148 protein-coding genes and 1 tRNA gene (1 of these 149 running past the window's edge) are annotated in these 109,890 nt (G+C 36.1%); 77 read left to right on the top strand and 72 right to left on the bottom strand.

Going from position 1 to position 109,890, the window contains the following annotated elements; genetic code table 11:
- Positions 1-295 carry the start of an AsnC family protein gene (locus ACOQN3_RS04445; protein ID WP_420545283.1) on the bottom strand. Its footprint begins 329 nt before the window's first position, so 295 of the gene's 624 nt are visible here — the first part of the coding sequence; it begins with the start codon at positions 293-295; its stop codon lies off the left edge, out of view.
- Between the two features lie 144 nt (positions 296-439).
- Here ACOQN3_RS04445 and ACOQN3_RS04440 point away from each other — a divergent pair, with 144 nt between their 5' ends.
- On the top strand, positions 440-688 hold the full coding sequence (locus tag ACOQN3_RS04440; protein WP_420545282.1) for a hypothetical protein: 249 nt from the start codon (positions 440-442) through the stop codon (positions 686-688).
- 235 nt (positions 689-923) lie between these two features.
- The gene (locus tag ACOQN3_RS04435) at positions 924-1,595 is read left to right on the top strand and encodes a Snf7 family protein (RefSeq protein WP_420545281.1); all 672 of its coding nucleotides are present in this window, start codon (positions 924-926) and stop codon (positions 1,593-1,595) included.
- Positions 1,596-1,852: 257 nt separating this feature from the next.
- Here ACOQN3_RS04435 and ACOQN3_RS04430 read toward each other — a convergent pair whose 3' ends face one another.
- Positions 1,853-3,310, bottom strand: coding sequence for a hypothetical protein (locus ACOQN3_RS04430; protein ID WP_420545280.1), 1,458 nt, complete (start codon positions 3,308-3,310; stop codon positions 1,853-1,855).
- A gap of 269 nt (positions 3,311-3,579) precedes the next feature.
- On the opposite strand from ACOQN3_RS04430, the gene ACOQN3_RS04425 reads away from it, so the two are divergent.
- The gene (locus ACOQN3_RS04425; RefSeq protein WP_420545279.1) at positions 3,580-4,800 is read left to right on the top strand and encodes a hypothetical protein; all 1,221 of its coding nucleotides are present in this window, start codon (positions 3,580-3,582) and stop codon (positions 4,798-4,800) included.
- A gap of 125 nt (positions 4,801-4,925) precedes the next feature.
- Here ACOQN3_RS04425 and ACOQN3_RS04420 read toward each other — a convergent pair whose 3' ends face one another.
- A complete protein-coding gene (locus tag ACOQN3_RS04420; protein ID WP_420545278.1) occupies positions 4,926-5,363 on the bottom strand; it encodes a CRISPR-associated endonuclease Cas1 in 438 nt (145 codons plus the stop codon).
- A gap of 214 nt (positions 5,364-5,577) precedes the next feature.
- On the opposite strand from ACOQN3_RS04420, the gene ACOQN3_RS04415 reads away from it, so the two are divergent.
- Positions 5,578-6,021 (top strand): histone, encoded by a 444-nt coding sequence (locus ACOQN3_RS04415; protein WP_420545277.1) that lies wholly within the window; start codon positions 5,578-5,580, stop codon positions 6,019-6,021.
- A gap of 254 nt (positions 6,022-6,275) precedes the next feature.
- On the top strand, positions 6,276-6,542 hold the full coding sequence (locus ACOQN3_RS04410) for a hypothetical protein (protein WP_420545276.1): 267 nt from the start codon (positions 6,276-6,278) through the stop codon (positions 6,540-6,542).
- A gap of 735 nt (positions 6,543-7,277) precedes the next feature.
- Here the strand turns inward: ACOQN3_RS04410 and ACOQN3_RS04405 are convergent.
- Positions 7,278-7,496, bottom strand: coding sequence for a hypothetical protein (locus ACOQN3_RS04405; protein WP_420545275.1), 219 nt, complete (start codon positions 7,494-7,496; stop codon positions 7,278-7,280).
- A gap of 14 nt (positions 7,497-7,510) precedes the next feature.
- On the opposite strand from ACOQN3_RS04405, the gene ACOQN3_RS04400 reads away from it, so the two are divergent.
- The 11 genes from ACOQN3_RS04400 (at position 7,511) to ACOQN3_RS04350 (ending at position 15,528) form a co-directional block, all read left to right on the top strand.
- Positions 7,511-8,947, top strand: a complete 1,437-nt coding sequence (locus tag ACOQN3_RS04400) for a hypothetical protein (RefSeq protein ID WP_420545274.1) — start codon at positions 7,511-7,513, stop codon at positions 8,945-8,947.
- A 54-nt stretch (positions 8,948-9,001) separates the two neighbouring features.
- Positions 9,002-10,315, top strand: a complete 1,314-nt coding sequence (locus tag ACOQN3_RS04395) for a thermonuclease family protein (RefSeq protein WP_420545273.1) — start codon at positions 9,002-9,004, stop codon at positions 10,313-10,315.
- 8 nt (positions 10,316-10,323) lie between these two features.
- Positions 10,324-10,842: a hypothetical protein gene (locus ACOQN3_RS04390; RefSeq protein ID WP_420545272.1), complete on the top strand. Its 519-nt coding sequence runs from the start codon at positions 10,324-10,326 to the stop codon at positions 10,840-10,842.
- A gap of 85 nt (positions 10,843-10,927) precedes the next feature.
- Positions 10,928-11,182 carry a hypothetical protein gene (locus ACOQN3_RS04385; protein WP_420545271.1) on the top strand — a complete coding sequence of 85 codons (255 nt, stop codon included), beginning with the start codon at positions 10,928-10,930 and terminating at the stop codon, positions 11,180-11,182.
- A complete protein-coding gene (locus ACOQN3_RS04380; RefSeq protein ID WP_420545270.1) occupies positions 11,179-11,349 on the top strand; it encodes a hypothetical protein in 171 nt (56 codons plus the stop codon). The genes ACOQN3_RS04385 and ACOQN3_RS04380 overlap by 4 nt, the downstream gene beginning before the upstream one ends.
- 1 nt (position 11,350) lies before the next feature.
- A complete protein-coding gene (locus tag ACOQN3_RS04375) occupies positions 11,351-12,133 on the top strand; it encodes a hypothetical protein (RefSeq protein WP_420545269.1) in 783 nt (260 codons plus the stop codon).
- Positions 12,134-12,136: 3 nt separating this feature from the next.
- Positions 12,137-12,694: a hypothetical protein gene (locus ACOQN3_RS04370; protein WP_420545268.1), complete on the top strand. Its 558-nt coding sequence runs from the start codon at positions 12,137-12,139 to the stop codon at positions 12,692-12,694.
- On the top strand, positions 12,691-12,813 hold the full coding sequence (locus tag ACOQN3_RS04365; protein WP_420545267.1) for a hypothetical protein: 123 nt from the start codon (positions 12,691-12,693) through the stop codon (positions 12,811-12,813). Before ACOQN3_RS04370 ends, ACOQN3_RS04365 begins: the two co-directional genes overlap by 4 nt.
- Positions 12,810-13,802 (top strand): hypothetical protein, encoded by a 993-nt coding sequence (locus ACOQN3_RS04360; protein WP_420545266.1) that lies wholly within the window; start codon positions 12,810-12,812, stop codon positions 13,800-13,802. Before ACOQN3_RS04365 ends, ACOQN3_RS04360 begins: the two co-directional genes overlap by 4 nt.
- A gap of 69 nt (positions 13,803-13,871) precedes the next feature.
- Positions 13,872-14,153, top strand: a complete 282-nt coding sequence (locus ACOQN3_RS04355; protein ID WP_420545265.1) for a winged helix-turn-helix domain-containing protein — start codon at positions 13,872-13,874, stop codon at positions 14,151-14,153.
- A 76-nt stretch (positions 14,154-14,229) separates the two neighbouring features.
- On the top strand, positions 14,230-15,528 hold the full coding sequence (locus ACOQN3_RS04350) for a multicopper oxidase domain-containing protein (protein ID WP_420545264.1): 1,299 nt from the start codon (positions 14,230-14,232) through the stop codon (positions 15,526-15,528).
- Positions 15,529-16,081: 553 nt separating this feature from the next.
- Here ACOQN3_RS04350 and ACOQN3_RS04345 read toward each other — a convergent pair.
- Complete coding sequence (locus ACOQN3_RS04345) at positions 16,082-16,663, bottom strand: LemA family protein (RefSeq protein ID WP_420545263.1); 582 nt, start codon at positions 16,661-16,663, stop codon at positions 16,082-16,084.
- Positions 16,664-16,672: 9 nt separating this feature from the next.
- Complete coding sequence (locus tag ACOQN3_RS04340; protein ID WP_420545262.1) at positions 16,673-17,434, bottom strand: GIDE domain-containing protein; 762 nt, start codon at positions 17,432-17,434, stop codon at positions 16,673-16,675.
- 171 nt (positions 17,435-17,605) lie between these two features.
- Between ACOQN3_RS04340 and ACOQN3_RS04335 the strand changes: the two genes are divergently transcribed.
- Positions 17,606-17,995, top strand: coding sequence for a hypothetical protein (locus tag ACOQN3_RS04335; protein WP_420545261.1), 390 nt, complete (start codon positions 17,606-17,608; stop codon positions 17,993-17,995).
- Between the two features lie 123 nt (positions 17,996-18,118).
- On the opposite strand, the gene ACOQN3_RS04330 is transcribed toward ACOQN3_RS04335, so the two are convergent.
- The 3 genes from ACOQN3_RS04330 to ACOQN3_RS04320 all read right to left on the bottom strand — a co-directional run bounded on the left by ACOQN3_RS04330 (position 18,119) and on the right by ACOQN3_RS04320 (position 20,048).
- Positions 18,119-18,847 (bottom strand): hypothetical protein, encoded by a 729-nt coding sequence (locus ACOQN3_RS04330; RefSeq protein ID WP_420545260.1) that lies wholly within the window; start codon positions 18,845-18,847, stop codon positions 18,119-18,121.
- Between the two features lie 192 nt (positions 18,848-19,039).
- Positions 19,040-19,399, bottom strand: coding sequence for a hypothetical protein (locus tag ACOQN3_RS04325; protein WP_420545259.1), 360 nt, complete (start codon positions 19,397-19,399; stop codon positions 19,040-19,042).
- A gap of 175 nt (positions 19,400-19,574) precedes the next feature.
- Positions 19,575-20,048, bottom strand: coding sequence for a VOC family protein (locus ACOQN3_RS04320; protein ID WP_420545258.1), 474 nt, complete (start codon positions 20,046-20,048; stop codon positions 19,575-19,577).
- A 167-nt stretch (positions 20,049-20,215) separates the two neighbouring features.
- On the opposite strand from ACOQN3_RS04320, the gene ACOQN3_RS04315 reads away from it, so the two are divergent.
- The 3 genes from ACOQN3_RS04315 to ACOQN3_RS04305 all read left to right on the top strand — a co-directional run bounded on the left by ACOQN3_RS04315 (position 20,216) and on the right by ACOQN3_RS04305 (position 21,466).
- Entirely contained in the window at positions 20,216-20,371 is a 156-nt protein-coding gene (locus ACOQN3_RS04315) for a hypothetical protein (RefSeq protein ID WP_420545257.1), read from the top strand.
- Between the two features lie 47 nt (positions 20,372-20,418).
- The gene (locus ACOQN3_RS04310) at positions 20,419-20,847 is read left to right on the top strand and encodes a hypothetical protein (RefSeq protein ID WP_420545256.1); all 429 of its coding nucleotides are present in this window, start codon (positions 20,419-20,421) and stop codon (positions 20,845-20,847) included.
- A gap of 76 nt (positions 20,848-20,923) precedes the next feature.
- A complete protein-coding gene (locus tag ACOQN3_RS04305) occupies positions 20,924-21,466 on the top strand; it encodes a hemerythrin domain-containing protein (RefSeq protein ID WP_420546596.1) in 543 nt (180 codons plus the stop codon).
- A 46-nt stretch (positions 21,467-21,512) separates the two neighbouring features.
- On the opposite strand, the gene ACOQN3_RS04300 is transcribed toward ACOQN3_RS04305, so the two are convergent.
- Positions 21,513-21,932 (bottom strand): DoxX family protein, encoded by a 420-nt coding sequence (locus ACOQN3_RS04300; protein ID WP_420545255.1) that lies wholly within the window; start codon positions 21,930-21,932, stop codon positions 21,513-21,515.
- Between the two features lie 143 nt (positions 21,933-22,075).
- On the opposite strand from ACOQN3_RS04300, the gene ACOQN3_RS04295 reads away from it, so the two are divergent.
- The 5 genes from ACOQN3_RS04295 to ACOQN3_RS04275 all read left to right on the top strand — a co-directional run bounded on the left by ACOQN3_RS04295 (position 22,076) and on the right by ACOQN3_RS04275 (position 26,009).
- Positions 22,076-23,479, top strand: a complete 1,404-nt coding sequence (locus ACOQN3_RS04295) for an MBL fold metallo-hydrolase (RefSeq protein WP_420545254.1) — start codon at positions 22,076-22,078, stop codon at positions 23,477-23,479.
- A 29-nt stretch (positions 23,480-23,508) separates the two neighbouring features.
- Positions 23,509-23,925, top strand: coding sequence for a CoA-binding protein (locus ACOQN3_RS04290; RefSeq protein WP_420545253.1), 417 nt, complete (start codon positions 23,509-23,511; stop codon positions 23,923-23,925).
- A gap of 245 nt (positions 23,926-24,170) precedes the next feature.
- Positions 24,171-24,962 (top strand): DUF432 domain-containing protein, encoded by a 792-nt coding sequence (locus ACOQN3_RS04285; protein WP_420545252.1) that lies wholly within the window; start codon positions 24,171-24,173, stop codon positions 24,960-24,962.
- A 3-nt stretch (positions 24,963-24,965) separates the two neighbouring features.
- Complete coding sequence (locus ACOQN3_RS04280) at positions 24,966-25,787, top strand: mechanosensitive ion channel family protein (protein ID WP_420545251.1); 822 nt, start codon at positions 24,966-24,968, stop codon at positions 25,785-25,787.
- A gap of 3 nt (positions 25,788-25,790) precedes the next feature.
- The gene (locus tag ACOQN3_RS04275; protein WP_420545250.1) at positions 25,791-26,009 is read left to right on the top strand and encodes a hypothetical protein; all 219 of its coding nucleotides are present in this window, start codon (positions 25,791-25,793) and stop codon (positions 26,007-26,009) included.
- 236 nt (positions 26,010-26,245) lie between these two features.
- Here the strand turns inward: ACOQN3_RS04275 and ACOQN3_RS04270 are convergent, their stop codons facing one another.
- Positions 26,246-27,136, bottom strand: coding sequence for a malate dehydrogenase (locus ACOQN3_RS04270; RefSeq protein ID WP_420546595.1), 891 nt, complete (start codon positions 27,134-27,136; stop codon positions 26,246-26,248).
- Positions 27,137-27,368: 232 nt separating this feature from the next.
- On the opposite strand from ACOQN3_RS04270, the gene ACOQN3_RS04265 reads away from it, so the two are divergent.
- On the top strand, positions 27,369-28,406 hold the full coding sequence (locus ACOQN3_RS04265; RefSeq protein WP_420545249.1) for an adenosine deaminase: 1,038 nt from the start codon (positions 27,369-27,371) through the stop codon (positions 28,404-28,406).
- A gap of 106 nt (positions 28,407-28,512) precedes the next feature.
- Here the strand turns inward: ACOQN3_RS04265 and ACOQN3_RS04260 are convergent, their stop codons facing one another.
- The 4 genes from ACOQN3_RS04260 to ACOQN3_RS04245 all read right to left on the bottom strand — a co-directional run bounded on the left by ACOQN3_RS04260 (position 28,513) and on the right by ACOQN3_RS04245 (position 31,219).
- Positions 28,513-29,562, bottom strand: a complete 1,050-nt coding sequence (locus tag ACOQN3_RS04260) for a multicopper oxidase domain-containing protein (RefSeq protein WP_420545248.1) — start codon at positions 29,560-29,562, stop codon at positions 28,513-28,515.
- Positions 29,563-29,894: 332 nt separating this feature from the next.
- Positions 29,895-30,020 carry a hypothetical protein gene (locus ACOQN3_RS04255; RefSeq protein ID WP_420545247.1) on the bottom strand — a complete coding sequence of 42 codons (126 nt, stop codon included), beginning with the start codon at positions 30,018-30,020 and terminating at the stop codon, positions 29,895-29,897.
- Between the two features lie 320 nt (positions 30,021-30,340).
- Positions 30,341-30,613 carry a hypothetical protein gene (locus ACOQN3_RS04250; protein WP_420545246.1) on the bottom strand — a complete coding sequence of 91 codons (273 nt, stop codon included), beginning with the start codon at positions 30,611-30,613 and terminating at the stop codon, positions 30,341-30,343.
- A 171-nt stretch (positions 30,614-30,784) separates the two neighbouring features.
- A complete protein-coding gene (locus ACOQN3_RS04245; protein WP_420545245.1) occupies positions 30,785-31,219 on the bottom strand; it encodes a universal stress protein in 435 nt (144 codons plus the stop codon).
- A 265-nt stretch (positions 31,220-31,484) separates the two neighbouring features.
- Between ACOQN3_RS04245 and ACOQN3_RS04240 the strand changes: the two genes are divergently transcribed.
- The 4 genes from ACOQN3_RS04240 to ACOQN3_RS04225 are packed head-to-tail and all read left to right on the top strand — an operon-like array spanning position 31,485 to position 33,976.
- Entirely contained in the window at positions 31,485-31,883 is a 399-nt protein-coding gene (locus ACOQN3_RS04240) for a DUF6659 family protein (RefSeq protein WP_420545244.1), read from the top strand.
- Entirely contained in the window at positions 31,883-32,350 is a 468-nt protein-coding gene (locus tag ACOQN3_RS04235; RefSeq protein ID WP_420545243.1) for a universal stress protein, read from the top strand. Before ACOQN3_RS04240 ends, ACOQN3_RS04235 begins: the two co-directional genes overlap by 1 nt.
- A complete protein-coding gene (locus ACOQN3_RS04230; protein ID WP_420545242.1) occupies positions 32,351-32,551 on the top strand; it encodes a hypothetical protein in 201 nt (66 codons plus the stop codon).
- 3 nt (positions 32,552-32,554) lie between these two features.
- Complete coding sequence (locus ACOQN3_RS04225; protein WP_420545241.1) at positions 32,555-33,976, top strand: SLC13 family permease; 1,422 nt, start codon at positions 32,555-32,557, stop codon at positions 33,974-33,976.
- On the opposite strand, the gene ACOQN3_RS04220 is transcribed toward ACOQN3_RS04225, so the two are convergent.
- The 8 genes from ACOQN3_RS04220 to ACOQN3_RS04185 all read right to left on the bottom strand — a co-directional run bounded on the left by ACOQN3_RS04220 (position 33,973) and on the right by ACOQN3_RS04185 (position 40,370).
- On the bottom strand, positions 33,973-34,239 hold the full coding sequence (locus tag ACOQN3_RS04220; RefSeq protein ID WP_420545240.1) for a hypothetical protein: 267 nt from the start codon (positions 34,237-34,239) through the stop codon (positions 33,973-33,975). The two genes, ACOQN3_RS04225 and ACOQN3_RS04220, sit on opposite strands and share 4 nt — an antisense overlap.
- 185 nt (positions 34,240-34,424) lie before the next feature.
- Complete coding sequence (locus ACOQN3_RS04215; RefSeq protein ID WP_420545239.1) at positions 34,425-34,622, bottom strand: hypothetical protein; 198 nt, start codon at positions 34,620-34,622, stop codon at positions 34,425-34,427.
- Positions 34,623-34,645: 23 nt separating this feature from the next.
- Positions 34,646-35,371: a zinc metalloprotease HtpX gene (locus ACOQN3_RS04210; protein ID WP_420545238.1), complete on the bottom strand. Its 726-nt coding sequence runs from the start codon at positions 35,369-35,371 to the stop codon at positions 34,646-34,648.
- A gap of 135 nt (positions 35,372-35,506) precedes the next feature.
- Positions 35,507-36,319: a CBS domain-containing protein gene (locus ACOQN3_RS04205; protein WP_420545237.1), complete on the bottom strand. Its 813-nt coding sequence runs from the start codon at positions 36,317-36,319 to the stop codon at positions 35,507-35,509.
- Positions 36,320-36,429: 110 nt separating this feature from the next.
- Positions 36,430-37,587: a site-2 protease family protein gene (locus ACOQN3_RS04200; RefSeq protein WP_420545236.1), complete on the bottom strand. Its 1,158-nt coding sequence runs from the start codon at positions 37,585-37,587 to the stop codon at positions 36,430-36,432.
- Between the two features lie 166 nt (positions 37,588-37,753).
- On the bottom strand, positions 37,754-38,149 hold the full coding sequence (locus ACOQN3_RS04195) for a VOC family protein (RefSeq protein ID WP_420545235.1): 396 nt from the start codon (positions 38,147-38,149) through the stop codon (positions 37,754-37,756).
- Between the two features lie 197 nt (positions 38,150-38,346).
- Positions 38,347-38,802, bottom strand: a complete 456-nt coding sequence (locus ACOQN3_RS04190) for a universal stress protein (protein ID WP_420545234.1) — start codon at positions 38,800-38,802, stop codon at positions 38,347-38,349.
- Between the two features lie 116 nt (positions 38,803-38,918).
- Positions 38,919-40,370: an SIMPL domain-containing protein gene (locus ACOQN3_RS04185; protein WP_420545233.1), complete on the bottom strand. Its 1,452-nt coding sequence runs from the start codon at positions 40,368-40,370 to the stop codon at positions 38,919-38,921.
- Between the two features lie 131 nt (positions 40,371-40,501).
- Between ACOQN3_RS04185 and ACOQN3_RS04180 the strand changes: the two genes are divergently transcribed.
- Positions 40,502-41,329: a polyphosphate kinase 2 family protein gene (locus tag ACOQN3_RS04180; protein WP_420545232.1), complete on the top strand. Its 828-nt coding sequence runs from the start codon at positions 40,502-40,504 to the stop codon at positions 41,327-41,329.
- A 27-nt stretch (positions 41,330-41,356) separates the two neighbouring features.
- On the opposite strand, the gene ACOQN3_RS04175 is transcribed toward ACOQN3_RS04180, so the two are convergent.
- Positions 41,357-43,387 carry a hypothetical protein gene (locus ACOQN3_RS04175; protein ID WP_420545231.1) on the bottom strand — a complete coding sequence of 677 codons (2,031 nt, stop codon included), beginning with the start codon at positions 43,385-43,387 and terminating at the stop codon, positions 41,357-41,359.
- Between the two features lie 165 nt (positions 43,388-43,552).
- Here ACOQN3_RS04175 and ACOQN3_RS04170 point away from each other — a divergent pair, with 165 nt between their 5' ends.
- On the top strand, positions 43,553-44,035 hold the full coding sequence (locus ACOQN3_RS04170) for a MarR family winged helix-turn-helix transcriptional regulator (RefSeq protein ID WP_420545230.1): 483 nt from the start codon (positions 43,553-43,555) through the stop codon (positions 44,033-44,035).
- Positions 44,036-44,073: 38 nt separating this feature from the next.
- Here the strand turns inward: ACOQN3_RS04170 and ACOQN3_RS04165 are convergent, their stop codons facing one another.
- A complete protein-coding gene (locus ACOQN3_RS04165; protein WP_420545229.1) occupies positions 44,074-44,649 on the bottom strand; it encodes a hypothetical protein in 576 nt (191 codons plus the stop codon).
- Positions 44,650-44,766: 117 nt separating this feature from the next.
- Positions 44,767-45,747: a DUF4377 domain-containing protein gene (locus ACOQN3_RS04160; protein WP_420545228.1), complete on the bottom strand. Its 981-nt coding sequence runs from the start codon at positions 45,745-45,747 to the stop codon at positions 44,767-44,769.
- Between the two features lie 117 nt (positions 45,748-45,864).
- Between ACOQN3_RS04160 and ACOQN3_RS04155 the strand changes: the two genes are divergently transcribed.
- From ACOQN3_RS04155 to ACOQN3_RS04145, 3 genes are all read left to right on the top strand, one after another.
- On the top strand, positions 45,865-46,305 hold the full coding sequence (locus tag ACOQN3_RS04155) for a hypothetical protein (protein WP_420545227.1): 441 nt from the start codon (positions 45,865-45,867) through the stop codon (positions 46,303-46,305).
- Positions 46,306-46,439: 134 nt separating this feature from the next.
- Positions 46,440-46,577 (top strand): hypothetical protein, encoded by a 138-nt coding sequence (locus ACOQN3_RS04150; protein ID WP_420545226.1) that lies wholly within the window; start codon positions 46,440-46,442, stop codon positions 46,575-46,577.
- Positions 46,578-46,713: 136 nt separating this feature from the next.
- A complete protein-coding gene (locus ACOQN3_RS04145; RefSeq protein WP_420545225.1) occupies positions 46,714-49,446 on the top strand; it encodes a DEAD/DEAH box helicase in 2,733 nt (910 codons plus the stop codon).
- Between the two features lie 19 nt (positions 49,447-49,465).
- Here the strand turns inward: ACOQN3_RS04145 and ACOQN3_RS04140 are convergent, their stop codons facing one another.
- The 5 genes from ACOQN3_RS04140 to purQ form a co-directional block, all read right to left on the bottom strand.
- Positions 49,466-49,852, bottom strand: coding sequence for a hypothetical protein (locus ACOQN3_RS04140; protein WP_420545224.1), 387 nt, complete (start codon positions 49,850-49,852; stop codon positions 49,466-49,468).
- A gap of 35 nt (positions 49,853-49,887) precedes the next feature.
- Entirely contained in the window at positions 49,888-50,166 is a 279-nt protein-coding gene (locus ACOQN3_RS04135; RefSeq protein WP_420545223.1) for a DUF427 domain-containing protein, read from the bottom strand.
- 94 nt (positions 50,167-50,260) lie between these two features.
- The gene (gene purF / locus ACOQN3_RS04130; protein ID WP_420545222.1) at positions 50,261-51,694 is read right to left on the bottom strand and encodes an amidophosphoribosyltransferase; all 1,434 of its coding nucleotides are present in this window, start codon (positions 51,692-51,694) and stop codon (positions 50,261-50,263) included.
- Positions 51,687-53,855 carry a phosphoribosylformylglycinamidine synthase subunit PurL gene (gene purL / locus ACOQN3_RS04125; protein ID WP_420545221.1) on the bottom strand — a complete coding sequence of 723 codons (2,169 nt, stop codon included), beginning with the start codon at positions 53,853-53,855 and terminating at the stop codon, positions 51,687-51,689. The genes purF and purL overlap by 8 nt, the downstream gene beginning before the upstream one ends.
- Positions 53,852-54,532, bottom strand: a complete 681-nt coding sequence (gene purQ / locus ACOQN3_RS04120) for a phosphoribosylformylglycinamidine synthase subunit PurQ (RefSeq protein ID WP_420545220.1) — start codon at positions 54,530-54,532, stop codon at positions 53,852-53,854. Before purQ ends, purL begins: the two co-directional genes overlap by 4 nt.
- 79 nt (positions 54,533-54,611) lie before the next feature.
- Between purQ and ACOQN3_RS04115 the strand changes: the two genes are divergently transcribed.
- On the top strand, positions 54,612-55,028 hold the full coding sequence (locus tag ACOQN3_RS04115; protein ID WP_420545219.1) for a cyclic nucleotide-binding/CBS domain-containing protein: 417 nt from the start codon (positions 54,612-54,614) through the stop codon (positions 55,026-55,028).
- 2 nt (positions 55,029-55,030) lie between these two features.
- On the opposite strand, the gene purS is transcribed toward ACOQN3_RS04115, so the two are convergent.
- Together purS and ACOQN3_RS04105 are read right to left on the bottom strand one after the other, a co-directional pair.
- A complete protein-coding gene (gene purS, locus ACOQN3_RS04110) occupies positions 55,031-55,291 on the bottom strand; it encodes a phosphoribosylformylglycinamidine synthase subunit PurS (RefSeq protein WP_420545218.1) in 261 nt (86 codons plus the stop codon).
- A gap of 136 nt (positions 55,292-55,427) precedes the next feature.
- Complete coding sequence (locus ACOQN3_RS04105) at positions 55,428-55,817, bottom strand: hypothetical protein (RefSeq protein ID WP_420545217.1); 390 nt, start codon at positions 55,815-55,817, stop codon at positions 55,428-55,430.
- Positions 55,818-56,026: 209 nt separating this feature from the next.
- Here ACOQN3_RS04105 and ACOQN3_RS04100 point away from each other — a divergent pair, with 209 nt between their 5' ends.
- The 3 genes from ACOQN3_RS04100 to ACOQN3_RS04090 are packed head-to-tail and all read left to right on the top strand — an operon-like array spanning position 56,027 to position 57,553.
- Entirely contained in the window at positions 56,027-56,491 is a 465-nt protein-coding gene (locus tag ACOQN3_RS04100; RefSeq protein WP_420545216.1) for a hypothetical protein, read from the top strand.
- A gap of 27 nt (positions 56,492-56,518) precedes the next feature.
- Positions 56,519-57,319 carry a twin-arginine translocase subunit TatC gene (gene tatC / locus ACOQN3_RS04095; RefSeq protein ID WP_420545215.1) on the top strand — a complete coding sequence of 267 codons (801 nt, stop codon included), beginning with the start codon at positions 56,519-56,521 and terminating at the stop codon, positions 57,317-57,319.
- A gap of 27 nt (positions 57,320-57,346) precedes the next feature.
- Positions 57,347-57,553 carry a Sec-independent protein translocase subunit TatA/TatB gene (locus ACOQN3_RS04090; protein WP_420545214.1) on the top strand — a complete coding sequence of 69 codons (207 nt, stop codon included), beginning with the start codon at positions 57,347-57,349 and terminating at the stop codon, positions 57,551-57,553.
- Here the strand turns inward: ACOQN3_RS04090 and ACOQN3_RS04085 are convergent.
- From ACOQN3_RS04085 to ACOQN3_RS04075, 3 genes are read right to left on the bottom strand one after another with little or no spacing between them, the layout of a single operon-like run.
- Complete coding sequence (locus ACOQN3_RS04085; RefSeq protein WP_420545213.1) at positions 57,550-57,981, bottom strand: SRPBCC family protein; 432 nt, start codon at positions 57,979-57,981, stop codon at positions 57,550-57,552. The two genes, ACOQN3_RS04090 and ACOQN3_RS04085, sit on opposite strands and share 4 nt — an antisense overlap.
- Before the next feature lie 6 nt (positions 57,982-57,987).
- Positions 57,988-58,545 (bottom strand): UbiX family flavin prenyltransferase, encoded by a 558-nt coding sequence (locus tag ACOQN3_RS04080; RefSeq protein WP_420545212.1) that lies wholly within the window; start codon positions 58,543-58,545, stop codon positions 57,988-57,990.
- Between the two features lie 47 nt (positions 58,546-58,592).
- A complete protein-coding gene (locus tag ACOQN3_RS04075; RefSeq protein WP_420545211.1) occupies positions 58,593-58,757 on the bottom strand; it encodes a hypothetical protein in 165 nt (54 codons plus the stop codon).
- Positions 58,758-58,854: 97 nt separating this feature from the next.
- Between ACOQN3_RS04075 and ACOQN3_RS04070 the strand changes: the two genes are divergently transcribed.
- The 3 genes from ACOQN3_RS04070 (at position 58,855) to ACOQN3_RS04060 (ending at position 60,923) form a co-directional block, all read left to right on the top strand.
- The gene (locus tag ACOQN3_RS04070) at positions 58,855-59,946 is read left to right on the top strand and encodes a DUF1297 domain-containing protein (RefSeq protein ID WP_420545210.1); all 1,092 of its coding nucleotides are present in this window, start codon (positions 58,855-58,857) and stop codon (positions 59,944-59,946) included.
- 392 nt (positions 59,947-60,338) lie between these two features.
- A complete protein-coding gene (locus tag ACOQN3_RS04065) occupies positions 60,339-60,479 on the top strand; it encodes a hypothetical protein (RefSeq protein ID WP_420545209.1) in 141 nt (46 codons plus the stop codon).
- 180 nt (positions 60,480-60,659) lie between these two features.
- Positions 60,660-60,923, top strand: a complete 264-nt coding sequence (locus ACOQN3_RS04060; protein WP_420545208.1) for a hypothetical protein — start codon at positions 60,660-60,662, stop codon at positions 60,921-60,923.
- On the opposite strand, the gene ACOQN3_RS04055 is transcribed toward ACOQN3_RS04060, so the two are convergent.
- Positions 60,920-61,195, bottom strand: coding sequence for a hypothetical protein (locus tag ACOQN3_RS04055; protein ID WP_420545207.1), 276 nt, complete (start codon positions 61,193-61,195; stop codon positions 60,920-60,922). The two genes, ACOQN3_RS04060 and ACOQN3_RS04055, sit on opposite strands and share 4 nt — an antisense overlap.
- Positions 61,196-61,391: 196 nt before the next feature.
- Here ACOQN3_RS04055 and ACOQN3_RS04050 point away from each other — a divergent pair, with 196 nt between their 5' ends.
- Positions 61,392-61,592: a hypothetical protein gene (locus ACOQN3_RS04050; RefSeq protein WP_420545206.1), complete on the top strand. Its 201-nt coding sequence runs from the start codon at positions 61,392-61,394 to the stop codon at positions 61,590-61,592.
- An 18-nt stretch (positions 61,593-61,610) separates the two neighbouring features.
- Here ACOQN3_RS04050 and ACOQN3_RS04045 read toward each other — a convergent pair whose 3' ends face one another.
- Positions 61,611-61,823: a hypothetical protein gene (locus ACOQN3_RS04045; protein WP_420545205.1), complete on the bottom strand. Its 213-nt coding sequence runs from the start codon at positions 61,821-61,823 to the stop codon at positions 61,611-61,613.
- A 46-nt stretch (positions 61,824-61,869) separates the two neighbouring features.
- A complete protein-coding gene (locus tag ACOQN3_RS04040) occupies positions 61,870-62,301 on the bottom strand; it encodes a bifunctional nuclease family protein (protein ID WP_420545204.1) in 432 nt (143 codons plus the stop codon).
- A gap of 150 nt (positions 62,302-62,451) precedes the next feature.
- Here ACOQN3_RS04040 and ACOQN3_RS04035 point away from each other — a divergent pair, with 150 nt between their 5' ends.
- Both ACOQN3_RS04035 and ACOQN3_RS04030 read left to right on the top strand, forming a co-directional pair.
- The gene (locus tag ACOQN3_RS04035) at positions 62,452-64,266 is read left to right on the top strand and encodes a CBS domain-containing protein (protein WP_420545203.1); all 1,815 of its coding nucleotides are present in this window, start codon (positions 62,452-62,454) and stop codon (positions 64,264-64,266) included.
- A gap of 33 nt (positions 64,267-64,299) precedes the next feature.
- A complete protein-coding gene (locus tag ACOQN3_RS04030; protein ID WP_420545202.1) occupies positions 64,300-65,136 on the top strand; it encodes a hypothetical protein in 837 nt (278 codons plus the stop codon).
- Here the strand turns inward: ACOQN3_RS04030 and ACOQN3_RS04025 are convergent.
- The gene (locus tag ACOQN3_RS04025) at positions 65,126-65,380 is read right to left on the bottom strand and encodes a hypothetical protein (RefSeq protein WP_420545201.1); all 255 of its coding nucleotides are present in this window, start codon (positions 65,378-65,380) and stop codon (positions 65,126-65,128) included. The genes ACOQN3_RS04030 and ACOQN3_RS04025 overlap by 11 nt on opposite strands.
- Positions 65,381-65,415: 35 nt before the next feature.
- Between ACOQN3_RS04025 and ACOQN3_RS04020 the strand changes: the two genes are divergently transcribed.
- Both ACOQN3_RS04020 and ACOQN3_RS04015 read left to right on the top strand, forming a co-directional pair.
- Positions 65,416-65,718, top strand: a complete 303-nt coding sequence (locus tag ACOQN3_RS04020; protein ID WP_420545200.1) for a hypothetical protein — start codon at positions 65,416-65,418, stop codon at positions 65,716-65,718.
- A complete protein-coding gene (locus tag ACOQN3_RS04015) occupies positions 65,705-66,280 on the top strand; it encodes a hypothetical protein (RefSeq protein WP_420545199.1) in 576 nt (191 codons plus the stop codon). Before ACOQN3_RS04020 ends, ACOQN3_RS04015 begins: the two co-directional genes overlap by 14 nt.
- Here ACOQN3_RS04015 and ACOQN3_RS04010 read toward each other — a convergent pair.
- Positions 66,277-66,549 (bottom strand): DUF5615 family PIN-like protein, encoded by a 273-nt coding sequence (locus ACOQN3_RS04010; RefSeq protein WP_420545198.1) that lies wholly within the window; start codon positions 66,547-66,549, stop codon positions 66,277-66,279. The genes ACOQN3_RS04015 and ACOQN3_RS04010 overlap by 4 nt on opposite strands.
- A gap of 77 nt (positions 66,550-66,626) precedes the next feature.
- On the opposite strand from ACOQN3_RS04010, the gene ACOQN3_RS04005 reads away from it, so the two are divergent.
- Positions 66,627-66,872 carry a hypothetical protein gene (locus ACOQN3_RS04005; RefSeq protein ID WP_420545197.1) on the top strand — a complete coding sequence of 82 codons (246 nt, stop codon included), beginning with the start codon at positions 66,627-66,629 and terminating at the stop codon, positions 66,870-66,872.
- Between the two features lie 74 nt (positions 66,873-66,946).
- On the opposite strand, the gene ACOQN3_RS04000 is transcribed toward ACOQN3_RS04005, so the two are convergent.
- Positions 66,947-67,264, bottom strand: a complete 318-nt coding sequence (locus tag ACOQN3_RS04000) for a hypothetical protein (RefSeq protein WP_420545196.1) — start codon at positions 67,262-67,264, stop codon at positions 66,947-66,949.
- A 60-nt stretch (positions 67,265-67,324) separates the two neighbouring features.
- Complete coding sequence (locus ACOQN3_RS03995; protein ID WP_420545195.1) at positions 67,325-67,702, bottom strand: DUF6659 family protein; 378 nt, start codon at positions 67,700-67,702, stop codon at positions 67,325-67,327.
- Between the two features lie 97 nt (positions 67,703-67,799).
- On the opposite strand from ACOQN3_RS03995, the gene ACOQN3_RS03990 reads away from it, so the two are divergent.
- Entirely contained in the window at positions 67,800-68,423 is a 624-nt protein-coding gene (locus tag ACOQN3_RS03990; protein ID WP_420545194.1) for an O-methyltransferase, read from the top strand.
- Positions 68,424-68,455: 32 nt separating this feature from the next.
- Here the strand turns inward: ACOQN3_RS03990 and ACOQN3_RS03985 are convergent, their stop codons facing one another.
- Positions 68,456-69,274, bottom strand: coding sequence for a plastocyanin/azurin family copper-binding protein (locus tag ACOQN3_RS03985; protein ID WP_420545193.1), 819 nt, complete (start codon positions 69,272-69,274; stop codon positions 68,456-68,458).
- 47 nt (positions 69,275-69,321) lie between these two features.
- Here ACOQN3_RS03985 and ACOQN3_RS03980 point away from each other — a divergent pair, with 47 nt between their 5' ends.
- On the top strand, positions 69,322-69,585 hold the full coding sequence (locus ACOQN3_RS03980) for a hypothetical protein (protein ID WP_420545192.1): 264 nt from the start codon (positions 69,322-69,324) through the stop codon (positions 69,583-69,585).
- On the opposite strand, the gene ACOQN3_RS03975 is transcribed toward ACOQN3_RS03980, so the two are convergent.
- Positions 69,582-69,797, bottom strand: coding sequence for a hypothetical protein (locus ACOQN3_RS03975; RefSeq protein ID WP_420545191.1), 216 nt, complete (start codon positions 69,795-69,797; stop codon positions 69,582-69,584). The genes ACOQN3_RS03980 and ACOQN3_RS03975 overlap by 4 nt on opposite strands.
- A gap of 76 nt (positions 69,798-69,873) precedes the next feature.
- Here ACOQN3_RS03975 and ACOQN3_RS03970 point away from each other — a divergent pair, with 76 nt between their 5' ends.
- Positions 69,874-70,302, top strand: coding sequence for a hypothetical protein (locus ACOQN3_RS03970; RefSeq protein ID WP_420545190.1), 429 nt, complete (start codon positions 69,874-69,876; stop codon positions 70,300-70,302).
- 2 nt (positions 70,303-70,304) lie between these two features.
- On the opposite strand, the gene ACOQN3_RS03965 is transcribed toward ACOQN3_RS03970, so the two are convergent.
- Both ACOQN3_RS03965 and ACOQN3_RS03960 read right to left on the bottom strand, forming a co-directional pair.
- Positions 70,305-70,535, bottom strand: coding sequence for a hypothetical protein (locus ACOQN3_RS03965; RefSeq protein ID WP_420545189.1), 231 nt, complete (start codon positions 70,533-70,535; stop codon positions 70,305-70,307).
- Positions 70,536-70,573: 38 nt separating this feature from the next.
- The gene (locus tag ACOQN3_RS03960; protein WP_420545188.1) at positions 70,574-70,804 is read right to left on the bottom strand and encodes a hypothetical protein; all 231 of its coding nucleotides are present in this window, start codon (positions 70,802-70,804) and stop codon (positions 70,574-70,576) included.
- Positions 70,805-71,032: 228 nt separating this feature from the next.
- On the opposite strand from ACOQN3_RS03960, the gene ACOQN3_RS03955 reads away from it, so the two are divergent.
- Both ACOQN3_RS03955 and ACOQN3_RS03950 read left to right on the top strand, forming a co-directional pair.
- On the top strand, positions 71,033-71,656 hold the full coding sequence (locus ACOQN3_RS03955; RefSeq protein WP_420545187.1) for a tetratricopeptide repeat protein: 624 nt from the start codon (positions 71,033-71,035) through the stop codon (positions 71,654-71,656).
- A 49-nt stretch (positions 71,657-71,705) separates the two neighbouring features.
- On the top strand, positions 71,706-72,233 hold the full coding sequence (locus ACOQN3_RS03950) for an SHOCT domain-containing protein (RefSeq protein WP_420545186.1): 528 nt from the start codon (positions 71,706-71,708) through the stop codon (positions 72,231-72,233).
- 94 nt (positions 72,234-72,327) lie between these two features.
- On the opposite strand, the gene ACOQN3_RS03945 is transcribed toward ACOQN3_RS03950, so the two are convergent.
- The gene (locus ACOQN3_RS03945) at positions 72,328-74,445 is read right to left on the bottom strand and encodes a PKD domain-containing protein (protein WP_420545185.1); all 2,118 of its coding nucleotides are present in this window, start codon (positions 74,443-74,445) and stop codon (positions 72,328-72,330) included.
- Positions 74,446-74,655: 210 nt separating this feature from the next.
- Positions 74,656-75,510, bottom strand: a complete 855-nt coding sequence (locus ACOQN3_RS03940) for an LLM class flavin-dependent oxidoreductase (protein WP_420545184.1) — start codon at positions 75,508-75,510, stop codon at positions 74,656-74,658.
- Between the two features lie 579 nt (positions 75,511-76,089).
- Here ACOQN3_RS03940 and ACOQN3_RS03935 point away from each other — a divergent pair.
- Entirely contained in the window at positions 76,090-76,221 is a 132-nt protein-coding gene (locus ACOQN3_RS03935) for a hypothetical protein (protein WP_420545183.1), read from the top strand.
- A gap of 39 nt (positions 76,222-76,260) precedes the next feature.
- On the opposite strand, the gene ACOQN3_RS03930 is transcribed toward ACOQN3_RS03935, so the two are convergent.
- The 4 genes from ACOQN3_RS03930 to ACOQN3_RS03915 form a co-directional block, all read right to left on the bottom strand.
- A complete protein-coding gene (locus tag ACOQN3_RS03930) occupies positions 76,261-76,641 on the bottom strand; it encodes a DUF6659 family protein (RefSeq protein ID WP_420545182.1) in 381 nt (126 codons plus the stop codon).
- 128 nt (positions 76,642-76,769) lie between these two features.
- A complete protein-coding gene (locus tag ACOQN3_RS03925) occupies positions 76,770-76,982 on the bottom strand; it encodes a hypothetical protein (RefSeq protein WP_420545181.1) in 213 nt (70 codons plus the stop codon).
- Positions 76,983-77,065: 83 nt separating this feature from the next.
- Positions 77,066-77,563: a pentapeptide repeat-containing protein gene (locus tag ACOQN3_RS03920; RefSeq protein ID WP_420545180.1), complete on the bottom strand. Its 498-nt coding sequence runs from the start codon at positions 77,561-77,563 to the stop codon at positions 77,066-77,068.
- A 90-nt stretch (positions 77,564-77,653) separates the two neighbouring features.
- Positions 77,654-77,727 (bottom strand) — tRNA-Pro (locus tag ACOQN3_RS03915).
- Positions 77,728-78,056: 329 nt separating this feature from the next.
- Here ACOQN3_RS03915 and ACOQN3_RS03910 point away from each other — a divergent pair.
- The 7 genes from ACOQN3_RS03910 (at position 78,057) to ACOQN3_RS03880 (ending at position 82,100) form a co-directional block, all read left to right on the top strand.
- Positions 78,057-78,209, top strand: a complete 153-nt coding sequence (locus ACOQN3_RS03910) for a hypothetical protein (RefSeq protein WP_420545179.1) — start codon at positions 78,057-78,059, stop codon at positions 78,207-78,209.
- A gap of 115 nt (positions 78,210-78,324) precedes the next feature.
- Positions 78,325-78,558, top strand: a complete 234-nt coding sequence (locus tag ACOQN3_RS03905; RefSeq protein ID WP_420545178.1) for a hypothetical protein — start codon at positions 78,325-78,327, stop codon at positions 78,556-78,558.
- A gap of 71 nt (positions 78,559-78,629) precedes the next feature.
- The gene (locus ACOQN3_RS03900) at positions 78,630-78,932 is read left to right on the top strand and encodes a hypothetical protein (protein ID WP_420545177.1); all 303 of its coding nucleotides are present in this window, start codon (positions 78,630-78,632) and stop codon (positions 78,930-78,932) included.
- A gap of 310 nt (positions 78,933-79,242) precedes the next feature.
- Complete coding sequence (locus tag ACOQN3_RS03895) at positions 79,243-80,574, top strand: NAD(P)/FAD-dependent oxidoreductase (protein ID WP_420545176.1); 1,332 nt, start codon at positions 79,243-79,245, stop codon at positions 80,572-80,574.
- Positions 80,575-80,704: 130 nt separating this feature from the next.
- Entirely contained in the window at positions 80,705-80,980 is a 276-nt protein-coding gene (locus tag ACOQN3_RS03890; protein WP_420545175.1) for a hypothetical protein, read from the top strand.
- A 156-nt stretch (positions 80,981-81,136) separates the two neighbouring features.
- On the top strand, positions 81,137-81,769 hold the full coding sequence (locus ACOQN3_RS03885; protein ID WP_420546594.1) for a P-loop NTPase fold protein: 633 nt from the start codon (positions 81,137-81,139) through the stop codon (positions 81,767-81,769).
- 133 nt (positions 81,770-81,902) lie between these two features.
- Positions 81,903-82,100, top strand: a complete 198-nt coding sequence (locus ACOQN3_RS03880) for a hypothetical protein (protein WP_420545174.1) — start codon at positions 81,903-81,905, stop codon at positions 82,098-82,100.
- An 87-nt stretch (positions 82,101-82,187) separates the two neighbouring features.
- Here ACOQN3_RS03880 and ACOQN3_RS03875 read toward each other — a convergent pair whose 3' ends face one another.
- From ACOQN3_RS03875 to ACOQN3_RS03860, 4 genes are all read right to left on the bottom strand, one after another.
- On the bottom strand, positions 82,188-82,628 hold the full coding sequence (locus ACOQN3_RS03875; protein WP_420545173.1) for a hypothetical protein: 441 nt from the start codon (positions 82,626-82,628) through the stop codon (positions 82,188-82,190).
- A 278-nt stretch (positions 82,629-82,906) separates the two neighbouring features.
- Complete coding sequence (locus ACOQN3_RS03870; protein ID WP_420545172.1) at positions 82,907-84,187, bottom strand: dicarboxylate/amino acid:cation symporter; 1,281 nt, start codon at positions 84,185-84,187, stop codon at positions 82,907-82,909.
- Between the two features lie 185 nt (positions 84,188-84,372).
- Positions 84,373-84,690 (bottom strand): DUF3303 domain-containing protein, encoded by a 318-nt coding sequence (locus tag ACOQN3_RS03865; protein ID WP_420545171.1) that lies wholly within the window; start codon positions 84,688-84,690, stop codon positions 84,373-84,375.
- 1 nt (position 84,691) lies between these two features.
- Positions 84,692-84,829, bottom strand: a complete 138-nt coding sequence (locus ACOQN3_RS03860; protein WP_420545170.1) for a hypothetical protein — start codon at positions 84,827-84,829, stop codon at positions 84,692-84,694.
- 146 nt (positions 84,830-84,975) lie between these two features.
- On the opposite strand from ACOQN3_RS03860, the gene ACOQN3_RS03855 reads away from it, so the two are divergent.
- Together ACOQN3_RS03855 and ACOQN3_RS03850 are read left to right on the top strand one after the other, a co-directional pair.
- A complete protein-coding gene (locus ACOQN3_RS03855) occupies positions 84,976-85,377 on the top strand; it encodes a winged helix-turn-helix transcriptional regulator (RefSeq protein ID WP_420545169.1) in 402 nt (133 codons plus the stop codon).
- Positions 85,378-85,386: 9 nt separating this feature from the next.
- Positions 85,387-85,734, top strand: coding sequence for a DUF488 domain-containing protein (locus tag ACOQN3_RS03850; protein WP_420545168.1), 348 nt, complete (start codon positions 85,387-85,389; stop codon positions 85,732-85,734).
- Positions 85,735-85,741: 7 nt separating this feature from the next.
- Here the strand turns inward: ACOQN3_RS03850 and ACOQN3_RS03845 are convergent, their stop codons facing one another.
- Positions 85,742-86,563, bottom strand: a complete 822-nt coding sequence (locus tag ACOQN3_RS03845) for a methyltransferase domain-containing protein (protein ID WP_420545167.1) — start codon at positions 86,561-86,563, stop codon at positions 85,742-85,744.
- Positions 86,564-86,721: 158 nt separating this feature from the next.
- On the opposite strand from ACOQN3_RS03845, the gene speB reads away from it, so the two are divergent.
- Complete coding sequence (gene speB, locus ACOQN3_RS03840; protein WP_420545166.1) at positions 86,722-87,579, top strand: agmatinase; 858 nt, start codon at positions 86,722-86,724, stop codon at positions 87,577-87,579.
- A complete protein-coding gene (locus ACOQN3_RS03835) occupies positions 87,569-89,143 on the top strand; it encodes an aldehyde dehydrogenase family protein (RefSeq protein ID WP_420545165.1) in 1,575 nt (524 codons plus the stop codon). The genes speB and ACOQN3_RS03835 overlap by 11 nt, the downstream gene beginning before the upstream one ends.
- On the opposite strand, the gene ACOQN3_RS03830 is transcribed toward ACOQN3_RS03835, so the two are convergent.
- Positions 89,125-89,976, bottom strand: a complete 852-nt coding sequence (locus tag ACOQN3_RS03830) for a proline dehydrogenase family protein (RefSeq protein ID WP_420545164.1) — start codon at positions 89,974-89,976, stop codon at positions 89,125-89,127. The genes ACOQN3_RS03835 and ACOQN3_RS03830 overlap by 19 nt on opposite strands.
- A 160-nt stretch (positions 89,977-90,136) precedes the next feature.
- Positions 90,137-90,331 (bottom strand): hypothetical protein, encoded by a 195-nt coding sequence (locus ACOQN3_RS03825; protein ID WP_420545163.1) that lies wholly within the window; start codon positions 90,329-90,331, stop codon positions 90,137-90,139.
- Positions 90,332-90,603: 272 nt separating this feature from the next.
- On the opposite strand from ACOQN3_RS03825, the gene ACOQN3_RS03820 reads away from it, so the two are divergent.
- Positions 90,604-90,786, top strand: a complete 183-nt coding sequence (locus ACOQN3_RS03820) for a hypothetical protein (RefSeq protein ID WP_420545162.1) — start codon at positions 90,604-90,606, stop codon at positions 90,784-90,786.
- 74 nt (positions 90,787-90,860) lie between these two features.
- Here the strand turns inward: ACOQN3_RS03820 and ACOQN3_RS03815 are convergent, their stop codons facing one another.
- From ACOQN3_RS03815 to ACOQN3_RS03800, 4 genes are all read right to left on the bottom strand, one after another.
- Entirely contained in the window at positions 90,861-91,364 is a 504-nt protein-coding gene (locus ACOQN3_RS03815) for an Lrp/AsnC ligand binding domain-containing protein (protein ID WP_420545161.1), read from the bottom strand.
- Between the two features lie 136 nt (positions 91,365-91,500).
- Complete coding sequence (locus ACOQN3_RS03810) at positions 91,501-92,079, bottom strand: class I SAM-dependent methyltransferase (RefSeq protein ID WP_420545160.1); 579 nt, start codon at positions 92,077-92,079, stop codon at positions 91,501-91,503.
- 54 nt (positions 92,080-92,133) lie between these two features.
- Positions 92,134-93,030, bottom strand: coding sequence for a pirin family protein (locus ACOQN3_RS03805; RefSeq protein ID WP_420545159.1), 897 nt, complete (start codon positions 93,028-93,030; stop codon positions 92,134-92,136).
- Positions 93,031-93,143: 113 nt separating this feature from the next.
- Positions 93,144-93,542: a hypothetical protein gene (locus tag ACOQN3_RS03800; RefSeq protein ID WP_420545158.1), complete on the bottom strand. Its 399-nt coding sequence runs from the start codon at positions 93,540-93,542 to the stop codon at positions 93,144-93,146.
- A 228-nt stretch (positions 93,543-93,770) separates the two neighbouring features.
- Between ACOQN3_RS03800 and ACOQN3_RS03795 the strand changes: the two genes are divergently transcribed.
- The 5 genes from ACOQN3_RS03795 to ACOQN3_RS03775 all read left to right on the top strand — a co-directional run bounded on the left by ACOQN3_RS03795 (position 93,771) and on the right by ACOQN3_RS03775 (position 97,023).
- Entirely contained in the window at positions 93,771-94,916 is a 1,146-nt protein-coding gene (locus ACOQN3_RS03795; protein ID WP_420545157.1) for a CFI-box-CTERM domain-containing protein, read from the top strand.
- 390 nt (positions 94,917-95,306) lie between these two features.
- Positions 95,307-95,930 (top strand): isochorismatase family cysteine hydrolase, encoded by a 624-nt coding sequence (locus ACOQN3_RS03790; protein WP_420545156.1) that lies wholly within the window; start codon positions 95,307-95,309, stop codon positions 95,928-95,930.
- Between the two features lie 144 nt (positions 95,931-96,074).
- Entirely contained in the window at positions 96,075-96,500 is a 426-nt protein-coding gene (locus ACOQN3_RS03785; protein WP_420545155.1) for a hypothetical protein, read from the top strand.
- 78 nt (positions 96,501-96,578) lie between these two features.
- The gene (locus tag ACOQN3_RS03780; RefSeq protein WP_420545154.1) at positions 96,579-96,704 is read left to right on the top strand and encodes a hypothetical protein; all 126 of its coding nucleotides are present in this window, start codon (positions 96,579-96,581) and stop codon (positions 96,702-96,704) included.
- A 49-nt stretch (positions 96,705-96,753) separates the two neighbouring features.
- Entirely contained in the window at positions 96,754-97,023 is a 270-nt protein-coding gene (locus ACOQN3_RS03775; RefSeq protein ID WP_420545153.1) for a hypothetical protein, read from the top strand.
- Positions 97,024-97,389: 366 nt separating this feature from the next.
- Here ACOQN3_RS03775 and ACOQN3_RS03770 read toward each other — a convergent pair whose 3' ends face one another.
- The 3 genes from ACOQN3_RS03770 to ACOQN3_RS03760 form a co-directional block, all read right to left on the bottom strand.
- On the bottom strand, positions 97,390-97,872 hold the full coding sequence (locus ACOQN3_RS03770; RefSeq protein ID WP_420545152.1) for a Mut7-C RNAse domain-containing protein: 483 nt from the start codon (positions 97,870-97,872) through the stop codon (positions 97,390-97,392).
- Positions 97,873-98,038: 166 nt separating this feature from the next.
- The gene (locus tag ACOQN3_RS03765) at positions 98,039-98,464 is read right to left on the bottom strand and encodes a hypothetical protein (RefSeq protein ID WP_420545151.1); all 426 of its coding nucleotides are present in this window, start codon (positions 98,462-98,464) and stop codon (positions 98,039-98,041) included.
- A 94-nt stretch (positions 98,465-98,558) separates the two neighbouring features.
- Positions 98,559-98,981 (bottom strand): hypothetical protein, encoded by a 423-nt coding sequence (locus ACOQN3_RS03760; protein ID WP_420545150.1) that lies wholly within the window; start codon positions 98,979-98,981, stop codon positions 98,559-98,561.
- A 19-nt stretch (positions 98,982-99,000) separates the two neighbouring features.
- On the opposite strand from ACOQN3_RS03760, the gene ACOQN3_RS03755 reads away from it, so the two are divergent.
- The 3 genes from ACOQN3_RS03755 to ACOQN3_RS03745 all read left to right on the top strand — a co-directional run bounded on the left by ACOQN3_RS03755 (position 99,001) and on the right by ACOQN3_RS03745 (position 102,933).
- Positions 99,001-99,588: a hypothetical protein gene (locus tag ACOQN3_RS03755; RefSeq protein WP_420545149.1), complete on the top strand. Its 588-nt coding sequence runs from the start codon at positions 99,001-99,003 to the stop codon at positions 99,586-99,588.
- Positions 99,585-102,281, top strand: a complete 2,697-nt coding sequence (locus ACOQN3_RS03750; RefSeq protein WP_420545148.1) for a GMC family oxidoreductase N-terminal domain-containing protein — start codon at positions 99,585-99,587, stop codon at positions 102,279-102,281. The genes ACOQN3_RS03755 and ACOQN3_RS03750 overlap by 4 nt, the downstream gene beginning before the upstream one ends.
- Positions 102,282-102,522: 241 nt before the next feature.
- Positions 102,523-102,933, top strand: a complete 411-nt coding sequence (locus tag ACOQN3_RS03745; protein WP_420545147.1) for a hypothetical protein — start codon at positions 102,523-102,525, stop codon at positions 102,931-102,933.
- Positions 102,934-103,121: 188 nt separating this feature from the next.
- Here ACOQN3_RS03745 and ACOQN3_RS03740 read toward each other — a convergent pair whose 3' ends face one another.
- Positions 103,122-103,451, bottom strand: coding sequence for a hypothetical protein (locus tag ACOQN3_RS03740; RefSeq protein ID WP_420545146.1), 330 nt, complete (start codon positions 103,449-103,451; stop codon positions 103,122-103,124).
- An 82-nt stretch (positions 103,452-103,533) separates the two neighbouring features.
- Between ACOQN3_RS03740 and ACOQN3_RS03735 the strand changes: the two genes are divergently transcribed.
- The gene (locus ACOQN3_RS03735; protein WP_420545145.1) at positions 103,534-104,634 is read left to right on the top strand and encodes a pentapeptide repeat-containing protein; all 1,101 of its coding nucleotides are present in this window, start codon (positions 103,534-103,536) and stop codon (positions 104,632-104,634) included.
- Between the two features lie 214 nt (positions 104,635-104,848).
- On the opposite strand, the gene ACOQN3_RS03730 is transcribed toward ACOQN3_RS03735, so the two are convergent.
- The 4 genes from ACOQN3_RS03730 to ACOQN3_RS03715 form a co-directional block, all read right to left on the bottom strand.
- Positions 104,849-105,016, bottom strand: coding sequence for a hypothetical protein (locus ACOQN3_RS03730; protein ID WP_420545144.1), 168 nt, complete (start codon positions 105,014-105,016; stop codon positions 104,849-104,851).
- Positions 104,997-105,218, bottom strand: a complete 222-nt coding sequence (locus ACOQN3_RS03725) for a trypco2 family protein (RefSeq protein WP_420545143.1) — start codon at positions 105,216-105,218, stop codon at positions 104,997-104,999. The genes ACOQN3_RS03730 and ACOQN3_RS03725 overlap by 20 nt, the downstream gene beginning before the upstream one ends.
- 115 nt (positions 105,219-105,333) lie before the next feature.
- Positions 105,334-107,526, bottom strand: coding sequence for an elongation factor EF-2 (locus ACOQN3_RS03720; RefSeq protein ID WP_420545142.1), 2,193 nt, complete (start codon positions 107,524-107,526; stop codon positions 105,334-105,336).
- 51 nt (positions 107,527-107,577) lie between these two features.
- Entirely contained in the window at positions 107,578-108,525 is a 948-nt protein-coding gene (locus ACOQN3_RS03715; RefSeq protein WP_420545141.1) for a sugar isomerase, read from the bottom strand.
- Positions 108,526-108,608: 83 nt separating this feature from the next.
- Here ACOQN3_RS03715 and ACOQN3_RS03710 point away from each other — a divergent pair, with 83 nt between their 5' ends.
- Both ACOQN3_RS03710 and ACOQN3_RS03705 read left to right on the top strand, forming a co-directional pair.
- Positions 108,609-109,436 carry an MqnA/MqnD/SBP family protein gene (locus ACOQN3_RS03710; protein WP_420545140.1) on the top strand — a complete coding sequence of 276 codons (828 nt, stop codon included), beginning with the start codon at positions 108,609-108,611 and terminating at the stop codon, positions 109,434-109,436.
- A 27-nt stretch (positions 109,437-109,463) separates the two neighbouring features.
- Positions 109,464-109,754 (top strand): hypothetical protein, encoded by a 291-nt coding sequence (locus tag ACOQN3_RS03705; RefSeq protein WP_420545139.1) that lies wholly within the window; start codon positions 109,464-109,466, stop codon positions 109,752-109,754.
- Positions 109,755-109,890 lie beyond the last annotated feature (136 nt).

The following is a 109,890-nucleotide window of genomic DNA, read 5'->3' as shown; positions in this document are numbered from 1 at the left end:
GGGACGTGAACTTTACAGTTACAAGACGTAATATGGGCATGTTGACCTGGTTGAGATCAACCATAGTAGTATAACCGTGAATGATTCCAAGTTTTTCCAATCTTGCAATCCTTTTTCCTATACCTCGTTCAGACATGTCAGTTCCCATGCCTGCAAGTTTTTTGACTATGGTCCTGGTAGAATCCCTTGCATTTGAAATTAAGAGGTTAAGGATTTGTCTATCAACTGTGTCCAAGTTAATTTCTTTTTGTTGTTTTGTAACAGGTTCGGCCATTGTCATAGTAGTATCAACCATCCTATCATTGCATTTTGTAAAAATATCACACAGGGTTCAAAAAGTGAACCATTGTTGTTAAAAAAATTCAAATTTTGAACTTTGACAGAGCCACAGGTAAGGTAGACACTAAATAATTTGATGCGGTCCAATTGTTGAGAAAATATGAGTGTACAGCATACAAAAAACAGAGAAGTCATAAAAGAATATTATATGTTCTTGTACGATCTGGCAGTCAGAAAAAACTATGAACATTCATCTCAACTAACGGATGAGGAAAGAGAATATTGTGAAAAACTGTTGTCTCAGCAATCTGCATATCACACATCCCCCAATCAGTATTTGTCATTTATGGAGGATATTCTCAAAGAATCTGCTAGACGAAAGAGCATCACAGGCACAACGCACTGGTAAAATTTTCTGTTAAATCAAACTTGTGTGAGCCATCATTAAGACATATGGTGGAATCTGAAATATGGTCTACAAAACATCAAAAATAATAAAATCAATAAATGCCTGATTCAAATCTTCAGGTCCCCTTATTTCCACTAAAATTACTCACACATATGGCTAGAAACTCAAATGATCAATCTTGTTTAATTAATTCGACTTTGTCTCATAAGTGATAAATTTCAGAGGTAAAGCCATCATGGCAAATTTCGGACAAGCATGGAATCGTCCTGCATCTGAGAGCAAAATATCTCAATTTTCAGGCGTGTTCAAAAAAGAACCCCCTCTAAGGCCTCGGGTTGATGGCGCAATTAAAAGTCTGAACAGGCCAATATCAAAACTTGATAATACTCATAACCAACTAAACCAAAAAGACAACAAACTATTCCAAAAGATTGTGGAGGCGCAGCAAAGAAAAGATACCTATGCAAGTAAGGCTCTGGCAAATGAGCTTGTCCAAGTACGCAAGACAAACAAGATGGTAGGAAACATGAGAACCTCTGTGGAGAGAACACAACTCAGACTATCTACGGTCAGTGCGGTGGGGGATGCAATAGTATCCATGCAACCTGCAGTTAACACCATGAAGGCAGTAGTTCCTGCAATGAATAAGATAATACCTCAGGCAAGTGCTGAGCTAGAATCTATGGGCAACATGCTTGGGGACATGATGCCTGGCTCACTGGGAGATGACTATGCTTTTGGTGATTCGGCAATGTCTTCTGAGGAGACAGACTCTATTCTAAAAGAGGCAGCAGCTGTTGCAGAAACACAAATCGGAGATAAATTTCCATTCGTTCCTACAAGTTCAGATGGAAGCATCATCAAAACAGACTCATATTCGTCTGTCAACACCGAAGGTTCATTTTGATTGTGAGTAATTTCCAGTCATTTAGTAATTCATTGCTGTTGTTAATTGTCTCAATAACACAAAAAAGAAGAAATTCACATGCATCTTTATGAAGGAGGAGAATTTCTGACATATACTATAAGATAAATGAAAATAAGATATAGAAAACCAAGTCTGGGAGATGGCCTGAATGCTGACTTGGAATTAAAAATCAACTCCATGATCCAAGATATTTTGCACATTCCAAATCTTATGTATTTTTTGTATTGGCTCTAAAACTATTCTCTTGCGATTGCCTCATACACTAGATTTGCAGAGTCAGATGTTATCTGGAAATACGGATGATCATCGTAATTTTGTACTAGTTCTGCCATTACACTCTTGAATTCCCTCTCAAGTCTTTTTGTATCCCTTACCTTGTCATCTAGGATATCTTCCTTGTCTGATTCGTATTTTTCCCGGATGGAGTTGATGGTTCTGCTCAATTCTTCTTTTGATGCAGCATCTGAACCTTCATCATACTCTTGTATTGCCCTCTTTTCGGCCTCTTTTGATTCGGATAACAATTCAGCATATTTTGCATCGTACTGTCTTTTCAGATCCATTTTCTTTTCTTCAAACTCGTTATGAATTTCTCTTATCTTCTGGTTGACCTCCTCAATCTCCAAAAGAGTTTCCTTTCTTTCGATGCTCTTCATGATGTATTCCTCGGGATTCGGAAATTCCACAATTCTCTGTTCTGCCCATTTTTCTGCAGTCTCATTCAGAACACAGGAATACTTTTCATTTTCATTATGGTATACCACAACAAACCCGTCATCACATCGGGTGAGCGGGGTTACCAGTTGGTTATCCCTACTGCTGAGTTCTGCAGAGTCTCCTGTTATCTCCCCCATGCCGTGCTTTATCCACATTTCTGCAGTCTTCATTGTTACGCATACATAGTCGTCAGCATGGAATCGATGCATCACGATTTGGCCTTCCCTGCATTCGGTATTCTGATTGGTTCTTTGCATCTCTTCCCATGATGCCTTGTCATCAGGATTGGCATCAAGGTATGCAGGATTTGTCCTATAGTCCTCATAGTATTTTCGTAGCTGTTCTCCGGTAACTGGTGAGTCAACAAACTGGCCCTGCCTGTCAAAAAGAATCTGCTGGCTGTAATATGCCAGGTTGTGCCTTACATTGAACTGTGAGTTTGCCTCTATCAGTTCGATTCTCTTGGTCTCTGCTGCCACCACATATGCCTGTAATGCATCATGCCTTGAGTTTCCATCGGCAAGGGACTGCTTGAATGCGTCACGTCCTGCCTTTACCTTCTGTTCCTTGAATTCAAACTGGTCCCAGAATACTTCCTGTACCTGAGAATCCGGAATCTTGTCTACAAATCTCTCATACGAGTTTTTTGGCGAATAATAATCCCAAAGCCTTTCCCATTCCTTGAGGTCCTGGTTTAGCTTTGCCAGGGACTCCTGCCTTTTCTCTTCTAGTTCCCTTTGTTTTTCCAATCTGTCATAATCTCTCTCTTCTAGTTCCGCAATCCATTTTTTTGTCTGCTCTATCTTTCTGAGGATGTCCTGGGCAAGAGGGCTGTCTGCAAGGTTTTCGGACAAAGTGACTTGTTCATTTATGGGTGTTGTGTTATTTGCAGTCTGAGCATAACTTGATTGAACCGCAGCACCAATGGTAATTGTAAAAACAAGAATTACCATTAAGACAGATGCAACTGCGACCACGATTGGAACAAATTTGCCATCACTGATAAATTGTTCGTAGAAATCCTATCATGTCATACGAGTGTCAAAATTCCAGATGTGTGGGATTTTTTTTGATTTGACTTCCACGTGGGTCCTGTATTCAATACCTTAACTATATCACCAGTACAACATGTACTGGTGATATAGTTAAGGGGTTTTAGAACGTACCCACGTGGAAAATCTGATGTACACTTTTTTGTAGAAATCCTGAGAAAACCTAAAAAAACAAAACTATCTCTTTTTTCTTAATGGAGTCAAGCACTGATTCTGAGGACTCGATAACATTTCGTTCATATCCTCTTGAGCGAGATAAACATTGCAAAACCATAGTCAAGATTGAAGCTGGTTACATGGATAAATTGGGAATCAATGAAGGGGATGTTGTCAGAATCATGGGAAAGTGTGACGCAATGGCATTTTGTTTCTCAGCTGACAAAGAGGAACTAGAAAAAGCAAAGTCACAACAACCTCTAATTGAATATCTGAATCAGGATCATAAAGAGGTTGATTATCCTCAGATGGTCATGAGCGGTACTGTGTATAGTAATGCATGTCCTTCCAGAAGGTTGGGATTAGTAAAATTGGAAAAACTTCCCACAGATAATTCTAAAAAACAAATCCAGAATGCAGATACCGTAATCCTGGGTACGATGAAGTTTGCAGAAAATGCAATGCCAGGTTACAAAAACAACATCGATTTTTCATCCTTATTTGGACGAATAGTAAAAAAACAAGAGAGAATAAACACGTCATTTTTGCCTGACTTTGCACTAAAGCATCAAAAAACTTACAGAGGAGGGCACACACATCCACCAAACTTTTCATCTCTAGTTGTGGATGCGAAACCTGAAGGCAGTGATTTCTGGCTTGTCACAAAAAACACAAAATTTGATTTTCAGGAGATATCAATGGAGGAATTCAAAGGCAAGATTGGAAAACCTGAAGCATTATCTTTTCTTAGAACCATTCCAATTCCACATAGACTTCATGTACGGGACACTGAAATCACATTTACCTCACTTGAGATATTTGAGAGTTCGATGAAATTACGGTGGTATTCACTTCAACGAATAAAAATTCCCGGGGATGTTTTTTCAGATCCCTCAAAGGCAAATGAGATGTCTGCAAGTATGGGTCATGATTCAGCAGAATTGTCTGTTGAGATTAGGGACGATCTTGGCAACGAATATTCGGATGGGTTTTCTGCAGGTGGAGGAGGAAGCAGTGGTCCGGATCCAACAACAAGCGAAATGGTTTTTGATTACTCTGGAGAGTACCGGTTTTCATCTACATTAGATCCCAATGCAAAGGAAATTACAATTATCGTCAAGGATATGGCCTGGATAAAACGCAATGACAGAGTAATGCAGCCAAACCCTGCAACTCCCTCTAAAATGGAAGATTTGTCAATGACTCGTCCCAGATTATCGGTGTTAGAGGGGCCATGGGAATTCAAAGTTAGTCTTTAAGCAAGAAATACGTAGATTATGAATTGTATGAGATTTATTTTTTATTCGATGAACGATTTCCATTTCTCATCTCCAATCATCAACTCTTTTCTGTGTCTCTGACCAGTCATCTACAAAATTACAGTTTAAGACTTTCTCTTGCGCAAATATTTTATTTTCTTTATTTGCATATGGCTCTCCCGAGGTATGTCTTTCCATAAGTTCAGGGATTGCTTTACCTTACACTGTACGACTTTCAGTGCAATCTCGAATCTGTCCTCAGAATCAAGGTATTTTTGGTATTGTTTTATGCGTAATTTGCCTGATTTTGGCTGCTCAGGCATGACATTTGCCAACAACTGGCCGTTCCAGTTCAATAAAGTCAGATTGATGTTGTGCTTTGAGAGCCATTTCATTGCCTCAAATGTGATGTTGCCAGTATGTCCGTCAATGATTATTCCATCATGGTTTATCTTGTGAGGGAAAAACTCCAGTCTTGTTCCTTTGAGTCTGTTTGTGATTATCAGCTTTCTCTTGTCCACGTTGATTGATGTTCCAAAACCTGTAATCAGCAAAGGATTCAATTACATTGTTGATATGTCATTCCAATACAAGAACTTTATGAAGCATTATTCATCTTCAAAAAATTATTTTTACAAAACAAAACACATGCAATTTATCAGTAATCATTTTATCAATGTATAATTTGCATTGAAAATTCTTGTCAACAAAATAATTTTCCAACATAATTAATCATGACCAATGCAACATAAGAGAAATAACTTTTTCCGCAATACAATGGCCATTTCAAAAGCAAAGCGTAGTGAGGCTGCAAGAAAAGCTGCACGAACAAGAAAGCGAAACGAGAAACTAAAGGCAGAAGCAAAGGCAAAGGCTGCTGCAAAGAGACGACGAGCACTAGCTGCAAAGAGACGGGTTACTGCAGTTTCTGCAAAAAAGAAAAAGACATCTGCAAAGAAGAGAACAACAACTGCTACAAAAAAGAAGACAACTGCAAAAAGAAAAGTTGCAACCAAGAAAAAGACTGCAAAACTATCTGCAGCAGCACTTGCAAGAAAGCGAAGCCTTGCATCCAAAAAGGCAGCAGCAACACGAAAGAAAAACGCTGCTGCAGCTGCCAAGAGAAAACAGTCAGCAACAAAGAAGAGAAAGACTACAACTGCAAAAAGAAAGACATCTGCAAGTCGATCAAGGAAAACTGCAGCAAGACGCAGAAGGTAATCAGAATGCCTTTCTGTTCTCATTTTTTATTACAGCAAACAAAAACCAGATCAATCATGACAGGAATTCGATCCGAAATGTCAAGATTATTAGAAGATTAGCAACAAAGAAAAGCCAAAGATGACAAAATGCAAGGATGTTTGCCTGAGATACAAGGCAAAAAAGAGGCAGGGAAGTACCAGGTATGCAAACGGACAGAAGAGATGCCAGATATGTGAGATATTCATAGAATGGGAAGGATTATGGTGTCCCTGTTGCGGATACAGGCTCAGAACCACGCCCAGAAACAGGGCATACAAAGAGAAGTTCAGAAAGGCAATGAGCGAGAACGGAGGCAGAAGCAAAGCCAGGAAAACTTTAACGAAGTGATTGTCATGGCAGGATGCAATGAGATATGTAGCAGATACAAGGCCCAACCAAAAGGAACAAGACCCGCAAGATACTCTGCAGGCCAGAAGAGATGCCAGATATGTGAGATATTCATAGAGTGGAAGGGCTGCGGTGTCCCTGTTGCGGCATGAAGCTTCGAACAAAACCTAGAAACTCCAGATTCACGAGAAAATGAGATGACAGCCTTTGGAGATTGAGTATTAATTCGGAGAGTCAGGATGTCAATTCGGTATCAATTCGGAGAATTGCATTATAGATTAGATAGACTGCATTATCAATTCGGTATCAATTCGGAAAAGCGATTTATCAATTCGGTGAAAGAAATTATCTTTTCGGAGATATTTTTTATCAATTCGGAATAATGGTCTCACCCTATCGGAAAAATTACTGTCAATCCCGGATAAATCAAAGAGTTTGCCAAATTGATGTCTCGATAATTCAGAAATCTGCCGGAAAGATACAGAAAAATCATCGATATTTGTTGGACATTATTTGACAAAACTTGACATTATTGGACGTTATTGGACATTTGTCCAAATTTGTCCAAAAATCAATTGGACATTTATCGATAATCTATTTGACTTTATTTGACAAAGTTTGACATTATCTGACATTTTCAGAAAAAATAATTGTTTCCTGCATAGACAAAAAAGGAAAAAATAATTTTTCCAGGGAAAGAATAAAGAAAATAAAATAATTTCCAAGGAAAAAATCAGAAAGAATAATGTTTCCAGTAGAAAGAATAATTCAAAAAAAAAAGAAACTATTTTATTTTCTTGCATAATTTGTGAATTCCTTTTCTTTTCTTTCTTCCAGCATAAATTAGACAACAGCATCTGCCAATTTCTAGAAAAATACAAAACTCATCAGGATTCTTGATATTTCTGCCGGTATTGGCTTGCCTTGGGCCTGCTTCTTAGCCTGTGTCTACAGCAAGGACACCAAAGTCCCTCCCATCCCATATAGACATCACAGAAAGTGCATCTCTTTGCCCCCTGTCTGTACCATGAATCAGTGTTTCTTCCCTTTGTTACCTTGTATCTGTGACAGATTCCGTTGCATCCCATCTTTGTACTACTATGCAAAGGTAGAACTACTTATGAATCTGCAAACAAAATGCAAACTCATGAGAATGGGAATTGTCGTGGCTTTGCTGTTTTCATCCTTATTGATTCCTGTGACTGTCAATGAGGCCTATGCAAAGTGCATGGTTGGTGATTATGACTGCTATGGAACTCCGGAAATCCCTCCATTGAAATACCAGTTTCAATACTTTGCACTACCAGATATTGCATGTCCCAACCAGGATCATGTCTTAGCTGAGAGGCCCAATGGAAAACTTGCATGTATTACAGATAACATGGCAGAAAGGACCGGGTGGCACGTACATTACAAAAATGAAGTTGATTTTAAAGGCGAAGTATTTGTATCGCCAGGAACAGTTTCTTGGATTCCTTTTGAGATAACCGGAGCCACACTTGACAGGATGGTATACGAAGATCAGATGCTGATTGCATCAGTTACGCCAAATGACGAACATGGTGTATTGTCAATTCAATTGCCTCCAGGTTCACTCCCGGCAAATTTTGATTACTGCAACCCTTACAGCGAGAACCAATTTGACACGCCATTTGTTGTGATTGTTGACGGACAGAAATATCCTCTAAATGAGGGTGTAAACTCGCGTGGACAGGCAGCTCTGAACATCTCACTTGATGAAAACTCAGATACAGTTGAGATAGTCAGGACTTGCAATAATTCATCAGAACTTTCAACAAGTTCGGCAATAGGTGAAAAAAACCCAGTTCCAATTTCATCTGAGGATGATTCTGACATCCCAGAAGTGAAATTGTTCCTTGAAAAGTACCCACAGGCCGAAGTACTCTCTGATCATGCTGAACATAAAATTCACCATAAACACTACAGGTATGTAGACACACATACCGGAGATTCTGCTAACCTTGTTCTGACAAAACATGTCGAAACAGAAAATATGAAGAGCATCCTAAGCTGTCATTTAGACCAATATTTCAACAAGACCTACGGAATGATGGGAAGTGAGAAAATCATAGAGTATCTGCAAGACCATGACTGTCTCTCAGAAGGCAACATGGGAAACCTTGAACCCCTTACGATACGGGAAAGTTTTCTTGAACTAAGTTTTGGAAATGATGAAATCACAGTTTTCATGACAGACATGGCAAATCGTTCAGCAGTATCGATGGATTTGTTTATGTCATCTCAGGAATGGGATACAATCCCAACAAGCAGCTTAGTTGGAGCACACGACAGACTGCCTGAGACAAGCAGTGATGACCGCAGAGGACCAGGAACAGTGGTGTCTGATACTGTCAAGGCAGGAACCTACATCAAGCAAAACGACGAGAAGGAATTCTGGTATACCATACACAGAAGCGAAGATCAGATAATCACAATCGAGTTGCAGAACCATGAGTTTGACAGGATTACATTTGTGTCTGAGAACAATGAAAAATGGATTAAGAAGATAAATGATATGACATCATCAGGAAACTAGACATTTTAGAATTGATAGCATTCTTTATGAACGTGAATCCAAAAGTAACAGATTATGAAACTCCATACTGTCCCATTTTTGTTGTTGGGTATTTCCATGGTCATACTATCAATTCATGACGCATATGCACAGACAGAAGACGAAAAAAACAAGGACTATCGAGTTTACCAGAATGATGCTATTGGAATGATCTTGCAATATCCTGATGACTGGAATCTGATGGAGAGCAACAGGCCAGACCTTCCATTTGTTGTTCGGATTTGGGCCCCGGGAAATACGGGACTTGTTTCGATGGATCATGTGTATCGTGATACGAATCTTTCTCCCGAAGAGATTGCATCATCCCAAGTGAAGATGCTGGAAACCAAAGCACATGATCTCAAGATAATTGAATCAAAATTTCTTCTTGTATCAAACCTTCCTTCGTGGCAGCTGACATACTCAACTGGAGATAACGCAGGACACAGACTAGTCGAATCCACGGTGTACGTAACAAATGACAACTCTCGATACATTTTTTCATACAGCGTATGGGATGGATTTCCCGACTATCTTCCAGTGTTTGATTCCATGATAGATTCTGTGCAAATCAATTCTATTTATGCAAAGGATTCTTCTGAGAATTCCTCTGAAACATCTCAATATGTTGTTCCTGATTGGATGGAGCATAATGCCAGATGGTGGAACGAAGGACAGATTGGTGATCAGGAAATGATTTCAACAATTTTGTTTTTGGCAGACAATAAAATCATCACCATGCCGTCTGAAAAAGAGATTGATGCCTACAAGATATCACAAAGTCATTATTCTGATTATGAGGTTTATGACATGATAAAGCATAATGCATGGAATTGGGCAGAATCAGATTTGGGAGAAGAAAACTTTCTCAAAGGAATCGGATACCTGGCAAGTCTGAATTCACAGGATGAACCTTTAAACGAATCTAGGAATCCTGACAGTTGTCCACAATCATTTTCCTCTCGATGTTTTACCGGAACCGTTACTGAGATAGTTGACGGTGACACAGTTCGAGTCGATACGGACACAGAGAGAGGAGGCAATGGCGGCCTAATCCATCTTGTATTGGTATCCTCTCCAGAGCTTGATGAGGAAGGGGGAAAGGAGGCCAAAAAATTTCTTGAGCAGATATGTCAGATTGGTTCTGATGCGCTAGTTGACCAGGATGACTTGCGTCCGTTGGATGGTCCTGCAAGTGGAAAAATAATGGCCGTGGTTTATTGCAATGGCGTGAATCTCAATGAATTTCTACTAGACCATGAGTTTGCATCCTTTGATGATGTTTACTGTTACACAAGTGAGTTTGCAGATGAGAACTGGGCAAGAGAAGGCTGTTCAGAACAGAGATGAAATAAAAGATGAAGACTAGAAACAAGATTATTCTAATTGCCTTAGTAACAATTGCTGTTCTTATTGGAGTTCCTGCACTGATAAATCTGACTACTACGTCCTATTGCAATGCTGTGCAGTCAGATGACTGTGTGGTTTATTCCATATCCTTGGTTCCCAACTTTGGCCGTGCACTTGATGATGTGATATACAAAAACAAAAGCCAGAGACTGTATGATACCAGCCCCGCAACCTGCAATGACTTTGTGGGAGAACCTGACAGCCAGTGCTTTCTAGATGCATTGCAGGAATGCAGGCATGCCAGCATCAAAAACATGCAATATTCAGTAGAGGGAGATCCGATATACTATTACGCATACATAGATGTGGATGACTGTCTTCCAAGATACAGTATTGATGCGAGACAGGACAGGTTTGCAGGGCAAGACAGCAAAGAGATTGCAGTGGTATGCGATGATGCGAAATTGGACAGAAACGGAATTCTGTTTACATGTGAGGGCGAATCATACTTGTTTTTCCTAGAATAAAAGAAAATGAAGACAAGTTCTTGTTTTAATGCACAGCATAAAAGGTTAGAATAATTTATGAATCTCCTAATTTTAGCTTGAACAATTGAAAATTTTCTACATCAGGCATTTTGATAATTCCACCTGTGAAAAGTTTACAGAGTTTAGGGTTGAAACACACAGGACATGGTGGTGTTGCAAGCAGCTAAAAGAGCATGACAAGCATTTCCAACTATGGAATGTAAAGTGGGCAAAATTTCACTTTAAGGACATTAGTGTAGATGGCAATATTGCATTTTTTCCAATGAATTACTGTCCATACTGTGGCGAGAAAATTGAATATGAAGAGGTTGTAAAATGAAGTTCTTTACAAATAAAGTTCGTTACAGCATTCTTGCAGGTTTGGCAGCATATGGCACCTATCATCTAGCCTTGAATTTTATTGGAATTGGGTTTGCTATTCAGGATTGCAGTCGCTACTCAGAAGGGACAATTTCAATCATATGCCATCTTTTTGGACTGAATTAAAATGAAGACAAGATACAAGATTGTCGTTATTGCGGTTTGTGCATATTTTGGAGTGTTTCTTGGACCCGTAATTACAAGTAATGTTTACTGTGATTTTATCGCACAAGAGATGTGTACGTCAAGAATTACCGGAGTGAGTTTGCCCCCATTTAACATGATTCTTCAAAGTCTGCCAAATGACAACGAATGCTTTTTTGAAAATACAGATGGTGTGATGGAGCCTTGTTACATTGAAACGGGTCATTTGGAATGGCCATTTCCTCCACGCATACATGAGAGTGAATACAACCATAAATGCGATGAGATATGCACTGATTCGCAAGACATCATTCTAGATGAGAACAAAGAAGGCAATGACTATGGAATAAGAACCAACATGGGATTTTCAATTACTGAATATCCAGATATGAGAAACTTGGATGATGTTTTTCAATCTTGCAGTCAATGGGAAAAGGCAAGAGAAGAGAATTTTGTCTCTCCTGATGGTACAAAATATCTGATTCCAAGTATTGGATATACGTGGTTTAACTCCACTCATTATATTGATAACAACCTCTGTGATTTTATTCCTATGAAAAAACACCTTGAGGATGAAATTGTTAATGCAATCTCAGAATATTGCAGCAGCATAAGCAAGGCAGGTTTTGATGATCCGTATGAGTATTGGTTTGCAAACCAAACACACTATCTGGATTCTGACACTTGCATGTGGCAGTTTTTGGAGGATAATGATGTACCTCTAGTTTTGCCTGACCATTGGAAGAATGTGTACAGGGAGGATTAGAAGTTGAAAACTGAATTTTTGATACTCTTACTAGTGGTTTTGATATCGTTTAGTTTTATCAGCGATTCTTTTGCGGAAAAGAAAATCAAACTACGCTCTGAACAAATAATCGATGTTGAGAATCTTAAATTTACTCTTGATGACGTAGATGATTCACGTTGCCCTTCTGATGTTACCTGTATGTGGGGAGGGGAAGTAACTGCAACAATTCGTATTGCAAACCAGACCCATTCAAAAATAATTGATTTTATTCCGGGTGATTCATACATGTTCTTCTCACCATACAAGATAATCTTGCTTGATGTTAGCCCCTATCCAGTTAGTACCAAAACACCTGAGGAACATATTGCAACACTTGCAATGTTTAGTCTTGATGGAACGCCCCCTTGCGAAAAACACATGACAGTCAAAGATGGACTCTGTTTACCTGAATCTCCAACCCCTCTTGATTTTAGGGAGTCTAGTACTTCAATCAACGCAGTTTATGCGTATTCTGGTATTGGTCTTGTTGGAATTGTGTTGGGGTTTTTTATTATCAAGAAATGGAAGGACAGGAAATGAGATGCAAGGTTTGCGGTTCTGAAAAGTTTGAGTTTGCATCCAATGAAAGGGCGGAAGAGGCAGGTGAATATACATCTGATATTGGATACTACAAGTGCAAGAGGTGCGGGAATAAATGAATGAGAACATCAAGAACGCATTTTATGCAATTTTGTCCGTCGTAATCATCCTGCCTGCAATTTTCCTTATCAGTGACTACATTTACTTTCAAGAGCCGTTATCAAGAGTAGCGCTATATCCTGATGATCCAATATGTGACAAGGAATGCACAGAGCAAAAATCTGACGGATACAAATGCACTGAGATAAAACAAGATGAATATGTGTGCAGAAAGCAGCGGGGATTCTCCAACAATGGAGATAATGCTGTCTTGCATCAGTCAGCAGGTCCAATCTCTTATGGAGAAATAATATCATTTCCTGAGGGGAATTTTGATTCTGTTTTGTTCAACATTGCTGATGTAAGAATAACAGACAAAAACTCAAAGACAATAGAGATTGATTTTGCAGAATCTGAAGAATCTCCTAGTGTGATATACAGTGCAAAACTCAAACCAAATGATTCCTTTCTTTCATGCATAAACCCATGGAAGGGAACGCATCTTGTGTATTATACAGACTTGTTCGAATATCAAAACAAGATTTATGCAGAATTCTGGGGCCTTCATCCGTATACTCCACCGGAGTTGTTTCCATGTGACCTGCCAAAACTATGGGAACAGTCATTGAGGCATGACTATGACATTTTGATTCCAGAATATGAGGAGTTTGGGTTTGCAGTGGAAGATGAATATGCATCAGAATCTAGACCTGATGAGATAGATTCCAGAAAAATAAATCCTGAAAAAGACATTCCGACATTTTTTGAGGTGATGCTCATGGAGCAGGATGTTGACTGGATTATGCCTCAAAGGGAATGGAACAACCCTGACTATGAAATAGAGCCGCCTGCTCGAGTTTGTTCTGAAATAATTTATCCAAATGGTACGAACGTGTTTCTTTCAACAATTTTTCAGGATCCATACACGTTATCAGACATGGTTTTTCATAACACTCTCCCAGAAGATTGTGTGAAAGTTCTGCCAGTTACGGAGTATGGAAAAAAATGAAGACCAAACTCAGCCTGTAAAGACTCGTTTGATAGTCATGCTCATATACTATGATCAGGCTTTTCAAACATGGCTACATATCGTAACAGCACACAAATTGTAGCGCAATTGCTATCTGCAACCAAAGAATCAGGTCAACAGGGAATCCGAACCAATTCATTACTAATGAATTCAAATCTATCACACAATAGATTAACAAATTTCATGGAAAACTTGACGGGTTCGGGTTTGATAAATAAAATAGAATATGATGGCAAAAATGCGTTTGTGATAACTGAAAAAGGCAAAATGTATCTTGAAGAATACCAAAGATTCTCAAGCATTGCAAGCTCTTTTGGTCTTGACATGTAATCCAATTCTAAGAAACTAGAACAGTCATTGATAATATACCAACGATTTAAAGCAAATCTTTTTTCTCATCGACTCAATGACAAAACAAAGACGAACATCTCTTATGCTAATCGCATTGTCTGTGACTCTTGCTGCATTCCTGTCAGTCAGTCTGATGCAGGAAAGCCAAGCCACGCAAGGCAAGGGAGTATCACTGCCTGCAATTGGCTCTGACAAGGTTTGCGGAGACAGGCTGTGCTCTGAATCTGCTGACAGTTCTGCATCATTATCCTCTTCTTCATTTGTTAAGGAAACAAGGGCCCAACCAACATCTCAAACCAGCGAATGCAAAAGCAATGAAGGTAAGACACGCACCTATTACATTGCAGCTGACGAGGTTGAATGGGATTACGCACCATCTGGAATCAACCAGATGAAAGGACACGAGTTTAACGAGGATGAGAACGTGTTTGTGGCAAATTCTGAGGACAGAATCGGAAGCAAATACATCAAGGCATTGTACCGAGAGTACACAGATAGCACATTTTCAGAACTCAAACCAAGGACACCTGAATGGCAGCATCTTGGAACATTGGGACCTGTCATGCATGCCGAAGTTTGCGACACAATCAAGGTAGTATTCAAGAACAATTCAGACAAACTGGACTACTCTGTCCATCCGCATGGAGTATTCTACGACAAGGAATCAGAAGGAGCAGAATACAAGGATAATTCTTCACCTGGTACCAAAGCAGATGGAATTGTTTCACCAGGACAAACACACACCTATGTTTGGGAAGTTCCAGAACGTGCAGGACCTGGACCAAATGATCCTAGCTCGATAATCTGGATGTACCACTCGCATGTTGATTCTCCAATGGATACTAACTCTGGTCTTGTCGGCCCAATTGTGGTGACTGCCAAGGGAATGGCAGACTCTGACGGCAGACCAACTGATGTTGACAGGGAGATGATAAGCCTGTTTACAGTCTCTGATGAGAATTCCAGTCATTATTTTTGTGAGAATCTTGAGACATTCACAGGTGAGACATGTGACAACGAGGAACTAGTAGGAGACGACGACTTTGCTGAAAGCAATCTCATGCACGGAATCAACGGATACGTCTATGGCAATCTGCCCGGACAGACCTTAAACAAAGGAGAACATGTTCGCTGGTACCTTATTGGCATGGGGACAGAAGTTGATCTACACACACCACACTGGCACGGAAACACCGTACTGTGGAACGGTATGAGAGTTGATGTAATGGAGCTAATGCCCGCCAGTCTAAAGACTGTTGACTTTGTTCCAGACAATATCGGGACATGGATGTTCCACTGCCACGTCAATGACCATATCTCAGCAGGAATGATGTCACTGTTCGAAGTAGTCTAATCCTTTTTTTATTTTTTTATTTTTGATTCTGCGAGATGTTGGAAATTCAAGCATGCGTTGTTTTAGAATAAAAAAACATCCTTCAGAATTATCTAAAAAAACTCCCACGTGGGTCCGGAATTATCCCTCATAACTATATCCCCGTACATGTTGTACTGGGGATATAGTCAAGTATGGTAAAATCGGACCCACGTGTAAGTTTAGTGAAAAATAACTTCAATTAACAAATGTATTTTTATCCAATAACTCAAGTTTTGATGTTTGAAAATAATACTTTGTTGTTATATGATAATACAAAACTGCAAAAAGGAATAGAAATTGTATAAACTAAAAAACAATTCAATATGGAGGATAAAAAATGTAAGACACACTAGAATGGATAACCTTAAGTCAATCAGCATCTAATGTAATAACTCCTGGATAATAGTAAATTACTATAAAACAAATATGGAGATTTTTTTAAATGCTTATAATTTGTGATGCTAGCCTAGTACAGAATGTGTTTTAGTTTTTCAAATCATGTATAATTATAAGGAAAATGATTCCAAAAAATCTAAAATTCTATTTTTACATCTTCTTTGTCAGATTCTTCAACTTTGAACATAGTTTCTGGTTGTGTGTAACCTATCATTCTTGCAATTATCATATCTGGAAATGAAACTATTTTGATATTGTATTCATTCACACTGTCATTGTAAAATTCACGTCTGTCAGCCAATTCATTCTCCAATCCACTTATTCTTCTTTGCAATTGAAGAAAACTTTCATTTGCCTTAAGGATGGGATAATTTTCTGCAACTGCAAATAATGATTTTAATGCATCAGTAATCATGTTATCTGCTCTAGCTTTTTCTTGTACTGTTTGAGCATCCAAGAATTTAGTTCTGGCCTCGGTAACTTGGGTCAGAATTTTTTCTTCATATTTTATGTATCCTTTAACCGAATCAACCAGTTTTGGTAATTCATCAGATCTCTGCTTTAGCAACACGTCTATGTTTGCCCAAGATTTTGAAATGTTGTTTCTCATACGAACTAGTGCATTATAGATAGAAACTAGAAATCCAACAAATCCAGCAATAATTAAACCAATTACAACTGCAACAATTATGATTATGACTGTGTTATCAATTTCCATGATTGTGTTTTAGAAAATTCCTGTTAGCTTTAAAAGGATAACCAAAAGACCACCCCCAATAAGTAATGGGCCCCCTACAATTTGTCCAAGTATTGTATAGTTGAGCTTTCCTAAGATTTTGGTTTCAGACTTGTTTGAAATATAGTATATGTTCGGATTTTTACTCTTTTGCATCATGATGTTTACTACTCCTTCTTTTACTGATCCATCTTTGACAAAGGGATTATCATCAGCTCTACCAAGAACATAAACATTATCTCCTGGTTTTATCGCATATTCCAAGAATCTCCTGGATTTGAAAGATCCTAAAATTCCTTCAGAGTTGATATTGTTGTTATTTAGAAATTCAATCGTATGTTTAGGGGGATTTTTCCCCCAGCCTGAATTATTTTCATAACTGATAGGAATGTCTAAAGTGGCTTGATGTGGTTGAACCTGAACTTTCCCAGTTTCATCTTCTACCATAAATTCGGTGTTTAGAATTACATCCTTTATTGTACGCCATTTGTTATATTTTGACCAACTATTGTATTCTTGAATAACAACTCTGCACACAATACACTCTTCATTTGAAAAAGGCCCTCGAATTAGTTGAGCATTCGTGGTTGCTTTTCCATATATCTCTGCAATACCTATTGCAAGAGAACGAATTTTTGATGTAGGAATACTTTCCATTAGTTTCTTACGCTTCATAGACCGAAATCCATTTCCAAAGAGAATTGCACCAAAAATAATTGCCATGACTGCAAGTTCTAATATTTTCTCACTCACGAAAATCTCGTGCTGAACACATTATTTGACTATTGTTATATTCGTAATCTATACTATGATTACGAAAAAACGTTATCATAAAAAAAGTGAGAGAGAAAGAATGAATGAAAGAAAGAAAACAACCGGTGACCTTTTTGATGAAGAGGAAGAGAATACAAAATGAAGAATTTTATGGCTAAAGGAAAAGTCAATCCACGAAACCAGATGATTTATGCGGTTTCACTGGCCATGATTCCAGCTATTGGTTTTATCATGTTTACAGTAATTGCAGTTAGACTGGAACTTTTATGGGGACCAATTGGGTATTGGAATGAACGTTTTGCAATGTATGGTTGGTCTGCCATCCTTGTTTTCATTCCATTCATACGCATAAGCAAAACATTCAAGGTTATTCCGTATGTGTTCTCATTATGGATATTATCAAGTATGTTAATTTTTTTCAGTGGATTCTCAGAAATGGCAATTGGCGTATCTCTTACATTGATGGTCCCTCTCGTGATGGCTATTGGTCATAGCATGAGCAAATGGTCTAAACAATGGAATGAGAGAGTGCACAGATGACAATTGGATTAGATTTTAAAAATAGAATACGATCAGTCTGAATCAGTTAGAATTCCTTTCTTTGCACTTCTGATGTTTTGTAACAAAATGACATGCTGCTTTATGAATTGATCTGAAAAATCATCATTCGAGGTACAGCATTCTCCAAAATGGTTGAGGATAGTCGCCATTAGAGTCACGCTGTATCTCATCATAGATTGCATTTCTTGTGTCTATGTCTTCAAGCCATATCTCAATCTCATAGATTCCTGGTTTGGGAATTGTTATTTCATCCTCATCAATTACAAAGGTTCCATTTGGAGAAATTCTGATTTCTTCATACACTTCGTACTCAAACCAATCTTCAAAATCCCCTTCTTCTTGCCTGAGAAAAACATTGTAGGAGATGTTTTTGTCTGAATCATCTCTGTTTTGTATTTCACTTACAATTGCATATTGCATAGTGTTGTCAAATTTGGTTGCAATGTTTCCGTCTTCATCTAAAACATGAATGTAGTTTGGTTTGAGCCCAAATACGTTATACTCATACTCTACTCCCTCTGCAAGCGAGTTGATTTGAGATTCATCAGAGAAGGACATTTCTGACGGGGTTGCATAATTGAAATCATCTGAATTCTTAAAATCACCATTAAAGAAAGGAGAATTTTCCATTTCATATGCAAACATTATGCCAGATACTGCAGTGAATCCTATCCCTATGGCAGTTAGAATAATTCCAAGATACAGGCAGTTTTTTGCCTTTTTTGGATCATCTTCTTTTATGACAAAATATGCAATTACGCCTCCAATAATACTTAGAAATATTGGTAAAAGATACCACATACCACTACGCTTTTTTGTTTCAGTTGACATGTGCTATTTTCTGATCAACTAGAAGCAAACAGGATTGTGGTGTAATATTTTTGGGTTTTAGATAAATTGTTTATGCCATTGCTCATACCATGTAGCAATGATGTATATCGTCAAAATTAAAATTCCGATTGAGCATAGTGATGCAATTATCGATAAAGGCACTAAAAATTAAACAAAGAATATACACAAAGATTACTGTTGATTCTCAAACTGCTTGTTCCACTCTTCAGTCCATTTTATTATGAGATAGATTGCCAATGCAGTGATTCCCAATCCTATAACAGATAAAAGAGTTGTCAATACAAATACTGCTGGTTCAAATGTTGATTCATCATCGCCAAAAGTTTCCAAGGAATCTAGGGCATCTTCACCCGGTATCATCATAATAACAGCAGCAATTACAATCACAACCATGATTATTTCTGGAAGCATGATATACAAGAAAGCTTTTTCGAGTTTCTTAATTCTGTAAAATGCCCAAATACCAGCTATTGGAATGAGTAAAACCATGATAATTTGCCATGCAAGACTTACTTTCCCCTCTGCTGGCATATCTTGTTCAATTCTGATTCATTAATTAGTGTTGATCCGTGGAACCATCAAACCAAAACAATCTCAAGTGACAGCCAGGCCCTGTAGCTGCAGAATCAAGGATGAAACGACCAAACTAGACGTTCTCTAGTTAAAATGTACTTTATTCCACAAATAAAAAATAAAAAAAGAATGTCTATTGTGAACCATGTTGCTTTGACATGTATTCTTCGGCAGCCTTGCGCATTTCCTCAGGAGACAGGTCTTTCTTGTGAGTTGATACCATCCAGGAGTGTCCAAATGGATCAATGACGCTTCCACATCTGTCTCCCCAGAATGCATCCATCATTGGCATTGCAGGTTTGGCGCCAGATTGCACTGCCTGATTGTATATCTTGTCTGAATCCTCAACGTAAAGATGAATTGTAGTTGATGTTCCGCCCACCGTGGTAGGAGCAGTACATCCCATCTGTGGGAACTCGTCTGACATCATTACAAAAGAGTCACCAATCTGAATCATGGCATGCATTGTCTTGCCGTCTGGTGTGGGCATCTGGTAGATCTCCTTTGCATTAAATGCCTTTTTGTAAAACTCTATTGCTTCCTTAGAATTGCTTAGAACGATTGATGGGGTCACAGTGTGAAACCCATCAGGTATTGGTTTTGCCATGAATCAAAATGAATAGTATGTGTTAAAAGATTTTTTACCAAATTCACGGTGACCTGATAATGGGGTTTTTGATCCAGAAAAAGGTGTAGAGCAGTATACCAAGATGGAAGAAGGCTACAACAATTCAGAAGACCACTTCCTATTAGAATCCGTACTGTAGCACAATCATGAAAACAATTCAAACCCAAAGAAAATCCCAAAACAATTGGGACAAGATGGTTCATGCGTCATTCAAGAAAATAGTCAAGTATGATTTGTTCTGCATGGGACTTGGCGTAATAATGGGCATGGGCATAGGGGCATTCCTAGTGTCAAACCTCTAGGAATTCCTTTTTTCATTTTTATTGGATACAAAAGACATGATGGAATTATGATTGTAGAGTTTCTGAAGAATCCAGACAGAAGGTTTGTCCTGTCATTAGAGTATGTGATTCTGTTTCTTGTTTTGTTTTACTTTGTAGTGTTGTTTTTTTCTGAATACAAGACGCTTGGTCTGGGATCCCCCATAGTCGAGATTCCGCAGCAGCTAAAGCAGATCAATGAGGTTGTGTTGTATGTGATGCTTGGCCTGCTTTCGTTTGAGCTATTGTTGAAATACATGAAGGTAAGAAACTGGAAGGTATTTCTGAAAAAATACTGGCTTGATGTTGCCATGGTGATTCTGATTCCTGTTTTTTCTGGAATAAAGATATTCAAGGCACTCAAGATTGCAAAGAAGATAAAGGTTGCAAAGTACGGTTTCAAGGCAGCAGACAAGAGCCAGAAGAAGATCAGAAAGAAAAAACAAAGAGGAAAATGATTTTCTGTGATTCAGAGATGAAAATCAAAGTTTTATTTTATAACATGTGCAGTCGACAAAAACAACTGAAGAAAAAATGAGTGCAACAGAAGAGCTTAGAGCAGATCACGTTCATGTAAGGCGTCTGGAAAAAATTATCTTCAAATGCGTCGAAGAACTGGAAAAAGGTGAAAAAATCCCGTTATCAGACATAACAAAAATGACAATAATTATTTCAGAGTTTATAGATACAATTCACCACTCAAGAGAGGAGGACTCATACTTTCCATGCGTTGCAAGCCACGAATCTCTAAAAGAAGAAATCCACAAGTTTCTTGTAGAGCATGAATTTGGAAGAAGGGTTGCAAGGAAAATTTCCCATCATCTCAAAAGACTAAAGAATGGAGAAGATGCGTGGGAGAATGTTACAAGGTACCTCAAGACATACGCCGTGTTTCTCAATGATCACCTAAACAAGGAAAACAAGTTCTTTGATGATGCAGAAGCTGACGTATTGACCAAGGAAGAAGAGGCAGACATGTATGAGGAATACAGGTCAGTTTTTGCAACTGTAAAAAAGATAGAAGACATGATCAAAGAGATTGACTTTTTAGAATCAAGACCTTGGAACCTGAAATGAGTATTTCAAAATAGAGACTTTTTTACTATTTGCTGTACAAAGAACACTAGTGCAAGAACCTTGGAATCTTCTTTGCAATGTGTGCAATGGATACTTTTCCAGGACCGGCTACAACAATTACAAGTGAAGCAGCAAGTAAAATCAGATCTATCTCGTATCCTCTATCTCCTGTAAGGCTAGCTGCCTCCTTTACGTAAAATATTGCTCCAATCATTATTACAGAAAGCAATGATGCAGAGATCCTAGTCAGCACACCTACAAGCAGTAAAATTCCTGGAACCAGTTCAGCTAGCGCAATAGGTATCTGCATCTCAGGTGGAAAACCCAAAGGACCTGTAAGAAATCCTGCAAAACCAGGATCAAACTTTGCAATACCATGAACAATGAAAATTACGCCGATTGCCGCACGCATTCCGCAAAATGCAACATCAAGTAATCTGTTTTCTTTTATTGCTGCGCTGGACACGACGTCAGTCTTTTGTGACAATATTTAATGAATGCGTACAAAACATGATCCTAGAATGTGAAAGAATGTTCTATTTTCAAAAGACGTGCAAAATTTGCCATGTAAATTGATATTCTAAAATACCAGTACTAGAAAGGTGTTTTATGAAAATCGTATTTTTTGTATTTCTTGCCTTGTGTGCATTGTTTACAGTTTCAATAATTGATAATTCTGCTTTTGCATCCCATCATGGAGAAGACAAGTCCATGAAACATGATAAAAAATCAACGCACCACATGCCATACAAAGGCATCTGTGCACCAGGTTTTACATCACTGGGAAACGTCTGTGTCCTAGATGACAGGTGCGGTCCTGGAGCATATGCGGGTAATGTATGCACCATGGACGGCAAGACCAAACCATATCTCAAACCACTACATCAAGGACATGCAGGTATTGCAGCAAAAGATGTGATATGTGCAGAGCCACTACAATTAATCTTTCAGCAAGATGTTACTCCTGCTTGTGTAAAACCAGAATCAGTATCCAAACTTGAAACTAGAGGATGGAGTATATCGCTGCCTGTTGTTGCTTGCACTTTGGAATACGCTCCAGTTTGTGGCGTCAACGAGAAAACATACGGTAACATGTGCTCGTTAAATGCAGACCATGTTGCAATGAAGCACAAGGGAGAATGCACAATCCAGACATCATCAAGTGGCGTATTTCCTGACGTGCTTGAATTCACACAGACACCTGTGACAGTTGATCCAGAGAAAGGATATCATGTCAAAGAGATTGCAGATGGAGTATACTGGCTTGCTGGAAACGGCTATCAAACAATGTTTCTGACTACTGGGCAGGGAGTAATCGTAATTGATGCACCACAACCAATTGGAGAAAAATACATCTCAGCTATCAATGATGTAACTGATGAGCCAATAACTCACATGATATATTCACACCACCATCAAGACCACACTGGTGCTGCAGGACAGATATTTGCTGCAGACATACAATACATCTCTCACAAGCAGACTGCAGATGTGCTAGCACAGGAGAATGATCCAAACAGACCAGCACCAACATTGACATTTGATGATGACATGTATGAACTAACAGTTGGAGACCAGACACTGGAATTACACTTTATTGGAAACTATCACTCAAGCGGCGATCTGATAATTTTGTCACCTGACAACAAAATAGCTATGGCAGTGGACTTGATGCGACCTGGAATAACGCCATACAGAGCATTTGCAGTGACTCCAGACATTGACCAGTACCTAAACGCACATGATGTTTTGGTAAATGACTTTGACTTTGATGTCCTTGTTTCAGGACACACCGGAATATTGGCCACCAAGGATCACATAAAGCAAAACAAAGAGTTTGCACTTGATGTGATGAAAAATATCAAAGATGCAATAGATATGGTTGGCTCAGACCAAGCATTAGAGAAATGTGTTGAGACAACTACACAGCAATGGACAGGAAAGCTAAACAACCTTGATGAGTTCATGACAGAGCACTGTCAAGCCATGAAGGATTACGTAACGATGCAATAATCCAAAGTACAAAATTGTGAGAATTAGATATGGAAAAACTGGATGCCCACACCGACAATCAGATAAGAGATATTCTTTCATCTTCAAAGACAATTGCAGTAGTTGGCATCTCAACAAACCCAGAAAAGCCTGCACACTATTCCAAATACCTGCAATCAAAAGGATATGACATAATTCCAATCAACCCAAACGCTGAACAGATACTGGGAAAGCAATGCCTGAAAGACGTCAAGGATGTCAAAGAAGCGATTGATGTTGTTCAAATCTTCAGGCCATCAGATCAAGTTCTTCCATTTGTTAAAAATGCATTACTAAAAAACCCAAAGATGATATGGTTACAAAAAGGAATTCATAATGCGCAAGCAGAAGAACTAGCATTAGAGAAAGGCATTGACATAGTGTTTAACAGGTGTATGTTTGAAGAACACAGGCGTCTCTTTGATTGAAATTTTTATCAATTCAAGTCAAAGAATGTTCAGATTTCTAATTATCTAGATTCTTGGGAAACAAAACCCATATGATAAGAGAATTTTTTGGATTTATCTGGGATTTGGTTACGGGTAACTAATCCTCATTTCTTTTTTATCTTAGATCAACTTGTCTATGATCATCCTATTTTGTTCTAATCAATCCATTATAGATCAGATATGGTTAATATTCTCCAAAAAATAAGACTATTTGATTTATCAATTTGAAATCATCTGCACAAAATCAAGAGTTTTCTGGATATGGAACATACGACATTTCTGAAAAATTAGACTTGACACTGCCAAAAACTGAAATCCACATCAAAAGAAAACCAGACAACAGAATAACATACTATCGGAAAAACTCGGAAAACCAGGAAATAACAAAGTCCATTCCTCAGTCTAGTAAGACTGCAAAAATTGAGCTGTGCCCAATTCTCCCCCTGCATCTTCCAGCCAAAAAAACACACGACCTAATATTTCTCCGCCTTGCCGAATCCATTTTTGTGGAAAAAAATTCTACGGCAACCATACAATTTCAATTCCCTATAGAGATCGGAGTCTTTGTGATAAACTCCGGTGATGATTCAAAGGATCTCTTTGACTGCTTTACGTGTGAGCCAATGCATTCCAGATTTGCATTATACGGAACACCTGAGACAGGGAACCTTTGCATGTACTCCAAGGTCAATCTTTTGGAAAATGACGATGATGATAATTCATCTCAGCCATACATTTTTGCAAAAATGAAACTGACCTTGAAAAACAAGTTAGACCGAGGTGTGTTTGTAGGGAAACTGGTATTTCCAATCACACACCACATGATATACTATGGAGAGAACTCTTCTGAAGTGCACATTGATGACATAATTGGTACAATAAAACTAGATACAAACAAAGAGATACTAAAGATTCGTCTGGAAAAATACTCAAAGAGAGGCAAGAGTTGGAAACAGGTATTGTATTCTACAAGCAAGAATCAGACGTTCTTTGTAATGGACAAGGGGTTTGACTGACTGATGGTCCTTGAGATTTTTGATACACAACTAATGGAAGGTATAACAATCTGGAATGTGTTTTTTGTTGGAATCATTGTTTTTGCTGGTGTAATTGTTGGAAGAATAGTCCGTATGGTATTCAACAGAAGATTTGCGCCAAACATGCCAGTTCACACCGTAAAGACCATGAACAAGATACTGTACTATGGAATTATCATCATTTTTTTGATTGCCGCAACTGCCAGTCAGGGAATAGATATTGGAGGTCTGGTGGTAGGTGCTGGCTTTATGGGTATTGTAATCGGGTTTGCAGCACAGTCTGTAGTATCTAATTTGATATCTGGGATATTTCTGCTAATTGAAAAACCCGTAAGACAAGGAGAGACAGTAGAGTTGCCTGATTCAAATGTCACTGGCAAACTAATTGACATTAGCGCATTTTCATCCAAGATACAACAATTTGATGGAACGGTAATCAGAATTCCAAATGAGAGGATGTTCACATCAAACATTCGCTCCTTTGACATGTCTGAGGTAAGAAGAAGTGAGGTGACAGTAGGAATAGGATATGCCGAAGATATCGACAAGGCAATTAAAACCATAAAGGATTCAATCATGCACAATCTCGTTTATTCGTTGATGGAGCCTGAACCGGAATTCTTGGTATCAGAGCTTGGCGATAACAGTGTCAACATCCAGGTTCGTGTATGGCATCCTCGTGATAATCTGATGGAAGTAAAACCTATGCTGCTCAAGATTATAAAGAATGCACTTGATGATGCGGGAATTGAGATACCATTCCCCCAAAGAGTAGTATGGGAAGGAAAAGGTTCTGAGAAATAGAATATGACGTGTAGACAAGTCTGCCAGAAATACAAGGCAAAAAGACCAAATCTTCCAGAGACCAGATACGGAAATGGACAAAAAAGATGCAACAGATGTGGTATCTTCATGGAATGGCTAGGCAACCAATGTCCATGTTGTGACGGCAAGCTAAGGACAAAGCCAAAATATACCGGTGCAAGAAATCGTCTAATGGTAGTTCAGAAAATAAAGAGATACTAAAGATCAGAATCATTTGATTTCTCAGTCTAGACTGTTGTTAGAATAAAATTAGATTTTTCTCATTTATTCTTCTTACACGTGGGTCCGATAATTATTTTCTTGACTATATCCCCAGTACAGCATGTATGGGGATATAGTTTAGTTAAGGGGGATATTTTGGCACCCACGTGGAAACTGGTTAATCAGTTTGAATCAAAAAAGAATAGAATGTAAAGATTAATTGTAATTTTATGGAATTAACAATTCATGATTTGCTTTCTCAAAAATTTGGCAGAGTTCTGCAGTAGATCGTATTCTGATTTTTCAAGTTCAATCTCCTGAATCTTTGTTTCATTTTTTCCAATTACTAATGGCACTCCAAGACAAACATCAGATATCCCGTATTCTCCTTCAAGTAAAACTGAAGCTGGTGTTGATAGTTCATCTCCGTTCAAAACCGCATCAATCATATCAAATGCAATCTTGGATATTCCAAATACTGAGGAAACGTCTTTCATAGCAACAATCTTTGCCCAATACCGTTTCAAGTCATTTGTTATCTTTTCTTTTTGGATGGAATCTAATGATTCTGAAATTAACTTTTGTCCATATTTTGCTCTAGAAAGTATTGGAACCATTGTATCTCCATGCTCTCCTAAAACCAGAGAATCATGAATTTCTGATTGTTTGGTATCAAGTTCTTTTGCAAGAAGATAGCGTAGTCTACTAGAATCAAGGTTTGATCCTAACCCCATCACATTTTCTCTTGGTAATTTAGACTCTTTTTGTACAAAGTATGTTATGATGTCAACGGGGTTTGTTATGACTAGAATTCTAGCATCTTGCGCATATTTTTGAATATTTTTTGCAAAATCTCTAGTCATTTCCAGATTGCCTTTTAGAAGATCCATTCTGCCTGTTTTGATCTTGCCATTGTTTGCTGCAATTACAACAACCTTGGAATCTTTAATTTTAGAAATATCATCAGTTCCAACTACAGAAAATTGAGAATCTTCAGGAATTGCATTTGATATATCCAATTCTTCACCCACTGCTTTGTTTTTGTGATCGTTGATCAGAGTTACATCATCAATATTATGAGATGCAGCAAGAAAACCAATTGTTGAGCCTACTTTACCGCTTCCGATTATTGAAATTAATTTGATTCACCTTTTCTCCATTCTGAAATTTATAATACAGATAAGATGTTGGTATTTTTCAACAGTTAATTTAGTTTTGTTCTTTGATTTAATTTGATACTCATATGGAAATTAAAATTTGAGATAAAAATTATCTAATCATCATGGTACAATTAGACCAATAGTTGTTCAAACCTGAAAATGTTTGAGTTTTTATATTTTACAACACTGATTTTAGTCAGTGTCCCGACATTCTGACAAACCACAGGATAGTACGATGAAAAAATTCATCCAAAATATTCCAAAGGCAGAATTGCATTTGCATATTGAAGGCACTCTGGAACCTCAAATGTTATTTAAAATTGCAAAGAGAAACAACATAAAACTCAAAGAAAAATATGTCAAGGAACTAAAGTCATCATACAAATTTGATAATTTACAGGATTTTTTGAATATCTATAATGTCAGATCCAAAGTCTTGATCAAAAAAAGGGATTTTTATGACTTGACCGTGGCCTATCTAAGAAAAGCCCATCAGCAAAATGTGTTGCATGCAGAGATGTTCTTTGATCCTCAGACCCACGTAAATAGGGGAATTAAATACACCACGATTCTAAACGGTATATCCAGTGCGATGAGAGATGCTGAAAAAAAATGGGGAATATCATCAAAACTGATAATGTGTTTTCAAAGGGATTTGGGTGAAGATTCAGCAATGAGCATTTTGAAAGAGGCATTAAAGCACAAGAAAATTGTTGCAGTTGGACTCGATTCTGCAGAGATAGGATATAATCCGTTAAAATTCAAGAAGGTTTTTGATCATGGTAGAAAAAATGGATTGCTGACTGTAGCACATACGGGTGAGGAAGGCAATGCTGAGGATGTCTGGGAATGCCTCAAATCACTTAAAATTTCTCGAATCGATCATGGAAACCACAGCATGGACGATGAAAAATTAGTCGAAGAGTTGGTAGAAAGAAAAATCACTCTAACATCCTGCCCGCTATCAAACTATTATCTAAAGGTAGTAAAAAAAATGGAGAAAAATCCAGTAAAGCGGATGTTGAGAAAGGGTCTAAAAGTGACTGTAAATTCAGACGATCCTGCATACTTTGGAGGTTACATCAATGAGAATTACCATAGTGTGTATGATACATTAAACCTCACAAAGAAAGACATCTACACGTTGGCAAAAAATTCCTTTGAGGGTTCTTTTCTGAGTGATTCAAAAAAACAGATGATGCTTGAGAAACTAGAGAGATACGCAGAGAAGAATTAATGATGTTTTTGATTTATCAATAATTCTATTAAATTAAGACCCACATGGATACAATAAGGGCAACATTTTGGGAATTGCTACAAATAAAAAAATAAAAAAAGAAGAGTTATTCTTCTACTATGAATAGACCTATCATTCCTGCATCTGCATGGCCAACAACATGGCAATGGAATAACCAAACGGCGGGTTTGTCTGGTTTAATAATAAATGACTCAAGCGTTCCCTGAACTAGAGGAAATGTTTGAGAGATAATTACAGAACCTCTTTCATTTGTGCTTGAAATCATCTTATTTCCATGTAGGTGAAATGAATGGATTTGTTCTCCCAGATTTGTAACATGAAATTCAACTGTTTCTCCAACCTTTGCCTTGTAGACAGGCAATGTGTAATTGAATTGTGCAGCAACTCCATCAAATCCTTTCTCTGCAAAGATTTCTTCAAGAGCCTTTTCTCCACCTGGTACACCCATTCCATTCATGAGATAGTATGGTACGGGACCTTTTTCCATTCTTTCAACGTCGTGGCCTATTTCTAACATTATGATTGGAATATGTCTGTCAATGTATGGCCTTGGAGGATCTCTTTCAATTATGATATTGCCATAAAGACCTTGCAAAATATGATCTTTTATTCCAAGACCCTCAGATGCTGCGTGATCATGGAAAAATGTTGTTCCCCAAGTGTTTACATTGTATTCATATGTCCATTCGCTACCTGGAGGAATCATTGAACCAGCCCCCACCCCTGTAATTACATTGACTGGGGATCCATCATGTTTAGGATCATAGTCACTCATATGAGCATGAAAACTGTGAGTCACATCATGATTATTGATTACTCTGACTCGTAATAGATCTCCCTGATTTGCCATTAGAGTTGGTGCAGGTACTGTTCCGTTGTATGTCCAGGCATGCCAGACAGCAGTATCAGATACTTGAATGTCTGTTTGCTCAATTATCAATGTGTATTCCTTAACTGGCTGTTCTTCAGCTTCGGCAATCTGGGGTTGCACTTCAGATACAATTTGAGGTTGAACATCAGAGACAGTCTGTGTTTCTGTATTTAGATCTGGTAAGAATTGAACATTTCCTGTTGTTGCTACAATTAAAAATGCAAGCAGGATTGGAATTCCTACCAAACCAAATTTTTTCTGCATGAACAATTTACATGTATTATTAAATTAAATCAAAAGTTGTTTTTTCAAGTTTAGTAATGTAAAGATTGATTCTTATGTGATCTTACAGTAGATGATAAAACGAATATTCTAAATTTATTATAAATTTTGGTTCAATTCCCTAAAGATTAACCACAAAATTTGGAATCAAAATGTACTCCTCTGGAAGATGTGTCAGAAACTCTGACTCTAGTCCTGTCTGAGAAAACAAAGATGTAACAGTCTATGTCCATGCAGTTTGGATGTGATTTGAAGGTAATCGTACCTGATATATTGTAAGGATTCGTCACATATGTGATTTTTTTTTTTGAATCTTACTCTCTTATCGTAACTGGAACTATGTCGTGATGTCCTCTACCTCGTAGAACAAAGCATACCACTGCTAGTATGATTGCTGCTCCTGCGGCTACACCATATGCAACCATGCTTGCTTCAGCCATGTTCTTGCGTCTTTTTTATAACTTATTTATGATTTTTGAAAATGGTGTACATGCGGAATTGTATTTCCAAGACATGACAAAATAATGATCATGCGTCACGTTAACCTGCAATATTTTGCAATGTCTGTCTTCATATTCTGTATCTTCTTTAAAATAATTCTCGAATCGAATCAAACCAAATTGAATCTAAATCAGTATCGGTATTTGACATAATTATTTTTCAACCATTCCAGAATCTCAAAAATATGTTTGTCAGGGGGAAAAACAGGATAAAAAAACTTTGATTACCTTAGATTCATGTAAAATCAACGTCAGTCTTTTTACACTGTCCTGTCTTCTATCTGAAATGTCGGAATGTCGATATTTTCCTTGAATTTCAAATTACCGTCAGAAAATAACGTCTGTGAAAGTAATCTTGACTCAGACAATCGTGATAATTCTTCAATTGGTTGAGTCGAGATTCCAATTGGAATTGCATTGTATTGTAGCAAATCATCAACATGCTCATTTATGGTGATGTTTTGAGGAGTACATCCTCGTGCTCCTGGGATGCTGTCCCATCCTGTCGGTAAGCTTTTTTCTGTAACTGCCATAATTGAAAAAAAATACACGATTGTGAATAGACTATCAGTGACGCACACATTTGAGGACATTCCTCTTGTTGATGGAAATAAAATGGAAGGAATCTTCTTTCCAGAAGAAAAAATGGAAATAAAAATGAGACCCACGTGTAATGATGAATAATCTCTTTTTTTGAAAATGTGTTATTTCACAATAGTGACCGGAACCTTTGCCTTGTGCAAAACAAAGTTGGATACGCTTCCAAAAAATGCTTCTTTTGCATGCCCTCTTCCCTGAGAGCCGATGACAACCTGATCAATTCTGTTCTTTTTGTTGTTTGCAAATCTTGACAAATCCATTCCTGCATTATGGCCTGCAATGGCAACTCCCTCAAACTCTACTCTCCTGGTCTTGCACTTGTCACTTGCAAACTGCATAATTTTTTTGATCTCGTCTGACCAATTCTCTTCTCTTATTTTTGGATTGGAAAATGTTCGGGGAGAGCCTTTGGACACATCACTATGGACACCAATAATTATTGTATTCTTGGATTGTCTTGCAAACAAGATTGCAGTTCTTAATGCTCTAATGGAGCTCTTGGAACCATCTAAACATACCATGATCCGTTTGTCTTTCATAAAAAATGAATGCTATTCACAACATAATAAGAATATGTTTCTTCATGTTGGTTTCTGTAGAAAACATCTGTGAGTACAAAATAACACAATGCAACACGATATGAAAATACACAGGTAATGATGTATTGTATCAGAAAAGAGATACAAACATCTAATAAATGAAAATTTCTTATCATACCTTAATACTGATAAACTCAACTCAAAAAGTTAGCACTAGTTTCTTTATTGGTTGTTTGTTAAATATTCGAAAGGAGTTTAAAACTCTATGATGACTTTGGTAGAAGAAAAAGATGATTTTATTTGCAAAAAACTATGCGAGTACCTAATGAGTTTTGAGGATGTAAGATTCGTAGGGATAATCGACAACATGGGCAATGTTGTCATAGATCAATTCAAGGACGGAGATGATACGTTTCAAGATGATGCGAAACGTCGCATGCTCTACATGCAGATGGTCTTGGAAATTTCCATGCGCAGGGATTTTGATTCCTCTCTTGGAGGATTGAATTACGTCATATCACACAGGAATAAGGGACTGATGATCTCCCTGCCATACAAAGAGCATGTCATAATTTTATCTGGCACCCATCGTATTCAGATCCAAGAAATAGTCTCTAGAATCAACGCAATAATTGACACTGGTGAGTCCGGAGGGCATTCCTGATGTACAAGAAAATCTTGGTGCCGCATGCAGGAACCTCCGCGGGAAACAAGGCACTGAGACATGCCAAGGAGATGGCAAAGAAACACGGCTCAAGCGTCACAATACTCCACGTTGTTGAGAACATTCCAATCCCTCCATCCTTGGGATTTGATTCTGAAAGAAAGAGATGGGGAAAGGAACTTCTCGCAGCAAGAAGGGAGATGAAAATGGAGATGCATGAAAAGATTACAACACAGTCAATATCACTAAAGAAAGAGAACATTTCTGTTTTGGTGAAGGTCCTGCACGGGTATCCTGATGAGGAGATTGTTCGCATTGCAAATCAGGACAAATATGATCTTGTCATAATGGCAAAGAGAAGGAAGCTTCCAGGACTAAAGGCAATACTGAAGCTAGGAAGCGTATCAAGGAAAGTTCTTGAGCAGATACGTTGTCCTGTGATGTTGGTTGACGGAGAAAGAAAGTAGTTGTATCATATCCTCAAGCAAAAGGTAGGAGACACTGCTAGAGTGGCTGAGGACTATGGAGGATATGAAATAACAGTAAAAGACAACAAGGAATTTCCTTGGGATGAAGTCTTTTCATTGATGATTGAATCTGGATTCCAGATCTGGATAGACAAGAAGAATTCCCATATTCAGATAATGTCAAAGCCTGAGGTAAACTAGCATATGATTCCAAAGTACATTCTGTATCCCATAATCCTGGCTGCAATTGGAACAACTGTAAGTCTTGCCGGATTAAATACAGAGCAAATTGCAGCAGTTACCATATTTGCCTCATTGATTGTAGGAACTCTTTTGTTTTGGAGATTCAGGCTTGCCTTTGCACTTGTAGGGATTGCTGCAATGTTAGGGCTGGGTCTTTTGGACACTGACACAATGATAGAGTTTGCAGGTTTTGACATGATACTCTTCTTGGTTGGCATGATGATTGTGGTAGGATTTTTGGAAGAGAAGAAATTTTTCGAACATCTTTTAGGTAAGATAATGAAAGGGGTTGGCAACAACCCAGTCAAACTGGTAGTTATTCTAATGTTAATGTCTGCTCTATTTGCTGCACTTGTTGATGAGGTTACCTCTATTCTGTTTATGACTGCAACTGTTTTGCATCTTACTGGAAAGCTTAGGATAAGCGCCATCCCATTGGTCATGATGACAGTATTTGCAACAAACATAGGAAGCAGTGCTACTGTAGTAGGAAATCCAGTAGGTGTATTGATTGCAATGAGAGCAGAGCTTACATTTATGGAGTTTCTAAGATGGGCAACGCCAATTTCCATTGCAGGGCTTGGAGTCGCAATTCCGCTTTGCCTGCTGTATTTCAGAAAATACATCAAAGAGATGGGTGCAGCGTTAGTTTCTCAAAAATCAGAAGGTGTGTTGGTTGATAATAGTGCAAATGCATCATCAACAATAACATCAGAGGAGACATCCGTTCAAAAAGAGAGTTTCAAGATTCCATGGATAATATTCATAGGTACGATTGCAGCACTAGTAGTACATAGTCCCCTAGAGGAAGCTCTTGGCCTTGAAAAGAACGTCCTACTCCCAGGAGTTGCCTTTGCCGCAGCAGGAGTTGTGCTATTTCTAAATCACAACAAGGCAAGGGAGATGGTTGAAAGAAGAGTGGACTGGTGGACTCTTGCGTTCTTCATATTCTTGTTTGCGTCTGTAGGAACCATGAAGATGCTTGGTGTGACTACCATACTGGCAGAAGGAATGTATGATCTTAGCGGAAACGACGAGACAAACCTGTACTTCATCTTTGTTCCAATAACAAGCATACTAAGTGCACTGATGGACAACGTGTTGGCAGTTGCAACCTTCATTCCGGTGGTTCACGAGTTTGGCGACATGGGAGTCAATAACTATCCGTTCTGGTGGGGAATGCTGTTTAGTGGTACGTTCTTTGGAAACCTCACATTGATTGGAAGTACTGCAAACATTGTAGCAATAGGAATGCTTGAGAGAAGAAAACGCGGAAACATCAGCCTAAAGGAATGGATAAAGCCCGGTGCTGTAATATCGGTTCCAACAATAATTCTTGCTGCAATTCTTGTGTACCTTCAGATACCGATGATGCCAAGTTAGTAAAACACTGGCAAATATTCTACAAGATTCCCTATCTTGGTTGTTTTGAACTCTTCATTATCATCATCGTTTGTTTCTCTTCTATATTTTTTGTATATTTTCCAAACTTCGATGACACACTGACTGAACAGTTCCAACAAACACTGTCTGCTTTGCTCTAGTAATTTTTGGTGGTCTTGTGGTATCCACAAGCCATATACAGTGTTGCCAAATGCTATTGTACTTCCAATTAAAACCAGAAAAAATGCAAGATGATAACCCATGTGTCTAAAATTCAGATGGTGGGTTCATTAGTTCTTCTAAGAATTTTCACCACTGGGAAAATTACCTGTCTTTCCAGCATCAATTCGATGTGGGGTTTTCATTTCGGTAAAACAGATTATCTTTCATGTATCTTTTCGGAGAGTCAAATTATCAATTCGATGGCAGAGATTATCTTTCCTTAGTGTTATTTGTAAAGTTGTGAATCTAGTTTGTAGAGTTTCTCAATTCTCTTGTATGTCAGAGGATGCGTCCTAAATAATTCGCCAAACTTGCTAAAGATATTCTTTCTCTCCCAATCCATTGCCTGCTTTACCTCTTCTTCTGAGATATGCTGGTCTTTGTAGTGAGATGAAAATTTCATGACCTCGTAGCTTGAGGACACGGGGTCTACTGCATAAAATGATCTCAGTGTTGAATTTTTTTTTCTTGTTTTTGCAAGCTCAAACCATATGTTATTTTGGCCAACGTATTTGCAAGAAGTGTTGGGCGTACTTGATGTCCTGTAAAGTTGTCTGCATAGTATTCTCTAAGCCTTGAAAAGTTCATGATGAGAAGATTAGTCACAAAGTACACAGTAAAAGCCCCTACTCCTATGAGAACCGCACTTCCTTGGTCTCTTGAGCGGCCTCCAAAAATAGTAGACATTGCCACGAGGTATGCAATCGTATGGATTACCGAAAGTATTGTCATTATCACCATGTCATTGTGCTTTATGTGGCCTATCTCGTGTGCGATTACTGCCTTTGTCTCATCTTGAGATAACGTGTTAAGTAACCCCCTAGTCAGAGTCAGGGTTGCAGATTTGTTGGTTCTGCCAAAAACAAAAGCATTTGGCATCGAAGTGTTTGCAATTGTAATTTCAGGAATCTTGGTTTTGTTTTTGATGCACATCTCATGAACTGTCTCTTCAATCCAGGAAAATTGTTTTCTGTCCAATGGTTGCATGTTTGTGCTCCACCGAACTATTTTTGGACCTATTGCCCACTGAATCAATCCAAAAACGATTCCCAGCCACACAATTCCAAACATTCCAATGTTAAAGTAAAATCCTAGTGTTGCAAGTAATCCAAACAGCAAACCAAAGACAAGAACGGTGGTAAGTGTCATTGATGCTACAAGCTTGCCTAACATGCGATGTTACAATTTTGAGATATGGTTTTTAGATTAAATATGTAATGGTCTTTTTTAGTTCAGAATTTTTTTTCTTTTTTGAGTTCAATTTTTGAGATGAGGATATGATTTTACAAAATGAAACAAATAGGTTCATCATATGGAAATATCATCAGAGGCCAACGCTATGCAAACATCCCATGGCGAGTAAACTTGTTCTTTTGTCATGACGTAAGGATGCATCATTCCGAACATCAGTCTCGAGAGATCTGAAAGATTAGTATTTTCAGGAATCTTCTTGATATCTGCCAATTTGAATGACTCCCCAACTTTTTTCTCCAAAAAGTTTTCTGTATTTCTCAAGTAGTCTAGATCCTGTGCAATCGTTTGAATTATTGTTCTGTCACTGATAAAGTTAGAGGAATTCTTGAAGACGAGTTTTCTGGTTCGGCTGTTCATCATGGAATGTATGATCTGACCCACAGTATCGTCATACAGAAATGACACAGTCTCTTTCCATGGAAGATCAGATATGGTCAGGTCTGTCTTGCAGTTGGCCCCTATCTCGAGTAATTTTCTTGCAGATATGGCAGAATACCCGCCTAGATGATTGGGTAAAATACAAAAGGCTCTTCTTGTTTCTTGCCATCTTTCCAACAGTTCTCCCAAGCTTGTATCTTGACATACCCGTACAATCTCTTCATCCATAATTTCCTCGACTGTCTTTTCATCAAAAAGCTCCGATGTTGGATTCTCAAAGACATTTCTTATTATCTCAAATCCTCCTAGAACCCCAATTGGTTGCTCTTTTTCATCTGTGACCACAAGGGAATCGGTAAATGACTCCAGATAATGAATGAGCATTCCTGTCGCAACCCACACCTTGTTTTCTTTTCGTATGCTTACTGCAGGAGTAGATGAGACTGATAATGGCATTAACTGACTCAGAGTAAGATCTTTAATTGACAATGACTTTTAGACATATTTTTTGGTTTAATAGATGATCAAGATTTTCAATGTTGATTTTCATGTATACGATGGATTACAAACAAAATGTCTGTTACTTGTTTTTCATTTTTTTAATTTGTACTTTGAAAATACTCTTGCCTCTCACTTGCAATGGTAAGCAAGTCAGTCTTGCTGATTACACCCAATAACCTATCATGAATATCACAGACAAAAATTTTTCCTTGTCGTTTCTTTATCATCTGCATAAATGCCTCATCCATTTTTTCATCAGTTTTACAAACAATCAGATTATTCTTTGGTATCATGATCTCCTTAACATTTATTGTATTTCTTTGATTCTCTTGAATTTTTAACGCATCAGTATTTTTGATCATCCCTAAAAGAATACTGTTGCCGTCATCGTCTACCACTGGCAACTCACTCTTAAGATGCATTTGAAAATATGCCAATGCATCCTCCACATTAAAGGAACTTTTTATTGTGATTACATGAGGGTTCATCACATTTTTTGCCGACACGTCTTGCAACATATGTTGCAGTTCAAAATAATATTGGTATGATTTTACACCATTATTTAGAAACCATCCCAATATCACAAGCCATAAACCACCTATCGTATTTCCAGTAAATAGAGAAACTGCACCCACTCCCATAAACAAATATGAAAATATGATGCCTACAGTAGTAGCTATTTTGGTTGCTCTAAAAAAATTGCCTGTTAGTTTGACCAATATGGATCGTAATATTCTTCCTCCATCAAGAGGAAATGCAGGAACCATGTTGAATATGCCAAGCATGAGATTGATGAGAACCCCGTAAAACAGTATGGCCTCTGTTTTGGTTAGTTGGATATTCTCAATAGAAGTAAATTCAAATCCATTGAGAAGAAAAAGCAAGACTGCAAAAATACCAGATATCAAAAAACTTGTAATTGGCCCCACTATTGCTATTGCAAATTCCTTATGAGGGCTTTTAGGCTCTTTTGAAATGTCAGATACGCCACCAAAAATAAACAAAGTTATGCTCTTTACTGGAATGTTGTATCTTTGAGACATTAGTGAATGAGACAACTCGTGAAGTAAAATTGCAAAGAACAAGAGAACAGTAGACACTATACCCAAAAACCAATAGTCTGTTTGACTCAGATCAGGAACATACTGCGGCATGAAATATGTGGAAATGGTCCAAACCAAAATAGCAAATGCAATTACAAGAGTAAAATGCAGTCGTATTCCAATTCCCTTTATGCTTCCTATCTGAAGTGACAATTACACAACAACACAAAATCTGAAAATTTAACCTACTATTGTGATTTTCAAAGATAGTATTAGCAATATTAGGAATGGGCGGTCCTTTAATCCAGAAATAGCAACATATGATTTTCTAGTCTATGTAGATTAAAAATAGACAAAACCGTGGAGTTATCTTAGGATTCTATAGTCCGCCACCAAAAATTTCGCTTAGCTCAATGACATAACCGTCAACATCTACAATGTAAAAGGACTTTGAATCATCAAATGTGACTGCTCCTCCATATAGAATTTCAACTCCTAACTCTTTGCATTTTTCTTCAATTTTTTCAAAGTTCCTAACATGAAAACCAAAATGTGTTATTCCACCTTCAGGTTTCATGTCGGGTACTTCATAGAGGCAAAGAATAACTGAATCATTTCCAATTATTTTTGAAGGAACCTTCAGTTTGTTTGGAAAGTTGTTTTCAACCTTTACTTCAAATCCAAACATGTCCTGGTAAAACTTTACGCTTTTTTCCAAGCTTTTAACTTTCATGTTTACATGATCTATTGCCGTAGCTTTGAGGTAATTTCCCATAGACACCAATAATTAGAATAATAATTAAAGGATGCTAAAATTAGAATAAGCTAATTAGTTTGAGATGTTAATTTTGATTCTACAAATCTAGAATAACTAATACCAATCAATATTTTCTAACTCAGATTAGAATAATTACAAAAAATAGATTACATAAAAAATTCATCTTGTGTATGTCAGAATTTTTTATTTCTTGTTTATTCTGTTCCTTTTGTAAGGAGAACATCACACTTTGCATGGCCTGCCACGCCACTTGCAACGCTTCCCAAGACAATCTTTCTAAATCCTGTTCTACCATGAGAACCCATCACTATAAGATCAACATTGTTACTTTCTGCAAAAGCCAGTATTCCATCTACAGATGAAGGGTTGTGTATTATTTTAATTGAAAAGGGCACGTTTTTGGAATTTGCTTGACCCTCTAGTTTTTTTAGCATGGTCGTTGCAATGTTTTCTTCTTCGTCCTGAATCTCTTCCATCCGTTCAATGGATATGCCAGTAGAATCAGATATCTTTGACTGTAAAACAGTCACAACTGTAATTTCAGATTCAAGTTTTTCTGCAATTTCTAGTGCTTTCTCATATGCCTTTTGAGAATAGCCAGAGCCATCAAAAGGTACAAGAATCTTCTTCATAATGGTTGCTTTTGGCACATATTCTATATTAAACCAACGAAAACAATGCAATACATCATCTTACGGTTTTTTGTCGTCAAAACATAGAGTCAGATATCAAATTCTGGCAATCAAAAATCAATGATAATTCAAGATTATCTCTTTGGACCTACCTCAAACTCCACATCAACTATTACAAATGCATTACCATCTCGGAAATTATTCCAATCATCCAGGGTTATTGTCACTCCGTTGTATCGTATTTCTCTGTGGTTTTCAACGTTGAGGCTCTGATTTACATCAATTTTTTTAATTCCCTTTATCTCAAAGTTCATTGGATCAATTATCTCAAGGACCTTAAATTTTGCATCCTCAAGCGCATTGTGCATTAGTTCTTCTCTTATATTGTCAACTGAATTTTCCGAATGGGACATGTAGATGTTGTGTACTCCGCCATATTGGGATACGACCTCATGGACCCGTACCACATCATCCAGTGTAGTCTTTACATTCCAATAGGATTCTGCTCGATAGCTGTTAGATGTCCATCTGTCGTGATAAGTTGGATTGATGTTAACTGAGCTTCGTGGAATTGTTTCAGACACTCCATTTTCTTTTAAAAGATTGGACAAGTCATCAACAGTTTTAGAATAAGAGTCAAGCGTGTTTTGCAAAGTGTCAGGTTGCGTCTCTAGTCTTACATTGATTGTTACCTCAAGATCATACTCTATATTTTCAGAATCGCCTGTTACCGTAACTGTTCCAGTCATCCACGGGTGAACCATGCAAAAATAGTCATAAAAACCAGAACCATTAAAATCAAAAGAGTATGATTCACCGCTCATAAAGAGTGCACTATCAAACATGCCATCAGGGCCATTGTCAGGTGTGCCACTTGTGACTGTATGAGCTGCTGAATCATCATTTATCCAAGTGATTGTAGTGCCGAGGTCAACTGTAATGTTTGAAGGCAAGAAACATTCTGATGTAATCTCACATCCAGGAGCACCAGAGCCAAATGCAAGTTCTATCTCTTTTGCTGCAGGGTTCTCTTGTTGTGCTGCAGAATTAGAGTCTTTTTCTGATTCAATCTCTATTGGAACTTGAGAAATTCTAATGTCATCTACATGTAATCCTAAATCTACTATTTCTTGAGATATTGCATGGTATGTCTTCATATCAACCTTAATTGGAAATGACATGTATGCTACATATGAGTCGGCACTATCCGGGGCGGGGGCATGTCGATGTCTGTCACCATCAAAGTTTGCACGCAGATAAGAAACAGAAGTATTCTCAAATCCTTCAAGATCGTTCTCTATATTTTCAGTGATGCTTGCAATGTTTTCTTGATAATTGTCAACTGCTTCTTCTAATTCAACTGGAGGGTTTGACATTCTAAGCATAAGTACAACAGAATCAGTATCCAAAAAGGCCGAATCCTCACCGGTAACTGTAATGGTTGTGTATCCGGATTCATGTTTCATGATTTCTGCAAATTCCAATGGATTGCTAAGTGAATAAGAACTGGATAATCCAAATGACAATGCAACAATTGCCGTTACTGAAAAGATAGCAATTGTAGAAAGTTTATAGTTTTTCCTCAAGCTAAATTTTTTGGAAACTACATACTGATAAGGAATTCTATTAATTCTTCCATGAGAACTTCAAACTAGGAGAGAAATTTTTACATAGAACATAGAAAATAATATTTAACATTAATTTATCAAAAGTTCGTTTGAGTCAAGAAATATCAAAATTCCTTGTAGAGCCAGGCACTAAAGTCAATCTCAAAAAGATAGACACCAATTACAATGGAGACATAAAAAAAGAAAATTCCAAGATTGAATTAGAAAGATTTCATCTCAAAATGTCAAAGCTCCAATACAAGCTTCACGCAGAAAAAAAACAATCATTGCTCATAATTTTGCAAGCAATGGATGCAGGAGGAAAAGATGGAACAATACGAGATGTCATGCATGGATTCAATCCTCAAGGATGTAAGGTAACATCCTTTCGCAGTCCAAATGTAGAGGAGATAAATCACGACTTTTTATGGAGAATCCACAAATCAGTTCCTGCAAAAGGAGAAATCGGAATTTTTAATCGATCTCACTATGGGGATGTATTAATTGTAAGGATACACAATATGGTTCCTGCCAGACAATGGTCAAAAAGATTCGAACACATCAACAACTTTGAGAAAATGCTGACAGATGAAGGGGTGAAAATTCTAAAGTTTTATCTTCACATTAGTAAGGAGGAGCAAAAAAAGAGGTTAGAAAAAAGACTAGATGATCCAACGAAGCATTGGAAGATTGATGAAGCAGACTTTAAGGAAAGAAAGCATTGGAACAAGTACATGAAAGCATATCGGGAAGTTTTGGAAAAATGCAGTACACCATGGGCTCCATGGCACATCATACCTGCAGACACAAAATGGTATCGTAACTTGCTAGTTGCACAGATCATCACAAAAACAATTGAAGAAATGAACCCCAAGATTTCAAAGTCAATTGCAAACATTACAAAAATAAGAAATGAGAACCAAACAAAAATCACCTAATTATTAGTTCATTAGTTTTTCCGAAATTTATGCAAATGCTAATCCAATGTTGATTAGCTTTGAGGCAACATTTGAAGAGACACAGATTGGAGAATAATCCGAATATTTGAAGAGCAACTCATGTCCGCTTTTGCAATAGCTTGCGTCATTTATGTTGCCTTGAGGATTCACTAGAATCTCAAGGTCTGCAGATTGAAAAACAGAATCCATGTCTTTTCCAATTGAGACTTTGGCATTGTATTGGCCAGTCTCCTGGGGTGTCCATGACAAGCTGACGTTAAATGTCTGAGATGGATTAAGTGTACCAGTCATCCAGCGTATAGAATCCACAGGATTATTTTGCTCATCAGTTATCTCAACTACATACGCAAAATTGTGTTTGAAATCGTTCAGATTTGTAATGTCTGCAGCTATTTGTAACACCTGGTCTTCTCTAATGCTATCGAATTTCTGTCCAAATGAATTTACTATTCCAACAGAGTCCATGCGTATATTATCAATGGTTTCATCAATTAATGATACTTTAACAAGATCAGTGTCATTACCGTTCTCTGATGTTTTTTCTCTTTCTGAGCTTACAGATGTTGCAGTGTCATCATGTTGTTTTTGGTTGCCATAAATGTAATCCCAGTTGACGTTAAGATCAGTATTTCCCTCATAGCCGTTTACTGCTTTTAGTATCTCTTCTTTTTTCTGCAATTCAAGCTTGTCTGCCTCTTTGAGTTTCTCATCAGATAACTGCTCTTTTATCTTCTCACTGTTCTTTTTTATTTGAAAAATCTGATTTGATACATCATCTTTTGTAATATCCCCTGTTGCATAGTCATTAATTATCTCCTGCATTGACTGTTTTGCAATCAAGTCTTCATTTTGGATTTGATCATAGTATCGTAATTCAAGAGATTTTAGTTTGGCGTCATATTCTTTTGTGATTTGTTGGATTTTCTGGTTTATTTCGTAAATGATATCATCGTATTGTTTTAGTCTGTCTTTTTGTTCAACATAGTCAATCAGGGTATGGTCTTGGGCAATTCCCTGTTTTATCATTTTGCTTGCCTCAGATTCTAAAACGCACCTATACTCAGATGCAACAGTATCATAGATTACCTTGTGTTGATTGTCATCACATTTAGTCCCAGGATTTGTCCGTACATCAGAAAATGGCATCTCCATGCCAAAAATCACAATACCAGTTACAGCATTATCCATCCATTTTTTAGCAACAGACTCATCTACACAAGAAAACATGTCAGAGGTCACTCTAGAAACTAGCACAAACCCATCTTGACATTCAGTGTCAGAGTCAACTAATGCATTGCCGGTGTTTACACCATCAAAGTTTGCCATGATATAACCAGGTTGCAGTTTGTAATCAGAATACATTTCAGATAATTTTGCATTTGTGGCAGAAGAAAAATGGACCTGTCCTGTAGAATTAAAGATTTGCTGTTCATGATAATCGGCAAGGTTATGTTTTATGTTAAACTGAGCATTCATTTCGATTAGTTCAATTTTTTGAGTGGTTGCAGCTTTGTGGTATGCATTTTTTGCTTCTTGTATTGTTCCGCCGTTTACCAATACATCACTCATTGCAACTCTTCCGGCAAGAACTTTTTGTTCTTTGAAATTAAACTGATCCCAAAATACTCCTTGAACAAAAGAAGGTTTTTTGTTTACAAATCTCTCAAAAGAATTTTCTGAGGAATGTTTCTCCCATAATCTCTCCCATTCATCTAGGCTCTGGTTGAGACGCTCAATTGACAAGTCTCTTTTTTGTTGCAATAATTCTTGAGCCTGGCTTTTCTCAAACTCTTTTTTCTCCAAATCTGCAATCATCTTTTTTGTCTGCTCTATCTTCTCTAAAAGATCCAAGGCAAGAGGATCATGCAAAAGATTCTCTGAAAGCAACATCTGACCTTCCGAACTAGAAGAATCTTGGGCATAGGCAATTTGTGCAAAGGAAAAAGACGCCACACATGCAACCAAGAGATAAAGTGAATTTTTTAGAACAATCTTAGAATTTGACGACCTTTTTTTCTGCAAATTGTTTGTTTCCACTATTTTTACTAGATTGTGGAAAATAATAAAGATTAGGGTACTAATCATTATATGATGAATTGATATGATATTAATGAATATAAGACTAATTAACTCATATTTTGCGTAGAAAATGGAAGTGAATCAGAAATAAAGACACTCGATCTCAAAGAAAGCATAGGACTTTTGCTCAAGATCTCTGCAAAAACATGGGAAAAAGCAGCAGATATTGAATTACAGGAACGATTTGGACTGTCAGGTGCAAAATGGAAGATAATTGTCGTGCTTTCAATGAAAGAAGGAATAACCCAAAAACACATCGCAGATATGGCCTTTGTAGAGGCCCCAACCCTTGTACCAGTAATTGATAAGATGGAAAAAGATGGATACATCACAAGACAGGCAGATCCTAATGATCGTAGAAACAACTTGATCTTTATGACAAAAAAATCAAAAGACATTGTGGATTCCATAATCGACTGTATCCTGGAGATAAGAAACATGGGACTGCAAAAGATATCAAAAAAAGACATGGAGATTGCAAAAGAAGTACTGGAGAAAATTATTGGAAACACAGAGGCATTTATCAAGAAGAAAGGAGAGAAGACAGATCCTGATTTATGGAACAATCCACAAAACAAGGCAAAAAAAACTCTTGTAAAGCTGTAGGGTTTACAAAAAAATCAATTCACAAACTTTGTTTTAATCTATGGACTAACAACAAAATCAAACTCAGCATATTTCGTGCCGTCAATTTCTTCTAAATCTAAGATTAGTGATGGCTTTACAAGCCAATCATGGTCTTTATCGCCTTGAAAGTAGAGTTGTGTTGTTAACAATTCAGTTTCATCCTCGGCAGACAATATCTTCAAATGGATATGTGCAGGTCTCACCATCCCAGATTCAGAATACTTTCCCGGAAAAACTGTTTCAAAGTGGTACAAACCATTTTCGTCTGCTGCTACTTTTCCCCTAAGTGTAAAGGCGTCATCAAAATAATATTCCCCATTAGAATCAGTCTGCCAAACATCAACGATTGCATAAGGTATAGCGTTGCAACTATAGTCAAGTATTTGTCCAGATACTACCAGTCTCTGACCTTCAAGTGTTGCTCCAAAGGTTTCTTTTGAAGGAGCACCAACAATGTAATAAGGCCCTTCAGCATTGTCTGCAGTCAAAGCACAAGGATAACCAAGATTCTGAATGGTAGGATCTTGCCACAAAAAACTGCCCAAAACCAAGACAACCACAATTGGAACTATCCCAACAACAAATCTATTCAATTTATTATCACAAGCAAGTACATTTTCAAGTTATAAGTCTCTGTCGAAAGGTATGAAAAGTCATCTTGATTTCAAATGTTAAGATGCAAAATATCTAATATTTTCAGGTGGTCACATTTAAGGCTCTAGAATTTCAAGCAAGGTATACTTGAGAGACGAACCATCTGCGGGTGGATTTTCAACTTGGGTTATGCTGACATGTATCTTGTAAGAGATTCCCTCTTCATACTTAAATCCCACGATTGACTGATAGAGAAACTCCCATTGGTCATCAAGGTTTTCTTTTACCAACATACATTGCTGTGGACCTACTCCAACACAATCAACTAGTTTTGAATCAACATACAAGATTGCCTTTCGTTCATTTTCATTGTCATTGATTTTTTCAACAAAATGTTTTCCATCATCTGTTCTGCATTGCCTTGGATGAGATTCCATTACAGGATTTCCTGCAGCTGCACATTCCTCAAAACTATCAATGGATTGCATTATGTTTTTGCACTCCCCAAGATGTTTTACTGCCATGTGGCTTGAATTGAGTCCACACATGTTACCATAGGTAACTCCATCAACACCACATACAGGGTCATACTGCATGGTGCAGGCAATTGCAGGCATTTGTGTATGCCATCCTCCTCTACTTTCTAATTTTTTAACAGAGTCAGACAAAACACATGCAGGAGACGCATCACTTTGTTTGAATATCAGTTGTTTTCCCTCTGCACAAATAATATTTTGAACTGAAAGACCTGCATGTTTTTGATGGTGAGGTCTCAAGTATTCTTTGAGAACTCCATCCATCATACACACTTTACCAGGATATGCACCTGGACCACATCGGTCATCTAAAACACACATACCATTCAAAGCTGCAAATCCAGGTGCACACATTCCATTATAGGACATATGATGATGACCACCAAACATGTGACTTCCGTTCATTGTATTAGACATCATCATCATATTTTTTTGCTGATCATCGTCATGGTGTGACATACCATGCATTGCAAAAACAAAATTATCAGAAGGATCGTTAAAACTTCCAACAAGCATTGCTAGAAAAATCAAGGGAATTGAAGTAAATAACAAAAATTTCATACTTGATAGAATAATTTATCATACTTAAAGAAAAGCATGATTATTAGGCATACATAAAAGAGATTTTGAAAAAATCGATAGAATAATGTACTTTTAGACTAAAGAAAAATAATCAGAATGAATATAAAAAAATTACAAAACATATGTGTTGAGATCAGCAAACTAAAACAGCAATTAGTAGAAGAACTTCCACATTCTAGCAACCAAGCATTATACTTTCAGAACAATGAAATCACAACGGGGATAATAAATGACAGAACAGAGATAAAGATGCACCTAATTTCAGGCCAAATTCTATATTTTAGTGACGAGAAAGGGGACTTTATTGACCTTGAAAAAGACAACATCTCAGAAAAATTGCAATCAATAGCAAAAGATCATAAGTTAGAGTTATCAGATTCAAAGCTAGAAAACCCAACGTCTGATGAAATGAAGTCCTTTTTACAATATGCAGAATTAGCAGTAAAAATTTTAGAAAATTTTAGAATGAAAATGCAGGCAAAAAATTTTACCAGGGTACATCTGTGGCCACATCATTTTGATTTTTCAGTAGAGTGATTCCCTGGAAACAAAGATGAGTAGATAGGTACAGGCATATCACCTGGAGATGAACAGTATTCAAAACCATACATCTACATGAATCCGTATCCATTTAATGAAAAAATAAAAGAAAGTCAATTGCCGTTTGGAAGATGGCACACATCAGGATGGAATTGAATAAAAATAGAATTAGAAGACATCCTAAAAATTCTTCAGAAGATACAGATTCTGCTGCAGATACATTGTATGATGTGTTTAAAGTTGCAAAAAAGAATTTCGACGACAACTAATCTTAAAGAAAAAGTTTCAACATTTCATTTCAAAGCAAGTCAATAAAACCATAGAATTTGAATTGTGTGATGTACAGCTTCACAGAAAATCACTACTCAAGATTCTTATTTTAATTATTTTTTAAAAAAACCAAACATGAAATTTTGTCCCAAATGCAGCAACAGATTGATCTCAAATGAATGTCATAATTGGAAATGCACAGAGGGCAAAGTAGTAGAAAGAAAAACTCCAAACTCTACGTGGAATTACCTGCATGCAAAACCAAAACCATGCTACAAAGGATGCGGAGGGCAGATTTACTTTGATGAAGAGTACAAATCTGAAAACGGCAAGTTTATTCCACTAGATATAGTAACGCGAGAACCACACACATGCAACACATCAGATTTAGAATTAGATTACCAAGGTTTCAGTAGTGATGGCAGGGTAAAGTCACAACAATACCAAAATAAATTTGAAAACAAAATCACTACAACATATCATTCTAGGGCATCAAATTATCAAAATCCACAAAATATTGGCGAAATAACCAATGATGACGCAAAAGAGATTGCAAGCCTAGTATCAGATATCAAATACTTTGATGTAAAGAAAATCCCACAAAAAGACATCAATGAAAGTCAGATAATCGAAGAGATTGTAAACGGACACAACGAGGGTAATTTAGGAATAGTTCATTTTGAGCATCATAATACAACAGAGCCTAAGAAGATACCAATCAGCCACACAAAAGAAATACTTGCATCTTCAATCATAAGAGGAATTTCAGATTATGGTTTCAAAGAGGGATTTTTGGAATACCAAGTCAATGCAATAAACAAAATCATAGAAGGAAAAAATGTCATAATTTCTGCCCCAACAGGTTCTGGCAAAACTGAGGCATTTACAATTCCAATAATTCAGAAAATACTAAATGAAAATCAAACAAAGGGCGTCTTTGCTTTGCTTACATATCCTCTCAATGCATTAATCGATGATCAAGTTTCAAAAATTAATGAGATAATACAAAAATGCAATTTAGAAAATAAAATTTCAGCACGTGCAATACATAGCGGTATTAGCCAAGATGCCAGACAAAAAACAATAGAAGAGTCAAGCAAAAAATGCATAATCTTAGCAACCAGTTTTGATTTTATTGATTGGCATCTGACATTGCAGACAAACAGCTGGAAGTCGTTGTGTCAACCTGCAAAGATAATTGTGATGGATGAGGCTCATTCATACACTAGTTTTCACGGGTCAAACGTACATCATGTAATCAAAAGAATGAAAAAATACATGAAGAATGTCCAATATGTTTGCGCATCTGCTACACTTGAGAATCCTGAAGAATTCTTCGAAGAGATGTTTGAAGTAGATAAAGCATCATTTGACAACATAAAAAGTACAATTGGAAGAAAACAAGACATTTACAGATTATTCATCATGCCAAGAAAACTGCCACAAAGAGAAACAATGGAGATGATTTCATCAATATGTCACAAAAACAATGCAAAGCAAATTGTATTTAGCAACACAGTAAATGATGCAGAAGTCATAGCGGTAAATCTCAGAGAACGAAATCCAGGAATAAAGACAAAGGTGCACTCAGGAGTAATTGAGAAAGGAGACAGACGCATTGCAGAAGGGGAGATGAAACAAGGAGACCTTGATGTTTTATCATGTACTCCTACGCTTGAACTTGGCATAGACATAGGACAGGTTAACGTGGCAATTTCTGCATTTACTGGAGAATTTGACAAGATGATTCAGAGAACTGGTCGTGCGGGGAGAAGAGGCCAAAAGTCATATGCAATATGCGTTTTTGAGCCTAGAGATGCAGTATGCCATTACTATGCAAACAATATCAAAGAGTACACTGGACAAAAGCATTCGGTGTACATCAACAAAGACAACCAAATCATATCACAAAAACACGAAAAATCAAAAGAAATTGAAGAGATTGCACAAAAAACCTTTGACAAAAAGCCATTATGGAAATTTGCAAACAAAATGAACTTGCGTGGAACTTCAGGATTTATCAAAATCTACATTCCAGGAAAGAAAAAATCACTGGAGAAGGGAATACCTACAGGATACTACCAGCTCTACGAGCATTCTCTGTACAGATTAAACTCTGTCTTGTATGAAGTTGACAGATTTGAAAAAACAGGAAATGATGATAATCATTCAGGAAAGGCATTTTTAAAAAATTGCAGCATAATAGACAGAAACAAAAAGACATTGCCAATTGTAAAAACATCACTTGAGCAAATAAAAAAAACAGAAGACAAGTTGTTGATTGCAAAAAATAATCATAAAATACAATTATCCTATTGTATAGTCAACATAGAAAAGAGGATCACCGGCTACTACAAAGGAAGCAAAAACGATACCATTCAAACAATGAAAAAGATCAAAGGAATAACTCATCATAACTGGAAAGACTTGACATGGGATTCAAAACATTCTGCAGTAAAAATTCAGATTCCTACAAATCTTTATTCTCAAGAGGATGCAAAGAATGTCCACTCAAATGAGAAATACAATAATGACATTAGTGAAGAATTTACACATACCATTACTCACGTGTTTGTAAATGCAGCAAAAATAATCACAAAGTGTGATGATTCAGACGTGGATACGTTTTTTGATGATGAAGACAACTGCATTTACATTTATGACAATTCAGCAAACGGTGCAAATGGATGCAGTAAAATCATTTACAAATATTTTGAGAATGTTTTGCAAAAAGCATACCTTCTGATAAGCAAATGCAGTTGCAAAAAAGGTTGTCCAAAATGTATTCACATATCAGGTTTTTGTAAGACAAACAATCAAGACTTGGAAAAGCAAAAGACTTTGAGATTCTTCAGAGAACTGCTCTAGTAACAAAAATCATCAGATGTTAAGAGCCCATCATTCCTACCATCTTTGGCATTTCTCTATAGGCCTTGTTTACAAATATGCCATTATCTGCACTGATCATCACAAACTCCATAGGATTATCAGGAGGAGGAGAGACTATAATTTTTTGTCCAGGCTTCAAAGTTCCAAGATCAAGAGTATCGCCTGCTCCAAAATTGACATGAATGTTTGTCAAAGACTGAGAACCAGTGTTTTGTATAGTTACACGGCCCATTACAAACAAGCTCTGTTTATCTAAAAGTGGGTCTACATAGATATCATACTCTTGTGTAGATATAGATAATTTCAAAACATCCATTCCAAAAATAAGACCCATAATGGCAATTGCTGCAACACCTATACCGAGTATAACAGTGTACTGCTTCACAAGGAGTATTTCTTTTTTCTAATACTTAAGAAAGATTATTTCACATTCACACCGTTCCAAAAGGCAACCATCCCCTTGATTTTGGAAGCGGCTTCATTTGGCTCAGCATAGTACCATGCGCAATCTTTGTTGGTCTTACCATCAACTGTAACAGAATAGTAATTTGCCATCCCCTTCCAACCACAAAACGTAGTTAGTTCAGTTTTCTGAAAATACTCTTGCTTTATGGATTCAAATGGGAAATAATGATTTCCTTCTACAACTACAGTGTCATCGCTTTCAGCGATTACAGTATTATTCCAAATAGCTTTCATAAGTTTTGTTTTATCATTATCTATTTAAAAAAATTCCCAATTAGTAGAACATTCCTGTAACATACAAGCAATCAAAAATAAAAACAATTGTTTTTTATTCGCCTTTCATCTCATTTCTGCTTTTGAACTCGGGGGTAATTCCAAGAGATTCATAATTTCCAGTGGAACATGTAAAACACATAGAGTCTTTGGGCATTCCAACTGCAGCTGCAAGATTCTCAGCATCATTGTATCCTAAAAAGTCAGCACCAATACTTTTTCTCACCATTTCTGTTATTTCTTCTTGATTCATGTCCTTGTTTTCTGAAAATGTTGCTAGTTCCTCCTGAGAAGGAAAGTCTATTCCTGCATAACATGGGAATTGGATTGGAGGATACGTAATTACCATACTTATCTTTCTGGCTCCAGCTCTGCGTAAGGCCTTAATTATTGCCTTGGAGCTTGTTCCCCTAACCAAACTATCATCAATTACTACCACATGTTTGCCATTAATGATTTCTTTAATTGGTATAATCCATCTATTAATTTCGACTCTATCTGTTTGATGAGGTTCAATAAAACTTCGCAATGGTCCTTTTTTGCTGTATCTGTCTTTTAGTAAACCTTCATCAAAAGACACACCAAGTTCTTGTGCATAGCCAAGCGCGGCTGGTCTTGCAGAATCAGGTACAGGGATTACCAAGTCAGCATCTTTGATTGGAAATTTTTTGGCAAGGAATTTGCCAATATTTTTTCTTGCAACATAGATGTTTGTGCCTTCCATATTGCTTGAAGGGTGTGCAAAATAAGTAAACTCAAAAGAGCAATGCGCACGTGCTGGATCATCAGAAAACATTTCAGTTTCCAGTCCATTTTTGCTAAGCTTGATCAGCTCACCCGGATTCACATTACGTTGCATCTTTGCACCCACAGCAGAAATCGCAGAAGATTCAGACGCAACAATGTATGTGTCATCGACTTCCTTGTGTCCTAAGACCATTGGACGAAATCCTTTAGGATCACGTGCAGCATAAACTGATTGATCATCGGAGATAAATGTAAAGCAATAAGAGCCAACCATTTCATTTTTAAGAATTGAGAGTGCCTTTCCCATTTTGCCATTCTCGGAAATCAACGATACTAAACGTTGTGCTGCAACCAGAGTATCGCTTGCATTTTGAGGAGTAAATGAACAGCCTCCAACCAGATTCGATAGTTCCTGAACGTTTGCTATTGTTCCATTATGGGCTACACATAGATCCTTTACTTTCAGAGGTTGCGCATTCTCAAGTGAACTACGTCCCATTGTGGAATATCTCACATGTCCAATAACTGCAGACGAGGCATATTCTTCGGTAATTTTTTTAAATTCAGAAGAAGCTGCTGAAACTAATCCTAATCTCTTTAGAGGAGTTTTGTTTGGAATCGCAAGGCCCCAAGCCTCTTGTCCTCTATGTTGTAGTGCTCTCAATGCGTCAATTGCCATCGGAATAACATTGGTACCAGTCTGACTGAAAATTCCAACAACACCACAATTTTCCTTAACCATGAAGCATCAAATCCCTTAACGAATTTATCCAAGTTTTTTGCGCTTTATCAACTCTTAGATCAACTATACTACTAATTTTGTGTGAAAATTGAATAGAATCACCCGTAAACTTACCAATAACTGCAAAAGATGTCTTGTTTTTTTCCAGTATTTTTTTGATCTTTCCAAGGTTTTTCTCTTCACATGCCACGAGGTATCTTGAATGACTTTCTGAGAAAAGCAACCTATCTACATCCATTTTTTTATCAGAGGGGATTTTTTCAAGATTTATTTGGCATCCTATCTGGCTTGTCATACACATTTCAGATACGGCAATTGCAAGGCCTCCCTTTGAGCAATCATGAGCAGATTTTACAAGTTTGTCTTTAATTATTTTTAATACGGATTTCATGTTAGTTTTTGAAGATGTAAAATCTACTTTAGGACATTTTCCTCCAACAAACTTGTGGATGTATTCAAAATATTCAGAACCGCCCATCTCATCTTTTGTGTCGCCAATAATCACTAGACAGTCATCGTCACTCAGTGTTTTTGGAATTAGTGGGTTTTTGTCAATTAGTCCTAAAACACCAATTAGTGGAGTAGGTTTTATTGGTCCATCGCCAGTTTCATTATACAAACTAACCTTACCACCAACACATGGAATTTTGAATTCTTTTGCAAAATCTGCCAAACCTTTTAGCGACTCTAAGAATGTCCAAAATATTTCAGGATCTTTTGGATTTCCAAATTGTAAATGATCAAGCATGCCAATAGGTTTTGCTCCAGTGCATACAACATTTCTACATGCCTCTTCAAAACAACCTATAGCCCCATCTCTTGGATTCAGGTAACAATGTTTTGGATTTCCATCAATCTTTGCAGCAAGGAATTTTCCATTATCTAGTCTCAAAACTGCGGCATCACAACCGGGTTTTACAACTGTACGAATTCCTACTTCGTGATCATATTGTCCATATACCCAAATCTTACTGGCAATATTTGGGGCAGACAACAGTTTCAACAAAGTTTTAGAATAGTTTGAGATTGGTTTGAGGTTTTTTTCAGTCTCAATTGTCTTTAGATATTCAGGTTTCTTGGAAGGCAAGTCCAAAAGGGTTGCATTTGCAACAACTTGTGTAGGAAGGTCTGCAAATGTCTTGTTACCTTTTTTTACTCTCATTTTGTTATCTGATTTTACACGACCAATAACTGAACATCCAATACGGAATTTCTTGCATATATGTTGAAGTTTCTTTAATTTTGCGTTGTCAGTTACAATTAGCATTCTTTCTTGTGATTCAGAAACCATTATCTCATCTGTATGCATGTCAGATTCACGTGTATGGACCTTGTCTACATTCATCTCTATTCCCACTTCCATAGCGTCAGCAGTTTCAGAAATTGCACAGGAAAGACCGCCACCTCCCAAATCTTTCATGGCATGAATAAGATTCTGATTTCTTGCCTCAAGAATTGCCTCGATGATTAATTTTTCAATAAAAGGATCTGGTATTTGTACAGCAGAACGATCCTCGGACTCTAGCGCATCAGAAGCAAATTGTGAGCCACCTATTCCATCTCTTCCAGTTGAACCTCCAAGCAATACAACTACATCGCCAACGTTTGCATGATTTTTTATCAGATTCTCTTTTTTCCCAAATCCTATTGCAGCAACATCTACCAATGCATAATTTTTGTAACATTCATCAAACTCTACTTCTCCTCCGACAGTTGGAATTCCCAAACAGTTACCATAGTCTGCAATTCCAGATACGGCATTCTTAAACAGCCATCTAGCTTGTTGATCTTTTTCAATATTTCCAAAACGTAATCCATCAAAGATTGCAATAGGCCTTGTACCAGCTGAGAGGATATCACGAATGACACCACCAACTCCAGTTGCAGCACCACCATATGGTTCTACAGCAGAGGGATGGTTGTGACTTTCAATGTGTGCAGTTACAACATAGCCATCGCCAACATCAAGTACTCCAGAATCATATCCCTTCTCGTTGATTACTAGTGGACCAGTCATTGGAAGTATCTTCAAATGTTTTTTTGAAGATTTGTATGAACAATGTTCAGACCATTCTGCAGCTACTATTTGTAGTTCAGTTGGAGTGGGGTCACGTCCGATTTTAGATTTTAAATTAGAAAGTTCTTGTGGTTCCAGACTCAATTATTAGCACCCATTTTTACCATTAAAGATTCAAAAATTAGAGATGAGGGTTTGTTGTCAAGTGGATTAATTTCTTTCTCAGCTGCTCTTTCGGGATGAGGCATCATTCCAACCACATTTCCATCCTCGTTGCAGACACCTGCAATCCTGCTTGATGAGCCATTAACGATTTGCTCGTACCTGAAAACAATTTGATTTTTCTTCTCAAGTTGTTTTAGAGTTTTATCATCTACATAGTATCTTCCCTCGCCGTTTGCAATAGGAATGGGAATTTTTTGACAAATATCAAATTTGTTAGTAAATGGGGTTTTGTTATTTTCAACAATAAGGTTTGTCCACTCACACATAAAGTTAAGAGACTCATTTTTTAGCAACACTCCCGGAAGAAGGCCTGATTCTACTAAAATTTGAAATCCATTGCAGACGCCGAGAATTGGAATTCCTTTTTCGGCCATTTTTCGAACATCTTTAATTATTGGGCTGTGAGCTGCGATCACTCCTGCCCTTAATCTATCACCATAAGAGAACCCTCCAGGAAGAACTATAGCATCAATATTTTTTGGAAGACCTTTCTCATGCCAATAATATTGAGTGTCAAGATGAAAAACATCAGATAAAACGTGATACATGTCTCGATCACAGTTACTACCAGGAAAAACTACAACCCCAACCTTCACAACTTTCATAATAAATGGAGATATTTAATTTGAATCTAGTCAGAAAAAATTTTTATGTGAAAATATTGCTTAATGCCCCATGACGCTAGTAAGAGACATCATGGAGAAAAATGTGATCACTGCAGATCAACAAAAAACTGCACATGAAGGATCCATCATATTAAGAGACAAGGATATCAGTTTTCTAGTCATCGTGAAAGATGATAAACCAGTAGGAATTGTTTCAGAAAGAGATATTGTACGCAGATTAGCAGCAGAAGATATCAAAGCGTCATCAATAACTCTAGGAGACATCATGTCAAAAAAATTCAGATGGGTCAAATCAGATACAACAATTGAAGATGCAGTACAAAAGATGTTAAATAACAATATTAGAAGAATAATCGTTTTAGATGATGAAAAGTTGTCAGGAGTAGTTACTCAAACAAACATGACTGAATATCTAAGAAGCAAAATCCTGATCAACGAAACAATGGAAAACATAAAATCAGATTAATTTTATGAAGCAAAAACATCAAAAGTTACTTGACTGACAATAGGATTGTAGATACGCAGGTCAGAACATATTTTTTCTACCTGACTTTGAACAGAGTTTCTGTCTTTCCCATCTAGGGTAAATTTGAGCATCTTTGCTGTTTTTATTTTAGATACATTATCAACGGTTCCTTTTAAGACAAGATCATTGAGTATTGTATCACCTTCAGGATCACTAATTCCAGGTTTATTTTCAATGGTGACATGAACGATAAATGTTGCCATTAACAAATTGCAAGTTTGGGTCGAGGTTAATCTATCTTCCGAAAATTATCATGTTTTTATACTTCTTTTGAGAGAAGAGTCAGGTACCCGATTCTGAGGACCTGTATTGTTGTGAATATGTTAGGCCCAGAATCGGTTACTTGGAATCTTGATTTTTTCGTACATAGTCTACATATCTTTTGTAAAGACCTTCGACATACAGAGGATTCTGAACAATGAAAGATTTTTCTTTCAAATCTTCTTTTGATTTGTACATTTCCTTTTCAAAAATCCCTTGGTTATCAAGAGTAATACAGATGTCCTGCCAAGCAAGAACCTCTTTTTCATTTCTGTTGGAAGTGGCATAATAGATAGCTAACAATCGAAGTTTGTTGTATTCATCTAAAACCATCTCTTTTCCCAGAACATATCTTCGTTTTAGATCGTGAAAATATTTTAGTCCATTAGGAGTTAGGACAAAATCAAATAATTTTGGATAATCATCAATTTCAATTGGATACAAGGAATTTTTCTTTTCAGATTCCAAACAATAAGTCTAGAACTTTATCTATCAATAATTTTTGTGATTTGCCTATTATGAAAATTAAATTGTCCCTGACAAATTATTTTTGAAATGTGTCTCCAAATATTCATTGGGAAAAGAACTGTATTGTTAGAAAAACTTGCAAGATATAGCCAAATTTGACTTTATTGAAGACATTGGAATTTATATCAGAAAAAGTTAGCAAAAACAGAATGGCAAGATCAAGATATTGGAAGCTAACATCTGACGAGATGAGCGGATTTACATATGATGAATCAAAATTACTAAACTGGGAAATAAAATGTGTAAGAGAACCTGAAGATGAAGCACATTTTATAGGAGTTTTCATGTATAGGTATGGAACGGCTTATGATTATGAATCAGTGAAGGGAATTTGTTATTTTCATAATAATATAGACAGAAAAGAATTGCCTGCGATAACAGACTTTTTACAGAAAAAATACGGTGGAAAAGAAATAGAGAAAGGCGAAAGAATATTTCTTAAAGATTCAAAGGAGATTTACTCTAGCAATGACATCGGTAATCTGGCAAAAGAGATGGAATCCAAATTCAATACAAAGGCAACAATATCATTAGAATTTGATGATTTGACACAAGAGCAGCTCAAGGAATATGGTCTTCCAGAAGCTAAGCTTTTACCAATTCCCGGCAAATAGATATAGCTAGAAACCCAAACATATCGTATGTCAGAGCTGGATGGATTTAGTCAACATCTAGACGAATTAAGAAAAAGACTACTTCGTATTGTGGTTGTTATTGGAATTATCACAGTATTTCTCATCACCTTTCATGCAGAACCAATCCAAGTTGGTCAAGTTACATTATACCATCCAACACCTGAACCGCTAAACAACATTGCAGCGCAAATCATTAAACACATGAATGAGAATCTAATTCCCCAAGAAGTACAACTAATACAGACAGCTCCAGGACAGGCATTTTTTGCACAGTTGTATGTTGCAGCAATTGTTGGGATAATTTTGGGAATGCCAATAGTTGTCAAAGAATTAGTAGGATTCATCAAGCCAGCTTTGAAAGAAAATGAGATTCACATTAGCAGAACAATTACAATTCCTGCAATCGGATTATTTGCAGCAGGATGTGTTTTTTCATATAATTTGGTAATACCATATGTTTTAGAATTTTTATACAGATATGGTGAATCAGCAGGAGTTATCGAATTTCTTAATGTGATGGATTTTGTTTCATTTGTTTTGCAATTTTTACTTGCATTTGGTTTGTCATTTCAACTTCCACTTGTAATGTATGCAGTATCAGTATCAGGTATGGTAGATGCAGATTTTTGGAGAAAAAATATCAGGTATGCTATAGTAATAATTGTGATTTTTGGAGCTTTGATAACTCCAGATGGAACGGGCATATCAATGACTTTGATTGCAGCTCCGATGATAGGGCTATACGCTGCAGGCATGATTATCATTGAGAGAAGAGAAAAGAAAGAACAAGAAAAATTGAACACTTAAATCCAAATTTAGATAAGTAAATACATAATGTTTGGAGTAGGATTAAGCAATTTTATTGCAGGTCAAGAATGGATCATAATCATTGTTTTAGCGGTGATATTCATTTTTGGAGCCAAAAAGATCCCAGAGCTTGCAAAAACCTTCGGAAAAGCAAAGGGGGAATTTGAAAAAGGCAAGATCGAAGGTGAAAAAGAGCTCAAAGATTTCAAAGATAAAGAGACAAAAGCAGACTAGGATTCTGCAAGCTTTGCAATATCATTTATTATTACAGCATAATTTTCTTTAAAATCATTTTTCCCAAACAAGTTAGATAGCATCATCTTTCCTTTTACTTTGAAATCAGCTTGAATTATTACCTTAGTTTGATTTTCAGAGATTTCAACGAATTGTTGTTGAATATGACTTCCCTTAACATCTCCACCAATTACAAATACATCGTGAGATACAGGTTTTGAGATGACATGTTTTGCCATAATCAGTAATTCGGTTGTTCCTAAGTTGAGGTGTTCTTCTACTACTGAAACATCTCCACGGGTAGACCTAACCCTTACAGATGGAAAATGTTGAGGTATTTTTTTTTCATAATTTTCAAAATCAGAAAATAACTCAAATACAACGTCTCTTTTTTTGTTAATTGTCTTTTCTAATGAAAATTTTGGCAATAGTAATCAAAAGGATCCCCAACGAGGGTATAAATCGTGCTCTATGTCAAACTGGTCCAAACATTTTCCTACTCCATGATTTATTATTTCATCAATAGATTTTGGTTTTGTATAAAATTCAGTTACAGGAGGAAGTATAACAATACCCAATCTTGAAAGTTTTAACATATTTTCTAAATGAATTGCAGAAAGAGGAGTTTCCCTAACCATCAAAACAAGTTTGCGTGATTCTTTGATTGTAACTCCTGCTGCTCTAGCAATTAGAGTATCGTCATATCCATTTGCAATGGCAGCCAATGTTTTCATGCTGCATGGTGCAACAATCATTCCATTTATCTTATGAGTTCCACTAGATACACTAGAAGCCATATTTTTTTCATCAGAGACATTTGTTGCCAAAGATTTTACATAATCCAATGAATACTCAGTTTCCATAGACACACACTTTGCGGCCCATTCAGACATAATCAGGTGAGTTTCAATACCAAGATTCTTTAGAGTCTCAAGCATTCGTATGCCATAAACTACACCTGTGCTTCCGGTCATTCCGATAACTAGTTTCATCAACATTGGTTGAGTGGAACTGTATTTTATGTATTAGATAAAAAACACTAGTTGACACTAGAATCATAGTTGAGAGTATCCTCACTTTCTTTGGCAGATTGTTCTAATGTTTTTCTCTCTTTTCGTCTTTTTAACCACAATGAAAGACCACCTGCAGCCATGGCAGATAGAAGGATTATGCCTGCCATTTGTAGTTCAAAGTGATATAACATATCTAAGATATGATAGAAGATCAGAAAAACATTGTGATCTTCCTCGATCAGCAAATTAGAAAATTAGCTATATTAGCTCCCACCATATAGGTCTAGCATGATTAGGGCATCAGAGATAAAAAAAATAGTAAATGATTATTCAGATGTAAGAATAGGAGTTCTTGGCAGCCATTCAGCACTTGAGGTTATGGATGGAGCAAAAGATGAAGGTTTTCAGACCTCAGTTTTCTGCCAGAAAGGACGAGAGGGCCCTTATCAAAGATTTGGAAGAATTGCAGATGAGATTACAGTATTAGATAAATTCAAAGACATGGCATCAGCAAAAATTCAAAAAAAATTACGAGAGTCCAGCACAATAGTAGTCCCACACAGATCCCTGACTGTTTATCTTGGATACAAAGCAATTGAAGATTCCTTCAAAGTTCCAATTTTTGGAAACAGAAAACTGTTTCAAGCAGAGGAGAGAACATCTAAAAAAGGACAATACTATTTGCTAGAAAAAGCGAGAATAAAATATCCAAAGCTGTTCAAAGATCCTAAAAAAATCAACAAACCATCAATTGTTAAAGTTCAAGAGAAAAACAGACCATTGGAGAGGGCATTTTTTACAGTTTCATCATACAAAGATTATGTGGAAAAATCAGAGGAAAAAATCAAGCAGGGAGTGATCTCAAGGAAAGACCTTGAGAAATCAAGCATAGAAGAGTTAGCAATTGGAACATACATGAATTTTAATTTCTTTCATACTCCAATTTCAAAACAAGTAGATTTTATCGGAATTGAAAGAAGACTTCAAACAAACATTCATGATTACAACGCACTTCCAGCAAAACAACAAATGGATATTGATGTAGACTTGCAAAATATCGAGGTAGGACACACTCCTGCAAGTATTAGAGAATCACTACTTGAAAAAGTGATAAAAATCGGAGACAAGTTTGTAGCAGCAGTAAAAAAAGAGTATGCTCCTGGGATTATTGGGCCATTTTCATTACAAAGTGTCATCACAAAAGATTTGGAACTAGTAGTTTATGACGTATCATTACGTGTTCCAGGAAATCCAATTGTAGCAACCACAAGTCCATATACCAAGTATCAATATGGAAAGACATTTGGTGTCGGAAGAAGAATCGCAATGGAGATAAAAAGAGCGCAAGAAGAAGGTCGTCTAGACGAGATTGTAACATAATTTTTCAAAAAACACACTCTCAAAGATAAGACAGTTTTTCATTCAAAAGAATAATCAAAAAATTGGTTTTGCAAATACACCACATATTGGTAGAATTTAGAATAAAAGGCGTAACCCCCTTATTGCAGAACTCTGAGAGATTCCCTCTCGTTGTCAAACGTCTTTACGTTTGATTGCCTTTCTTGTTCTACGGGGTCACGCAAACTAATCGCCAGATTTTACAACTAACGACATCAATTACTGTAAGAGATTTTAGTATTTAACAGTTAATGTAAATTTTTTCAAAAAATTTCACAAAATTAACTAATTTTTGAGTTATGAGCAATCACGCATATACCACTAGAAAAAAAAATAGTCCATTCTATAAATATCAAAAAAAGGAAAAACAAGTAATGAAAAAACGTGTAACAGTTATGATTGATGATAAACTAGATAAAAAAATAAGACTGTTACAAGCAAAAAAAATACAAGAAGAAAATTTCAGTTATAGTTATTCACAAGCAGTAAATGACCTCATCCGAAAGGCCATTTGAGATTACAAAAATATATCTTGTAGAAATTTAGACTAAAAATGTTGATTGGCTAGATTGAGAAATATGTCGAATACTCAACGTTTGGTTTCAGATAATTAAACGGTTTGATGTTTGAAACTAAACTGCTGGATGCCAATTAACAATACGAATGTTTTTCTTACAATACATCAGGATTAGACCATGAGCAAGTCAATTTTCATAAAAGAGATCATCCTATCTACAAAAGAACCAAGACTTTGTCCATCATGTAATAAAGAAGACAAATTACAAAGAGACATAATAATTGAAGATAGATCAGAAGGATTAACTATTTTGTGTTCTAGATGTGAAGCATTAACAATAGTAACAAATCGTCATTTAAAAAAAGTAGAATTGTCCTCAAGAAATAGCAGTGACATCATAATGCTAAAAGAACCACATTTAATTCGAAGAGTAGAGTATTAAGATTCTAAAGGTTTTGACAATAAAATTTTGACAATGTTACTGCGAACATTTGCAGATTCCCAATCTCTCAAATTTGCATTTTTGCACTCTTCTCTGATCATCAATCCAATCAGACCACTACTCCAGATATTTCGATTAGGATCATAAACAAGTATTATTTTTCCGTGTTTTTTTATGTTGATTCCACCATGACATTTATTGATTATTTCCAAGGCAACTTGCTGATAGAGTTTATCAAAGTTAGCCATATCACATACGTATGATTGTTTCATTCTCAAAAAGGTTCGTATTTGAGTTATCGATAATAATATACAAAAGTAATTTCAACTAATTTTGCTGATGATTAATCAATAAAGCTATAACTGATTGTTGATGAGTTTGCCGAATTATGAAGCATTATGTAAATAAATTAGAAACAAAAAAGAGAAATTTTTTAAGAGATATCAAAGTAGGTTTGATGAAAAACAAATGAGCAAATTGCCAAAAAACTTTCCAGAGTATTCTATAATGTACAAATCAATTTCTAAGCAAATTCAACAACTCAATTTAGAAAAAAATAACACTATAAAAGAAGAAGAAAGGCAAGAGATAGAGTCAAAAATTCAAACATATCATAAAGAATTAGATAAAATCAGAGAGATGTTTCCTGAGGGTTTCTTTGATACCTAAAAAATTATCAAATACAATTTATTCATGACTATGACCACAGTCACATTCCATATGATTATTTTCAGAAGTCATTAATTTTGCCACCATGTCATCACGTATTTTTAGCAGATCTGATATTTGCTGCTTTAGCGTTTCAGAATCCCAATCTTCTTGTATTAGTTGTCGCACTGTCTCAATTATCTCAACATCCGAATTTAGAATTTCATCCATTAGATGTTCATTGTCACTCATAAACATCAGAAACAAATCGGACTAGAAAAGAGTATGCATTGTAAAATTATGCTTCAAGGCTGCTACTTTCTTTGAGAAGATTTTTTTTAACGAGTATTGGAATTTTATAGAAAGCAGCAAGTGCCATAGCATCAGATGCTCGATAACTTCTCAATACAAGGTCTTTTTTCCCGGTAAAATACAGATTAGCACGTAGTACTTCTCCACTTTCATAAATTTTCACCTTAACTAATACTAGTTCATTTTCTTCACAGATTTCTTCAATTAATTTGTAAATTGATGGAACTGATTCAGCATCCGGCTCAGAAAAGCTTGAGATATGTTTTGCAACTTCTCCTGAAAAAGCCCTCATGTGAAATTCTTTTCCGTTATCTGCCTTTAGGATAACCATCCCTTCAACAGCATATGGGTCTACAAATCCAACATAATCTATCTTGACTGATTCATAATCAGGCTCTTGCGCTTGATCAATATCCATTGTCTTACAGATAAAGGCCTGGATTATGCTTATAAAGATACCAAAACAGGCACGATCAAAAGACAAGAATCTCAAAAATAAGAATTCTTGTTCGATCAAATCCAAGAAACAACCCCAAATTATTTAAAATCCCCAACTATGGGTAGCTTAATGTCTACAAATCCCGAACGTGCCGTTTCGTATGTTCTAAACAAGTATGTTACAGAATACATGGACAAGGATGTTTTGATTTTAAGTGAAAAAACAGAGACAAGAGAAGCGGCAAGGATGTTGAGGCATTATGAAACAGATGACATCATTGTTACCAACTCAGAAAAAACTCCAGTAGGGATTGTAACAGATGAAGATATTCTAAGCAAGGTAAGTGATGTTACAGTGTATGCAGAGGCTACAATGTTAAAAGATGTCATGAGTACTCCACTTATTACAATTAATGAAAAAGCAACACTACAAGATGCATTGCACAAAATGAGAGACAATCACATTAGGAAATTACCTGTAATATCAAAGAAAAATCAAGTAATAGGAATGATTTTTCAGACTACTATTGCCAACGTGATTAGAGACGCTACTGCTACTGCACCACGTCTTTTGAGTCCACCAGTCAAAGCAGTTTTAGGAAATTTGGGTTTTGTTTTACAGTTTGCCGGTGTGTTGTTGTTATTGCCCGCAATTGTTGCCACAGTTCTTGAAGACACAATTACAGCTACTGGAATTTATCTTACTACAGTTCTATTACTTGTTACAGGCTTCTTTTTGAACTCGTATGGAGAAAAATCTAGTTTGAATTTACAGCAAGCATCAATATTGGTTTTTTCAAGTCTGTTTTTGCTTTCTTTGTTTGGAACTGTGCCGTATCTTTACGTATTTCCAAATGAAGAGACAATCGTAGAGGTATTTGGAAATGCATTTTTCTCAAGTGCTGCCGGATTTACAACAGGAGGAATATCGTTATTTGATCATCCAGAAGAACTTACTCAAAGTTTTACGTTTTATCGTAGTTACACACAACTTGTAGGAGGAATGAGTTTCATCTATTTGGTGATCACAGCATTTTATCCTGAATCAAAGCTACAGGCCATGCGTGGTTTCATTTCTGGAAGAACATTACACATGAAGGAGTTGTTCCTTACAATTACCGTCATTTTTGGAGTGTATATTGTAATTGTGGCGGGTTTGTTGTATTTGTTTGGTGAAAGTAACATTCTAGATAATTTGGCATTGGCAATGAGTACGCTTGCAACTGGAGGATTCACACCAACATCTACATTGGTCCCAGAAATGGTATGGCAAGAACACGTAATCTTGATGGGAGCAATGATTCTAGGAGCATTGCCATTTACATTTCACTATGCATTTGTTAGGAAAAAATTCCTTGCACCAAAGCTTGGAAAAGAGGTTTTACTATATTTTGCCATACTAGGAAGTGCTACAATTCTCTTTATGCTGATAAGCGGTTTAGATCCATTAGAAAGTGCATTTTATTCAGTATCTGCAAGCACCACCGCAGGACTTCAGCTTGAAAGTCTTGCAGGACTTGGAGGAGCTGCACATACTATTTTGATAATTCTCATGTTTATCGGAGGATGTGGTTTTTCAACTGCAGGTGGTCTTAAGATATTCAGGTTGTTTCACCTGAAGGATTGCAGGGCTTTTCTCAGCAAAGTGAAAAGATCAGAATTATCAGACCAAACAAAAAAAGAGTTTACATCTACATTGATAATTATTGTATTATTTCCAACAATCTCTGCAATTACAGGTTTGCATTTGGCAAACATTGAAGACGTTCCATTTCAAGATGCATTTTTTGAATCAGTAGGCGTTATTACTACTGGAGGACTTTCAGCAAATGTAATTGATTTTGAAACAGATCCTGCCACGAAAATTGTCCTAGGGTTTTTGATGATTTTTGGAAGATTGGAAATTATTGCAATAATATACATTTTTGTGCCCAAACTTAGTTGAGATAGCATTTAATTTTACATCAATAAAAATAAGATGAGAAGATTGGAGTCAGGAGAAGACAAGAAAAGTAGAGGAAGAGAGCTTATTATTTTAGGACTTGTAATGATCGGATTCATGTTTGTCATGTATAGTAGATACCAAGATCCGGAGACACTTACGCCAGATGCAATAGAGTCAATACACAGAATTGCTTATGGGTTTTACATTGTTTTGATTGCAGCCTTTGGTGCTATTGGATTTGGGTTGTATAGGTACCACGGTGAAAAGGTAAGAGCAGCCAAAAAAGATCTTTTTACAATAATTGCAGTTATTACATGGAACAAAAAGTCACGCAAAATTGCTGTTTCTACATTCATCGGATATGGAATATTTTTTTCACTTGCCTCAGGAACACTGGTTTATCAACCGGAGATAAGTTTTTCAGAGCATTACGGCGCGGAAATACCATCAGGTTTTGTTGCTCCTTGCTGTGGAGATCTAGGATATATGCCACAAGTCATCATATATCTAACAGATTCTGTGGGACTAAACATAATTCCAATAAATTTTGTGCTGCAGATTACAGTATCGTATCTTGTGGCACTAAATGCAGCAATTGCAGTTAGTGCTTATAATATTTCGAAGAAAGGTAGAGGATTCAGCACAATTGGTGCAATCACAGGACTATTCATTGCGTGTCCCACGTGTGCAGGAACATTTTTCTCAATTTTTGTAGGAACAGCATCAGGTATTGGTTTGTCGGTATTCTTGACTCAGATGCAGACTTTTTTTATCGCAATATCGATTCCAGTATTACTTGTCACCCCTTTTCTGATGGCAAAGAAATTACAAAATTCAGATGGAAGCTGTGACATCACTCTTACGAAATGAATTTTTTAACTTCAGGAATTTTGTAATTGCCAATATCATAACCGTCACGTCTTAGAAATTTTAAAGTAAATTTGTAAACTAATTCATCATGGTCAACCTTCTCTAGAATTTCACTCCACAAAACTTTGCCTTTTTTTTCAATCTGATTTTTAAAATCTGGATTCATAGATTCGGCAATGTCTTTACATTGATCTAGTGTCTTTCCATTTTTGTAAGCCCTTACCCTTCTATCACAGGCATCCACACCATAAAATATTCAAATTTGTAAATAAACCTAGTTTGGATGAAGATTCAACTAATAAACCCAAACAAACAAACAAGATTGTGGGAATAAACTCAGCCTCAGAATATGTAGATTTTTTTGTTAATCTCAATATGGGTGAAAATGTCAGTTTATTGAGATTTATCAACAATGAAAAGTTAACGCTAAAACAAAGATTACAATACAAAAACATAGAAAAAGAACCAATCAAAAAAGGAATAAAGATTTTAGAAGAGTTGGCAAATGAAATAGATAACAAAGGAGAAGAAAAAGTATTAGAAAAATATCAAAAAAACATGAGAGAAAATGACAAAAAATAACAAAGATTCTGAGATCATAAGAACAGAGATAATAAGAGTTCTAAATGAAAATGGAAAAACTAGTGGAACAGACCTTGCAAAAAGAGTAACGGCAAAGGTAGGAAATGAAAAAACTGTCTACAGAGAGATTAGCTTCCTAGTTGAAACGGGAGAGATAGAAAAAAGAGTTTATGACAGAACCCACATAGAATACGAGCTCATCGACCTTTATGAATCAGTTAACAACCAGCTAAAAAACCTGCATAAAGAAGTGGAGATTATTTTTGAGGAAATTACAAATTTTGGGGTTATTCAGACAGAAAAAAAACTCACATTTCAAGATAGGCTACGAACAGTAGTACATGCCATTCATGTAATTCAAGCAACAGATGGCATCATGAAATTACTTGCGTTTTATCCAGCCTTCAAAAAAGACAAAATGTTCTCACAGATCAATAGAAAAATCACAGATTGCTGGCAAGTGATAATGAATATCATATCACAGCAGCCAGAAGAAAAATTCCTAAACGAAGTCCTTTCAAATTTGAGGCTATCTAACCTAGATCCTAAAAATATAAATTAAATTTTTTGTAACTTGCCCACAACTATTTTAAAAATTTCATTGTTATCAAGTAGAATGTAAGGTAGATCATTTTCTTCACAGGCCTGCCCGCTTTCTGTATCACGTGTTACAAGTATCATGTTATTTTCTTTAGCATAGTTTATCACAGAATAATCAGTTCGCAATTTGTAGCCATCTGCGCGCAGTTTCTTGACACTATATGCATCATAACCAAGATCTTTTAATTTATCATCCCAACCGTCATCCATTTCATCAACAAGAACTTTCATGTGAACCCATATCCAGAATTCAATATTAGTGTAAACATAAAGAACAACTACTTATTTTCATTAGATTAAGTGAAATCATGGATGTTAAAGAAGAAGATAAATCTGAAGAATCAAAGAAAAATCACATAACATATTATCAGTCATTATCTAGAGTCATAGCACAAATTTTGAAAGAAAAAGAAGAAGAAAATGACCCTACAATAAAAAATCATCTTGATGCAAGAATAGAAGCCATGGAAAAAGACAAACTCAGGATTAAAGAAATGTTTCCAGACATAAGTGAGAGCCAGTGGAATGGCACTAATCAGAAGAGTACCATCTAAAACTAAAGTTACAACAAGAAAGAAATAAGAAATTCAATAGTTCATAAAATATTTTTTAGAAAAATACTACTAAATTAATGATATTTTTGTGTAATGTCATAAAGAGAGGTACAAAACTCATCTAAATTGGCATGCGAAACTCCATCAAACCAAGCCAATTCCTTGTCAATGTTAAATCCATCAAATTTTAAATCATGATGAATTTTGAGATATTCCATCTCCCTGTTGACTAATTCCAAGATTTCTTTTTGCTCTGTTTTAGTCAAGTCATAATCGCATGTCATCAGATCAATTTGCACAAAATAATTTCCATGTTTAGGATCAATTCTTGCTTTGATGAAGGGTTTGTTTGATTGTTGGCACTTTCTATAATGCGGATCATATTCAAACATCTTTGAATCTCCCAAATATTTAACCAACATAGTGGGTCAAAAACCAGATTCTAAAAACAGTTAGAGATCAGATGTAATCTTTTTTATTTTTGTAATCAATCGAATTTTTGTGTTGATTGGCATTTCTGGCTCTATTGTGAAATAAACAATATTTCTTTTTGTGTAAATTACCATCTGGGAGACTTTTTCTCGCTCAACGTGCACATAGCGAACCTTACCAAGTGAACGATCAAATTCTTTTCTCATTGCCCTGCGTTGTGCCACCTGTTTGCAAAAATGTTCTTCTTCTTTTTGGGATTTGAGATTTGTTTTTCCTGCCTTCATAATTGCTTCCCTTATGTTTCCCTTAGAATCAATTATTGCTGCAAATCTCATTTTAGAATCAAGATTCAAGATCTTTTGAACAATTTCTAGTAAATCGATCTTTTTTACCGCCATGCCAAAATAAAAAAAAAGTTTGGCAAATATAAGCTATTGAAACCAATTCAAATTCATATAATCAAGCAGAATCAAATTATAACAAGAGAAAAACAATATGGAAAATTCAATTTTTAAAGTACTTGAAGAATTAGAGTCTCAATCAAATCTTGAAAAAAACAGGAGAGTAGATGTAGCACCTAATGATCGTATGCTAGCCATTACCAAAGAGACCGGAGAATTACTCAATCTAATGATGAGACTATACAATGCCCAAAACGTCTTAGAAATAGGCATGTCAACAGGATATTCAACAATATGGTTTGCAGAAGCCCTAAAAGAGAACAAAAAAACAGGTAAAATAATCACAATAGAACAGAATCCAAATAAGATCAGAAGGGCAAAAGAAAATTTTGAAAAAGCAAAGGTTAACGAAATTATCGAGATAAAAGAAGGCTTAGCAATGGAAATTCTTACTGAACTTTCATTAGATACCAACTATAAAGAATTTTTTGATTTTGTGTTTATTGATGCAGATAAGGAGAAGGTTATAGAATACTTTGATAAAATTTTGCCAATGGTTTCAAAAGGTGGGCTTGTTGTTACAGACAATATGATCTATCCTGAAAAATACAAAGAGGATATGAAAAAATTATCTAATCACATAAGGGACAATCCAAATCTTAAGTCCATCACATCCCCAATTGGAAATGGGGAAGAAATTACACTTAAAATAAAATAAGAAACCTCAATGTCCAACTAGTTTTTAAAATATTAAAAATTATTTAATCTAAATTTTTGGCTTATCAAGATTACAGATACAATGGAGATACTCAAGATTAAGAGTGTCACAGGACCAAATTCTGGAACAACTGAAGTTCCAAAAATTGAGAGAGTTTTGGAATCGGCATCCAACGTAATGAACAGGATATTTAGACCACCTTCATCAGATACATGTTCAAAATTAGAAATTTTTTGATCATCGACCAATATTACAAAAGGTCCAGAAATCAGCTCAGAGGGCAAATGGATTTCTAAATCATGAATATCTGATTTTGCGTCTCCCATAATATCAAAGGTTATGGATTTTTGTTCTTCGTTAATTACTGCAGTGGAGAGTATTCGATTAAAATTGTATTCAACATCAAAAATTGTTGAGCCGTCTCCAACATCCTTTCCCACATTTGGAATAATTGAATAACCTGCACTTACAAAAATAGTACCTTGCATCCAAGGATGAGGTTCACAATAATAAGGATAAACACCAACTTCATCAAAAGTATGTGAGAAGGATTTGCCAGGACCAAAATAGCCACTAGCAAACAAACCATCAGAATTAGAAGGACCAGAGCCAGAAGTTATAGTATGTCTTGTAGTATCAGCATTTTTCCATACAACAGTATCTCCTACAAAAATTTCAATTATACCTGTAGTTGAACCATCTTTTTCACTTTGCCAGAAATATGGAGCTTCAGGATTTGCAGCACCTGTAGGAATATTCACATCATAACTGTTTTGAGCAAAGGAATAAACCAAAACGCCAGGAGTTAAAAGTAAAAAGATCAAGGTTAAACCAAAAAATAACAATTTCACATGAGAAATAGATTTGATTCAATTAAAAGCCTTTTCAGATTTAAACAATGGCAGACATTTATTATCAGAAAAAAGATAAAAAAATTGTGAAAACAGGTAAAAAAGTAATAGTTATCGGCATGATAATGTTTTTTGTAGGTCTTTTACTTTTTTATTCAATTGAGCAAGGACAGAAAGATTCAACGTGGAGATTTACAAAAAACATGGGTACCTTTATTGGAATTAGTGGGATGGGTGTAATGTTAGCCGGGATTGTAATACACATCATAAGCAGAAATGAGCCTCCAATAAAGGAAGATATCGGAATCTAAGTATGCAATAGCATTTTTTTGTAATCATCTACAGTTACTACAAATTTACATGCTTTACAGAACAATACTTCCTTGTTAATTAGTGTCTTTATTGTGGTTGGAATCATTCCACAATACAGAGAATCCTGATAACAATTTGGGTATGAAGCTAAAAGGTGCCTCATCCCCAATTCTTTTTTTAAATTCACATCTTCGGTAAGCTGTTCATGCATATTAGTAAAAGGTAGAAATTATACTAGTGGTAAGATAGGTAAGTAAATATCAACAAAAGATTGAGAAGATATCAATATGGCTGAAAAAGTTTGGATGGGTGCAATTTATCTCAAAGATGAGGGAGGATATAAGATCATTCTAAAGGCACTTAACCATTATAAGAAAAGATTGAAGACTCTTGGTAAAAGCCCAGAATTACAAGATGCAGCTGCTATGTTTGCATCAGTATTGCATTCACAAGCAGTAAAAGTGGTGCCTCAAATTGACACTACAATTAAGAAAATAGAAGATAGTTTATCAGACATTCAGATGGTTAGTAAATTAAATGAAGACGTTCCATTCCTTGCTAAATCATTATCATGTTATGAAGCAGACATACACAAAGCAGAAGATACTGGACATGAATATTTTGTGAATCTTGTAGGAAACATAGAAGAGGCAAAAAAAGATCTAAAAATCATTAGAATAGCACAAGAAAAAATAAATCAATATTCAGAACAATAACTTCAGAGTCCTTGGACATACCAATCAAAGTAAGGAATCAATGCTTTGCATTGTTTTTTCTTTTCTGATTCATCAGATAATTCTCGGATTTTCTGTATTTTTCCATCTACATATTCAGAGGTCAGTTGACTTTTGAATTCTGGTTTTATCAAATCTAATGATTCTAGAATTTTTTCGGAGGAAACTGTATCAAAATCCTTCAAAATTAATCTGACTTGATCTTCTAGAGACATGAAAGATAATTTCAAAAACCCATTATTATTTGATGCAGTCACTCTATAACATCATCATCATCCCAAGTAAGTCGAAATTTTCCCGTTACCCGAAATAGTTTGATTTTACCTCCATTTTTGAAGGTAAGTTTGTATGATTTGTGAGAAGTATCTTCAATATCTAAAACCACTTCATCTTTTTTGCTCTGAAAAACTATAGGATCATTTGAGAGTTGTTTCCAGTCACTGTCTTCAAAATCTAGATAAAATTTTGTATAAAGTAACCCCATAACTAATTGTAAATGGTACCTGAATAAATAACTAGCAGATTCAGATGTAAACGGCTAGCAATCACATCAAACTATAATCAACCCAGAAGGAATCGTCCATTAATGTTAAATAGAAATTTTGCAAGACAAAGCACCTAACACTTCGTGGGTTTGATGAGAATAAATCATCAATCCCAGGAATACTTGTCATATCAAAAATTTCATAATATCTTTCCCTAACAGAGAATCATGGAAGAGTCGTCAAATCTGCTATTACAAAAAGGACAAAAATTCTTGAACCTTGGAAATCCAAAAGAGGCATTAGAGATTTATGAAATAATCCTCAAAAATGAACCACAAAATATCGAGGCACTGATAAAAAAAGGGCACATATTAGGAATGACTGGAAGATATGTACAAGCTATAGATAGTTATAACAAAGTTTTATCTCAAGAAGAATCAAACCTTATTGCTCTGTTAAACAAAGGACTTGCACATCACTACTTGAAAGAGTATGAAATTTCAATAAGTTGCAATGACAAAGTCCTGAAGATAAAACCTCAAAACACTACAGCAGTATACAACAAAGCATCATCTCTTGTAAAATCAAATAAAATTCAAGAAGGGTTAAACATTCTGGGAGATTCAGAAATGTTGGAAAAATTCAATGATTTATGGGCAGAAACATGGGATATCGCTGGCAAGAATAATCCATATGATTGGTACATTAAAAGCTGGGAGAATGTATGGAAAAACTCTAGGTTTGTTACACCAAATGCATTTAGCGATTATTGGCAAAACATATGGAAAAACAGTTCTGAAGAATTCTTCAAGAGATCTGCAGAGGCAATGAAAAAAATGAATAATTTGTAACAAATGCCCCAAATCTAATCTTTTTATGACCTAAAGTAGGAAAATAATCATGGAATTAAAATCTGAAAAATCAATAAAGGAATACTTGAAGACCCTTTCCGATGATATTATAATAAAATACTATCTAGATGTAGAATATAGTCCATTTCCAATTTTAGTTATTGAAGAATATACCAGACGATTCAAAAAGAAAACAAAAGACGAGATAATAAAAGATTTGAAATTGCAAACACGTCTTGCACGTAAAAAAACACAAGAATTAGGGCAGATGGCAAAAAAGCACAAATTAGTTGATGATGTTACAAGACAAAAATCCGAAGAAGTAATCAAACAAGCAAAAAAGAAAGGATATCAAATAAGTGAAAAAATTATCACTAAAAGTAGTGCACTGAAAACCAAATTAAGAAAAGGTGCAAAAACAGGAATACAAGGCAGTGTCAATGTAGGAAAAAAATTAGGGGCATCAACACAAAAAGAATTAGACTTGTTGGAAAAACTAGGAGAACTGCGCAAGGCAGGAATTATCACAAATAAAGAATTTCAAGAAAAGAAAAAGAAGATACTTTCAAAAATATAGATATTCTCACAATATCAAATAATCAGAATATCATTTACAATTAAAATAAATCAGTAAAAATTAGTAGATTTTAAAAAAAGAAATTATCTTTTGTTTAAGACAGTTGTTTTGCTGTGACTTCAACTTCTGGAGGTGCGTTAACTGGGTCTACAGTGATAACTACTGTATCCATGTCAGAACGACCATTAGAATCAAACACAGTCAATTCAAATTCCAATATTTTGATTTGACCATTAATTACAGATGGAGTTCTAAAGGATGGAGTGATACTTGAAGAGTCATCAAGTGACACAGATTCTCCAGACAATTGAACCCATGAATATTGCAATGGTTGATTCTCAGGGTCGAAACTTCCGCTACCATCAAGAGATAGGTTACGGTTCTCGTTGACAATTCTATCATCACCTGCATCTGCTACAATGTCCAAAGTTAGTGTATTGTAAACTGTTACACCCACAGTATCAGAAGCAGAGAATTCACCATCAGATACAGTACATTTGAATTGAATCAGAGTGGTATCAACTACAGATGGAGCAGTAAATGTAATCATTGTGTTATTTGGATTATCAATAACTATTGATGGGCCTGAAATTTGGCTCCAAGAGTAAGTCAATATATCACCATCAGGATCTTGTCCTACACAGGACAATATAACCACGGTATTCTCATCAACATCAAGATCATCACCAGCATTAGCAGATGGTTTGCCATTTGCCGGAACGATTGTGACTTTGACTACATCGGTATCTGAGCCACCAAAGGAATCAGATACTTTGAATTCAAATAACATTGAAGATGGTCTGTTATTAACAGTGTTTGGAGCAGTAAACGTCAATGCGTTGTCAGATACATTAACGTCCATTGCTTTGCCGTTGATTTGTTTCCAAGAATAAGTTAATGGGTCATTATCAACATCAAATCCAGTTCCTACCAATCTTACATTTGTGTTTTCAACTACAATTTGATCAGGACCAGCGTGAGCAGTTGGAGGGCTGTTTGTTGCAGAAACAAGAACTGAGACTGCATCATAACTAGTTAAACCAAATGAATCTCTTGCCATTAATTCAAATTCCAAGTTTGCAGTTTCATCAGAAGCTAATGGAGGTGCAGTAAATGTAAGTTCAGTCAAAAATGTGTTATATTGTACAGCAGGTCCTGCAATTTGGTTCCAAGCATGATTTACTCTGTCGCCATCAGGATCAGAAACAGTTCCAATTAATTTGACTTGGGAAGATTCGCGAACACTTTGATCAGGTCCTGCATCTGCAATTGGAGGATTGTTTACTGGCAATACTTTGACAATAGCAGTATCTTGTGCAAATCCACTTCCAGGAACATAACCTGTCAATACAAATGACAGAACTACTGCCTCTTCACCATCTATGTATGGTGCTGTAAAGTCAGGAGTAGGAATCACAGTAGATGACAAACTTACTTTTGGACCCAAGTGTTGAATCCAAGAGAATGAGATAGGAGAATTATTGATTTCCCAACCGCTTCCATGCAAAGTAACATCAGAGCCTTCATTTACAATCTGAATTGGGCCAGCATCAACTGCAATTGATGGGTTGTTGGCGGAAAATTCAGCCAAAAAGATATCCACGGTGTCTGAATCAGTACCGCCAAATCCATCATCTACGGTAACCTCAAAAGTCAAAGGAGTCATATCATTAAAGTCCAATTGATATCGCTCCACGGTAAGATGTTTTGCATTCAGATTTGCAATATCAACAGGCTGACCTGCAAGTTGCTTCCATGAGAATGACAAAATATCACCATCAATATCATAACCAGTTGCAAAAACAGTTACAGCATTGACAGAAGGGAAAATTAGTTTATCTTTGCCAGCCTTGGCGATAGGGTCATGATTAATTGGGTGTACTACAATGTTAATTGATTCCTGACTTGATCCTCCAAATGGATCAGAGACAGTTAAAGTAAATGACAATGTCTTTGTTTCACCATTGTCTACTAGAGGAGATAGAAATGTTGGTTCGGCAACATCATAAGCTGAAAGGTCTACAGATTCACCTCCAGTTTGTTCCCAAAGATAGGTAAGATCGTCATTATCTGGATCCACACCAGTTCCGATAAGTACGATAGTTCTTTGTTCGTCTACGTCAACAGTAGATTCGGCAAAAGAAGAACCAAGTGAACCAACAGTAAGAATAGATGCAAATACAAACAATGCAAGCATTAACTTAACGTTCACGCGAGTACTAAAAACAAGAGGTATTTTAGTTGTTCTACTGTCAATCTTCCAATATTTTTGATCTCAAAAATCGCGAGATCAGCAAATGATCGAACTTTTGAGATCAGATTGAAGAAAAGACGAATCAAATAAACAAATTATGATCAGAAAGCCCAATTACATTTTGAATTTGTCTAAAATATAACAAAGTCTACAAGATGATTTAGGAAATTAAAATGAACTCTTTATTTTTCCAAGTATTTGGATCTGTTCAGCGTATTCAGACTTGGAATCTACTCCTATGTCACAAACAAGGTGATCAAGCCCAATTTCTTGGTACTTGTGAATTTTTGAGATGAGCTCATCAATATTACCAGTTAATCTCAAACGAGGACTCCCATCTGCTCCAGTATAGATGGATTCAGCTTGTTTGTCGGCTACAAAATTTATTCGTAAAGTCCAGAGATAATCTTTGCTGCAGAATTGTTGAATTTTTTGCATTCCTAATTCATATTGATCAGTCGAAATTCCTACAGGATGCCATCCATCACCTATAGAAGAAACTCGTCTTAAAGCACCATCTGATTGTCCTCCTACAAGAATTGGCGGACCATTAGGAGAAGCGGGCATAGGTTCACAAGAAAAGCCTTGTTTTGAATAATGACCAGCCCACATTTCTTTTATGATCTTAATGTTCTCAACAATGGACTTTGTTCTGTTCTCAAAACCATATCCAAGTAAATCAAATTCTTTTTTGTTCCAACCAATTCCAACACCAAAGATTATTCGGCCATTGGATAACGAATCCAGAGTTGCAATTTGTTTTGCCAAAACAAATGGATTTCTTAATGGGACTAACAAAATTGAAGAGCCCAATTGAGCTTTTTCAGTAATTGAAGATAAAAATCCCAGAGTTGCAACACTCTCAAAAACGCGAGTCCAAGGATCATTGTTCTTTGGAACAATAATATGATCAGACAACCAGATAGAATCTAGTTGTTGATTTTCAATTTCAATTGCAGCTTCTTTTAAGAATTCTCTTGAAGCAAGTATTCCATAGTTTGAAAGCGATACTCCAATTTTCATAATCAATCATGCTATCAAGTAATGTTTATGTTTTTTATTTTAATGAAATTAAAAAAATGAAACGAAATGAGAGTGTGAATTTTTGAATATCATGTCACCACAAATAACAAAAATAAGATTCAGCAAATTTTGAAACTAAATTTTCTTATGATTTCCAACAAAACATTGCTTACACAATTTACTTCCAACTCTAGAGTTCAGAAAAGCAATTTGCTCTTGAGTTAGTCTTCCATGTTGTATTAGGTTTAACAATTCTTCAGTCTCAACAAGCTCAAAATTTTGCTTACATGAACAATTAGTACATTGACAATCCATTTTTTTACCCAATAAATTTTAGAAAATAAAACCATCATAAAAACAATCCAAAAATTAGTTCCAAAAAATAAGAAAATTCAATAACAAAATATCATTAAATTTTCATAAATCTAGCTTGAACATTCAAGAGAGAGGCAGTTGAATTGAAAATTCATACCATAAGAAATACAATAATTCATAAATTAAGCAACTTACTCAAAATTTGAATATTCTTTTAAAATCCAAACCAGCGATCTTTAATACTAGTAGATACTACATAATTTAATGGAAATAGTACATGCTAAATCTGAAAGGAATAAGACAGTATTATTGTCATGTGGATGTACAATAAGGGACCAAACTGCAGAATTAGAAAAAATGTGCAAACAGCATGAAGAAGCATACTTTATGAGTTAGATGTCAAAACATGCTGAAAATTTTTTATTAGTTTGAGAATTATGGCCTGATATCCGGCAGGCTAGTAAACGCAGAATTTACTCGTCTGATTATATCTTCTACATTAAGATCTCGTTCTCCTGAAATCAAGATTAGGTAATCTTTTGTAGGAATACTAATCATTGTGACTTTGGCCCTCCTAGATGCAATGTAATCCATTGCTCCCAATCCCTCATCGAAATCTTTTCTCATCAGATATTCCAGTGTAAGCTGCACATACATCATTTCGTTTTCTTTGTCTTGGAGATAAGACGTTACACCTTCCTTAAAGCCGCCTGCAACTCTGCGACCCATCTTGTTTAAGACGCCTGTAGATCTAATTTTCGGTATTTGTAGAACTTGTTTACAGGCTTTTTCAAGAGCTTCAATATTTTCAGTCAAGACAAGGTACAATAGATATGGAGATATTAAAAGATGTAAATCAATAATCTAGTTTCATCAATTCATGCAAAAGAAAAACTATGCAATTTTTTTTAAGAATCATAGAGATGTTTAAAAAATGTGACAAATCAAGGGTTGAGACTTTTAAATTCTAGACATTTCTCATCGTATTCTCCCAGATATTTTTTGGCATTAATTGCTGCATCTTCAACATACAACTCACAGGTTTGAGAATCAATCAAAGTTGCACCATCGTTATTGTTGGTAACAAACTGGAGTAAGAGTATGCCAACTAATGCAAAGATCAGAACCATTGGAATTTTTCTAGAATAAATATCCACAAATTTGAACAAATAACTCCGAACTTAAGCATATTGATATTGATAAAAAGTAAAACATCAATAGTAGAAAATTGAGATGACGGTTACCACAAGTTTCCATATTTTTTTAGGTTAGCCTGAAAAACTTTAGACAGAGAATTAAGGGTATCTACATCATAATTACATCCAGCAAAATCTACAGAATCAAGAATTGCACCTTCTAGGTTTGTGTGTCTGAGATTTGTTCCTGAAAGGTTTGCATTGCTTAGATCAGAGTTTCTCAAATCGGCATAAAACAAGTCTGCTCCTGAAAGATTCACTCCTGTCAAGTCAGCCCCATACAATTCAGTATCCCATAGTTTTGCCTGGGACAGATTTGCATTTTGCAGATCAGAGCCACGTAATTTGACGTAAAATAAGATAGTGCCGCTAAGATCAGATCCTATCAAGTTTGTACAGCTCAGATTTGCGTGGTGAATGTCCCTATTTTTTAGATTAACCCCACACATGTTTGAATCAGAAAAATCCTTACCAATTAGGTCCTCATAGTCAAAATTTACTTTGGTAAGATTTCGTTTTCTAAATACGTCTGAGGGATTCATCTGATAGTAATTGTATTTTAGTACATTTGAATTTAGATGGAAGAAAAATAGAAAATTTGGTTTAAATGATTTTTACAACATTTGAATTTATGGGGATAATGGGAGTTGAACCCATGATCTCCAGCACCCGAGACTGGCAGTATACCAAACTAACCTATATCCCCTGAAAAAAAACAAAAAAACCAAATATTTTATCTTAGTCTAGGAAATACAACGAACAACAAAAGATAAAGGAATTCATTTGTGATCAACCTAACAATGCATTCAAAAAGCAATCTTCAAAGAAGATACTGGTAGTGACACATGATGAGGATTCAGGTTGAAGATAATATGAAATGTTATAGGAGATAGATTCCAAATTGTTGGAGAGCAGAGAACGACGAAACAGTATAGAGAAAGTATTTTAATTCAAGTGTGAATTTCAGGCAGAACAAAAAATTAACTTGTAATAGTAAAAAGGTTCCATTAAATAAGTCCAAATCTTACAGAATACATGGCAAGCCCATTGATAGTCTTTGGGATAATTATTTCAGGAATAATTTTGGTATTATTTGTAGTGCCATTGCCTATGGGAATACCATACTGTGATGTAGAATTTTTTCAAAACACAGCATATGAAATTCAAATGAAATGTTGGGAACGCTAATTCATCATTGACGTGAAAAATTCTAAAAACCATTAGTCGATAAATCATATTAAATGAATTTTGAAATAGAATTTGCCATCAATACCCTTAAGTTATAACCAATTACAGAAAATATATGCCACTATTTTGCAAACAATGCAAAGGTAGACGAGTGCCTATTTTTCAGGAAAAGGAAAACATATCACTTTGGCTATGTGAAAAATGTAAGAACTTTGTAGATGAGAAAGACTTTATCGTACGTGAGCAGACAGATCAGGAGAGACAAGAAGCAGAAAGAAAATTAAAAGAATTTGAAGAAACATCAAATTTCCCATCTGAAAAACTAGTGAGAAGAAAAGGCGTAAACTAAGTTTTTGAGAAATTTTATCTAAATGCAAAATTTCAATATGTTTAAGTTTAAAGTTTGAACAATTATTTTAGTTGTTCTTTACATGTAAAAGATGCAATTTAGAAACTCAGATAAGGACAAAAAGAGAATCCATTTGTAAGACATGTGAAGAAGATTTAGATCTGTTAGACAAGCAACTTTTGGTAAATAATAAGAGGATAAAAAAACTTGAAGAGCATAAAAAAATAACAGAATCAGAGATGAAAAATCTTGATTCAGGTAATGATCAGCAGATAATTTTGGAGACAATGAGACGAATAGAAAAGAATCTGAAAATAGAATATGAATTACATGATGGAATAGTCAAGGCAATAGATTCCAAAAATGAATTGTGAGTTGGTTTTTTCTTTTTGTTTGTAGAAATGAGTAAATATCTAGTTAATTTACAGACGATGTGACCTTTCAGGCAGGAATATTCTCAAAAAAAGAATTAGCATTGATTGTAGGAGGATCTGTGATAGTTTCTGTAATCTTGTTTGTATCATACATGATTGGTAGATAAAAAAAGATATCAAAATTAAGTTAAAAACAAAATCAATCAAGATCAGAATACAAGGTTTTGGTTCCTAGTAGACGCTTCATTTACCTGCATGTGATGTCAAATTTAATCAAAATCCAAAAATACAATCATCAAAGTTATGGGGTATGCCAAAAAAGGCAGTAGTAATTGGTGGAAGTATTGCAGGATTTCTTGCATCACATGTATTATCAAAATATTTTGAAGAGGTTATTTTGATTGAAAAAGACAGATACACAGATGACAACACCGTTAGAAATGGAGTACCTCAGGCAAATCATGTTCACCTACTGCTTGTCAAGGGAAGAGAGATACTAGAAGAGTTTTTTCCAAATCTTGAAGATGAACTCATAAAAAAAGGAGCAAATAAGATTGATTTTCTAAAGGACAGTAGATACAGACTTCCAACTGGATGGGCCCCAAGATTTGATTCAGGAATAATCACCTTTACATGCACACGAATGCTTTTAGAAAATACAATCAAAGAACAAATTCAAAAAAAATCAAAAATCAAAATAAGACAAGATGAACAGGTTACTTCGTATGTTCTAAGAGACAAAAACAAATTAAGTTTGAAAACAAAAGAAGCCAAAGAGATTAACGCAGATCTTATAGTTGATTGTACGGGACGAAATACAAAAACGCCTTCATGGCTTGAAGAGATTGGATATTCAAAACCTAGGGAAACAAAAATAGATTCTTTTGTAGGATATGCAACAAGAAGATTCATTCCTTCATCTCCTTCCTCAAAAACATCAAAAACCAAGAGAGATTGGAAGATGTTGGCAATTTTTAACAACCCGACTTCAAATCCCAGAACAGGTGTAATCTACCCAATAGAAAATGGAAAATGGCTTGTGGGACTTTACGGGATAGGAAAAAACTATCCGCCAACTGATGAAGAAGGATTTTTGGAATTCACACAAAATCTTGAAAGTACAGAACTTTATGATGCTCTAAAGGATGCAACGCCTGACTCTGAAATATACGGGTACAGAGTACAAGGAAGCAGAAAGTACCACTACGAAGAGATGTCAAAATGGCCTAAAAATTTTATAGTGTTGGGTGATGCAGTATCTGTTTTTAATCCATATTATGGACAAGGAATAACATCAGCAGCGCTTGCGGCCAAGACATTAGAAGACATGCTAAAAGAGGGCAAAAAAGAAAACGACTTTGCCAAAAAATTCCAAAAAAAGATTGCAAAGACCATATCGTTGCCGTGGGTTCTTGGAACAAGTGAGGACATGAGATGGCCCACCACGATAGGAAAAAGACCTAATACAATTACAAGAATGGTACAAAACCACGCGCAAAGAGTATTGTTGCTTGCACCCAAAAGTACTCTTGCGACAAAATCATTTTTGCAGATGATGCACATGAAAAAGCCGCCAACAATATTGTTTCATCCCCTTTTGCTGATACAAGTAATTGCAGAGTTCCTTGGTAAAAGAAATTAGATTTCAAATTGGTAACTGGTACAATAAATTTGGAAATCAATTATTTTTGAAGAAAGAATGTGAATTTGATTCTAATAAATTATAATCCAAGCTAACAAGACCATATCTTCATTATTTCCCAATACAGAGTATGAGTGGAATTGATTATAAGGACACGATTGTGGTCCGCACAAGCATCAACAAGGGAACATCAACAACAGACAGACCAGTACTTCCTTCAGAATTTATGGGAAAACAAAATGAAGAAAAATCAAAGGAATTGTTAAGCCGAGCAGGAGATCCCTGGATAATGAGTAACAAGGGAACATCAAAGATAAAACTCTCTGAAATGAGAAAACCAAAACCACGAAAAATTACTGGTTTGTACGTATCTACAGGAAAAGGTACAGGAAGAATCAAAATTTGACTCTTCTATTTTTTGATTTATAGATTAAAAATTAATAATCACGACAGGAAATTTTTGAGGAAAAGGTAAAAACAACCAAGAGAGATCCCAAATGTTGAATTTTAATTGTGTATTTCCTTCCTGTAATTACAAACGTAATGACATCGAGGAGGAAGAATTTTTAAAACATCTAAAATCATTTGTGTTGCAGCAGTTGATTTTAAGAGATTAGAGCAAGCATGGTATCAAAAATATGGCACAGATAAAAAATCAGAAGAAGAGGGAAGGTCATATTTGCAAAAAATATTCCAGGTCAGAATTGGAATGCCAACACCAAGTGAGGAACAATTAGAAGAGTTCTACCAATCTCTTCTAGGTAAAAGTGAAAACAAAGAGATTAACAGTAAGATTTTATCGCTTTTGATACAAATCGGACCAAAAAATCCACGAGCTATAAAGAGAATGATGAATCTAGCTGCATTTAGAATGTCACAATTAGAAGAGCAAAAAATCGAGTCACAAAGTGCGGCCATATTTTGGACAGTGCTTGAGGTCATAGTTCATGAAAATATACATAGAGTATTTCAAATGCTCGAAAAAACAATGTCTACAGAATCAGAAATAAAGAAAATACTAGCTGCACCCCCAATCCGAGTGATGTTTACAGAACCAGATATTGGAAGATATCAAGTAAAAATCCAGATTTGGATAGAAAATTTTGTTGAATTTTTGAACCAACCAAGTTTAGATAAAGAGAAGTTCAAAAAACAGATTAACAAGTTAAACACAATCACACAAGCGATTCAATAGTAAACAAGAACGTAAAACACATTAAATTCAAAATAGCAACCAAAAACAACTTTAGAGCAAGATCTAAAATATCTTAAAACCTAATTTGAAATAAATGAACAGATTTATCTACAAACAGGCAGTTTAATCATGTATGGTAAGAACAAAATTAACAGAAGAAGAAAAAGAGAATCAGAAAGAAGAACAAAAAATGAGAGCTAAGGCATCGCGAGCTGCCAGACGAAGTGGAAAAAGCATAAAAAAAGAAGGAAAAGTAGACAAGGCAAAAGCTAAAACAAAAGAGAGTAGATCTCAAAAAAAGATAGCGACAGTAAATAAAAGACGCCAATAAGGATTATTTCAAAAACAAATTCAATAAAAATTGCAATACAATAGTAACAATTTTCAATGAATTATGATTATTGATTTTGAATTTTCGTTAATTTTCATAGGATCTTCCTTTTTCTGAAAGAACAAAATACAATTTGAATCTCTTTGATTGTCCTTCTATTAGTTTGAGTTCTTTTCTCAAATATTCTATATCAGTAACACATTCTACCAGGGATTTGTTTGTGATTCTACGTATCTCATTACTAGTGTATTTTTCAGGATCTACTAGTTTGATTAAATTAAAGATTGGCTTCCATGTTTCGCCCTTCCAGATCAGATCGATTCCTTTTTTCGTAATTTTGTGGATTCCATTATTTTGATTGCCTTTATTGATTTCAATTAATCCATCCTTTTGCATCAATTCAATTTTTTCCTCTAAATTGTCACTTTTTAACAGTGTTTTGTTCTTCTTTTTGATTTCTTCAAAAGAGAGTGAATCAGGCGAGGATTGCTGCAAAACCCACAACAATTCGACATCGGTTTTATCCATAGAATGACAGAAAAATCATGCAATATTTGAATATCTAAAACGGAAAAATCATTTTGAAATTAGTAGACATCATTCTTCCTCTTGTCCATCAGTGCTGATATTGTCACATTCAGGCATTGAAGCAGATATCTGATCAGTTTGTTTTATCAAAAAATCCATCATACCCATCACACTGACGCTTGTTTTCCCTATTGATAATTTTTTTCTTTCAAAAAAACCAGCATAGTATGCTCTCTTGGTTATTATTTCAAAATTGACTACCGATGTTTACGATATCACTAGTTTGCCTTGGACGCTGTTATTTTATCGAATACACATGATGCGGTAAGGTCTCCGGTTACATTTACCATAGTTCTAGTCATATCCAAAATTCGATCCACAGAAATTAGCAGCACAATACCAATTGGAGGAATTCCAACTGTCACCAGTATTGTAGACAATACAATCACACCAGCTCCTGGAACAGCAGGAGTTCCAATAGAGGCCAAAAGAGTGGTAATTATTATCACAAATATCGATATCAGACTTAATTCAATTGAGAACAATTGCGCCAAAAAGAACACAGCAATTACCTGGTATAATGCAGTACCATCCATGTTTACAGTAGTTCCAAATGGAATTACAAATTTTGAAACTCGTGGGTCTACCTTTAGGCTCTCTTCTGCAGTCTTCAAGGTTACAGGCATTGTGGCCATTGAGCTGCCAGTGGAGAATGCCAGAGATTGAGGGTTGCGGAATTTTGTAAATGTAGACAGGATGGATCTCTTTGCAATAAATTTCAAAAACAATACATAAACTAACAACATAACTCCTAGTCCCAAAAAGACGGTTCCCATGTATGCACCCATTCCAATCATAGAGTCTATTCCTACTTTGGCTACCATTCCGACAATCAACCCAAATACTGCAAACGGTACAATCTTCATGGAAAACATTAGGATGTGTATTGTGATTTTTTGAATAGACTCCAATAAATCTAGCAGAGGTTTGACGGATTCTTTTGGAAGAGACGCCATTGCCAGTCCAACAATCATTGCAAAGACAAGAATGTTTAGCATCTGTCCTTCAAGATACGACGTTATTGGATTTCTAGGAATTATGTTTGATACTGCATTTGGTACATCATCAAATGAAAATCCGTCTTTGATTTCCATTTCTTTGTCTTCTATATCATATGATTCTTGCAGTTGAGTTATGTCAAGAAGGCTTCCAGGCGATACAATAGAGACCAGAATGACAGCTATGGCTATTGCAATCGTAGTAGTAATTACAAAATAGACTCCAACGCCTACCCCCAGAGTCTTTAGTTTTTCACGTGAGCCAAGCGAGGTAATCGCAATAACAATTGAAGAGAAGATTAATGGAACAATAATCATGTGAATCACACTCAAAAATATGCTTGCAGGAATTGAAAGATAGGACGAAACAAAGTCAATATCATCATCTGCAAGTGAAACACCTGCATCATCACCCAGGACTATCCCGACTCCCAACCCTATAAGGAGGGACATTACAACCTGGAGCCACAAATTTTTGAAGAGATAGTCCTTGAACGTCATTTTATTTCCTTAAAATCATTTTTATGTTAAAATTTTCTCTGAAAATCTTACACATGGAGAATCCACACAGGTCTTCAATAAAAGGAATTGAGCATAATTAGGCAGAAATTATCAAAAGGCAGTCACAATCAAAAAGTAATCAAAAAAATGAAAATAAAAAGAAAAGATTGTTTTTTCGTCTCCCTCTAGTTATCCATTTTTTCTAGCATTTTTACCACATTCTCAAATTCTATGAGCGGTACAATTTTTACTTCGTTGAAGCTTGCAACTCCTCCTTCCATTGCCAATTTTTGAATAAGATGAGGATCTTCAGCATCTACAATCCACAAAAATGTGTGTTCTAATGCGGAGTGAAATCTTCCAATAATCTTGTTAATTTTGTAGTTTGAGCATACTGCTTTCATGTCTCTTTTGCCAATTTTTATCATCATCTCTCGATTCACAGAGTTGTTGATTGGGCAAGCATCAATTTCATGTCTTCCATATATTCCAAATAAAGCCATATTATGTTTCACCTCCTTTTCTTTCAAAAGCAGTAAGAGTGAGAACAACCATTTCAGGAGATAGGGAACAAAGATAGGAATTAGAAATTTTAAATTTCTTGTATTTTTTTCCTTCTTTGTTTGTTTTAGTTGTTCTCATCTCACTTACCTAAGGTAAGTTACTATCAATACTTTATTTATAGTAGAAAGGGAAGTGATCTACATCTAATTACCACATGGTAAGTTACTCTTTATTAGTTACTATACTTAGGTAAGTTTTAATAGAATATTCTGGTTTGTTTTGTCATGAACAGTGCAACATTAGAACATATGATAAAAAATTGTCCGGTAGACAATACCTTTAAAATAATTGGAAAAAAATTCACTTTCCACATAGTTAGAAATATGGCCATGAGGAATCAAACCAGGTTCAACGAGTTTCTAGGGACAATTGAGAACATAAATCCAAAAACTCTTGCTTTAAGACTAAAGGAGCTTGAAGAGACAGGAATTATACAAAGAACAGTGTATGATGAGGTTCCAATCCGAATCGAGTATACACTTACAAAAAAGGGAGAGGACCTTCAGGGAATAATTGATCAAATGGCCACATTTTCAATGAAACACTATCCAAAAACAGTCTTCAAAGACGGAAAAAGGAGAAACTACAGGCAGGTTTTCAAGCGACCTGTCACCGTATTGCATTAGCATGTTAGTATGATGATACAGATTAAACGGATTTACGAGGAAGGCTCCGAAAGTGACGGATACAGGATATTGATAGACAGATTATGGCCAAGAGGAATCACAAAAGAGCGGGCTAAGATAGATTTGTGGTCAAAAGATATTGCTCCAAGCAATGATTTGAGAAAGTGGTATTTGCAAAATTTAGAAAAAGTAAAACAATTTCAAAAAAAGTACATTATTGAACTTGCAAGCAAGCCTGATTCTGTAAATAAGATTAGAGAAAAGATACAAGGCAAGAAAAACATCACGCTTCTTTATGCAGCAAAAGAACCTGATCCAATCCATGCCAAAGTATTACAAGAAATACTAGGCAATTAATTCCAATTCAATCCTTTATTGCAGTTCCTTGAACAATAGCTAATCTGTTTTCTTCAAGGTTCCGTGCTAGATTGAGTAATTTTTGTTTTGCAGTTTTTCCCATCAACAGATGAAATCCCAAAGGCGGAGGGCCAGACATTTCAATTTTTTTCAACATTCCTTTAAAAAATTCCTCAGACAATTTACTTTTGTCAATCCATTTTTCAATTATGAAGTTAGAGTTTACAATTGCATCTTTTGCTTGCTCTTGGGTACACAATGAACTCAATGAATCAAATTCTGCCCATGGTGTTGGGTAGTATGGTAACTTGTCTGTGCCAAAGACATCATGGAAGACTAGTTTTCCACCAGGTTTGAGAACTCGATTCAATCCACCATAGAATTTTTTCTTGTCTGGAATATTCATCTGTGTATGTTCTGTCCATACAATATCAAAACTATCTGAAGAAAAAGGAATGTCCAATGCACTTGCCTGTTTAAATGATACTTTCTCTGATAGATTAACAAGATCTGTCAGACGATTTGCCACGTCAATGTACTCATCAGTTAGATCAACTCCCATTACAGAGCAACCAAATTCATTTGCAATGTATCGTGCAGAACCACCCAAGCCACATCCTACATCCAATACCTTATGATGGGACTGAATCTTGCCAAGGCTTGCAATTTCTATAGTAGATTCTTTTCCTCTTGTGTGAAATTCATCAATAGGGGAAAGATCACTTGGAACCAGTGAATCCAGACTCTTACCTGCTTTTTCAAGACCGTTTAGAATTGAATCCATGATTCCACTAATCCCATAGTGGTTACTAACTGCCGCATCATACATGAAGAGATTAGATCATTGATTACTCATGAATGTTTTCATAAAGATAATCTAAAATTATTTTGGCGTATTTCTTTTTGCCATTTGATTTTATTTTTTACTGGCATACGTATCTAAAATCACACTAAAAAATACAAATTCTATGCCATCATAGGGAAATTGTGGAAAATATCTGTTGGGCCAACACCAAAAATCTAGATGATGCAGAATTTGTAATTGTAGGCATACCTGACGAGTCCCAATCACATGCACTAAGAAAAGGTACCAAAGAGGCACCTTCAAGAATAAGGCAAATTTCAAACACACATGATTCTTATGATAGAGATGGCACACTATCCCTAGGACTTCCATTTGGAGGAATTGAGAAAAGAGTCCATGACTTTGGAGACATTACAAGGGATTGCATAAAGGACATTTTTGAAAAGTTTTCAGCAAAGTCAAAGATTCCAATCTCAATTGGAGGGGATCATTCCATTACCAGAGACATCATCACATCAATGTCAAAGCCTGATTCAAGGATTTCACTTGTGTATTTTGATGCCCATCCAGATTTTGTTAGCTCTCATGCAAACTATTATGGTTCAGTAATTACCGATGTAATGCCATATGTGGAATTAGAGTCCAGTGTTCAAATAGGAATACGTACTCCTGAACAAGAAGAATTGGATAACATAAAAAAATACGATTTTCAGGTAATAACTCCATTTGATATACAAAAACATGGAATAGAAAAAATTGCAAATTCCATAATTAGCAAATTAGGGGAAAAGGTATACGTTTCTTTTGATATGGACTGCATCGATCCTGCATTTGCACCAGGAGTTTCAGTGCCGGTTCCCTTGGGCCTTAACAGTGTTGATTGTGTCTATTTGCTGCAAAAAATAGCGCAAAAAGGAATCATAGGAATGGACATTATGGAGGTATGTCCTAGCTATGATATCAAAGACAGGACATCACATTTGGCCTCCAGAATAATTGCAGAAACAATCTTTGCATCAGGAGAGAATCATGACTGTTGAATTCAAAAATGAGTTTACTTGGGGAAATGCACTAGCTGCAAATTCCACTCAGGAATTTCATGAAAATTTTGAAAAAGCTGTCGATGAGGCAAAAAAGGAATTAGGACAGACATTTCCGATTATCATTAACGGTAAAGAGATTTACTCAGAGGATAATTTTTCAGCTTATTCTCCTTCTGACAGACGGATTAAAATCGCAGACTTTCCAAGTTCCACTGTTTCAGATACAGAAGATGCAATCTCAAGTTCAAAAAAGGCATTTGAGCAGTGGAGTAATTTTTCGTTTCAAAAACGAGTTGAAATTTTTAGGCAATGTGCAGATTATTTTGCATCAAAGAAATTCTTCTTGGCTGCAATAATGACCTTTGAGAACGGAAAGAATCGTTTTGAGGCAATGGGAGATGTTGATGAGGCAATTGATTTTATGCGATTTTATGCGTACCAGATGGAAATTAATGACGGCTTTTGCAAGAGAACATCTCATCCAAATCCCAACGAAAAGACCCAGACAGTCATGAAGCCCTACGGAGTATGGGGGATAATTTCTCCGTTTAACTTTCCTTCTGCAATAGCAATTGGTATGACAACCGGTGCATTGATTACTGGAAATACTGCTATCCTAAAACCGGCAAGTGATACTCCTTTGTCTTCATTTTACTTTGCGAAATACTTGTATTCAAAAATTCCTGCAGGCGTGATAAATTTTGTGACAGGTTCTGGAGGAACAGTTGGAAGAACATTGATTCAGAGCAAAGATGTTGACGGCATTGCATTTACTGGCTCAAGAGAGGTAGGAATGAAGGGATTTCAGGAATTTACAAAGAATACAACAAAGCCGTTCATTTCAGAAATGGGAGGAAAAAATCCCGTAATCGTCACAAAAAACGCAGACTTGGACAAGGCTGCAAACGGTGTCATGAGCGCTGCATTTGGATACGGGGGACAAAAGTGTAGTGCATGCTCCAGAGTCTATGTACAAGAGGAGATTGCAGAAGAATTCATTGAAAAATTAGTTGAAAATACAAAAAAGATCAAGGTTGGAATGCCTTGGATAAAAGATGTCTTTCTTGGGCCAATAATCAATTCAGATGCAAAATCAAAATTTGAGAATGCATCTGAGATTGCAAAAAAAGACGGTCATATCCTAACTGGCGGTTCTGTGATCAAAACAGATTCACTTGAAAATGGTTACTTTGTAGAACCCACAATAGTTGAAAAATTGCCTGAAGAACACAAGCTTATGAGAGAAGAGTTATTCTTGCCATTTTTGTGCATTCAGAGATACAGGAATTTTGATGATGCAGTAAAGCTTGCAAACAGTTCAGAGTATGGTCTAACAGCTGGAATTTTTTCAGAAGACCAAAAGCAACTGGACGACTTTTTCTCAAAGATTCATTCAGGAGTCGTGTATGCAAATCGTTCTGCCAGTGCTACCACTGCAGCCTTGGTTTCAAGCCAGCCTTTTGTAGGATGGAAACATTCAGGAACAACTGGAAAAGGAGCTGGAGGAGAAAACTACTTGCAACAATTTTTGCGCACTCAAACTCAGACTCGTTGTGATTGAAGCAAAGAACTTCCAAGCAACAAGATGTTTCTCTTTCTCTCCTTTATTCGCCTAATGGAATATGCAAGCCAATTTGTTCCATACGGGATATAGTCTGAAACAACAAATCCCTTTCTTATCAGATCTGGTTTGATCTCCTCTCGTATTCCTTTGAGAAACTCAAACTCAAACTTTCTTGGATACTTTTTGGATAAGGTTTCTGCTTTTTTTATTATTGTATTATCATGAGATGCAATTGCAAACTCATTTCCTTTTTTGAATAAAATTGTCATCAATTTTATGTAATTTTTATCAACGTCTTCTCTTGCTCTAAAAGAGATGCTTGATTTTTCTCTATAAGCTCCCTTTACGAGGCGAATTTTGGCACCTATCCCTATTAGATGGTTCAAGTCATCTTCTGTTCTCTTGAGATTTGCCTGCAAGGCAATTCCCAGCCTTTCATATTTTGAAAAAAATGAAGAGTAAAGCTCAATTGTCTCATCAGTATGTTCTGAGGACTCCATGTCAAGCCATACAAAGACGTGGGCAGCACTCAATTTTTGGAGGATTTCTTCCAAACTTTTGTAACACTGTTTTTGGCTAATTGACAGTCCGATTTGTGTGGGTTTTACAGAGATTGCACCCCGAATCTTCCATCTTCTAAAGGAATTGGCAATCTTTTGATAATCATCAATTGATTCTTGCACCTGCTTTTTTGTGGTATGGTACTCTCCTAGTTTGTTGATGATTGCGTGTCTTTTCATTTGATATGCAGTTTTAGCTGATGTAAGAGCGTCATCAATTGTGTCCCCTGCAATCCATTTTTTTGCTATTTTAAACAGAAATTTTTCCATTAATTGCATTTTATCTCAATTATTACTAAATCACAACCATAAAAAATAATTTTCATGTATGCCATCACTTGATCTGTTTTTTTTGATGTGAATTTAGAAGAATTTTAATCAATGAAATACGGAAATTGTTTTCTTTTTAGTACTATTCTCTTTCTCTAGATTATTCTATAAATTCTTGCCATTCTTCATGATTCAGATTATGTAATGGCTCTAGCAATTCTGGTTTGATCTCTTCAGGATCTTTTAGATGACTTGTAAATTTGTGAAAGCAATTCTGACAAGCAGGTATCTTTGCAAATATTTTTCCTTCTTTTTGTGTTGGAATAAATTTACTAACAACATCTTTTCTGCACATTACACATAGTTTGTCACCACAATTCTTGCATATCCAACCAAATTCAACATCTTGTTTCTGAACTTTTTTTATTTTTTTAAGATATTCTGAAAACCTTCATTCGTAAATTTCTCAAGAACTTCTGTTTTGCAGTTAAAACATTTCATGGTCTTTACAATCATGTTGTTGAATGATTCCGAGCAAGTATAGGTTTTCTGTTTTTATGATGCAACATATTTTGGTTTTATCAAAAAAATAGATAATAATTTAACTAACAGAAGACTAGAGAATTCATGAGTGAATCTTCGATTCAGGTGCTATATGATAACAGAACCACAAAATGCCAAAATTCTGAATGCGGTCATGTAATGGATTCCCATTTGAATTTTAAAAAAATTGGTGAGGCAAGAATTCCTTTGTTGTATTGTTCTGAGTGCAGGGCAGAAGGCAAGGAATGCAAATTAACAAAATTCTAGAATCTACTCTTAGAATAAAGGATTCTAGCCTCTTCTTATTCTAAAAAATTTGATTAAAAAAATCTTCATGTATGCTAGTTTACTATGTTTAGTGTCATGCATGACTTTATTTTTGGTAATTTTCTTACTTGCTTGAGAATGGTATCTTGTAGAGAGTCTTCTGAGGAGGATTCAATCTTGCAAATCACGTCATACAGACCAAAAACAACATCTGCATCTTTGACCTCAGGTATGTTACAAAGATCCTTTAATGTGGAAAACTCATCACCCTTGTTACAGTGAATCACAAGATATGCCTTAGAAGTATTGCCTGAATCTCCACCTTCTGAATCTTGGAACAATCCTTCTGATTCAGACCTTGTAAGAGTCATGGTTGAATGAATATTTGGAATCTTTCTTATTGTGTTTGTAACGGTGTCTCTAATTGCATCTTCTGATTCTAATTCTATTTGGGCAATTAGATCATAGAGGCCAAGAATTCCATGTACTTCCTTAACTCCTTTTACTTGCTTTAGAGATTCAATTATGCCTGTTTCCGAACCTATCTTGCAGTTCATAACAACATATGCTCGTGCCATATTCAGAATCTACCTATATTGTTTTGAAACATCCTATGAGTAGAAATCTTTAGCATAAAAAGACTTTCATCGTAATCAAGTTGTAAAATAGTAACAAAAAGAATTACGCATCAGATATTGTTTTTAATAGTAAAATTCATGAAAGTTGTACAACCAACATTTTGAACTTGTAATCAATGACTTCATCGCCAACTACTGGAATGTCATGAATTGTCATCTCATCTAATAATTCCCACTTGGTTTCAAAAGACCTGAGCATGTTCATAAAATGATCTACCTTAAAATCATCAGGATAAACGATGCACAAAATTCCCTTATTGTTTAACAGACTAGAATATTTTTCAAGCATATCAAGTTGTATCTTTTCTTCAAATCCATGAAGAATCATGTCAAACAAAACAACATCAAATTTTTTTTGTAATTCCAGATTCTGAATATCACCTACAATTCCATCAATATGTAATCCTTGAGATTCAGCTTTTTGAATTAATTGTTTTATTCCAACTGCAGAGCTGTCAACTGAGGTAACTTTGTAGCCTATTGATGAGAAAAATAATGAATCTCGTCCCTGACCGCATCCTAGATCAAGAAGACTGCCTCTGGATTTGTAGTGTGAAAAATAATCTTGTAACTCCCTATATGGATGCCCAAACAATTCGGGAGTTTTTTCATATGTGTCATCAAAGGATTCAGATTCTTGAGTGTTGTCTTCCATGATTTGTCAAATGAGTGCTTTTTTTTAGATTTTTCCTAAAGCCATATTGAAATTCTAGTTTTCAATTTTTCCCATTGCTCCACTTTGAAAATCCTTGATTGCTTGCTCTAGTTCTTCTTCAGTATTCATCACAAATGGTCCGGATCGTTTTACTGGCTCTCCAATCGGAGTTCCACCCAACAAAAGAAGTTCTAGAGATTCTGTTGCATTACTAGGATTGGAGAAAAATATCTTATTGCCATCGTTTTTAAAAAATACGGCTTGTTCTTTTTTTGCAAGTTTTTGTTCAGCACCAAACAAACCCTGTCCTTGTGCAATGTAAGCAAATGCGTTAAAATTATTTGGAATCTCTTGTGTTATTTGAGCTCCTGGTTGCAAGAAAAAGTGAAGGTACATTATTGGGGTTTTAGTGTCAATTACCGCCTTTTTGCCCATTGACTGGCCAGCAATAACTTTGACTCGGACTTTGCCGTCATTGCTTTGGGCAATTGGAATCTTTTTAGATGGAATCTCTTGGTAACGTGGATTCATCATCTTGTCCTTTTTTGGCAGATTCACCCAAAGTTGGAATCCGTGTAATCTTCCTCCTTTTTGAGCAAATTCTTTTTCTGGCATTTCAGAGTGAACAATTCCACATCCTGCAGTCATCCATTGAACATCACCTGAATCAAGGTTACCTGAATGTCCTTGAGAGTCTCTATGCTCAAAAGAACCATCTACCACATACGTTACAGTTTCAAATCCACGATGAGGATGCGCAGAAGCACCTTTTGCTTCTCCTTTTTCTAAAATTATCGGTCCCATCTCATCTAACAACAAGAAAGGATCAAAATCTCTTACATCATAATTTGGAAATGGCCTGTGAACAGTAAACCCATCTCCTTCAACAGTAGTTTTTGCAGTAACAATATCTGAAATACTTCTTTGATTGGGTTCCTTGATTTGGGTCATGATGAAAGTAGTATATTTTATTATTTAATCAAGCTGTCTGAATATTCTGAAGATTAGCACTAGTTCAAATCAAGAAAGATTGAAAAAAGATTACAGACTAGATAGGGAAAACTCTATCCCAAGTATACTTGTTTAGGAGTATAGTTTGGATCATCTGAGTATTGTTTGATGAGTTCTATGATGTCATCCACAATTTCATGAGGCTCCAATTCAGGCTCTGTATTGACCATAAGAAGAGACTGAGATGAGCATGGAATTGTAAGACGATTGATTTTTCCATACTTTGTCGTTGTGTAAACAGGCTGACCTATTATATCAGAGGCATGTTGTCTGCTTTTCCACCTCATATATGCGTGGATGAAAGTATCTTGTGTCTGTTCTTTGTTAAAAAGTCTGGTAACTCCTTTTTGCACCTTTTCGTATAGCTGAACACGTCCTGCATAATATACACCAGAATACCTGATCTTTGAATTTAATCTCAGGATGTCAGTATTAAGACTATCATAATCCATGTACAATAATTGGGTAAAATTTGGTTTTATTAAATATTTCAGAATACTAATTAGTCATAAACAGTATTTGCCTTCAAATTCGAACATACAACTACAAAAGTAAGATTGGATGAAGTGTTTGATGTAATTAGTTCTGATACCAAAAAAGCATCATCCCAATTCATAGACTAAACAAAGATTGGGTTTATTTGATCCCGTTTTGTTTTTATTTTATTGAGAATTTTGATTATGATAATTTTAACACTAGGATTGATTTTTGTCTCACCTGTCTTTGGACAAACCTCTGGACTAGACTATGATATTCGAGGGGGAGAAGTTACAGGTGTTGACATTAATGATGAAGATAATTCTTTGATAATTTTGATAGACACACGTACCAAAGGAGAACTGGTTATCACATTACCACGAAATTTGATTGATGCAAAAGTCAATTCTGAAGACACAGAATTTAGTATTTTGATAAATGGTTTAGGTCTCAACTTCTTTGATGAGGTAAAAACAGAAAAAGACAGAACTATCACCATTCCTTTTAGCAGATCTGATTCAGAGATAGTCATTACCGGAACTCATCTTTTTGGTCAAGACAAATCACAGCAAGGAATTGAAAACCAAATTCAGAACACAATCAATAAAGAATTAAAAACTAAAATCCCTGGCAATCAGGCAAAATTACTGATATTCTCGGATACTCAATGGACGGGTGCATTTCAGTCTACAAGTTTTCCATTTACTGAAAAAAATGGAAACAAAGATGACAGTGTTATTTTTACCTGTGATTCATCGTTTAGTCGTGAGGCCGTTTTTGGAGCAAAATTTCAAAAACTAACTGAGGATGGATACCTAAGTCTAGTAGTAATTCAAAACAATGAAGTTGTTTCTCAAGGTTCGACTGAAGAGTCCTTTGGGGAGATGCTCATTAGCGACAATTGTGTTTCTGCCATGCAATCTGATGACGGATCTGGTCAAGGAGAAGGCGGGGGATGTCTGATTGCTACTGCCACATTTGGTTCTGAACTTGCCCCAGAAGTTCAAAAACTAAGAGAGATTAGAGACAATTCTTTGCTGCAGACAGAATCAGGTACTGCATTTATGAATTCATTTAATGGTTTTTACTATTTGTTCAGTCCTATTATTGCAGACTATGAACGAGAAAATCCAATCTTCAAAGAAATGGTAAAGATTACAATTACTCCAATGATCACATCACTTTCAATTCTAAATCATGTGGAAATAGATTCTGAGATGGAGGTCTTAGGATATGGCATTAGCTTAATTCTGCTTAATGCAGTCATGTACCTTGGATTTCCAATAGGCATTGTTGTGATTAATCGAAAGAAAAAAATTCAATTAATCAATCTTAGGACAAACATCTAACTTTCTGTAGGATTAAAATATTCATGGGATTTTCAGATGTTAGATAGGAAATTTCCTGTTTTTAGCCTGTAAAAAAAGAGAAAGCATTAAACTGACAAGAGAATTAATTTTTCATATTCAATGGAAAAAAGAGATCTTTTAGTTTTGACTGGAATTTTAGTAGGAACCAGCATACCTGTTGTATTGACGGCATTGATTGCAAATGGATTCATAGACAACCCAATTCCATGATTTAATCTTCATATTGTTTTTGCCATAGCAAATCTACAACGAATTAGTAGATTCTCTTTTTATGAAAGATTTTTTGATGCCTAAGATATTCACTGTCATGATAATAATTCATGGAAAATTAAGATAAAAATTCAAATTCAAATCTCTTAAGAAGATGTCATGACGGTGCCGGAATGGTATGAAGAGGTAAAGATCAGTTCAAAAACAACTCTGGTGGTCGTAGACATGCAAAAACTGTTTGTGACTGAAAAAAAATCTCCTTGGGCTAACAAAAAATTGCTCTCAATAGTTCCAAATATAGAAAAATTGATTAGAACTTTTGGAACGAAAAACGTGGTTTTTACTCGCTTTACGCCTCCTATCAATTGGAAGGGTGAAAAGGATTCCTGGTACACATACTATAGAATTAACGAAGATATCACTCCAGGTAGATTGGGTACTGAACCCTTGGGCATAATTGACAGTTTTATGTCATACATTTCAGATTCAATTGTTGTAAGTAGGGAAAAATCTGCATCGGTATTTTTGGCAGGTAGTTTTCATTCTAAAATTAAGAAAAAATCTGCAAAAATCCTGATTTTCACAGGTATTGAAACTGATTATTGTGTTCTCTCAAGTGTATTGGATGCCATCCATTTGGGTTATTATGTTGTAGTGGTGACAGATGCATGTGCAAGCAGTAAAAAACAAGGTCAAAAGCATGCAATGGGAATATTTAGTAGATTTCCAGAACAACTTTGGGTTACCTCAACTGATGACCTGATAGACCATCTAAAGGCATAATTTCAGAGAAAGAAAAAGACAATACCTCTTCTGAATGTATCATAGAAAATTTTGCCTTAATCATCATCACAATCAAGAATGATTATTGGTCATAGATTTGATAAACATCAATATGCTTAAGTTTGCATGTTTTAGATGAGGTTCATGATAAACCCAGAACTTTTACATCTTCTTGAGACAAACGATAGTTTGGATATTCTAAGAGATTCTGTTTCATACCAATTGCAAAAACTCAACAATGTTGAAAAAACAATTGAAGGACGAGATTGGCATACAGAACTGCCCGCAATTGTAAGGGAAAAGTTTGACAACTACAAAGAAGACTATGAGAAACTCTCCAGGATTCTGAATTCAGAATCACAAGAAGTGAGTGCAGAGATGAACAAGGGATATTATTACTGGCGTCTTATGCGCTCTGCGTGCAAAACATACAGAAACGATTTAAAAGAATACGACTTACAATTAAATCAAGAATTCAATTTTCAAGAGACGCAAGCAATATCAGAGAACAATCTACTTGAGGAGTGTATTGGCACATTAGAAAGACATGCAGTTGAGAACAAAGATTAACAATCCAATCTCAAGTGTCAAATTTCAAAAATGAAAATCAAGGACTTCTTAATATTCCAAAAATACACTTTGTGATTCATGTCTGAAGACAAGGAAAAAGAATGGAAAAAACTTGAACAAGAAGAGATGAAAGAGCAGGATCATCAACTCGAATTAAAAGAAGGATATGAAAGCGATGAGGAATACGAGGAATCTGAAGACTAGATTCCAAGATAATCAACATGCTTAAGTTCATTTGACATTTGATAGAATCATGAATCCCGAGATTGAAGAAAAGATTCAATCAATAATTTTAGATACCTTTCAAGATGTGGAATCAGAATGGGTAAGTTACTTTCAGCATAAGGCCGAACAGATAGGCCTTGACAAAAAGTCTTTTTTCATTGGAATGATCTATCCAAAAATTACCGAGAGATTAGAGAAGAGCAACATCCACATCAGAATAAAATCAGATTCATGGGGAAACCATGAAAATGAGAAGATCAACTCTATGCTCAACCAGCTTTATGAGAAATACACATGATTCAGGTACAAAAATAATCGGCACATAACCAATGACTTGGCAGTGTTGTTGAGGATTTATTTCCAAACAAGATGTTGAACAGAACGGACAGATAATTTTAGAAAACCAAGTCTCTCTTATTTTCAATCTTTGCTAAGATTGGTTTTTCTGTGATTTTACAATATGGATAAATATATGATTCATGTATGGACTAGCATCCTTCAAGAATCCTGAAGAAGGCTCTGCTTTCACAGGCTTGAAGTTTTTGTAATTTTTATTTATTGGAAATACATATGGTGAAAAGATGTCATTGTGTTTTATCCTGAATGAAAATGACAAATTGCATTTGTGTTATTGCTAATTTATGAACTGCTTTTAGAAAGGATGCTATCTGTTGAGTTCATAAGTTTGTTTTAGCGTGTCAACAAATTTTTGTAGATTTTTGATATGTGTCCCTTCCCAGTAGATTTTAGGACATTTTTCGCATTGCCAAAAGAAATCATTTTGTTCTAAAACCAAATGTGGGATTTGAGTTTTGCTTTCCGATTTGTCAACTCTGAATGTCTCTGCATTGCATTTTGTGCATCTAGCTGTGTCACCTGAAATTTTTTTTATATTTAACCCTGTGTTCTTAAAAATTTCCAAAAACTGTTCAAATTCATCTTCTTTGGAAACATAGATTGTTGGAATTCCTTTCTTTTTTGCTCTTTGAATAAGAGAATAGTCTCTAGATATTATTGTCCGGCATTCAGTTTGTGCTTTTTCAATTAATTTGGAATCCTCAATATCAGGGAAATACTCAGAGTCAAACCCAAGTAAGCGTAATTTTCTAGCAATATTACCAAGCATTGCATCAACAAAAAAAATCATGTTGATAGGATAAGTACAATACAATCGTTTAATTTTTTTGGGATAGGTGAATTCAATTTCTATCCAAAACGAGATAAATAAATTGATTAGAGCACGATGTAAGAATTTGAGATGTAAGAAATATAGAAATGGAAGATAAAGAAATTAAAAAAATTATTTTTAGAAGTTACTTTGCCTGATATTCTTTGTCGGCTTCGTCTCTTGTCTTGTTTCCAAGTTTTATTGGGATTTTATCGCTCCATGGAACATACTCCCATTTCCACAAATCATGATTGTTATCGTGTGGTGCAAGTGCATGATTTGAGGTATTGACAAATACAACTGGATGGTTGTTTTCCTGAAAATAGTATTTAGCATCAATTTCTCTTTGGTTGTGAACAGTATCCTCAAAGAGGTTGCTATCCCCACTGTAAATGTCCTCAAAGAAGAACTTGTTGTCCTTGTAGGTAAATGATTCAATGTCTACTGTTCTCTTGTATTTAATTAGCCTGAGGTATCTGTAAATCCCGTCTAGTATTCCATGTTTTCTTAGAATTTCGTCTTGGAAGACTAAAGTAATATGGTACATACTGTCACTTTCTTCTCTGTGCACGTGCTAATCTCTCTGAGAAAGTTCTCCCAGAGCATCAACTCTTGGTTGATAGATTACTGGAACCATTGAATTGTTTCGCTCAAGATAGTCTGCCTCAATTATAGTTGGTGTCTTGGGGATTGTTCTTTTGCTGCAGTATGACATTGTAGAGATCTTCAGTTTCATGCTCATATTCAGACCAGATTTTGATATTTTTCAGGTCCCTGTGAAACTTGTCGTTGCTTTGCTCAATCTCAAAGAAGAGTATGCTTCGGCGGTTTTCATCTTCTTTTCTTTCTACGTTGACAGCTACAAATCCCATCATGAGATTTACCTCAAAGTCAGAATCCATGAATTTGGAGTATCCTGATTTTTTTCTTCTAACAATTACTCGAGCTCTGTTGTCATCCATCCCGATAACTCTAACAGAACAGTTTCTGTATCTCCATGTCTTTTCTTGATTTCTCCAAGCAAGATAGTACCGTTTTGAATTTTTTACTTCATCATAGATTTCCTGATCATATTCAAAATGAAACATAAAATCTTATTAGTATTGCATGACTAAAAGACTTGTGGCAATCTATACCGTTAGCGGAGAAATACAAAATCACAATCAATCAAAATTTTACGTAGAAGTCTTAGATGATGATCAGCATTGGTTTGATGACAGGATTGATGATCTTTTGGGTTCATCATGGACTGATGATTCGGGAAGATTTGAAGTTACATTTGATGATGACTTGTTCAAAGAAAGTTGGTTTGAGGGAAGGCCAGAACTTTTTGTCATAGTTAGAGATTCCGTTGGAAAAATAATACACAAAACAAAACCACAAAATCCATCAGGTCCTGATGATTCAGAAAATCTATCATTTCAGATTACAATTCCTCAAAAGGATTACTATACTGCAAGCCCATATGATTCTGTAAACACAAGAAGGATGACAGCATTTGCCAGAATTGGCGATACCCTAGACTTGACTGATGATATTACAAATGCATCTCAACTGTTACTGCAAAGTCTCAATGCATGGCTTTTGTACACAAATGAGCCAAAGTGGAACTTGATTGGATATGATGGTCCTCAAGTGGACAGATATCCTTGGCGATGCCCTCATACCCACAGACTGTCATGGAATGATCAATGATGGCGAATACTATCTATGGTACTGAAAAGTTTGAGAAACGTGCAGAGCCATACGAAGTAATTGAGAACGATGTCGTAAGAAATGTCGATGTATGCGTGATTGGTTCAGGGGCAGCTGGCGCAATTATTGCCGAAAAACTCGCATCTGCTGGAAAATCAGTAGTTCTGCTTGAGAAGGGTGGGTATTATGATGGCGAATCCATGAATCAGCGTGAAAATGACATGATAGGCCTTCTCTGGAAGAACAGCGGTGCAAACTTTACATCCAATCTAAAGATTGCAATTGCCCAAGGCTCTTGTCTTGGCGGATCTACCGTAATTAATGATGCAGTATGTTTCAGGATACCAGACATAGTGATAAAGCAATGGAATGACCTCGGTGTCAACATCCCAAAAGAAGAATGGGATTCGGCAAACGACGAGGTCTCAGCTAGAATCAATGTTACAACTGTTAGAGAAGATGAACTAAATGAGAATGCAAAGAAACTTCGAGACGCATGCTCTGTAACAAGAGTCAACGGATACCCAATTACAGAACACAGGGTAAATGAGAGAAACTGCGGACACTCCTGGACTGATTCGACACTAGAGTCTTGTGTCCAATGTGGGTTTTGCCATCTTGGTTGTCATTATGATACAAAGCAGAGCATGTTAGTTACCTACATCCATGATGCAGTAAACAGCAGTAATGACTTTACAGCATATTGTAATTGTGATGTCAAAAAAATAATTCACTCAAACGGAGTTGCAACAGGTGTCGAAGGCTCCTTTGTAGATGAATCAGGAAATGAGACATATAGAATCAGGGTCAATGCCAAAGTGGTAATTGTTAGTGCTGGTTCTATTGCATCATCGAACTTGTTGCAAAAGTCAGGAATTGCAAATGACAATATCGGCAATGGGCTTGCATTGCATCCGGCCCCATTTGTGATGGGCCATTTTAAAGAAGATATTTATGGAAACAGGGGAATCCCGATGTCTTATACTTGTCATGAGTTTGGCGTTACAAACAACGTCAAAAACGGGGGATTCTTAATTGAGAGCATCTTCCTACCAATCTTCCAAATGGCCTTGGCAATACCAAGCTTTGGCGTGGATCATGCCAGACTGATGAAGGAGTTTAACCACTATACTCTTGCAGGAATAATGGTTCGAGACGATTCTGTTGGAAAGATAACAAAGAGTTTTGGAGATAATCCAAAGGTAGAGTACGAACTAACAGATGACTCCATCAATGACATGGCACGAGGAATGTCCATTCTGGCAAGAATGTGGTTTGATATTGGGGCAGACTATGTGGTAAGCTCTCATAGCGATGTTCCTGAAATTCGAAGCAGACAAGACATTCCACAGTTAGAAACGGCAGTCAAGAATAATCCTGACGGCCTCAGGGTTGGTTCTGCACACCCTCAGGGCGGAAACAGAATAGGCGATGATCCTGCAAAGGCAGTAGTCGATTCAGATTGCAAGGTGTTTGGATTTAAGAACCTGCATGTGTGTGATGCAAGCGTCTTTCCAACAGCACTTGGGGTAAACCCACAGCTGACTGTAATGGCATTGGGTGCGCTGATTGCAAACAGAATCCTTGGAGCGTGGCCTTCTGATATCACAATTGAAGACTCTATTGGGAATACATGCGATATCACTCAACCGGAAAACTGTCTTTCTCAAACAATAGGGGAGATGTTTGCAGTAAACCAACACAAACCAGATCTCTTTTCAAAGCTGCAAAATTCTGAATCAAATGAGATCATTCCAGGACAAAACTGGTCCTTTGATAAAACAACCCTAATGATTCACAATGACATTTACTGGAAGGGATTCTATGGAAGAAACTCGGACATTATGACTACCAGTCTGAGAACATTTGGAGGATTTTACAAGCGGTTTAGAAGAAATGACTCTGAGTCGTTTAACGGAGTTACAAAGCCATTTAACGTTCCGGTTTTTGCAAAAAGCATTGCAAAACAAAAGGAACTTGCAGGGCATGGCAAAATAATTCATTTGGAGTATCGCGACCCGCCATACAACCAGGCCTATGATATTTTGAAGATGATAGACGAGAATACAATATTGGGAAAGGCGTTTTTGGGAAGGTTCGGAGCAGGCCAGATCTTGTTTGACTTTAGCATGTCCAAAAATTACAGTATCGATTTCATGGGAGAAGAAGACTTGTCTACACTATTTTACAGCGATGAGTACAGTCACACTCCAACCCAAGATGAGATGGCAGGTCACTGGGAAGGAATGCTGGTGTCTGATTCTTTTGTTACCCCTCGCAGCCAGATATTTGACTTTAGGTACGATGGGAGCGGAGAGTACAACATGCACCATAATTTTGGCAATCTGATTCAGGGACTATCGGAGGTGTCTGTAAGTGATGAACTCTTTAGGTTTGATGACTTTACTCCATTTCATGATGAACTAAGAATGATCAATCCCGAGCTTGTCGTTGGCAAATGGGTAACAAATTGGTCTATGCTTCAAAGCAGCCAGTTTTCCATCTCAGAACTGCGGAGCCTGATTAACGAAGGGGCAAGCAATCTCCAAATTCTCGATAGCATCTACAAGATATTCAACATACGATTGCCACGCCTTCCACAAGAGCTTGGAATGAGCTTTTTGAATGTTGAAAACGATCCACAGAAGGGATTCAGAATTGGTTTGAGCTATATTCTCAAAAAAATGAACTAGTCTGAAATTTTCTCTTCCTATGTATTACGGTTAGATTTTTGAAATGAATTAAAAAAAGAAATTTTGGTTTTTGTGTTTTTAGCTACGAGATACTCTATTGTAATTGTGAAAAGCAAACATGAGAAAAACAACAAATCATATGCACTACGAAAAGATCATGATAGTAACACTTAAGATCGATTAGTATGTTCTTCTATTATGAAATTACTACATGTTTCACCATTTTACTAGGAGTATAGTTTTGTCTGACAAAAGCGCATCTGTAAGAAATTATGCCATAGCAGCGTTGTGTTTGGCAGGAATTGTCGGAGTCTTCTCCTTTGCAGCACTAAACTATTCACAAATACAAGAACATGAAAGATATGATGATCGTCCTGAAATTCATGCGTATGCAAGATGTGAGGTTGAAAAATGGGCAACAGTATCAATAGAATCACACAGAACAGACATACAAAATGTTCAATGCATATCCCTAAATGATGGATTGTTTAAGGAATCCACCATAGTGTTGGGTGATCTGGGAAAAGGATCTCAAGATGTATGTTATTTTGAGGCAGTAGAAAAAATTGATGTTCCTCCAAGATTTGAAATAAAATATGATAATGGCAAGACTCTAAGAACCTCCTGTGACAGAGGATGGGTTTTAGATTAATTCAATACGAGAATTTTTCCAAACATTCTGATCTTTTTTATCTTAACCATGAATGCCATCTAGTGATTATGAAAAATGTTCCTTATTCGTTTCTAAATTTCTCAGTACTTTGGAAATCTGATTTTTTCTTTCATAATCATATCCAAGATTACATGAGATTTACTTGAAAGCATTGTATCTTTATTTTGTTAATGCATAATTGACCCATAGTTGAACCATATCACTACGGGGAAAAATAATTCAAACATACCTACATACACTATCCTTTTTTTCAATTCCAAATCCTTTGTAATCCATATCATTATTGGAAGAGAAGCCCAGAGTACAAGAATTGGAAATACATCAAAAGCATTATAAAAATTACCTTCAAGAATTCCAATCATACTTGATACTGATACTGCCCACCCAGTTCCTGACTGAAAATAATAAAAAATTCCAATTCCCCTAAATGCAATCATACTGTACACAAACAAATATCCACAAATAACACCGAGGACTAATTCTTTGTTTAATTTCATGATTGTTGATGTTGAATAATTCTTATAGTAAATTCTTTGTCGTGTCTAAATAAATATTATCAATTCTGTAAAGGATCAAATAATGTCCGATACCCAAAAATCATTAATTTTTGTTATCATCTTCATTATAATTACATCTGCAATTCCACTTTACAGCAACATTGTAGGTGAACCTATTCTTGATGTGTCTAAAGACAGTTTGTCTTTAGAGGTTTTTGGTTTTATCTATGAATCTGCTTACAACCAGAAAGTTGCCAATCAGATTGATTTTGAAGAGAGATTGGACTTGGGTGAGTTTCAAGAATCTATGGTATTTACTACAGATTTATCAAATCGAGATCTAAGAGACCTTCGAATAACTAGCTGGTTAGATAATACCGACATGTCTAATTCTGATCTTTCAGATGCAAATTTTAATAGATATAGTATGGCAGACGCCAATCTTTCTGGGGCCAATATGTCAGGAACAATTTTGTCTAGTGCTAATCTTGTGCGGGCTGATCTGACCCAAGCTGATATGAGAGAAGCTGATTTGACGAGTACTCTTCTTTCTGGGGCTAACCTGGAAAGTGCTAACCTTTCTGGGGCCAATCTTATGAATGTAAAATTAATGAATGCAAAAATGAATGATGCAAATCTATCTGATACAAGATTGTGGCGAGTAAACATGACGGATTCAGTACTGCTTGATGCAAATTTGAAAGGCGCAGATATGGGAGATGGCGTACTTACAAGAGTCGATGCAACAAGAGCTGACTTGTCAGAGATGATTCTTTGGAGCGCAGCCATGGATAAATCAATATTTGCTAATGCTAATTTGAGAAATTCTGATTTAACTAATGCTAATTTGACAAAGTCTGATTTTTCTAACTCTGACCTTTCAGGTACAATTTTATGGCATGCCCACCTGTCAGATGCCAACATGTCCGGTGTAAACCTATCTTATTCTATTTTATGCAATGCGGATTTATCCTCTACCATTTTAGATGATGCTGATCTTACTGGAGCAATTTTTGGGACGTATTATAGTAATCCTAGTATGAATGCAACTGCCTTTGAGGACTATTATGACAAAAGTGATTACTGTGAAGTAAAATCATCTCCCATATCAAAAAAAGAAGCAATATCCCGTGGTGCAACATGGGATGACAGAATTGGAATTCAACATTATGAACTTGGGTAACTTTTTGATAGATGTATGAATAAGACACGTTAATTCAAAATGTTATTTCAAAGATTGGAATAATCAAGGAAGAGACCGGAGAAGTTGATCTGAATGCAGACAGAAAGAGGTTTGGTTGGGACTGATTGAAGGTATGGATGATGGAATGATGAATGAGTCATTGCCATTGTCATTAAATCATTTCATCATTTAACAGCAGTTTTTCTATCGTTTTTTAGGGGGTTTTTCTTTTTGGAGCAGCTTTTCTTTTAGAAGCAGTTTTTCTTGTAGCAGCTTTTCTTGTATATGGACGGACGATTTGTACATTATGTTGTTTTTCCCATTGATCATATTGATCTGAAGTAGATTTCTTGTCATCTTGTTCAAGAGTACTTAACTTCACTTTGATTTTGTGAATTTTCTCTTTGGAAACCTTCCCTCCCAGTTGAACGACCCAAAAATACCCCTCCGTGAGCTTCAGCATTAACTGTAACATTTACTTCTATTTCCGCACCGTCGATCTGAAAGAAATGGGGTGTTTCTGGATTTTCATCCAACTGTCGTAGTTCTTCCTTTAATGCTTCAATTAGACTTACTAGTCCCAATTTTTTTCCAATTACTTCTTTTTAGTTTTGAAGTATTTTAGATTTCAATCAAAAAAACAATGTTTCATTTCAAAAATAGCACAAATCCGTGCCTAAGAGAGGGGGATTCTATTTTTTATTCTTTGTCGATAAACTCGTTGGCACTTGGTGGTTCGGGTGCCAATCCCTTTCTCTTTCTGATATCAGCTACTGCATTTGCCAAAAGAGATTTTGGAACTTCTGTCCATTCCTTAAAGGACGTGTTCCAGGTTGCACGACCTGCAGTCTGGCCTCTCATCTCTTCAGATAGAGTAAAGGTTTCTGAAGCTGGAATCTCACCTGTAACAATACTTGATGCACCCTTTTGAGTCATATCCAAAACTTTACCACGTTTACCAGAAATTACTGTTGCAACGTTTCCAACCAAGTCAGTTGGGACACGAACCTCAATTGCAAGGGTTGGTTCTAGCACTGTAGTCCCTGCAGTCAATAAAGCACCCATACATGCACGTCGTGATGCAGGACCTAATTGGGATAGACCTCTGTGTGCAGTATCCTCATGAGGAACAAAGTGAGTAAAGGTAAACTTACAGTCCCTCATCTGTTCTTTACAGAGAGGGCCTTCCTTCATTACTTCATCAAATCCAGAGTTAATTGAATCAGTTGATTCCTGTACAAACTGAACACCTTTGGTTCCATTAATCAAAACGTTTCCACGCGAGTCAAACTTCATTACTCTCTTGATAGTATCTGTATCCCATCCGGCTCCCTTGAGCAAGTCTGACACGACTTTTTTATCTTTAAGGTCACTGATTTCACCTGTTCTTAGCATTTGTGCAATTTCAGGCTCTAACGGTTCTACCTTCATGAATATCTTGTTGTGTCGGTTTGGAGATTTTGACATGATTGGCTCACATGCTGCCTTTACAGTCTCCCTATAGTTGATCAGAGGTTCAGATGTAACGATTTCGACTTTGGCATCCTGAATACGATGAGTTGCAACATCCAAGTGCAGCACACCCATTCCTGCAACAATTGTCTCGCCACTTTCCTCATCAATCTTTACAACAAGGTTTGGATCCTCAATTGTTAGTTGCTTTAGAACTTCTACTAGTTTAGGTAAATCTTTAGGATGTTTTGGCTCTACTGCAACTTGAACTACAGGCTCTGAGACATACTTGACTCCCTCAAACATTGGAATATCCTTAACAGAGGATAATGTGTTTCCTGCTCTTGCTTCAGTTAATCCCAACAATGCAGGAATGTTTCCAGCGCCCAGTTGTCCTACTTGTTCTCTTTGGTTTCCCATGAAAAAGTTTACAGATTGAATTCTGCCTTCTCTTTTCTCATCAATGATGTTAATTGTCTGTCCATCTTTGATGGTTCCCGAGAACAGCCGTCCAATGGCCACAGGACCAGCTGCAGGATCCAATACCATGTTTACAATCATCATGATTGTCGGTCCTTCATCACTGCATGCAAGCAAGGCCTTTCCAACATCTGAATCTAGGTCACCTTTCCAAATTTGTGGAATTCTGTACTTTACTGCCTCATGTGGTGCGGGATGATGTTTTACAACCATTCCCAAAACAGCATCAGCAAGTGGTGCCTTTTCTACAAGGTCTGCTACCTTTTCATTCTCATATGCATCAATTACATCTTTGAACGTAATTCCTCGCTCTTTCATCAAGTCAACGTTGATTGCCCATCTGTCCTTTGCAGAACCAAATGTAACACTTGCATCCTGAATTGATACTTTCCATTTTTCCTTGTATTCAGGTTCAGCATAGGTATCAATTAGCTGGTTAAAGTTAGATACAACTTCGGCCAGTTGCTGCTGCATTTTTTCAGGAGTCAATCTGAGTTCTTTGATGAGCCTGTCTACTTTGTTGATAAACAATACTGGTTTTACCCTCTCCTCTAGAGCCATTCGTGTTACAGTTTCAGTCTGAGTCATGATACCTTCCACTGCATCACAAACTACTACTGCGCCGTCAATTGCACGAAGTGAACGGATTACCCTTCCACTAAAGTCTACGTGTCCAGGAGTATCAATCATATTAATGACATATTCTTTGTCATTTTGTGTAAAATGTAAAGTAACGTTTGCCTGATAAATGGTAATTCCTCTTTGTTGCTCTTCTTTATCAAAGTCCATTGCAAGTGCCTTTCCAGCAGCTGATGGTGCAATGATTCCAGAATAAGCCAAGAGACTGTCACTCATGGTAGTCTTTCCATGGTCAACGTGAGCAATGACACCAAAGTTACGAATTTGATCCTTGTTCTTGATAATTTTGAGAACTTCTCCTGTTGACTTGAATTTTACCATATTCGCACACCCTAGTATTCAGCTATTAAACCTTAGCCTTGCAAAACTAGATCAGTAAATCATCTTGTTGCTAACATCTCTAATCTTTTTTGCAGTTACAAAATGGCATTCGGTTTTTGATCTTTTTTGAGCGGACATTAAACCAAGAAATTGAGAGAAAAATATGTAGTAAAGAATCTCAGAAATTGTATTAGAGTTTGCAATAAAAGGATGAATTACATTTATTCCAACTTTTCTTAGATTCTTTGCAAGCTGGGTGTTGTGAGAATTTTTTTGCTCAAAGATTATCACAGTATCGCCTTTTTTTGCTGAAAACAGTTCCATGTGAGAGAACTGCTCGATTCTGCAATAGTGCACATCAGATCCTAAAATTTCATAGAACTTTGCAGCACAATACATTGCCAAAGGAAATGTGCGAAGATTTCCCAGTATGTAGATTCTTTTTGCATCAGACCCAGATTCTGTGAGTTCAGAAGATCCCTTTTTTGCATCTTTTTTTGCAGCAAAAAATAGAATATCAGAGTTTTTTGGAATTGAGATTTTCCTTACAAGTGAGATACACGTCAGTGCGCTCTCCAAAAATGAGATACTGCCTGCTGTAAAGACACCACCATTGGGTGAAGAAAGCAAGATTACATCATCAGAGGCTTTTGCCAGTCTGCTTTGGGAGTGAGCTGTAATGGCAGTTGCCTTTTTTGCAATCTTTGCTACTTTGATGTTAGTTATGGTATTACCAGAGATGGATACAAAAAAGACATTTTTTGATTTTGCCAGATGTTTGTTCTTGTATAGATCAAGTGGGTCCATTGCCCTTACCATTCCTTCTGAGAAGGATTCGGCAAGAATTGCAGATACCAAAGAGTCTCCACTTCCTGAAAAGATGGAATTTTTTTGCAAAGTTAAGGACATTTGTTTTTTTCTTGTTTGGTCTTTGGCAAATGATTTTAGAAAATCAAGCTGCAAAGAAATGTCATACTCTAATGCTTGGATACTGTTCACAAGTTTTGATAATTGCAGATGTATATTAGAAAAACTATTTTGATTGGGTTTTGGTTTTTATAACGACCTTTTGGCAAAAAGTCATGGAAATTTCTGTGGGACATACACCTGATTCAGATGATGCATTCATGTTTTATGGAATGTTTACAGACAAGGTACCATCTCCTGATTTTAAAGTAAACCATGTAATTGAAGACATTGAGAAACTAAACCGCAAGGCAACTGATCCACAGCTGGATGTCACTGCAGTTTCAGTTCATGCTTGCGCATACATTCCAGGATACACAATATTGAGAAGTGGAGGAAGCTTTGGTATTGGTTATGGTCCTATCGTTACTGCAAAAAAACAGATGACAATTGATGAGATAAAAAAATGCAAGATTGCAATTCCAGGAAAGATGACATCAGCATTTTTGCTGTTGCAGTTAATGATTGGTAAATTTGATTATGTAGAGATGAATTTCAGCGACATTCCAAAGGCCGTAAGAGATGGAACTGTGGATGCAGGACTGGTAATTCATGAGACGCAATTATCATACGAGCAGGAAGGCAACGTCAAGATTCTAGATGTAGGAGAATGGTGGGACGAAACCACAGGAGGCCTGCCTGTGCCACTTGGAATCAATGTAATGAAGACAGAGATGGGAGAAGAGACCATACACAAATTTGACAGGTATCTTCAGGCATCAATTGAGTTTGGATTAGAGCATCTAGATGACGCACTAGAATATGCAATGCAATATTCAAGAGGAAAGCCAAGGGACTTGATTGAAAAATTTGTGAAAATGTATGTCAACAAGGTAACAGTAAACATGGGAGACTCTGGAGAAAAATCAATTAGAAAACTCTTTGAGATGGCAAAAGAAAAAGGCCTTGTTCCAGACTTTGAGTTGAGCATAGCCATCAAGTAATTATAGAACAAAAAATTTTCTGAATCCATGGGAGACGGTATTGGAGGCCCTGTAATTGGAGTACTGACAAACAATGCATTTGAATTGCTTGTAAGCCATGTGAGAAAAGACAACAAAGAAGAGTATGGAAAAACAGAGAAGATAATTATTCAAAAGATTGACAACCCTGATGATCCACAGTATTCAGAGACAACACAAACACAGCTAGAACAAGCACTAAAGGGAAAGTTTGTATCATGTAATGTTCAGTATAGGGATTCTAAAACAGATTCACTAGTGTGTAATGTCTTTGTTCAAAAACCTCCAGAAGGATTTTAGAATTTGAAAAATATTTTGAAGATTACAACATTTTAAAAAAAAAGAAAAAAAGGTAACAGATTAGTCAAAGAAAAATTAATTCATTTTTGTATCTGTTATTCTATATTTTCTAGACCAAGATCATCGCATATCCACA

Source organism: Candidatus Nitrosopumilus sp. (genome assembly GCF_965223225.1).
Lineage (GTDB): Archaea > Thermoproteota > Nitrososphaeria > Nitrososphaerales > Nitrosopumilaceae > Nitrosopumilus.
The sequence above is the reverse complement of the archived record's forward strand: the minus strand, read 5'-3'. Positions and strand labels throughout refer to the sequence as shown.

What these genes read in the sequence shown, in the direction of transcription:
- ACOQN3_RS03905 (WP_420545178.1), top strand. Translation starts at nt 78,325, where the DNA reads ATGCCACTATTTTGCAAACAATGCAAAGGTAGACGAGTGCCTATTTTT.
- ACOQN3_RS03770 (WP_420545152.1), bottom strand. Translation starts at nt 97,872, where the DNA reads ATGATTTTTTTTGTTGATGCAATGCTTGGTAATATTGCTAGAAAATTA.
- ACOQN3_RS04315 (WP_420545257.1), top strand. Translation starts at nt 20,216, where the DNA reads ATGAAAACAATTCAAACCCAAAGAAAATCCCAAAACAATTGGGACAAG.
- ACOQN3_RS03970 (WP_420545190.1), top strand. Translation starts at nt 69,874, where the DNA reads ATGGCTGAAAAAGTTTGGATGGGTGCAATTTATCTCAAAGATGAGGGA.
- ACOQN3_RS04145 (WP_420545225.1), top strand. Translation starts at nt 46,714, where the DNA reads ATGAAATTTTGTCCCAAATGCAGCAACAGATTGATCTCAAATGAATGT.
- ACOQN3_RS03705 (WP_420545139.1), top strand. Translation starts at nt 109,464, where the DNA reads ATGGGAGACGGTATTGGAGGCCCTGTAATTGGAGTACTGACAAACAAT.
- ACOQN3_RS03755 (WP_420545149.1), top strand. Translation starts at nt 99,001, where the DNA reads ATGACTAAAAGACTTGTGGCAATCTATACCGTTAGCGGAGAAATACAA.
- ACOQN3_RS03820 (WP_420545162.1), top strand. Translation starts at nt 90,604, where the DNA reads ATGAGTGAATCTTCGATTCAGGTGCTATATGATAACAGAACCACAAAA.
- ACOQN3_RS03815 (WP_420545161.1), bottom strand. Translation starts at nt 91,364, where the DNA reads ATGGCACGAGCATATGTTGTTATGAACTGCAAGATAGGTTCGGAAACA.
- ACOQN3_RS03710 (WP_420545140.1), top strand. Translation starts at nt 108,609, where the DNA reads ATGGAAATTTCTGTGGGACATACACCTGATTCAGATGATGCATTCATG.
- tatC (WP_420545215.1), top strand. Translation starts at nt 56,519, where the DNA reads ATGTCAGAGCTGGATGGATTTAGTCAACATCTAGACGAATTAAGAAAA.
- ACOQN3_RS03800 (WP_420545158.1), bottom strand. Translation starts at nt 93,542, where the DNA reads ATGGATTATGATAGTCTTAATACTGACATCCTGAGATTAAATTCAAAG.
- ACOQN3_RS03750 (WP_420545148.1), top strand. Translation starts at nt 99,585, where the DNA reads ATGATGGCGAATACTATCTATGGTACTGAAAAGTTTGAGAAACGTGCA.
- ACOQN3_RS04220 (WP_420545240.1), bottom strand. Translation starts at nt 34,239, where the DNA reads ATGGGTTATCATCTTGCATTTTTTCTGGTTTTAATTGGAAGTACAATA.
- ACOQN3_RS04080 (WP_420545212.1), bottom strand. Translation starts at nt 58,545, where the DNA reads ATGAAACTAGTTATCGGAATGACCGGAAGCACAGGTGTAGTTTATGGC.
- ACOQN3_RS03790 (WP_420545156.1), top strand. Translation starts at nt 95,307, where the DNA reads ATGACGGTGCCGGAATGGTATGAAGAGGTAAAGATCAGTTCAAAAACA.
- ACOQN3_RS04055 (WP_420545207.1), bottom strand. Translation starts at nt 61,195, where the DNA reads ATGAAACAATCATACGTATGTGATATGGCTAACTTTGATAAACTCTAT.
- ACOQN3_RS04160 (WP_420545228.1), bottom strand. Translation starts at nt 45,747, where the DNA reads ATGAAATTTTTGTTATTTACTTCAATTCCCTTGATTTTTCTAGCAATG.
- ACOQN3_RS04135 (WP_420545223.1), bottom strand. Translation starts at nt 50,166, where the DNA reads ATGAAAGCTATTTGGAATAATACTGTAATCGCTGAAAGCGATGACACT.
- ACOQN3_RS04050 (WP_420545206.1), top strand. Translation starts at nt 61,392, where the DNA reads ATGAGCAAATTGCCAAAAAACTTTCCAGAGTATTCTATAATGTACAAA.
- ACOQN3_RS04150 (WP_420545226.1), top strand. Translation starts at nt 46,440, where the DNA reads ATGGCACACATCAGGATGGAATTGAATAAAAATAGAATTAGAAGACAT.
- ACOQN3_RS04245 (WP_420545245.1), bottom strand. Translation starts at nt 31,219, where the DNA reads ATGAAAGACAAACGGATCATGGTATGTTTAGATGGTTCCAAGAGCTCC.
- ACOQN3_RS04390 (WP_420545272.1), top strand. Translation starts at nt 10,324, where the DNA reads ATGAAGACTAGAAACAAGATTATTCTAATTGCCTTAGTAACAATTGCT.
- ACOQN3_RS04435 (WP_420545281.1), top strand. Translation starts at nt 924, where the DNA reads ATGGCAAATTTCGGACAAGCATGGAATCGTCCTGCATCTGAGAGCAAA.
- ACOQN3_RS04355 (WP_420545265.1), top strand. Translation starts at nt 13,872, where the DNA reads ATGGCTACATATCGTAACAGCACACAAATTGTAGCGCAATTGCTATCT.
- ACOQN3_RS04305 (WP_420546596.1), top strand. Translation starts at nt 20,924, where the DNA reads ATGAGTGCAACAGAAGAGCTTAGAGCAGATCACGTTCATGTAAGGCGT.
- purS (WP_420545218.1), bottom strand. Translation starts at nt 55,291, where the DNA reads ATGGCAACATTTATCGTTCATGTCACCATTGAAAATAAACCTGGAATT.
- ACOQN3_RS04235 (WP_420545243.1), top strand. Translation starts at nt 31,883, where the DNA reads ATGTACAAGAAAATCTTGGTGCCGCATGCAGGAACCTCCGCGGGAAAC.
- ACOQN3_RS03760 (WP_420545150.1), bottom strand. Translation starts at nt 98,981, where the DNA reads ATGTTTCATTTTGAATATGATCAGGAAATCTATGATGAAGTAAAAAAT.
- ACOQN3_RS04015 (WP_420545199.1), top strand. Translation starts at nt 65,705, where the DNA reads ATGACAAAAAATAACAAAGATTCTGAGATCATAAGAACAGAGATAATA.
- ACOQN3_RS04100 (WP_420545216.1), top strand. Translation starts at nt 56,027, where the DNA reads ATGGCAAGATCAAGATATTGGAAGCTAACATCTGACGAGATGAGCGGA.
- ACOQN3_RS04320 (WP_420545258.1), bottom strand. Translation starts at nt 20,048, where the DNA reads ATGGCAAAACCAATACCTGATGGGTTTCACACTGTGACCCCATCAATC.
- ACOQN3_RS03845 (WP_420545167.1), bottom strand. Translation starts at nt 86,563, where the DNA reads ATGTATGATGCGGCAGTTAGTAACCACTATGGGATTAGTGGAATCATG.
- ACOQN3_RS04035 (WP_420545203.1), top strand. Translation starts at nt 62,452, where the DNA reads ATGTCTACAAATCCCGAACGTGCCGTTTCGTATGTTCTAAACAAGTAT.
- ACOQN3_RS04225 (WP_420545241.1), top strand. Translation starts at nt 32,555, where the DNA reads ATGATTCCAAAGTACATTCTGTATCCCATAATCCTGGCTGCAATTGGA.
- ACOQN3_RS03825 (WP_420545163.1), bottom strand. Translation starts at nt 90,331, where the DNA reads ATGTGCAGAAAAGATGTTGTTAGTAAATTTATTCCAACACAAAAAGAA.
- ACOQN3_RS04325 (WP_420545259.1), bottom strand. Translation starts at nt 19,399, where the DNA reads ATGCCAGCAGAGGGGAAAGTAAGTCTTGCATGGCAAATTATCATGGTT.
- ACOQN3_RS04360 (WP_420545266.1), top strand. Translation starts at nt 12,810, where the DNA reads ATGAATGAGAACATCAAGAACGCATTTTATGCAATTTTGTCCGTCGTA.
- ACOQN3_RS04115 (WP_420545219.1), top strand. Translation starts at nt 54,612, where the DNA reads ATGACGCTAGTAAGAGACATCATGGAGAAAAATGTGATCACTGCAGAT.
- ACOQN3_RS04005 (WP_420545197.1), top strand. Translation starts at nt 66,627, where the DNA reads ATGGATGTTAAAGAAGAAGATAAATCTGAAGAATCAAAGAAAAATCAC.
- ACOQN3_RS03950 (WP_420545186.1), top strand. Translation starts at nt 71,706, where the DNA reads ATGGAATTAAAATCTGAAAAATCAATAAAGGAATACTTGAAGACCCTT.
- ACOQN3_RS04255 (WP_420545247.1), bottom strand. Translation starts at nt 30,020, where the DNA reads ATGGCTGAAGCAAGCATGGTTGCATATGGTGTAGCCGCAGGAGCAGCA.
- ACOQN3_RS04290 (WP_420545253.1), top strand. Translation starts at nt 23,509, where the DNA reads ATGGAAAAACTGGATGCCCACACCGACAATCAGATAAGAGATATTCTT.
- ACOQN3_RS03895 (WP_420545176.1), top strand. Translation starts at nt 79,243, where the DNA reads ATGCCAAAAAAGGCAGTAGTAATTGGTGGAAGTATTGCAGGATTTCTT.
- ACOQN3_RS04075 (WP_420545211.1), bottom strand. Translation starts at nt 58,757, where the DNA reads ATGTTATATCACTTTGAACTACAAATGGCAGGCATAATCCTTCTATCT.
- ACOQN3_RS04090 (WP_420545214.1), top strand. Translation starts at nt 57,347, where the DNA reads ATGTTTGGAGTAGGATTAAGCAATTTTATTGCAGGTCAAGAATGGATC.
- ACOQN3_RS04000 (WP_420545196.1), bottom strand. Translation starts at nt 67,264, where the DNA reads ATGTTTGAATATGATCCGCATTATAGAAAGTGCCAACAATCAAACAAA.
- ACOQN3_RS03960 (WP_420545188.1), bottom strand. Translation starts at nt 70,804, where the DNA reads ATGGGGTTACTTTATACAAAATTTTATCTAGATTTTGAAGACAGTGAC.
- ACOQN3_RS03990 (WP_420545194.1), top strand. Translation starts at nt 67,800, where the DNA reads ATGGAAAATTCAATTTTTAAAGTACTTGAAGAATTAGAGTCTCAATCA.
- ACOQN3_RS03875 (WP_420545173.1), bottom strand. Translation starts at nt 82,628, where the DNA reads ATGGATAAAACCGATGTCGAATTGTTGTGGGTTTTGCAGCAATCCTCG.
- ACOQN3_RS04310 (WP_420545256.1), top strand. Translation starts at nt 20,419, where the DNA reads ATGATTGTAGAGTTTCTGAAGAATCCAGACAGAAGGTTTGTCCTGTCA.
- ACOQN3_RS03785 (WP_420545155.1), top strand. Translation starts at nt 96,075, where the DNA reads ATGATAAACCCAGAACTTTTACATCTTCTTGAGACAAACGATAGTTTG.
- ACOQN3_RS04295 (WP_420545254.1), top strand. Translation starts at nt 22,076, where the DNA reads ATGAAAATCGTATTTTTTGTATTTCTTGCCTTGTGTGCATTGTTTACA.
- ACOQN3_RS04280 (WP_420545251.1), top strand. Translation starts at nt 24,966, where the DNA reads ATGGTCCTTGAGATTTTTGATACACAACTAATGGAAGGTATAACAATC.
- ACOQN3_RS04010 (WP_420545198.1), bottom strand. Translation starts at nt 66,549, where the DNA reads ATGAAAGTTCTTGTTGATGAAATGGATGACGGTTGGGATGATAAATTA.
- ACOQN3_RS03860 (WP_420545170.1), bottom strand. Translation starts at nt 84,829, where the DNA reads ATGAGAACAACTAAAACAAACAAAGAAGGAAAAAAATACAAGAAATTT.
- ACOQN3_RS03775 (WP_420545153.1), top strand. Translation starts at nt 96,754, where the DNA reads ATGAATCCCGAGATTGAAGAAAAGATTCAATCAATAATTTTAGATACC.
- ACOQN3_RS03835 (WP_420545165.1), top strand. Translation starts at nt 87,569, where the DNA reads ATGACTGTTGAATTCAAAAATGAGTTTACTTGGGGAAATGCACTAGCT.
- ACOQN3_RS03940 (WP_420545184.1), bottom strand. Translation starts at nt 75,510, where the DNA reads ATGAAAATTGGAGTATCGCTTTCAAACTATGGAATACTTGCTTCAAGA.
- ACOQN3_RS03850 (WP_420545168.1), top strand. Translation starts at nt 85,387, where the DNA reads ATGATGATACAGATTAAACGGATTTACGAGGAAGGCTCCGAAAGTGAC.
- ACOQN3_RS04250 (WP_420545246.1), bottom strand. Translation starts at nt 30,613, where the DNA reads ATGGCAGTTACAGAAAAAAGCTTACCGACAGGATGGGACAGCATCCCA.
- ACOQN3_RS04365 (WP_420545267.1), top strand. Translation starts at nt 12,691, where the DNA reads ATGAGATGCAAGGTTTGCGGTTCTGAAAAGTTTGAGTTTGCATCCAAT.
- ACOQN3_RS04260 (WP_420545248.1), bottom strand. Translation starts at nt 29,562, where the DNA reads ATGCAGAAAAAATTTGGTTTGGTAGGAATTCCAATCCTGCTTGCATTT.
- ACOQN3_RS04065 (WP_420545209.1), top strand. Translation starts at nt 60,339, where the DNA reads ATGAAAAAACGTGTAACAGTTATGATTGATGATAAACTAGATAAAAAA.
- ACOQN3_RS03890 (WP_420545175.1), top strand. Translation starts at nt 80,705, where the DNA reads ATGAGTGGAATTGATTATAAGGACACGATTGTGGTCCGCACAAGCATC.
- ACOQN3_RS04425 (WP_420545279.1), top strand. Translation starts at nt 3,580, where the DNA reads ATGGAGTCAAGCACTGATTCTGAGGACTCGATAACATTTCGTTCATAT.
- ACOQN3_RS04335 (WP_420545261.1), top strand. Translation starts at nt 17,606, where the DNA reads ATGGCTAAAGGAAAAGTCAATCCACGAAACCAGATGATTTATGCGGTT.
- purF (WP_420545222.1), bottom strand. Translation starts at nt 51,694, where the DNA reads ATGGTTAAGGAAAATTGTGGTGTTGTTGGAATTTTCAGTCAGACTGGT.
- ACOQN3_RS03880 (WP_420545174.1), top strand. Translation starts at nt 81,903, where the DNA reads ATGGTAAGAACAAAATTAACAGAAGAAGAAAAAGAGAATCAGAAAGAA.
- ACOQN3_RS04070 (WP_420545210.1), top strand. Translation starts at nt 58,855, where the DNA reads ATGATTAGGGCATCAGAGATAAAAAAAATAGTAAATGATTATTCAGAT.
- ACOQN3_RS03740 (WP_420545146.1), bottom strand. Translation starts at nt 103,451, where the DNA reads ATGAAATTAAACAAAGAATTAGTCCTCGGTGTTATTTGTGGATATTTG.
- ACOQN3_RS04210 (WP_420545238.1), bottom strand. Translation starts at nt 35,371, where the DNA reads ATGTTAGGCAAGCTTGTAGCATCAATGACACTTACCACCGTTCTTGTC.
- ACOQN3_RS03865 (WP_420545171.1), bottom strand. Translation starts at nt 84,690, where the DNA reads ATGGCTTTATTTGGAATATATGGAAGACATGAAATTGATGCTTGCCCA.
- ACOQN3_RS03780 (WP_420545154.1), top strand. Translation starts at nt 96,579, where the DNA reads ATGTCTGAAGACAAGGAAAAAGAATGGAAAAAACTTGAACAAGAAGAG.
- ACOQN3_RS03720 (WP_420545142.1), bottom strand. Translation starts at nt 107,526, where the DNA reads ATGGTAAAATTCAAGTCAACAGGAGAAGTTCTCAAAATTATCAAGAAC.
- ACOQN3_RS04415 (WP_420545277.1), top strand. Translation starts at nt 5,578, where the DNA reads ATGGCCATTTCAAAAGCAAAGCGTAGTGAGGCTGCAAGAAAAGCTGCA.
- ACOQN3_RS04375 (WP_420545269.1), top strand. Translation starts at nt 11,351, where the DNA reads ATGAAGACAAGATACAAGATTGTCGTTATTGCGGTTTGTGCATATTTT.
- ACOQN3_RS03870 (WP_420545172.1), bottom strand. Translation starts at nt 84,187, where the DNA reads ATGACGTTCAAGGACTATCTCTTCAAAAATTTGTGGCTCCAGGTTGTA.
- ACOQN3_RS04030 (WP_420545202.1), top strand. Translation starts at nt 64,300, where the DNA reads ATGAGAAGATTGGAGTCAGGAGAAGACAAGAAAAGTAGAGGAAGAGAG.
- ACOQN3_RS04040 (WP_420545204.1), bottom strand. Translation starts at nt 62,301, where the DNA reads ATGGATATTGATCAAGCGCAAGAGCCTGATTATGAATCAGTCAAGATA.
- ACOQN3_RS03965 (WP_420545189.1), bottom strand. Translation starts at nt 70,535, where the DNA reads ATGTCTCTAGAAGATCAAGTCAGATTAATTTTGAAGGATTTTGATACA.
- ACOQN3_RS03830 (WP_420545164.1), bottom strand. Translation starts at nt 89,976, where the DNA reads ATGGAAAAATTTCTGTTTAAAATAGCAAAAAAATGGATTGCAGGGGAC.
- ACOQN3_RS04380 (WP_420545270.1), top strand. Translation starts at nt 11,179, where the DNA reads ATGAAGTTCTTTACAAATAAAGTTCGTTACAGCATTCTTGCAGGTTTG.
- ACOQN3_RS04060 (WP_420545208.1), top strand. Translation starts at nt 60,660, where the DNA reads ATGAGCAAGTCAATTTTCATAAAAGAGATCATCCTATCTACAAAAGAA.
- ACOQN3_RS03910 (WP_420545179.1), top strand. Translation starts at nt 78,057, where the DNA reads ATGGCAAGCCCATTGATAGTCTTTGGGATAATTATTTCAGGAATAATT.
- ACOQN3_RS04195 (WP_420545235.1), bottom strand. Translation starts at nt 38,149, where the DNA reads ATGGGAAATTACCTCAAAGCTACGGCAATAGATCATGTAAACATGAAA.
- ACOQN3_RS03810 (WP_420545160.1), bottom strand. Translation starts at nt 92,079, where the DNA reads ATGGAAGACAACACTCAAGAATCTGAATCCTTTGATGACACATATGAA.
- ACOQN3_RS04240 (WP_420545244.1), top strand. Translation starts at nt 31,485, where the DNA reads ATGATGACTTTGGTAGAAGAAAAAGATGATTTTATTTGCAAAAAACTA.
- ACOQN3_RS03920 (WP_420545180.1), bottom strand. Translation starts at nt 77,563, where the DNA reads ATGAATCCCTCAGACGTATTTAGAAAACGAAATCTTACCAAAGTAAAT.
- ACOQN3_RS04275 (WP_420545250.1), top strand. Translation starts at nt 25,791, where the DNA reads ATGACGTGTAGACAAGTCTGCCAGAAATACAAGGCAAAAAGACCAAAT.
- ACOQN3_RS04155 (WP_420545227.1), top strand. Translation starts at nt 45,865, where the DNA reads ATGAATATAAAAAAATTACAAAACATATGTGTTGAGATCAGCAAACTA.
- ACOQN3_RS04330 (WP_420545260.1), bottom strand. Translation starts at nt 18,847, where the DNA reads ATGTCAACTGAAACAAAAAAGCGTAGTGGTATGTGGTATCTTTTACCA.
- ACOQN3_RS04345 (WP_420545263.1), bottom strand. Translation starts at nt 16,663, where the DNA reads ATGGAAATTGATAACACAGTCATAATCATAATTGTTGCAGTTGTAATT.
- ACOQN3_RS04395 (WP_420545273.1), top strand. Translation starts at nt 9,002, where the DNA reads ATGAAACTCCATACTGTCCCATTTTTGTTGTTGGGTATTTCCATGGTC.
- ACOQN3_RS04350 (WP_420545264.1), top strand. Translation starts at nt 14,230, where the DNA reads ATGACAAAACAAAGACGAACATCTCTTATGCTAATCGCATTGTCTGTG.
- ACOQN3_RS03995 (WP_420545195.1), bottom strand. Translation starts at nt 67,702, where the DNA reads ATGGCGGTAAAAAAGATCGATTTACTAGAAATTGTTCAAAAGATCTTG.
- ACOQN3_RS03795 (WP_420545157.1), top strand. Translation starts at nt 93,771, where the DNA reads ATGATAATTTTAACACTAGGATTGATTTTTGTCTCACCTGTCTTTGGA.
- ACOQN3_RS03975 (WP_420545191.1), bottom strand. Translation starts at nt 69,797, where the DNA reads ATGCATGAACAGCTTACCGAAGATGTGAATTTAAAAAAAGAATTGGGG.
- ACOQN3_RS04045 (WP_420545205.1), bottom strand. Translation starts at nt 61,823, where the DNA reads ATGAGTGACAATGAACATCTAATGGATGAAATTCTAAATTCGGATGTT.
- ACOQN3_RS03735 (WP_420545145.1), top strand. Translation starts at nt 103,534, where the DNA reads ATGTCCGATACCCAAAAATCATTAATTTTTGTTATCATCTTCATTATA.
- ACOQN3_RS04400 (WP_420545274.1), top strand. Translation starts at nt 7,511, where the DNA reads ATGAATCTGCAAACAAAATGCAAACTCATGAGAATGGGAATTGTCGTG.
- ACOQN3_RS03935 (WP_420545183.1), top strand. Translation starts at nt 76,090, where the DNA reads ATGGAAATAGTACATGCTAAATCTGAAAGGAATAAGACAGTATTATTG.
- ACOQN3_RS03805 (WP_420545159.1), bottom strand. Translation starts at nt 93,030, where the DNA reads ATGACCCAAATCAAGGAACCCAATCAAAGAAGTATTTCAGATATTGTT.
- ACOQN3_RS03855 (WP_420545169.1), top strand. Translation starts at nt 84,976, where the DNA reads ATGAACAGTGCAACATTAGAACATATGATAAAAAATTGTCCGGTAGAC.
- ACOQN3_RS04440 (WP_420545282.1), top strand. Translation starts at nt 440, where the DNA reads ATGAGTGTACAGCATACAAAAAACAGAGAAGTCATAAAAGAATATTAT.
- ACOQN3_RS03980 (WP_420545192.1), top strand. Translation starts at nt 69,322, where the DNA reads ATGGCAGACATTTATTATCAGAAAAAAGATAAAAAAATTGTGAAAACA.
- ACOQN3_RS03955 (WP_420545187.1), top strand. Translation starts at nt 71,033, where the DNA reads ATGGAAGAGTCGTCAAATCTGCTATTACAAAAAGGACAAAAATTCTTG.